The organism is Neobacillus sp. 204, from assembly GCF_046562815.1.
Taxonomy (GTDB): domain Bacteria; phylum Bacillota; class Bacilli; order Bacillales; family Cytobacillaceae; genus Neobacillus.
On sequence record NZ_JBJORY010000005.1, the window covers coordinates 1 to 115,343 of the forward strand.

At 37.7% G+C, this 115,343-nt stretch carries 116 protein-coding genes and 1 riboswitch (1 of these 117 running past the window's edge); of the genes, 34 read left to right on the forward strand and 82 right to left on the reverse strand.

The window, feature by feature from the left end; translation table 11 throughout:
• Positions 1-332: 332 nt before the first annotated feature.
• The 6 genes from ACJ004_RS11375 to ACJ004_RS11400 all read right to left on the reverse strand — a co-directional run bounded on the left by ACJ004_RS11375 (position 333) and on the right by ACJ004_RS11400 (position 5,590).
• Positions 333-695 (reverse strand): alpha-glucosidase C-terminal domain-containing protein, encoded by a 363-nt coding sequence (locus tag ACJ004_RS11375; RefSeq protein WP_410893085.1) that lies wholly within the window; start codon positions 693-695, stop codon positions 333-335.
• Entirely contained in the window at positions 692-913 is a 222-nt protein-coding gene (locus tag ACJ004_RS11380; RefSeq protein ID WP_410893086.1) for a hypothetical protein, read from the reverse strand. Before ACJ004_RS11380 ends, ACJ004_RS11375 begins: the two co-directional genes overlap by 4 nt.
• Entirely contained in the window at positions 889-1,917 is a 1,029-nt protein-coding gene (locus tag ACJ004_RS11385; protein ID WP_410893484.1) for a LacI family DNA-binding transcriptional regulator, read from the reverse strand. Before ACJ004_RS11385 ends, ACJ004_RS11380 begins: the two co-directional genes overlap by 25 nt.
• 114 nt (positions 1,918-2,031) lie before the next feature.
• Positions 2,032-2,874, reverse strand: a complete 843-nt coding sequence (locus tag ACJ004_RS11390; RefSeq protein ID WP_410893087.1) for a sugar ABC transporter permease — start codon at positions 2,872-2,874, stop codon at positions 2,032-2,034.
• A 1-nt stretch (position 2,875) separates the two neighbouring features.
• Positions 2,876-4,162, reverse strand: a complete 1,287-nt coding sequence (locus ACJ004_RS11395) for a carbohydrate ABC transporter permease (RefSeq protein WP_410893088.1) — start codon at positions 4,160-4,162, stop codon at positions 2,876-2,878.
• A 159-nt stretch (positions 4,163-4,321) separates the two neighbouring features.
• Positions 4,322-5,590 (reverse strand): extracellular solute-binding protein, encoded by a 1,269-nt coding sequence (locus ACJ004_RS11400; protein ID WP_410893089.1) that lies wholly within the window; start codon positions 5,588-5,590, stop codon positions 4,322-4,324.
• Positions 5,591-5,849: 259 nt separating this feature from the next.
• Here ACJ004_RS11400 and ACJ004_RS11405 point away from each other — a divergent pair, with 259 nt between their 5' ends.
• A complete protein-coding gene (locus ACJ004_RS11405; RefSeq protein WP_410893090.1) occupies positions 5,850-7,610 on the forward strand; it encodes a glycoside hydrolase family 13 protein in 1,761 nt (586 codons plus the stop codon).
• Between the two features lie 134 nt (positions 7,611-7,744).
• Here ACJ004_RS11405 and ACJ004_RS11410 read toward each other — a convergent pair whose 3' ends face one another.
• From ACJ004_RS11410 to ACJ004_RS11450, 9 genes are all read right to left on the reverse strand, one after another.
• Positions 7,745-9,106 carry an MATE family efflux transporter gene (locus tag ACJ004_RS11410; RefSeq protein ID WP_410893091.1) on the reverse strand — a complete coding sequence of 454 codons (1,362 nt, stop codon included), beginning with the start codon at positions 9,104-9,106 and terminating at the stop codon, positions 7,745-7,747.
• Positions 9,107-9,164: 58 nt separating this feature from the next.
• On the reverse strand, positions 9,165-10,643 hold the full coding sequence (locus tag ACJ004_RS11415; RefSeq protein WP_410893092.1) for an Msr family ABC-F type ribosomal protection protein: 1,479 nt from the start codon (positions 10,641-10,643) through the stop codon (positions 9,165-9,167).
• A 38-nt stretch (positions 10,644-10,681) separates the two neighbouring features.
• Positions 10,682-11,554, reverse strand: coding sequence for a putative RNA methyltransferase (locus ACJ004_RS11420; RefSeq protein WP_410893093.1), 873 nt, complete (start codon positions 11,552-11,554; stop codon positions 10,682-10,684).
• A 374-nt stretch (positions 11,555-11,928) separates the two neighbouring features.
• Positions 11,929-11,973: an erythromycin resistance leader peptide gene (locus ACJ004_RS11425; protein ID WP_115648277.1), complete on the reverse strand. Its 45-nt coding sequence runs from the start codon at positions 11,971-11,973 to the stop codon at positions 11,929-11,931.
• Between the two features lie 139 nt (positions 11,974-12,112).
• Positions 12,113-13,327, reverse strand: a complete 1,215-nt coding sequence (locus ACJ004_RS11430) for an MFS transporter (protein ID WP_410893094.1) — start codon at positions 13,325-13,327, stop codon at positions 12,113-12,115.
• A 435-nt stretch (positions 13,328-13,762) separates the two neighbouring features.
• A complete protein-coding gene (locus ACJ004_RS11435; protein ID WP_410893095.1) occupies positions 13,763-14,302 on the reverse strand; it encodes a CBO0543 family protein in 540 nt (179 codons plus the stop codon).
• A gap of 63 nt (positions 14,303-14,365) precedes the next feature.
• Positions 14,366-14,692, reverse strand: a complete 327-nt coding sequence (locus ACJ004_RS11440; RefSeq protein WP_410893096.1) for an SDR family oxidoreductase — start codon at positions 14,690-14,692, stop codon at positions 14,366-14,368.
• Between the two features lie 66 nt (positions 14,693-14,758).
• A complete protein-coding gene (locus ACJ004_RS11445; protein WP_410893097.1) occupies positions 14,759-15,535 on the reverse strand; it encodes an arylamine N-acetyltransferase family protein in 777 nt (258 codons plus the stop codon).
• Positions 15,536-15,580: 45 nt separating this feature from the next.
• Positions 15,581-16,423, reverse strand: coding sequence for a helix-turn-helix transcriptional regulator (locus ACJ004_RS11450; RefSeq protein WP_410893098.1), 843 nt, complete (start codon positions 16,421-16,423; stop codon positions 15,581-15,583).
• A 154-nt stretch (positions 16,424-16,577) separates the two neighbouring features.
• Between ACJ004_RS11450 and ACJ004_RS11455 the strand changes: the two genes are divergently transcribed.
• Positions 16,578-17,558 carry a quinone oxidoreductase family protein gene (locus ACJ004_RS11455; protein ID WP_410893099.1) on the forward strand — a complete coding sequence of 327 codons (981 nt, stop codon included), beginning with the start codon at positions 16,578-16,580 and terminating at the stop codon, positions 17,556-17,558.
• Between the two features lie 286 nt (positions 17,559-17,844).
• Here the strand turns inward: ACJ004_RS11455 and ACJ004_RS11460 are convergent, their stop codons facing one another.
• From ACJ004_RS11460 to ACJ004_RS11480, 5 genes are all read right to left on the reverse strand, one after another.
• Entirely contained in the window at positions 17,845-18,459 is a 615-nt protein-coding gene (locus tag ACJ004_RS11460; RefSeq protein WP_410893100.1) for an FMN-dependent NADH-azoreductase, read from the reverse strand.
• 30 nt (positions 18,460-18,489) lie between these two features.
• Positions 18,490-19,878, reverse strand: a complete 1,389-nt coding sequence (locus tag ACJ004_RS11465; RefSeq protein WP_410893101.1) for an MFS transporter — start codon at positions 19,876-19,878, stop codon at positions 18,490-18,492.
• A 104-nt stretch (positions 19,879-19,982) separates the two neighbouring features.
• Positions 19,983-20,573 carry a TetR/AcrR family transcriptional regulator gene (locus ACJ004_RS11470; RefSeq protein ID WP_410893102.1) on the reverse strand — a complete coding sequence of 197 codons (591 nt, stop codon included), beginning with the start codon at positions 20,571-20,573 and terminating at the stop codon, positions 19,983-19,985.
• A gap of 560 nt (positions 20,574-21,133) precedes the next feature.
• Positions 21,134-22,171: a DUF3231 family protein gene (locus tag ACJ004_RS11475; RefSeq protein WP_410893103.1), complete on the reverse strand. Its 1,038-nt coding sequence runs from the start codon at positions 22,169-22,171 to the stop codon at positions 21,134-21,136.
• Positions 22,172-22,958: 787 nt separating this feature from the next.
• On the reverse strand, positions 22,959-23,453 hold the full coding sequence (locus ACJ004_RS11480; protein ID WP_410893104.1) for a DinB family protein: 495 nt from the start codon (positions 23,451-23,453) through the stop codon (positions 22,959-22,961).
• A gap of 300 nt (positions 23,454-23,753) precedes the next feature.
• On the opposite strand from ACJ004_RS11480, the gene ACJ004_RS11485 reads away from it, so the two are divergent.
• Complete coding sequence (locus ACJ004_RS11485) at positions 23,754-23,912, forward strand: hypothetical protein (protein WP_410893105.1); 159 nt, start codon at positions 23,754-23,756, stop codon at positions 23,910-23,912.
• Between the two features lie 150 nt (positions 23,913-24,062).
• On the opposite strand, the gene ACJ004_RS11490 is transcribed toward ACJ004_RS11485, so the two are convergent.
• The 5 genes from ACJ004_RS11490 to ACJ004_RS11510 all read right to left on the reverse strand — a co-directional run bounded on the left by ACJ004_RS11490 (position 24,063) and on the right by ACJ004_RS11510 (position 29,812).
• Positions 24,063-25,166: a Ger(x)C family spore germination protein gene (locus ACJ004_RS11490; RefSeq protein ID WP_410893106.1), complete on the reverse strand. Its 1,104-nt coding sequence runs from the start codon at positions 25,164-25,166 to the stop codon at positions 24,063-24,065.
• Positions 25,163-26,263 carry a GerAB/ArcD/ProY family transporter gene (locus ACJ004_RS11495; RefSeq protein WP_410893107.1) on the reverse strand — a complete coding sequence of 367 codons (1,101 nt, stop codon included), beginning with the start codon at positions 26,261-26,263 and terminating at the stop codon, positions 25,163-25,165. Before ACJ004_RS11495 ends, ACJ004_RS11490 begins: the two co-directional genes overlap by 4 nt.
• 4 nt (positions 26,264-26,267) lie before the next feature.
• Entirely contained in the window at positions 26,268-27,815 is a 1,548-nt protein-coding gene (locus tag ACJ004_RS11500) for a spore germination protein (protein ID WP_410893486.1), read from the reverse strand.
• A gap of 429 nt (positions 27,816-28,244) precedes the next feature.
• Positions 28,245-28,760 carry a DinB family protein gene (locus tag ACJ004_RS11505; RefSeq protein WP_410893108.1) on the reverse strand — a complete coding sequence of 172 codons (516 nt, stop codon included), beginning with the start codon at positions 28,758-28,760 and terminating at the stop codon, positions 28,245-28,247.
• Between the two features lie 596 nt (positions 28,761-29,356).
• Positions 29,357-29,812 (reverse strand): C40 family peptidase, encoded by a 456-nt coding sequence (locus ACJ004_RS11510; RefSeq protein ID WP_410893109.1) that lies wholly within the window; start codon positions 29,810-29,812, stop codon positions 29,357-29,359.
• Between the two features lie 273 nt (positions 29,813-30,085).
• Here ACJ004_RS11510 and ACJ004_RS11515 point away from each other — a divergent pair, with 273 nt between their 5' ends.
• The gene (locus ACJ004_RS11515; RefSeq protein ID WP_410893110.1) at positions 30,086-30,595 is read left to right on the forward strand and encodes a DUF2179 domain-containing protein; all 510 of its coding nucleotides are present in this window, start codon (positions 30,086-30,088) and stop codon (positions 30,593-30,595) included.
• 173 nt (positions 30,596-30,768) lie between these two features.
• On the opposite strand, the gene ACJ004_RS11520 is transcribed toward ACJ004_RS11515, so the two are convergent.
• Entirely contained in the window at positions 30,769-31,524 is a 756-nt protein-coding gene (locus tag ACJ004_RS11520) for an SDR family oxidoreductase (RefSeq protein WP_410893111.1), read from the reverse strand.
• Positions 31,525-32,151: 627 nt separating this feature from the next.
• Between ACJ004_RS11520 and ACJ004_RS11525 the strand changes: the two genes are divergently transcribed.
• On the forward strand, positions 32,152-32,637 hold the full coding sequence (locus ACJ004_RS11525; RefSeq protein ID WP_410893112.1) for a YhcN/YlaJ family sporulation lipoprotein: 486 nt from the start codon (positions 32,152-32,154) through the stop codon (positions 32,635-32,637).
• A 326-nt stretch (positions 32,638-32,963) separates the two neighbouring features.
• Here the strand turns inward: ACJ004_RS11525 and ACJ004_RS11530 are convergent, their stop codons facing one another.
• From ACJ004_RS11530 to ACJ004_RS11540, 3 genes are all read right to left on the reverse strand, one after another.
• Positions 32,964-33,416: a YoqH family protein gene (locus ACJ004_RS11530; RefSeq protein WP_410893113.1), complete on the reverse strand. Its 453-nt coding sequence runs from the start codon at positions 33,414-33,416 to the stop codon at positions 32,964-32,966.
• A gap of 764 nt (positions 33,417-34,180) precedes the next feature.
• A complete protein-coding gene (locus tag ACJ004_RS11535; protein WP_410893114.1) occupies positions 34,181-34,888 on the reverse strand; it encodes a DNA alkylation repair protein in 708 nt (235 codons plus the stop codon).
• Between the two features lie 306 nt (positions 34,889-35,194).
• Positions 35,195-35,710: a GNAT family N-acetyltransferase gene (locus ACJ004_RS11540; RefSeq protein ID WP_410893115.1), complete on the reverse strand. Its 516-nt coding sequence runs from the start codon at positions 35,708-35,710 to the stop codon at positions 35,195-35,197.
• Positions 35,711-36,026: 316 nt separating this feature from the next.
• Here ACJ004_RS11540 and ACJ004_RS11545 point away from each other — a divergent pair, with 316 nt between their 5' ends.
• The 3 genes from ACJ004_RS11545 to ACJ004_RS11555 all read left to right on the forward strand — a co-directional run bounded on the left by ACJ004_RS11545 (position 36,027) and on the right by ACJ004_RS11555 (position 38,329).
• Positions 36,027-36,425 (forward strand): MerR family transcriptional regulator, encoded by a 399-nt coding sequence (locus ACJ004_RS11545; RefSeq protein ID WP_410893116.1) that lies wholly within the window; start codon positions 36,027-36,029, stop codon positions 36,423-36,425.
• On the forward strand, positions 36,425-37,186 hold the full coding sequence (locus ACJ004_RS11550) for an SDR family oxidoreductase (protein WP_410893117.1): 762 nt from the start codon (positions 36,425-36,427) through the stop codon (positions 37,184-37,186). The genes ACJ004_RS11545 and ACJ004_RS11550 overlap by 1 nt, the downstream gene beginning before the upstream one ends.
• 267 nt (positions 37,187-37,453) lie before the next feature.
• Positions 37,454-38,329, forward strand: a complete 876-nt coding sequence (locus tag ACJ004_RS11555; protein ID WP_410893118.1) for a DMT family transporter — start codon at positions 37,454-37,456, stop codon at positions 38,327-38,329.
• Positions 38,330-38,536: 207 nt separating this feature from the next.
• Here ACJ004_RS11555 and ACJ004_RS11560 read toward each other — a convergent pair whose 3' ends face one another.
• From ACJ004_RS11560 to ACJ004_RS11575, 3 genes are all read right to left on the reverse strand, one after another.
• Positions 38,537-38,776, reverse strand: a complete 240-nt coding sequence (locus ACJ004_RS11560; protein ID WP_486348389.1) for a hypothetical protein — start codon at positions 38,774-38,776, stop codon at positions 38,537-38,539.
• A gap of 267 nt (positions 38,777-39,043) precedes the next feature.
• Positions 39,044-39,652, reverse strand: a complete 609-nt coding sequence (locus ACJ004_RS11570; RefSeq protein WP_410893119.1) for a transglutaminase-like domain-containing protein — start codon at positions 39,650-39,652, stop codon at positions 39,044-39,046.
• 167 nt (positions 39,653-39,819) lie between these two features.
• Positions 39,820-40,476, reverse strand: coding sequence for a hypothetical protein (locus ACJ004_RS11575; RefSeq protein ID WP_410893120.1), 657 nt, complete (start codon positions 40,474-40,476; stop codon positions 39,820-39,822).
• A 341-nt stretch (positions 40,477-40,817) separates the two neighbouring features.
• Between ACJ004_RS11575 and ACJ004_RS11580 the strand changes: the two genes are divergently transcribed.
• Positions 40,818-41,291, forward strand: coding sequence for a hypothetical protein (locus tag ACJ004_RS11580; RefSeq protein WP_410893121.1), 474 nt, complete (start codon positions 40,818-40,820; stop codon positions 41,289-41,291).
• Between the two features lie 85 nt (positions 41,292-41,376).
• Here ACJ004_RS11580 and ACJ004_RS11585 read toward each other — a convergent pair whose 3' ends face one another.
• Together ACJ004_RS11585 and ACJ004_RS11590 are read right to left on the reverse strand one after the other, a co-directional pair.
• Positions 41,377-41,829: a GNAT family N-acetyltransferase gene (locus ACJ004_RS11585; protein ID WP_410893122.1), complete on the reverse strand. Its 453-nt coding sequence runs from the start codon at positions 41,827-41,829 to the stop codon at positions 41,377-41,379.
• A 361-nt stretch (positions 41,830-42,190) separates the two neighbouring features.
• Complete coding sequence (locus tag ACJ004_RS11590; RefSeq protein WP_410893123.1) at positions 42,191-42,607, reverse strand: hypothetical protein; 417 nt, start codon at positions 42,605-42,607, stop codon at positions 42,191-42,193.
• A gap of 178 nt (positions 42,608-42,785) precedes the next feature.
• Here ACJ004_RS11590 and ACJ004_RS11595 point away from each other — a divergent pair, with 178 nt between their 5' ends.
• A complete protein-coding gene (locus ACJ004_RS11595; protein ID WP_410893124.1) occupies positions 42,786-42,977 on the forward strand; it encodes a hypothetical protein in 192 nt (63 codons plus the stop codon).
• A gap of 76 nt (positions 42,978-43,053) precedes the next feature.
• Here ACJ004_RS11595 and ACJ004_RS11600 read toward each other — a convergent pair whose 3' ends face one another.
• Positions 43,054-44,001, reverse strand: coding sequence for a WD40/YVTN/BNR-like repeat-containing protein (locus ACJ004_RS11600; RefSeq protein ID WP_410893125.1), 948 nt, complete (start codon positions 43,999-44,001; stop codon positions 43,054-43,056).
• 314 nt (positions 44,002-44,315) lie between these two features.
• Here ACJ004_RS11600 and ACJ004_RS11605 point away from each other — a divergent pair, with 314 nt between their 5' ends.
• Together ACJ004_RS11605 and ACJ004_RS11610 are read left to right on the forward strand one after the other, a co-directional pair.
• On the forward strand, positions 44,316-44,882 hold the full coding sequence (locus ACJ004_RS11605) for a sigma-70 family RNA polymerase sigma factor (protein WP_410893126.1): 567 nt from the start codon (positions 44,316-44,318) through the stop codon (positions 44,880-44,882).
• A complete protein-coding gene (locus tag ACJ004_RS11610; RefSeq protein WP_410893127.1) occupies positions 44,879-46,030 on the forward strand; it encodes a DUF4179 domain-containing protein in 1,152 nt (383 codons plus the stop codon). The genes ACJ004_RS11605 and ACJ004_RS11610 overlap by 4 nt, the downstream gene beginning before the upstream one ends.
• 76 nt (positions 46,031-46,106) lie before the next feature.
• Here ACJ004_RS11610 and ACJ004_RS11615 read toward each other — a convergent pair whose 3' ends face one another.
• The 4 genes from ACJ004_RS11615 to ACJ004_RS11630 form a co-directional block, all read right to left on the reverse strand.
• A complete protein-coding gene (locus tag ACJ004_RS11615) occupies positions 46,107-46,256 on the reverse strand; it encodes a hypothetical protein (RefSeq protein ID WP_410893128.1) in 150 nt (49 codons plus the stop codon).
• 89 nt (positions 46,257-46,345) lie between these two features.
• Complete coding sequence (locus ACJ004_RS11620) at positions 46,346-46,510, reverse strand: hypothetical protein (protein WP_410893130.1); 165 nt, start codon at positions 46,508-46,510, stop codon at positions 46,346-46,348.
• Between the two features lie 193 nt (positions 46,511-46,703).
• The gene (locus ACJ004_RS11625; protein ID WP_410893132.1) at positions 46,704-47,552 is read right to left on the reverse strand and encodes a hypothetical protein; all 849 of its coding nucleotides are present in this window, start codon (positions 47,550-47,552) and stop codon (positions 46,704-46,706) included.
• Positions 47,553-47,696: 144 nt separating this feature from the next.
• Positions 47,697-47,897, reverse strand: a complete 201-nt coding sequence (locus ACJ004_RS11630) for a cold-shock protein (RefSeq protein ID WP_026567057.1) — start codon at positions 47,895-47,897, stop codon at positions 47,697-47,699.
• A gap of 357 nt (positions 47,898-48,254) precedes the next feature.
• On the opposite strand from ACJ004_RS11630, the gene ACJ004_RS11635 reads away from it, so the two are divergent.
• Together ACJ004_RS11635 and ACJ004_RS11640 are read left to right on the forward strand one after the other, a co-directional pair.
• On the forward strand, positions 48,255-49,499 hold the full coding sequence (locus ACJ004_RS11635) for an MFS transporter (protein ID WP_410893134.1): 1,245 nt from the start codon (positions 48,255-48,257) through the stop codon (positions 49,497-49,499).
• 113 nt (positions 49,500-49,612) lie between these two features.
• Positions 49,613-50,347, forward strand: coding sequence for a protein-glutamine gamma-glutamyltransferase (locus ACJ004_RS11640; protein WP_410893136.1), 735 nt, complete (start codon positions 49,613-49,615; stop codon positions 50,345-50,347).
• 47 nt (positions 50,348-50,394) lie between these two features.
• Here ACJ004_RS11640 and ACJ004_RS11645 read toward each other — a convergent pair whose 3' ends face one another.
• From ACJ004_RS11645 to ACJ004_RS11705, 13 genes are all read right to left on the reverse strand, one after another.
• The gene (locus ACJ004_RS11645) at positions 50,395-55,284 is read right to left on the reverse strand and encodes a DUF4132 domain-containing protein (RefSeq protein WP_410893137.1); all 4,890 of its coding nucleotides are present in this window, start codon (positions 55,282-55,284) and stop codon (positions 50,395-50,397) included.
• Positions 55,285-55,296: 12 nt separating this feature from the next.
• Positions 55,297-55,716, reverse strand: coding sequence for a hypothetical protein (locus ACJ004_RS11650; RefSeq protein WP_410893139.1), 420 nt, complete (start codon positions 55,714-55,716; stop codon positions 55,297-55,299).
• A gap of 159 nt (positions 55,717-55,875) precedes the next feature.
• Positions 55,876-56,871 carry an ABC transporter substrate-binding protein gene (locus ACJ004_RS11655; RefSeq protein ID WP_410893140.1) on the reverse strand — a complete coding sequence of 332 codons (996 nt, stop codon included), beginning with the start codon at positions 56,869-56,871 and terminating at the stop codon, positions 55,876-55,878.
• A 17-nt stretch (positions 56,872-56,888) separates the two neighbouring features.
• Positions 56,889-57,662 carry an ABC transporter permease gene (locus ACJ004_RS11660; protein WP_410893141.1) on the reverse strand — a complete coding sequence of 258 codons (774 nt, stop codon included), beginning with the start codon at positions 57,660-57,662 and terminating at the stop codon, positions 56,889-56,891.
• Positions 57,652-58,395 (reverse strand): ABC transporter ATP-binding protein, encoded by a 744-nt coding sequence (locus ACJ004_RS11665; RefSeq protein ID WP_410893142.1) that lies wholly within the window; start codon positions 58,393-58,395, stop codon positions 57,652-57,654. Before ACJ004_RS11665 ends, ACJ004_RS11660 begins: the two co-directional genes overlap by 11 nt.
• 7 nt (positions 58,396-58,402) lie before the next feature.
• Positions 58,403-59,074: a thiaminase II gene (gene tenA / locus ACJ004_RS11670; protein ID WP_410893143.1), complete on the reverse strand. Its 672-nt coding sequence runs from the start codon at positions 59,072-59,074 to the stop codon at positions 58,403-58,405.
• A gap of 4 nt (positions 59,075-59,078) precedes the next feature.
• Complete coding sequence (locus ACJ004_RS11675; protein ID WP_410893144.1) at positions 59,079-60,362, reverse strand: acetylornithine deacetylase; 1,284 nt, start codon at positions 60,360-60,362, stop codon at positions 59,079-59,081.
• 26 nt (positions 60,363-60,388) lie between these two features.
• Positions 60,389-60,901 carry an energy coupling factor transporter S component ThiW gene (gene thiW / locus ACJ004_RS11680; RefSeq protein WP_410893145.1) on the reverse strand — a complete coding sequence of 171 codons (513 nt, stop codon included), beginning with the start codon at positions 60,899-60,901 and terminating at the stop codon, positions 60,389-60,391.
• Complete coding sequence (gene thiE / locus ACJ004_RS11685) at positions 60,898-61,557, reverse strand: thiamine phosphate synthase (protein WP_410893146.1); 660 nt, start codon at positions 61,555-61,557, stop codon at positions 60,898-60,900. The genes thiW and thiE overlap by 4 nt, the downstream gene beginning before the upstream one ends.
• A complete protein-coding gene (gene thiD / locus ACJ004_RS11690) occupies positions 61,557-62,372 on the reverse strand; it encodes a bifunctional hydroxymethylpyrimidine kinase/phosphomethylpyrimidine kinase (RefSeq protein ID WP_410893147.1) in 816 nt (271 codons plus the stop codon). The genes thiE and thiD overlap by 1 nt, the downstream gene beginning before the upstream one ends.
• 15 nt (positions 62,373-62,387) lie before the next feature.
• A complete protein-coding gene (thiM, locus tag ACJ004_RS11695; RefSeq protein WP_410893148.1) occupies positions 62,388-63,203 on the reverse strand; it encodes a hydroxyethylthiazole kinase in 816 nt (271 codons plus the stop codon).
• 82 nt (positions 63,204-63,285) lie between these two features.
• Positions 63,286-63,395: riboswitch (TPP riboswitch) on the reverse strand.
• Positions 63,396-63,488: 93 nt separating this feature from the next.
• The gene (gene dcuS, locus ACJ004_RS11700; protein WP_410893149.1) at positions 63,489-65,099 is read right to left on the reverse strand and encodes a DcuS/MalK family sensor histidine kinase; all 1,611 of its coding nucleotides are present in this window, start codon (positions 65,097-65,099) and stop codon (positions 63,489-63,491) included.
• Positions 65,100-65,133: 34 nt separating this feature from the next.
• Positions 65,134-65,811: a response regulator gene (locus tag ACJ004_RS11705; RefSeq protein ID WP_410893150.1), complete on the reverse strand. Its 678-nt coding sequence runs from the start codon at positions 65,809-65,811 to the stop codon at positions 65,134-65,136.
• A 232-nt stretch (positions 65,812-66,043) separates the two neighbouring features.
• Between ACJ004_RS11705 and ACJ004_RS11710 the strand changes: the two genes are divergently transcribed.
• Positions 66,044-67,309, forward strand: coding sequence for a dicarboxylate/amino acid:cation symporter (locus tag ACJ004_RS11710; RefSeq protein ID WP_410893151.1), 1,266 nt, complete (start codon positions 66,044-66,046; stop codon positions 67,307-67,309).
• A gap of 101 nt (positions 67,310-67,410) precedes the next feature.
• Here ACJ004_RS11710 and ACJ004_RS11715 read toward each other — a convergent pair whose 3' ends face one another.
• Positions 67,411-67,650, reverse strand: coding sequence for a glutaredoxin family protein (locus ACJ004_RS11715; protein ID WP_410893152.1), 240 nt, complete (start codon positions 67,648-67,650; stop codon positions 67,411-67,413).
• A gap of 520 nt (positions 67,651-68,170) precedes the next feature.
• Between ACJ004_RS11715 and ACJ004_RS11720 the strand changes: the two genes are divergently transcribed.
• The 7 genes from ACJ004_RS11720 to adhP all read left to right on the forward strand — a co-directional run bounded on the left by ACJ004_RS11720 (position 68,171) and on the right by adhP (position 75,149).
• Positions 68,171-68,341: a hypothetical protein gene (locus ACJ004_RS11720; protein WP_410893153.1), complete on the forward strand. Its 171-nt coding sequence runs from the start codon at positions 68,171-68,173 to the stop codon at positions 68,339-68,341.
• 5 nt (positions 68,342-68,346) lie between these two features.
• On the forward strand, positions 68,347-69,915 hold the full coding sequence (locus ACJ004_RS11725) for a spore germination protein (RefSeq protein ID WP_410893154.1): 1,569 nt from the start codon (positions 68,347-68,349) through the stop codon (positions 69,913-69,915).
• 25 nt (positions 69,916-69,940) lie between these two features.
• Complete coding sequence (locus ACJ004_RS11730) at positions 69,941-71,044, forward strand: spore germination protein (protein WP_410893155.1); 1,104 nt, start codon at positions 69,941-69,943, stop codon at positions 71,042-71,044.
• Positions 71,028-72,239 carry a Ger(x)C family spore germination protein gene (locus tag ACJ004_RS11735; RefSeq protein ID WP_410893156.1) on the forward strand — a complete coding sequence of 404 codons (1,212 nt, stop codon included), beginning with the start codon at positions 71,028-71,030 and terminating at the stop codon, positions 72,237-72,239. Before ACJ004_RS11730 ends, ACJ004_RS11735 begins: the two co-directional genes overlap by 17 nt.
• Positions 72,240-72,566: 327 nt before the next feature.
• Positions 72,567-72,710, forward strand: a complete 144-nt coding sequence (locus ACJ004_RS11740; RefSeq protein ID WP_410893157.1) for a hypothetical protein — start codon at positions 72,567-72,569, stop codon at positions 72,708-72,710.
• A 266-nt stretch (positions 72,711-72,976) separates the two neighbouring features.
• A complete protein-coding gene (locus ACJ004_RS11745) occupies positions 72,977-73,507 on the forward strand; it encodes a hypothetical protein (RefSeq protein ID WP_410893159.1) in 531 nt (176 codons plus the stop codon).
• Positions 73,508-74,135: 628 nt separating this feature from the next.
• The gene (gene adhP, locus ACJ004_RS11750; RefSeq protein WP_410893487.1) at positions 74,136-75,149 is read left to right on the forward strand and encodes an alcohol dehydrogenase AdhP; all 1,014 of its coding nucleotides are present in this window, start codon (positions 74,136-74,138) and stop codon (positions 75,147-75,149) included.
• Between the two features lie 84 nt (positions 75,150-75,233).
• Here adhP and ACJ004_RS11755 read toward each other — a convergent pair whose 3' ends face one another.
• Genes ACJ004_RS11755 through ACJ004_RS11765 form a run of 3 tightly spaced genes read right to left on the reverse strand, consistent with a single transcriptional unit; the run spans position 75,234 to position 79,514 of the window.
• Entirely contained in the window at positions 75,234-76,703 is a 1,470-nt protein-coding gene (locus ACJ004_RS11755; protein ID WP_410893160.1) for a sigma-54-dependent transcriptional regulator, read from the reverse strand.
• Positions 76,700-78,352 carry a sensor histidine kinase gene (locus ACJ004_RS11760; protein ID WP_410893161.1) on the reverse strand — a complete coding sequence of 551 codons (1,653 nt, stop codon included), beginning with the start codon at positions 78,350-78,352 and terminating at the stop codon, positions 76,700-76,702. Before ACJ004_RS11760 ends, ACJ004_RS11755 begins: the two co-directional genes overlap by 4 nt.
• A gap of 13 nt (positions 78,353-78,365) precedes the next feature.
• On the reverse strand, positions 78,366-79,514 hold the full coding sequence (locus tag ACJ004_RS11765; RefSeq protein ID WP_410893163.1) for an iron-containing alcohol dehydrogenase: 1,149 nt from the start codon (positions 79,512-79,514) through the stop codon (positions 78,366-78,368).
• A gap of 357 nt (positions 79,515-79,871) precedes the next feature.
• Here ACJ004_RS11765 and ACJ004_RS11770 point away from each other — a divergent pair, with 357 nt between their 5' ends.
• Positions 79,872-80,438: an undecaprenyl-diphosphatase gene (locus tag ACJ004_RS11770; RefSeq protein WP_410893489.1), complete on the forward strand. Its 567-nt coding sequence runs from the start codon at positions 79,872-79,874 to the stop codon at positions 80,436-80,438.
• Between the two features lie 119 nt (positions 80,439-80,557).
• Here the strand turns inward: ACJ004_RS11770 and ACJ004_RS11775 are convergent, their stop codons facing one another.
• From ACJ004_RS11775 to ACJ004_RS11800, 6 genes are all read right to left on the reverse strand, one after another.
• Positions 80,558-81,328 (reverse strand): alpha/beta fold hydrolase, encoded by a 771-nt coding sequence (locus tag ACJ004_RS11775; RefSeq protein WP_410893164.1) that lies wholly within the window; start codon positions 81,326-81,328, stop codon positions 80,558-80,560.
• Positions 81,329-81,669: 341 nt separating this feature from the next.
• Positions 81,670-82,665 carry an agmatinase family protein gene (locus ACJ004_RS11780; RefSeq protein WP_410893166.1) on the reverse strand — a complete coding sequence of 332 codons (996 nt, stop codon included), beginning with the start codon at positions 82,663-82,665 and terminating at the stop codon, positions 81,670-81,672.
• Positions 82,643-83,935, reverse strand: coding sequence for an imidazolonepropionase (gene hutI / locus ACJ004_RS11785; RefSeq protein WP_410893167.1), 1,293 nt, complete (start codon positions 83,933-83,935; stop codon positions 82,643-82,645). The genes ACJ004_RS11780 and hutI overlap by 23 nt, the downstream gene beginning before the upstream one ends.
• Positions 83,936-83,956: 21 nt before the next feature.
• Complete coding sequence (gene hutU / locus ACJ004_RS11790; RefSeq protein ID WP_410893168.1) at positions 83,957-85,630, reverse strand: urocanate hydratase; 1,674 nt, start codon at positions 85,628-85,630, stop codon at positions 83,957-83,959.
• A gap of 196 nt (positions 85,631-85,826) precedes the next feature.
• Complete coding sequence (locus ACJ004_RS11795; RefSeq protein ID WP_410893169.1) at positions 85,827-87,338, reverse strand: helix-turn-helix domain-containing protein; 1,512 nt, start codon at positions 87,336-87,338, stop codon at positions 85,827-85,829.
• Between the two features lie 122 nt (positions 87,339-87,460).
• Positions 87,461-87,874 carry a hypothetical protein gene (locus tag ACJ004_RS11800; protein ID WP_410893170.1) on the reverse strand — a complete coding sequence of 138 codons (414 nt, stop codon included), beginning with the start codon at positions 87,872-87,874 and terminating at the stop codon, positions 87,461-87,463.
• Positions 87,875-88,164: 290 nt separating this feature from the next.
• On the opposite strand from ACJ004_RS11800, the gene ACJ004_RS11805 reads away from it, so the two are divergent.
• On the forward strand, positions 88,165-89,508 hold the full coding sequence (locus tag ACJ004_RS11805; protein WP_410893171.1) for an APC family permease: 1,344 nt from the start codon (positions 88,165-88,167) through the stop codon (positions 89,506-89,508).
• Between the two features lie 137 nt (positions 89,509-89,645).
• Here the strand turns inward: ACJ004_RS11805 and ACJ004_RS11810 are convergent, their stop codons facing one another.
• Complete coding sequence (locus ACJ004_RS11810; protein ID WP_410893172.1) at positions 89,646-90,227, reverse strand: TerD family protein; 582 nt, start codon at positions 90,225-90,227, stop codon at positions 89,646-89,648.
• Positions 90,228-90,558: 331 nt separating this feature from the next.
• Here ACJ004_RS11810 and ACJ004_RS11815 point away from each other — a divergent pair, with 331 nt between their 5' ends.
• Positions 90,559-90,933: a nucleotide excision repair endonuclease gene (locus ACJ004_RS11815; protein ID WP_410893173.1), complete on the forward strand. Its 375-nt coding sequence runs from the start codon at positions 90,559-90,561 to the stop codon at positions 90,931-90,933.
• A 93-nt stretch (positions 90,934-91,026) separates the two neighbouring features.
• On the opposite strand, the gene ACJ004_RS11820 is transcribed toward ACJ004_RS11815, so the two are convergent.
• The 12 genes from ACJ004_RS11820 to ACJ004_RS11875 form a co-directional block, all read right to left on the reverse strand.
• Entirely contained in the window at positions 91,027-92,163 is a 1,137-nt protein-coding gene (locus ACJ004_RS11820) for a GerAB/ArcD/ProY family transporter (RefSeq protein ID WP_410893174.1), read from the reverse strand.
• An 80-nt stretch (positions 92,164-92,243) separates the two neighbouring features.
• Positions 92,244-92,477: a hypothetical protein gene (locus tag ACJ004_RS11825; protein WP_410893175.1), complete on the reverse strand. Its 234-nt coding sequence runs from the start codon at positions 92,475-92,477 to the stop codon at positions 92,244-92,246.
• Positions 92,478-92,487: 10 nt separating this feature from the next.
• Positions 92,488-93,687: a Ger(x)C family spore germination protein gene (locus tag ACJ004_RS11830; protein ID WP_410893177.1), complete on the reverse strand. Its 1,200-nt coding sequence runs from the start codon at positions 93,685-93,687 to the stop codon at positions 92,488-92,490.
• Positions 93,688-93,722: 35 nt separating this feature from the next.
• Positions 93,723-95,285, reverse strand: a complete 1,563-nt coding sequence (locus ACJ004_RS11835; protein ID WP_410893178.1) for a spore germination protein — start codon at positions 95,283-95,285, stop codon at positions 93,723-93,725.
• A 191-nt stretch (positions 95,286-95,476) separates the two neighbouring features.
• Positions 95,477-96,517 carry an ATP-grasp domain-containing protein gene (locus ACJ004_RS11840; protein ID WP_410893179.1) on the reverse strand — a complete coding sequence of 347 codons (1,041 nt, stop codon included), beginning with the start codon at positions 96,515-96,517 and terminating at the stop codon, positions 95,477-95,479.
• A 193-nt stretch (positions 96,518-96,710) separates the two neighbouring features.
• Positions 96,711-97,208: a flavodoxin domain-containing protein gene (locus ACJ004_RS11845; protein ID WP_410893181.1), complete on the reverse strand. Its 498-nt coding sequence runs from the start codon at positions 97,206-97,208 to the stop codon at positions 96,711-96,713.
• Positions 97,209-97,315: 107 nt separating this feature from the next.
• Positions 97,316-98,035 carry a response regulator gene (locus ACJ004_RS11850; protein ID WP_410893182.1) on the reverse strand — a complete coding sequence of 240 codons (720 nt, stop codon included), beginning with the start codon at positions 98,033-98,035 and terminating at the stop codon, positions 97,316-97,318.
• On the reverse strand, positions 97,998-99,623 hold the full coding sequence (locus tag ACJ004_RS11855) for an ATP-binding protein (protein ID WP_410893184.1): 1,626 nt from the start codon (positions 99,621-99,623) through the stop codon (positions 97,998-98,000). The genes ACJ004_RS11850 and ACJ004_RS11855 overlap by 38 nt, the downstream gene beginning before the upstream one ends.
• Before the next feature lie 81 nt (positions 99,624-99,704).
• Complete coding sequence (locus tag ACJ004_RS11860) at positions 99,705-101,231, reverse strand: tripartite tricarboxylate transporter permease (protein ID WP_410893185.1); 1,527 nt, start codon at positions 101,229-101,231, stop codon at positions 99,705-99,707.
• A 56-nt stretch (positions 101,232-101,287) separates the two neighbouring features.
• Positions 101,288-101,740: a tripartite tricarboxylate transporter TctB family protein gene (locus tag ACJ004_RS11865; RefSeq protein WP_410893186.1), complete on the reverse strand. Its 453-nt coding sequence runs from the start codon at positions 101,738-101,740 to the stop codon at positions 101,288-101,290.
• 70 nt (positions 101,741-101,810) lie between these two features.
• Entirely contained in the window at positions 101,811-102,839 is a 1,029-nt protein-coding gene (locus ACJ004_RS11870) for a Bug family tripartite tricarboxylate transporter substrate binding protein (RefSeq protein WP_410893188.1), read from the reverse strand.
• A gap of 181 nt (positions 102,840-103,020) precedes the next feature.
• Positions 103,021-103,938, reverse strand: coding sequence for an alpha/beta hydrolase (locus ACJ004_RS11875; protein WP_410893190.1), 918 nt, complete (start codon positions 103,936-103,938; stop codon positions 103,021-103,023).
• 183 nt (positions 103,939-104,121) lie between these two features.
• Here ACJ004_RS11875 and ACJ004_RS11880 point away from each other — a divergent pair, with 183 nt between their 5' ends.
• The 4 genes from ACJ004_RS11880 (at position 104,122) to ACJ004_RS11895 (ending at position 108,198) form a co-directional block, all read left to right on the forward strand.
• Positions 104,122-105,429, forward strand: a complete 1,308-nt coding sequence (locus ACJ004_RS11880; protein WP_410893192.1) for an alkaline phosphatase family protein — start codon at positions 104,122-104,124, stop codon at positions 105,427-105,429.
• 14 nt (positions 105,430-105,443) lie between these two features.
• Positions 105,444-106,718, forward strand: a complete 1,275-nt coding sequence (locus ACJ004_RS11885; protein ID WP_410893194.1) for an MFS transporter — start codon at positions 105,444-105,446, stop codon at positions 106,716-106,718.
• A gap of 162 nt (positions 106,719-106,880) precedes the next feature.
• Positions 106,881-107,450, forward strand: coding sequence for an RNA polymerase sigma factor (locus tag ACJ004_RS11890; RefSeq protein ID WP_410893195.1), 570 nt, complete (start codon positions 106,881-106,883; stop codon positions 107,448-107,450).
• Positions 107,451-107,454: 4 nt separating this feature from the next.
• Positions 107,455-108,198, forward strand: a complete 744-nt coding sequence (locus tag ACJ004_RS11895) for an anti-sigma factor (protein WP_410893196.1) — start codon at positions 107,455-107,457, stop codon at positions 108,196-108,198.
• A 66-nt stretch (positions 108,199-108,264) separates the two neighbouring features.
• On the opposite strand, the gene ACJ004_RS11900 is transcribed toward ACJ004_RS11895, so the two are convergent.
• From ACJ004_RS11900 to ACJ004_RS11910, 3 genes are all read right to left on the reverse strand, one after another.
• Positions 108,265-108,792 carry a hypothetical protein gene (locus ACJ004_RS11900; protein ID WP_410893197.1) on the reverse strand — a complete coding sequence of 176 codons (528 nt, stop codon included), beginning with the start codon at positions 108,790-108,792 and terminating at the stop codon, positions 108,265-108,267.
• Between the two features lie 213 nt (positions 108,793-109,005).
• Positions 109,006-109,263 carry a hypothetical protein gene (locus ACJ004_RS11905; protein ID WP_410893198.1) on the reverse strand — a complete coding sequence of 86 codons (258 nt, stop codon included), beginning with the start codon at positions 109,261-109,263 and terminating at the stop codon, positions 109,006-109,008.
• A 138-nt stretch (positions 109,264-109,401) separates the two neighbouring features.
• Positions 109,402-109,749 carry a metal-sensitive transcriptional regulator gene (locus tag ACJ004_RS11910; protein WP_410893199.1) on the reverse strand — a complete coding sequence of 116 codons (348 nt, stop codon included), beginning with the start codon at positions 109,747-109,749 and terminating at the stop codon, positions 109,402-109,404.
• Between the two features lie 204 nt (positions 109,750-109,953).
• Here ACJ004_RS11910 and ACJ004_RS11915 point away from each other — a divergent pair, with 204 nt between their 5' ends.
• Entirely contained in the window at positions 109,954-111,096 is a 1,143-nt protein-coding gene (locus tag ACJ004_RS11915; RefSeq protein ID WP_410893200.1) for a metallophosphoesterase, read from the forward strand.
• Positions 111,097-111,254: 158 nt separating this feature from the next.
• On the forward strand, positions 111,255-111,416 hold the full coding sequence (locus ACJ004_RS11920) for a hypothetical protein (protein ID WP_410893201.1): 162 nt from the start codon (positions 111,255-111,257) through the stop codon (positions 111,414-111,416).
• Between the two features lie 89 nt (positions 111,417-111,505).
• Here ACJ004_RS11920 and ACJ004_RS11925 read toward each other — a convergent pair whose 3' ends face one another.
• Together ACJ004_RS11925 and ACJ004_RS11930 are read right to left on the reverse strand one after the other, a co-directional pair.
• The gene (locus ACJ004_RS11925) at positions 111,506-111,982 is read right to left on the reverse strand and encodes a CBS domain-containing protein (RefSeq protein WP_410893202.1); all 477 of its coding nucleotides are present in this window, start codon (positions 111,980-111,982) and stop codon (positions 111,506-111,508) included.
• Between the two features lie 17 nt (positions 111,983-111,999).
• Positions 112,000-112,665: a TetR/AcrR family transcriptional regulator gene (locus ACJ004_RS11930; protein ID WP_410893203.1), complete on the reverse strand. Its 666-nt coding sequence runs from the start codon at positions 112,663-112,665 to the stop codon at positions 112,000-112,002.
• A 289-nt stretch (positions 112,666-112,954) separates the two neighbouring features.
• On the opposite strand from ACJ004_RS11930, the gene ACJ004_RS11935 reads away from it, so the two are divergent.
• Positions 112,955-113,116 carry a hypothetical protein gene (locus ACJ004_RS11935; protein WP_410893205.1) on the forward strand — a complete coding sequence of 54 codons (162 nt, stop codon included), beginning with the start codon at positions 112,955-112,957 and terminating at the stop codon, positions 113,114-113,116.
• 73 nt (positions 113,117-113,189) lie between these two features.
• On the opposite strand, the gene ACJ004_RS11940 is transcribed toward ACJ004_RS11935, so the two are convergent.
• Together ACJ004_RS11940 and ACJ004_RS11945 are read right to left on the reverse strand one after the other, a co-directional pair.
• A complete protein-coding gene (locus tag ACJ004_RS11940; protein WP_410893206.1) occupies positions 113,190-113,753 on the reverse strand; it encodes a DNA-3-methyladenine glycosylase I in 564 nt (187 codons plus the stop codon).
• 127 nt (positions 113,754-113,880) lie between these two features.
• Positions 113,881-114,066: a 4-oxalocrotonate tautomerase gene (locus ACJ004_RS11945; RefSeq protein WP_410893208.1), complete on the reverse strand. Its 186-nt coding sequence runs from the start codon at positions 114,064-114,066 to the stop codon at positions 113,881-113,883.
• 146 nt (positions 114,067-114,212) lie between these two features.
• Between ACJ004_RS11945 and ACJ004_RS11950 the strand changes: the two genes are divergently transcribed.
• Together ACJ004_RS11950 and ACJ004_RS11955 are read left to right on the forward strand one after the other, a co-directional pair.
• Positions 114,213-115,034 (forward strand): Cof-type HAD-IIB family hydrolase, encoded by an 822-nt coding sequence (locus ACJ004_RS11950; RefSeq protein WP_410893209.1) that lies wholly within the window; start codon positions 114,213-114,215, stop codon positions 115,032-115,034.
• Between the two features lie 150 nt (positions 115,035-115,184).
• Positions 115,185-115,343 carry the start of a hypothetical protein gene (locus ACJ004_RS11955; RefSeq protein WP_410893210.1) on the forward strand. Its footprint extends 432 nt past the window's final position, so only the first 159 of its 591 coding nucleotides appear in the window; it begins with the start codon at positions 115,185-115,187; its stop codon lies off the right edge, out of view.

Below are 115,343 nucleotides of genomic sequence, written 5' to 3' on the forward strand. Positions count from 1 at the left end.
ATTATTTTTGTAGATTACCAGAAAAAAACCTACCTGGACCGAGCTCAAGCCTAACTTAGTCGAATGGCTGTTAAGCCATAAAAGAGGCTAGATATGATAAAATCAGCCTTTTTTCTACTCCATTTTTTAATAAGTTTTTGAAGCAAGCGTTTGGACAAAAATAGAAAACGCTTACTTAAAAAGTATTATCTCATTATCTTTATTTCTTATTAAGAGATTTAGTTATAGGTCTTTATGCTTATTTTTAGTAATAGTATAGGAGCCATTATTCACAATGCCAAAAAAAGACATAAACTCCAAATCTAATTAGGAGCTTATGTCTTTTTTATAATTTAAACACGATATACTCTTACTTCATATGGCTTTAAGGTATACTCATTAAGTGGTTCATGTTCAGAAACCTCATAGTTATTTAACAGCAATTGACTATATTCTAATGATACGCCCTGCCCCACTTTCATCTCAGTAGATTGAGTGGAAAGGTTAATGATTATGATGCCCCTCTCCCCATCCATTGTCCGAGTATAGGCATAAATCTGCGGATCTTCATCGAGCAACAAATCATACGTTCCATACGTAAACACTTCGATCGCCTTCTTCATTTGAATCATTTTCTTGTAAAAATTCAAGACAGAATTGGCGTCATTTTGCTGAGCTGCCACATTGATTTTCGTGTAATTCTGATTAACCTTCAACCATTGTTTTCCAGTGCTGAAACCAGCGTTTTTGTCTTCGGACCATTGCATTGGGGTACCGAGTTATCACGTCCTGATGCCCAGATAATTTCCATAATATCTTCGTGCGGTATCCCATCGGCCCGTTTCAAACGGTACATATTTTTCGCTGAAACATCATCATAATCATCAATCGAATGACTTTTGTGTGCCTTTACATTGTTTTTAGCTGGCTGCATGATAGTCTTTCAATCAATTTATGGGAAATGATAATGCGCTTGGTTGGTTCATTACTATTTTCAATCCTTTGAATTAAGTTCTTCGATGCTTGAAAGCCAAGATCAAAAATATTAATGTCAACAGATGTTAACGGCGGTTTCGACATTTCTGAAAGAAGTACGTTATTAAAGCTGACAATGGATATATCCTCTGGAACTCTGATTCCTAATTCATCAAGTGTATTCAGGACACCTAAAGCCATAAAGTCGTCAACAACAACAAGTGCAGTAGGAGGATTTTCTAGTGCCATTAGCTCTTGAACGGCTTCTTGACCCCCTTCCCGTAAAAATTCTTCATGAATAATATATTCATTTTTCATTTCAATTCCCGCATTTCTTAATGCCCGTTCATAACCAAGTAACCGCTCTACAGTTACCACAAGCTCAAGACTCCCACCGATAAAGGCAATTTGATGATGGCCTTGCATAATTAAATATTCGGTAGCTTCTTGCATGGCACGAAAATTATCATTATCAACATGTGTGATTTCCTCTACATTTTTATAAGGTTTTCCAATAAGGACAAAAGGAAAGTTTCTTCCTTTTAAATAGGAGATAACCTTATCTTCCACCTTGGATTTTAGTAATATCATGCCATCTACTCTTTTCCCCTGCACCATTTGAACGACTGCTTCAAGTGTTTCCTTTTCTGATTTTCCAGTTGTCATAAGCAAGGCGTATTTTTTTTCATGGGCTCCTTCACTAATTCCTTGTAATACGGTTGGGAAAAATGGATTCTGAAAAACGACATCTCCAGAACTCGGCATGACAAGCCCAATGGTTTGTGTCGATTGGCTGGCAAGGCTCCTTGCATTTAAGTTTGGATGGTACCCAAGTTCCTCCATTGCTTGATTTACTTTTCTTTTTGTTGCTTCACTTATTCGCGAACTATTGGCAATGACTCTTGAAACAGTTGACGGAGCAACATTCGCGTACCTCGCTACATCCTTAATTGTAACAGCTATGTTTAACACCCCTTTCAAAGGGAGTTTAATTTATATACCACATATTATTATAGTAAATAATAGATTTATTGGAAATAGGTGAGGCAGATGATCTGCCTCCCATTCCTCAAAGTATTAACCTTTTGTTCCGCCTGCTGTTAATCCAGAAACAAAATAGCGCTGGAATGACAAGAAAAGAATCGCGATCGGAACAGCAATTAGAACAGCACCTGCAGCAAAAGTGGTAAATTCAGCGCCGAACTGTTTGGCAACAAGATCATAAAGTCCAACAGCCAATGTGTAATTTTGTGGGGTTCTAAGTAAAATACTTGCAATAATGAAATCCCCAAACGGTGCTATGAAAGAGAATAATGCCACAACTGCAATAATCGGTTTTGCAAGCGGCATAATAATTTGCATAAAGATTCTTAAATGCCCTGCACCGTCAATTTTAGCTGATTCATCAAGTTCTTTTGGAATCGTGTCTAAATAACCCTTCATTAGCCATGTATTCATCGGAATTTGACCTCCGACATATACACAGATTAGACCTAAATGGGTATCAATTAAATGTGTAAGAGTCGCTAAAATGTAAATGGCAATTAATGCAGCAAAGTTCGGAATCATTTGCAAAACCAAAAAGGTCAGTAAGCCATTTTTTCTCCCGACAAACCGATAGCGGGAAAAAGAATAAGCCGTTAGACTTACAAAGATAACTGTAAATACCATGGTTAAAATACTCACTTTTAACGAATTAATATACCAAAAAACATAATTGCTCTTATCTATGTTAAAAAGTTCCTTGTAATGGGCCAGAGTTGCATTCTTTGGAATAATACTTGAGCCGGATAAACTCTGCCCTGGATTAAAGGATGACCCGATAATCCATGCCAAAGGATACAAAATAATGACGAACATAATCAGGATGACCAAATAAGTCAGTGCAAGTCTTATGAAATTCTGTCTTTTCATACTCATATTACATCATATCCTCTTCTTGGAATGATTTTGTTCTTCTAAACTGCCATAATGCAACTGATATAACGATCACAGATAAAAGCATTGTAAGCGTAGCTGCTTTTGAGTATTGCGCAGAAGTCATGGTCAAGCGGTAAATCCAAGAAATCAAAATATCTGTACCGCCAGCATTCTGCCCAATAATCGCAGGTCCACCTCCATTAAATAAATAGATCAAATTGAAATTGTTAAAATTGAATGTATATTGGGTAATTAAAACTGGTGCTGTTGCAAATAAAACGAGTGGTAAAGTAATATTTTTAAACTTTTGAAAATTAGAAGCACCATCAACGGTAGCCGCTTCATATAAATCCGCCGGAATCGATTGAAGAACGCCTGTTGTCATGGCAAAAATGAACGGGAACCCTAACCAAGTTTGAATGAAGATTAATGCTATCCTTGTGAAGGTGGGTTCAGTCATCCATGGAAGTCCCTCAATTCCGAAAAAACCAAGTATCTCCCGGTTAATGACACCGAAAGTTTCATTAAACATTCCTGCAAAAACAAGGATGGATACGAATGCCGGAACGGCCCAAGGCAGAATAAAAACGGTACGAATAATGGCTTTTCCTTTAACTTCTTTCTGATTAACAATAATCGCTAGGAAAATACCCAATGCTACCTGGAACGTAGTAGCAACGAATGTCCATACCAACGTCCAAGACAATACAGATAAGAAGGTTTGACGCCACATATCTACTTTAAAAATATCGATAAAGTTTTTAAATCCGACCCAATCCACTAGCTTTGCTGGAGGAGAATGATAAAGATCGTAGTTCGTAAATGCTAGTAAGACGACGAAAATAATAGGAAAAATAACCACAAATACTAAAAGTAAAAATCCTGGAGACATGATTAAGTAAGGAAACCCATGATCAATAAGGTTACGGTATTGTTCCTTTACTGTGGTAATGGATTCATTAGTATCACGTTTTTTCCCTATATGATAAGCATCACGCAAATTAAACAAGTAGAAACCAAGACCAAAAACGAGAACAATAATCGCTAAAATCCCATAAACTAGAAGGAAAACAGAATGATCTATTTGAGGAATCTCTCCCAAAGTCACTAATCCCCATAATCCAATGTTTAATAAATCGATAAAAACATAGATAAATGCGGCACTCAATACGAGAAAGGAGACTCCTTTCAAAGTTTGTTTATTATAAATCTGCCCTAACCCTGGAATGATCGAAAGTATCAGTGCTTTCTTTCGGTAACTGTTTGAATAGGATAATTCGTTAGACATCCTACACTCCCCTTTCATAATGACATTTATATGCTCAGATGCTTTATCAAGAAAAAAATATTTTTATCTTCATAAAGCATCTAAACCATTTTCTACTCTACATATAGTTGTTTTAATAGATAGCAGTACCTCAAAAGCTGAGGTACTGCTTGTCAAAATTTACTTAGTTGATTCGATGTTTGCTTTAATTTGTTCAACTGCAGAGTCAAGTGCGGCTTTTGGTTCTGCTTTACCAGTAACAACTGTTTGCAATGAATCAGCCATTGGCTTCCAAACTTGGCCCATTTCAGGGATGTTTGGCATTGGAACAGCGTATTGAGATTGCTCAGCAACCGCTTTTGCACCTTCATTATCCTTAATTACTGGATCATCCAATAAAGCTTTATTTGTTGGAACTTCAGAAGTTTGTTCAAAACGGTATTTCGAGTTTTCATCATTTGTGATGAATTCTATGAATCTAGTTGCCCATTCTTGATTTTTAGAAAAAGCAGATACATGCCATCCTTTAACACCCATAAATGTTTTTACATGCTCACCGTTAGGAAGTGTAGGAAGTGCTGCCATACCAATATTAATTCCTGCATCTGTGTATGGTTTAAATGACCAAGGTCCGTTCATAACAGAAGCAACCTTTCCTTCTGTGAAAAGTCCATCCATAGCCGATCCGCCATTTTCACCGATAATACCTTTCGGGAATAAGCCTTCCTTGTACCATTTTTGGATGTATTCAGTACCTTCAACAGCGCCATCGTTATTTAAACCGATGTCTGCTGGATCAAGTGTTCCATTATTATTTTTGAAAACATATCCACCCATACCACCGATGAGGCCGTGAGCAAAGTAAAAGTTATCCCAAAGAGCTAAGAAACCGTAATTTTCACCTTTTGTGTTTTCTTTAGCGAAAGTGTAAAGGTCTTCCATTGTCTTAGGAACTTCTTTCATTAAATCTTTATTGTAAACGAAAACAGGTGTTTCAGAGGACTTTGGAAGTCCGTATAGTTTGCCATCATATGTTTGTGCATCGATAGAAGGTTGTGAGAATGTGTCTGTAACCTTGCTATCAACTTTAAGTTCCGCAAGAAGTCCTTCAGTTGCAACTTGGCCAATTTGGTCATGTGGCAATGTAACAATGTCTGGACCTGTGCCTGCAGGACCGTCAAGGCGTAATTGATCGCGTTGTTTAGTTGCCATTTCTACTTCTTTGTACTCAATTTTAATTCCATATTCCTTTTCAAAATCAGCGGCAACCTTTTCTAGCCATCCAGATTTGTCTTTATCTTCCCAAACTACAAGTTTTTCTGGTTTTGCTGCTGTTTCTTCCTTTTTGCCCGTGTCTTTGGTGCTGGAGTCGTCTCTCTTTGGCCCGCAGGCAGCAAGAACACCTAGCATTAAGATGATCATCATGAAGATCGAAAGTGCTTTTTTCATTTTTTCCCCTCCTATAAAATGTAGGAATAATTTTTGATGTGACAAACCGCCTTCTAAACATAAATATAAACCGCTTACATTTGCGAAATCGGTTGCACAACTCTCTTTCATTATATTGCATATATTAAATTTTACAACTAGTATATTAAATTTTATTTTCCGTTTTGTAATGTAATCGTAATATTTTATTAAGTATTGACAGTGGTATCTAAGTAAAATAACCTTATCATATCATATAAAAAGGCAGGTGCAGACTAAATTGTTTAAAGAAGCGATCTATCATCGACCAAAAGATAATTATGCATACGTTTGCGCAAATGGAACATTACATATTCGAATTCGTACAAAGAAAAACGATATAGTAGAAGTGAAGCTCGTTCATGGTGACCCATATGATTGGAGTGAAAAACAATGGATGACCACAACTGCGGTAATGAAAAAGAGCGGTTCCGACCAATTATTTGATTACTGGTTTGTATCGATCATCCCTCCTTTCAAAAGGCTGCGATACGGTTTTATTTTGAATGATGGATCAGAGTCAATCTGCTTTACAGAGAAAGGATACTATCCGGAGCCTCCTTTAGATGACACAGCCTATTATTTTTGCTTTCCATTTATTAACAATGTAGATATATTCCGTGCTCCAGCATGGGTGAGAAATACAGTTTGGTACCAAATTTTCCTAGACAGGTTTGCAAACGGAAATAAAGACAAAGATCCTGAAGATGTACTACCATGGGGCAGTACGGATCCTACACCAACTAATTTTTTCGGCGGAGATATCGAAGGAGTTATCCAAAATATTACTTACCTGAAAGAACTGGGTATTAGTGGAATTTACTTTACTCCTATTTTTAAAGCCTACTCAAACCATAAGTACGATACGATTGACTACATGGAAATCGACCCACAATTTGGAACTAAGGAGACGTTTAAAAAATTAATAGAAGTCTGCCATAAAAATGGCATTAAAGTTATGTTGGATGCTGTGTTTAACCATTGCGGATTTAATTTTCCTTTTTTTCAGGATATACTAAAAAATGGGGACAATTCACGTTTTAAAGATTGGTTCCACACTCATGAGTTTCCATTAGTTACCAAACCAAAGCCGAATTATGATACCTTTGCCTTTACACCTTTTATGCCGAAACTAAATACGGAAAATCCTGAAGTGAAGGAATATTTATTAAAAGTAGCCCGATACTGGGTAAAAGAGTTTAATATTGATGGCTGGAGACTTGATGTTGCCAATGAAGTAGACCACGCTTTTTGGCGTGAATTCCGTAAAGAAGTAAAGGCAATCAAGCCAGAATTATATATCCTCGGGGAAATTTGGCATGATTCAATGCCTTGGCTACGCGGTGATCAATTTGATGCAGTCATGAATTATCCTTTTACAACCAATATTCTTAACCTATTTGCAAAACAAACCATTACAGTGAAAGAATTCGTTGAAAATATGACAACTGTTCTTCATATGTATCCAAAAAATATCAATGACGTTGCCTTTAATTTAGTTGGCAGCCACGATACACCACGAATTTTAACAGAATGTGGTGAGGATATTGAAAGATTAAAGCAAGTCTATACTCTTTTGCTTACTTTTAGTGGAACACCGTGTATTTATTATGGAGATGAAATTGGCATGACAGGCGAACAGGACCCTGGATGCCGCAAATGTATGGAGTGGGATATCACCAAACATAATCGCGAGCTTTTCGAGCATGTTCAAAAATTAATCCAAGTACGGGGAGAAAATCCATTGCTTGCAAATGATGGAGAGCTTTCTTTTATTGATCCTGAATATCACGATACTTGTCTGGCATATTTGAAATCAGATGGCTTAAAGACGAACATCGTTATTTTGAATACAGGAAACCAAAAGGTGAGCTATACTCTTCCGTTTCAATTGGGTGGAAAAACCTTTAAAAATCTTTGGAGTAATAAAGAAATCGCTTTTTCGGGCGATGAGCTGACGTTCAAGTTAGATAGTTATGGTTTTACTATTTTGGAATTTTAATAATATAAAACATATTTTACCACTGTGATATTCAGTAAACCAATTATTTTTTTATTTCACCGTTTTTCTCAGGGGTTTGATAAACACATGAAAGGACTGACCGTTTGGAGCGGCCAGTCCTTTCATGTTGGGTGTCAGGTACCCTTATTTATGACGAATTTCCGTTTTTGGATGTAGAGTAGCCTGATGGATAGGGCTATTCCTGCGGCGAGCAAGCCGATGGTTAGGCCGAGCCAGTAGCCTCTTGCTCCCAAATTCGTGTAATGGGCAAGTAAATATCCTGCTGGAAGGCAGATGAGCCAATAGGCGATTAAAGTCATAATAAAGGCAAGGTTGACGTCCTTATAGCCTCTTAAGGCTGCTTGTGCCGTCGCTTGAATGGCATCACAAATTTGGAAAAATAGCGCAAAGATTAAAAAGTTTGCTGTAAGATTTATAACGTTGGTTTCATTCGAATAAAAACCGGCAACTTCATAGCGGAAAATCACGACGAATAATCCAGTGACAACGGCAATCAAAATCGCCAGATAAACCCCCAACCAGCTATATTGTTTCGCATCTTTATAGCGCCGAGCCCCTACCTCATACCCGACAAGGACCGTTTGTGCCGTCGAAATACTAATCGGGATCATGTACAAAAAGGAAACGATATTTAAAGCAGATTGATAAGCAGCAATTGTTGTGACATTAAACTTACTTAATAGAATAGTAACCACCGCAAACATACTTGTTTCAAAGAAAGTAGAAAGGCCCATAGGCACACCAATCTTTAATATTTCTTTACATTTGTCCCACGAAAATTCCTTGAAATCAGCGAAAATTGAATATGATGAGAATGGTTCTTGAGTTCTGACAATAAACACAGTCATCCCCATAATCCCCCAATAGGTTATCGAGGTTGCATACCCAGCTCCTGCTCCACCAAGCTCTGGAAAACCTAGGTTCCCAAAAATAAGCACATAGTTCAAAAAGAAATTAGCTGGCAACGACAAAAGCATGATGATCATAATAACCCGTGTTTTACCAAGTGCATAAATAAATGATCTTAGTACATTAAATATAAATAAAGGTAGAATTCCATAGCTGAGTCCTACTAGATAATGAAAAGCAGTTTCTTGAACACTAGGATTCAAATTCATTTTATCTAAAATGGGATCTAACAAAAAGAACCCGAAGAGGATAACTACTAGTGCAATCAAAATGGAGAGATAAATTCCATGCTTCACAATTGATGCAACTTCATTACTCTTTTTTTCACCAAAGCGCTGAGCGGCAATGGGTGAAACAGCTAGGAGAATCCCACTGATTCCCATAAATATAGGACTCCAAATGGAGGAGCCAATCGCCACACCAGCTAATGCGGTCGAGTTGTACTTTCCAGACATAATCGTATTAAAAAACACCATCGAAAACATGCCGAGCTGTGTAATTAAGATCGGAATTAACAAAATAAATATTTGCTTTGTCTTTTCCTTTAAAGTAAAGGTTTGATTCATAATAGGTTCTCCTTGAGAAATAAAAATCCGAAACTTCATTATACTCTATATTGGTTTATTATTCCTCAACTAAATTTTTTCTGATTACTAGTTGTTGTTGTTCAATGGCGTATACACAATCTGCGACACGCTCGAAAAACATTCGGTCATGTGATACGAAAACGACTGTCCCTTCATATGCCTTTATAAATCGCTCTAATGCTTCAATACAAAAAACATCCAAGAAATTTGTCGGCTCGTCTAAAATTAGCACATTGTATCTCCCCAGAAACTGTTGACACAATACTAGACGAATCGCTTCTCCACCACTTAAATGGTGGACATTCTTGTTAAAATCATTTCCTGTAAAATTCATAGAGTGTAGGACGGAACGAATTTTACTTTCATTGTAGTTTGATCTTTCTTTCATATATTCAAGTACCGTTTCATCTTTTTCAAATTGATAATCCATTTGTTCATACGTTCCGATGACAGCTTTTGGAGATATGACCATACCTTCTCCTCGGCTTAAAATATGGTGAAGAAAAGTTGTTTTTCCTGATCCATTACTTCCGGTAATAACAATGGTTTTGCCTAACGGAAATTGAAAACTTGCTTCTTTGAGAAGCATTTTATCACCGACTTTTAAGGTTACCCGCTCGCCCATGATTGGATATTTATTGTGCAACGTGAGTGATGGAGATTGATGAAAACGAAGTGGATTCTCTTCCTTGGGAGCCTCTACACTCTTTAGTTGTTCCACTCTATGTTCAATCGCTTTTGCTGCACGTTGAACTGCCTTTTGGCTTGTATCTTTTGATTTTGTCATGAACATTTTATTTGCTTTTGCTTTCGTTTCCTTTTTTGATTTATGTCCATTTGCTTGAGTAATTTTATCAGCCTTTTTCATTTTTTCCTCTGCGGCTTGTAAAAGACGTGTCTTTTCTTTTATATATTTCTCATGCTGTTCTTGTTGTTGCTTTCGCTGAAGCTCTTTATGTGCTGTGAAATCTGAATAGTTTCCTGTGTACTCTGTTATGCACCCATCTTCGATTTCCCAAATTTTCGTGACCAGCTTATCTAAAACATAACGGTCATGACTGACAAGTACGAGTGCTCCATAATAATAAGTCAATTCTTCTATAAAAAATCGTGTGCCAGCTTCGTCAAGGTGTGTTGTTGGCTCATCAATCAATAAGCCTTCATGATAGCTTGAAAAAATCTGTGCTAACTTCAGCCTTGTTTGTTCACCACCACTAAAGTTTTCAATTTCGGTTTGCGGGATTGATAACTTTCCCATTAACTCATAATCTATTTCTCTTTCAACTGGTGATGCTAATTGATCGAAATAAGCAAAATCCGCAAACCGTTTTACATGCCCTTTCTCAGGCTTGATTTGACCTTCCATAAGTTTCAATAGCGTACTTTTGCCAGATCCGTTCTTTCCAACAACTCCAATACGATCAAACTGATGTACTGCTAGTCGCGGGATATTTATCACTACTCTATCTAAAAATGAGAGTTCTATATTTTCTAATTCAAGACATACTTTTTCCATTATTCATTACCTCGCTTTTTACAAATTTTTTCTTTTCATTATTTATTCAATCCGATTAAAATATCTAAATCGATTGTGATCTCTGAAGATCCCCGATTAACAAATGCATCAATATGTGCTTGATCTGAAGTCCAAGCCAGAGGAGACATTTGAACTAAATTCTCCAGTTCTGCTTTATTTAACTTTTTAGTAAAACATAAGTTAATAACATCTGAGAGATAGAAATGTTTTTTGAAAAGGGACACTGTATCATCATTTTTATAGACCTTTTTTTCAAAGTCATCGAAAAGTGCTTCTCGTAGTTCTTTTAAATAATTGGAACGAGGTACCACTTTAATTACGAGACCATTTGGAACTAAAATCCTTTTAAATTCCTTGTAATTTGAAGGCGAAAAGATATTAAGAATGACATGAAACGATTGATCCTCTAATGGTGATTTTGCTAAATCACCCACAAGCCAAATCGGGTCTTTATATTTCTTAGCAGCCATGACAATGCCTTCTTTTGAAATATCTAAACCAACCCCTGTCATTATTCCATTCATGCATTTGTCTAGAATTCTTTGTAAATGTGAACCTTCACCGCAACCTGCATCAAGAATCAAAAATGGAAAAATAGAAACACCCATATGTTCCTTTATCACTTTTGAAATCTTCTCATGCAGCGATGCATATAGGTTACTTTCCATAATGATTTTTTGCCTTGCTTCAAACAACTTGTTATTGAAATGACTACTAGATGGATGTGTCATCAAGTTTACATATCCTTGTTTCGCAAAATCGAATGTATGGTTGTTCGAACACTTTAAGCTTTTTAAATCAGCAACCTTCAACGATCCTTCACAGTGAGGGCATCTAAAAGCTGCCACAAATTCAATAAATACTTCAACACTTTTTAATTTATTGGTCATGTTCTCTCTTCCTTTCCAAATAAAAAATCACAGGCAGTCTGCCTGTGATTTAGAGTAAAGGGAAAAAGACCCATTCTTATTAGATTAGCGGCCATTAGGAGCCGTCAGCAAATAAACCTTCCTTTCGTTTAACAAAAGAAGGAAAATTAGACATAAATAAAGAAAGGCAGAACGATCCGCCTTTCTAAGCATTACATATTTTTGATACTATCAAAATTTACTCCTTGCAAATCGATAGTATAAGAAAACACATCATAATTTGTTAAAATGGACAAATTACATGTTTTTCTAATATGAAATGAAGATTATTAAAAAAGGACAGACTGATCCCGTTTACTCTGTATTTACAAAACAGAGCCTTTGAACGTATTCAATTACTGGTTCAAAGTTGGGAATCGTAGTCTCATAAAATGTGTCATTTTTTAATAATCCTCCATAAAATTAATAAATACAATGATTATGATAGCCTCTCTTTAATAAAAAGTCAAAGGTGAATTTAAACATCTAACTAAAGAGGAAAGAGGAATTGTCATTCATTCCTCTTTCCTCTATAAGAACCTACCCTCGATCAATACTTGATTTCATAAATAATCGTCTATCTTTGTATACAATTACAAAAACTACAGCAAGTATAACTCCTGACAGAAAAAAAACACTCCGCACACCTAGGTAATCGGATAATAATCCCATTATTAGTGAGGCAATACCGAATGCCCCTGTTGAAATCGTACCAAAAGACGTATAAACCGTTGCTAATTGATCTTTCGGAATACTTGTTTGGGTGATTGTTTGTTGAGGAATATTTTTCAACTGCCCAAAAAGACCGATTAGAGCGGATAAAATCAAAGCAATCATAGGAAAACTGATTATACTGAACAGAATTGTTAAAACACATGTCAAAAGGATCCCTGTAATGATAAAAACATATCGTTTTCGTTCTACAAATTGAGGGAATTTAACACATAATATACTTCCAATAACTAATCCGATGAAAAACGAACTGTTAATAAATCCCCACCATTGCTCCTGTGAATTTAATGCCTCTTTTACATAGACAATTAATATAGCTGCGATCCACACGGAGTTGGCAATAGACTCAAAAAATTCCATTTTAGCCATACATTTTAATACAGGTGTAGCATTAATCGTTTGCCAGCCTTGTGTTAATTGAGCCCACTTTTTTTGTTGTTTTTCTGCTTTATGTTCCACATTTTTTAACCAACTTAATATAAAGCTAGATAGAACAAATAGCACAGTAACAAGCCACATTAATTGGTTGGGATTGAACACAATTAAGATCAAGCTCCCAAAAAACCAGGTACCAATTTGAATGGATTGTGTAATGGTTTCTGCCATTCCATTTGCTTGTATTAAGTGTTCCTTCTCCACATAATAAGGAATTAATGTCTGACGAATTGGGTTCGCACATCCATCCAGGAAAGCGATAGCTGCTATGATAATAAAAATAAAGTAATAATTTGATAAATCTAAGCCTGCCATCAATAATAAACTTAAACCAAATAAAATAATTGTTTTTCCAACCTGTGAACCAACCAACAGTTTTTTTAAATTATATTTTCCAATTAAAAGCGGTGTTAAGATGCTTGATATAAACATAGCAAAAGTAATTATAAATGGAACGAACGCTGATGCAGTAGCAGACTTCGTTAATTGATATATAAAACTAATCACACCGACAATGTACAACACATCGCCGATATTGGCGAGTGACTGACCAAGCATTAGAAGAAGAAAATTACGATTTGTTTTCAAGATTATCCCCCATTTTCATAATTATTTATTTGAAATGAGGGACAACTTAAATCGGATTGCTAACCATATATACTGAGCTCCTTTTTAAAAACGCAATGAGATAAAGTCTTAGGGGGACAGCAAGATTTATCTTTATTGCATCAGAATAATTTTATATAAGTCTTTTATATTGTTAACAACTGAAAACTAAATTGAACTCATTCACATTACTTACACCTAAAGTATATCAGTTTTTCAAGAAAGACTTAATAATTTTCTTGAACCGACCAAGCCCATTTAGTAGGACGAATTAGTGATTTTCTTTTTCGTATTTATTTCTGCTAAACTACTTTACTAATGATTTAGCCTGACACTCTAACGAAGATCCTTGCTAGCTAGAGAACAAACTCTACTTCTTTTTTAAATTAACCCCGAGTTATAAAATTTAGTCTTTCATTATCTGAATTTAGTAATAGGAATGTGAAAGTGTAGTATCAAAAAAGCAGTACATATAAAACAAAGTGTCCATGCCCACATTGGCTTCGTATGATGTAGGCGTAAACCAATAAACATGAAAACCCAGACCAAACATGACCACCCAAAATTCCAACCATGGTGGTAGGATATTAGATTTGTAAACATAAAAACACTTTCAATTATTACCTCCAAAATAACCCAGATGGCTATATACACTACCTGTCTATACCATTTTGAATGATATGGGTATCTTGATAGATAAATTAAGATTATTTGGGGAAAACCTGTAAATGTTATCATAAAATCAGCTATTGTATGGTTTGGAATAATTAATGCACCATGAAAAGTCCATAATGGGTATTCGTGCATAAGATTGGAAATAAAAAAGTCTACGCTTATTATAAAAAGGATGGTTGGATAGAATTTCTTCCAATTTCTCCAATCACTTAAACGCCAAGTTCCAATCAAATACATAAAGGGAAGCATTAACCTTAGGTACGAAGCAAATGTGTAAAACATTAAATTTCCCCCAAATAACAAAGATAGATTTAGTTATAACCCAACATGTAAATTTTTATGAAGTTAATTCAAGAGATTTTGGACATGTATTAAGGGGATTTCAACCACAATGTTGGCCATACCTGAAAAGGCGGTGTCGGAGGTTGTATTAATGATGGAGCTTCCTGCACGAAGATGGGGCAAAGCGGCTTTCGTCATATCAAAAAAAGAAATAAAATTGGTTTGGAATATATTCATCAGTTGCTCTTTAGTAATATCCATAATATTGTTTTGATGAAATTGTACACCGTGATTGTTGACTAGTATATCCAATCGTCCATATGTTTTTATCGTTGTTTCCACAACAAAGTGACAGTTTTCTTCCTGTCTTAAATCTGCAGCTATGGGCAAACATTGACGGCTTTTTTAGTTAAAAAAAACGCCAACACGCAAAATGCTGACGCAATGTCCTGTGTTTTATATCCCAAAATACTGTTTCAATAGTTCTTTAAATCTCACGTTGTCAATTTCCTCTTTTGTGACTATTCCATCAATCCATTGTGTAAATGAGGTATTTGTTAATGTTAAATTTCCTCCAGTTGTAAGTCGTGTAATTAAAGGATTTTTGTTAAATGGAGATTCTTGGTGTTCAACGATAATTGTTTGGATCTCATTTAATTCCGATACATCGTTTATAAGCTTCTTGGAATCGAAGGCATATCCTATTTTCCAAGCTGTATCCTTATGTATCAATTTCATTTCAAGAACATAGTCTCCATGATCACTATTCACTTTTTTAATCCGAAATTCTCCATTATTAGAGGTAACGACCTCGCCGGTTAAAGGAACAGGTTTTAAAGGTAAATTCCCTCCAAAGCCCGTATCTATTAAGTACGTTTGTTCCTCGTGAGTTATAAGAATCGTTACATGAGTTCTTCCAAGTGTTAGGTACTCTTGAGTAGCATTTTCGTAAATAACCCCTCGTGCTAGGACTGCGTTAAAACCATTTTCGATTAAGAAGAAATAGAAAATCGAATTTAATTCATAACAAAGACCACCCTCCTTTTTTACTAGTATTTTGTTGATTAAGTTGTCTTTAGTGATATCACTTGTTTTATTTTCAATAATGCATAAATTTTCAAAAGGAATGTTTTTTGCTGTTTTTTCAAGAACGATATTTAATTGTTCAAATGTAATTTCCTCGTTTTCTGGAATACCGATTCTTTTTCGAAATAAAACATTTAGCTCACTCACTAATAATTCCTCCAATAATAGTTCTTTTTAAATTCAGAAAAATGTCTACTTTGGATTTGTTTTGTTCTTTTGATAGATAGCAAGATTATTTGTATCACCTACAGGTGTAAACACACAACAGTGTACATTTTCTTCCCCATTGATTTGAAAGAAAGAGACAATACGATAGTGAATAATACTTTCTCCATCTAATGATCGTATAGACAAACTCACATCTGACTTCTGCTTTAGAGGATAATCTTTCCAACAAGCTGCAAACTCCAGAGATTGTTCCAATAATTCTTCTGCAAATGCCTGAAACCATGGATCATCATGGTTTTGGTCATAGTAACCTCGAAATACTCCCACCGTATATTGAGCGAACTCCTCCCAATTTACAATCTGTTTTCGTACATCTTTGTTCATAAAAATAAGCCATGTCAAATTGCGTTGTTTCTCATCTTTGCTTGCAAAATCCACTGGGAAGATGAGAGAATACCACTCGTTCCATGTGACGATATTCGTCCGGAAATCAACCACAAAAGTAGGGTAAGGGATACTATCGATAACCAGTTGCAACTCCCGATTAATTACTCGCTCAATTGGCTGAGTAGTTGTAAAAACAGGATAACCTGCTAATCGGAAAATATGCCGTTGTTCTTCTTCGTTTAACTGTAAGGTGTTCGCAATACTAGCTAATACCTCTCTCGATACGTTTACATCGCGTCCTTGCTCCAACCATGTATACCAAGTGTTACTGACTCCTGATAGATAAGCTACCTCTTCTCGACGAAGACCAGGTATTCTTCTTTTTCTCATTCCAGTCGAAACATACAGCCCATCAGGAGAAATTTTTGCGCGTCTTGACTTTAAAAACTCACCGAGCACTTTTAAATTTCTGTTTCCCATCCAAATTTCTCTCCTTAAAGTGTTACTGATAATACTATTATAACGAAAACCTCGTAATGATATTGGAAGCTATTAGAATAAAGTCATAGAAATGAAAATAAACAACTCAAATGCCTAGTAATTATCAGGCAAAGCGAAAGGGGAAAGAAAAAAAATGAAGGCAATTATCATTCCACAATTTGGAGAAGCATCCGTACTTACACAGAAAGAAGTAGTAACTCCACAACCTGGGATTGGTGAAGTAACAATTGATGTTGCTTATGCAGGTGTTAACTATGCGGAGGTATTATTTCGTAAAGGTGTTGTAGAGGATTTAGCGCTTCCATTTGTTCCGGGAATTGAGGTATCTGGAACAATTCGAGAAATTGGTGAAGGAGTAACAGGAGTAAGAGTAGGTCAACCTGTTGCAGCTCTAACGATTGTAAATGGAGGTGGATATGCAGAGGTAGTGAAAGTGAGTGCTGATTTGGTTATACCGTTGGATCAAGAAACAAAAACTGTAGATATGCGAGTAGCAGCAGCATATCCATCCAATGTAACGACCGCGATGATGATTTTATCCAGTAGTGTGGCACATTTACAAAAAGGAGAAACGGTACTGGTACATGCTGCCGCTGGTGGAGTAGGAAGTGCGATCGGGCAAATGGCCCGTGCCCTTGGAGCAGGTAGGGTGATTGGAGTGGTAGGAAGCAAACAAAAAGTAGAATATGCCAAAAGTTTAGGCTATGACGAAGTTTATTTACAAGATGAATACTCACAAATTATTGCAGGGAGTGGTATAGATATTGTCATTGATCAAGTAGGTGGAGAAGCCAGAACAACAGGATTATCTCTCTTGTCCCCATTAGGACGATTGGTTGTCATGGGCAATGCAAGTGAAGCACCAGACGTTACCCCATCTGCGAATGAACTTTGGTTTAGTAATAAAGCAATCCTTGGATTTAATCTACAGTTACTAAGTGTGTACCATCCAAAAATCGTTGCACAAGCAGCACGAAAAGCCCTTTCTTATGTGGCAAGTAGAGAAGTGAAGGTAGATATAACAGAAGTACTTGATTTATCTAAAGTAGCAAAAGCGCATGATAGTATCGAAAATCGGACATCCAAGGGAAAAATAGTGCTTCGGATGAAATAATTGTTTAGTAAAGAACTTTTTTACCATTAAAAATCAGTTACAGATACAAAAAATAATAAATCACGAATTAATCATTGGTCAAAAAATAGCTAGGAAGCCTCCCAAGCACATTACCTTATTGAGCGTTTATTAAACAAGGGATGTAAGCTTGGGAGTTATAAATATCCATTTACTAAGCGGATCCATTGTGGGTTCGCTTTTGTTTTTTGGGAAAATTGCATCTCTTATAACCATATCGTGGTGACCTATGCGATACCCTTTATTACCTTTTGGAGTCTAATAATAGTTAAAATATTCTTGCTGCTTGCCTTGCTTTATATAACCCTTCTTCAATAATCACTTTACTTCGATCAGGGAATTGATTATGCCCTTGAATAACGATCGTTGTAATATCGGTAATACCGAATACCCTTAAATGATTTTCTACAAAGCTTACTGCCATTTCAGAGGGGTTACCTTGACTATAAACCCCGCCTCTAGCATTTAATAAAGCCACTTTTTTATGGGGTAATAAACCAACCGGACCTTCAGCTGTATATTTAAATGTTTTGCGCGGATGATGCAAATAATCAAGATATGTGTGCAACACGGCAGGAACGGTCAAGTTCCAAAGCGGGAAGGCCATGACCACTTTATCAGCGGCTAAAAACTGGTCCAGGTGCTTTGTAACAATATCATGTACCGTTTTTTCCTCTGAAGTGAGCTCCATTCCTTGAGAAGATTTATAATTTCCCCTAATCATTACATCATCTAAATAAGGCAGTGTTTCATGGAATAAATCGAGTTCAATCACTGTTTCATTTGAATGTGAGACCCGATAGCTTTCCAAAAAGGCAGCATACATTTTACCAGTAATTGACCCTTGGCGATTGTTGGCTTTTACAAATAAACTGGTTGTCATTTCATTCTCCTCCTATTTTGTACAAGTCATCTAAAGCAATTTTTCATTTAAACTTTCAGTATTACTCCTATCTCTTCGACCAAAAAGAAAATAGTAAAATATGAAAATACCAACATGTAATGCAGCTAAAACAAGAAAGATATTGCTGTAAATGAAGCTTTTTGGATAGATATTTGCTGGGTTCCAATGGACACCGGAACCAAGATCCACCACCTTGCCGTAAATCCCTGAAGCCATTCCCCCTGCAATAAAATTAAGCATCGTTAATAATCCCATTCCCACCCCAGCCTGCCTCCTTTGCATAGTCATAGAAACAGAATTGGATAAGGCAATCATCATAAAGGTTTGCCCTACATTACCAAAAATTAAAAAGGTAGCAATGTATACTAGAGAAATTCCAGTGAAGGTAGAGATTAAAATAAAACATGTCAGTAACAAACCTGAGGCCATAAAAAAGAGAGACGAATTCCCTTTCCGGTCTGCCAACATACCCCCTATTCTCCCAAGAATGGCAGAGGCTGCTGCAGCTGGCACCATGACCATACCGATCAAGTTGGGTTCCAGATGGTGTACTCGTGATAAAAGTAATGGAATAAGAAAATAAAGGGAAAATCCAATCCCACTAGAAAGAAAAGCAATTGTTAGCCCGATAGTATAGCGTTTATTTTTAAAGAGCTCAGGGGGAACAAAAGGATCAGAAACGGAACGAATTCGTCTTATGAACAGCACTATAGCAACCAAAGTGAAAATAAGGAACAACCACTTTCCATTTGTAACCCCTATTAACAGAAAGGTTACTGAAGCTGCTAACAAACTGGCACCTATCCAGTCAAGGTTTCCTTGAGCCCTTTGCTCATCACTTAAATTTTTTCGATAAAAAGGCAGTGTGATTAGGAGGAAGAGTGGGATACAGAATAACCAACGCCAATTGGCAACACTTACAATGAATGCAGAAATTACGGGACCAAGAGCACTGCCTATGGATAAACCTACGAATGCCATTGCGGTAGCTGATCCTCTCCGTTCGGGAGAAAAGTATATCACTGGAATAAGCATCGCCGTTGCCGGTATTACAGCAGCTCCTATTGCCTGCAGGCACCTTCCTACAAGCACCATTGAGAAAGTTTGGGAAACGAGGCCAATCAGGGACCCGAAAGCAAAAAACAACAATCCAAACGTTAACAAATTTTTGAGCTTGTATCGGTCTGCCAGCTTTCCGTAAACCACCGTTCCAATCCCATAAATGAACGCGTAGGATGAAGTGACCCAGCTTACCTGAGCAGTAGTAAGATTAAACGCTTCACTAATCTCGGGAAGGATAAAGTTAAACATCAATACACTCATTGAAGACAGAACAAGAGTGAACATCACAATCGGCATCAATTTATCTCCTGTTTGGGGTGGAACTTTCTTTTCCATTGCTTACCCTCCTTTCGTTATATTTTTTGAAAAAAAATTCTTATAACATCTAATTGAACTTCTTAAGTCTGTCTGTACTGACTGACATTTGTTTTTAAAAAAGACTAGGGGGTTAAAGCCCTAGTAAAAACCTGAACACTTTCCCTAATAAATTTCTCCAGTGAAATGGATGAAAAGTTATCGTAGGATTCCAGATCGTTCATAAATGCTCCAAAATTCATCATCATAAACGACCATGCTTGCACTTCCGGATCAGTTTGAATTAATTTCCCTTTTTCGTGCATAACCGTAAAATAATTCTTCAAAATTCCCATTAACTGACGCGGGGACTTATGTGTAATTTCTCGTAACCCTGGCAAATTCCCTTCCTCTTTAATGCTGATCATAATCATTTTCCGATTACGATTCATAATTTCATGATAGGTTCGGCTGATCAGCAGCAAATCAGTTTGTAAATCCCAAACAAGTTTCTCATTAAAAATTTTGGTCATCTCTTCAGCATAATGATAACGATCAAATGCCATGTCAAGAAGGTTACGTTTACTTCCAAAGTGCCGAAACAAAGTTTTTTCGCTCAATCCAGCAACAGCGGCAATTTCCTGTGTAGTTACACCATTGTATCCTTTCTCTGCTATCAGATCGATTGCAGCCAGCAGCATCCTGTCAGCACTTCCCAATATATTGATGTTCTTCATGCTTTAACCCCTTTTTCAAAAAAACGATAGTCAGTACTCCCTGTCATTCTTATGATATTCCATTATATGTATAATGTCAAAAGAAACTTTCTTAAAATTCTACAACAAGCAAGTTAAGGAAAAATCCATTACTGTGTAAATAGAAAAAATCACCTTATGTATTATTTTAAGGTGTTTTTTTATGAGATGAATTATTAGACTCATTGTGAAACAAGAAAAAAGGCTGCCGCAGTAACCCAATCTTTACTTCTTGTACCTCAGGTTTTACTCTACTTTTTAGTTCTATTATGCTAGTTAAAGTAGTAGCATTAACTTCTTTATTTGCAATTATAAAGCTATTCAAGACTCTTTCAAATAATCATCTGAATCCATTTCCCCATATCAGCATGAAAAAGGATTTACCAATCCCACGTTATATAGATTTAGAAACACCAATTACAATCTAATTTTATAACAAATTAGGGGGTGGTCCGCGCCCCCCATTATATTGGAAAAAAATAAAAAACCCCTTAAAAATATTTGACTAAATCCTTTATGGACTTTTTAACAAATCACTTTATTTACTTAGGTTGGTTGACAAGTGCTTGTCGGTCATCTGCTTGAGGTGGTTCTTCTAGCCAAGCATGTTTAATCAATATATTTGCACCATCTTCCGCATACATAGCAATTTCCACCGAAAGACGAGTATACATTGCACTTAAATCCATTCTTTCACAAGTTCCGGCAGCGGTGCCATAATTCCCAATTCCTACCGCAATCATTCCAGTTGTATGAAACATCATCAATTTATCTGAAAAAGGTGCAACTGTACTATCCAACACATGTGAATCCCAAGACATAGGGGCAGGTACATCACTGTCTGTTAATGCTGTACTAAATTTTTTCATATGCTTACTGGCAATCCCTTTTCCTTCTTCAAAAAATCGCTTTACGTCTTCACCTTTACCAACCTGTGCAAATGCCATCATCATTGCTTTACCTAATGCGTTCGTTTGTATGTTAATAAAAAGATGAGTAATTTCAATTGCCGTTAATGGACGTTTTGCTTTTCCAAAAAAATCAAATAAAAATCTTTGCTTAGATATAAAATGAACCTTGTCGGGATTAGAAATGTATGGTGGCCTTATATAAGTACCTTTCGATAATGAAACTTTCCTTGCCATATCGTGTAATTCTGTACCTTCCATTAGTATCTTTTGAAAGAACTCACTTATGTCTTCACGTGCACAAACCGCAGTTCCTACTACTGCACCCGCCATTCCAATAACAGTCATGTTTTGTATATAATATAACATGAACATATCGGTAAATAATCTTGGTGCATTTACATTTACGTCATCATCCGTAAATCCAACGGGTATTGGGATTTTTTCATTTGTAAATAAGTCTTTAGTTTTTTGAATATGCCTTTCAGATAAACTTAAAGCAAATTCAATAACAGGAAGTATTTCCTTATCCTCACATATGTTCTTAAAGTATTTTAAAACACAAATCGCCAAAGTATCATTTTCGTACTGTGTCCAAAGAAAACCCATTTCCGAAGCTGTTAAACGAATATTATGTTCGCTCATCACTTTTTCATCATTTGGAATCGTCACTATAAATTTTCCTCCTTAAATTTTAAACACATAATCCTCATATTTTTAGGATTATTTATACACCAAGAATTATTCATAATGTTGAATATCATCTTATAAAATTAAGAAGGGATTTTTCATTTCTTTTTAGAAAATTACAGGAAATTTCAACAAGGTTTTTATCCATCTTTGTCAAATATTTACGTAAGTTCTATAAAGAGAGGAAAGTGAAGAATGAAACGTCAAAGAACCCTTTTTATAATTAAAGATTTGATATTTGAAGTCCAGAAACCAGAAATTACTAAAGCAAATTAAAGTAACAGAGATAAAAATTGAAAATGAGGAATATAAAGTGTTGCGAAATAAATTCGATGAAGATGTTTTTAATATAGAAAAAAAACCTGAAGGCTGGTTTATAACTGAAAAGGAGTAAGTCCCTCTTGAATATTTAATTTTACCTCGGTCACGTATAACCTTAATTATCAACTCGGTATTATTCAAGAACAAATATTCTCTATTTATAAGCTATGTTAAATAATATGGTTGATTTTCAATAAAAAGAGGAGACTCTACTTGGAGCTCCCCTTTTTCTCCTATTCAAATGCTTTGGCAGTCTAAATTAAATCTTCTTTAGACAATTCCTTATCGGATTGTTGACCATAATAAATTAAAGAGTATTCTAAATTGTTTTCTTTCCTTCTCAAAATTTGCGCTTTTTCTTCATTTACAGCATATTGACCTTCATATCTTCATATCGACTGTTAGACTATCTGAGGCTAAGCACTACATAAAATTTACCGACTATATATTAATCGTTAGTTCCTAATACATCTGTATTTGGAGGTTCATATCCCATCTGACGTATCATAGCTACAATTTGTCCCTTGTGGTGAAATTCGTGAGTTATCGTATGCATTACTAATTTACCAGGGGTAAATGTTACAATTTCTGTTTCATCTCTCCAAGGAATCTTTCTTTGAATCGGCTCAGATAATTGCTTTCCATATAATTTAAATACCTCATTCACAAACGAATCAACCTGTTCAAATCGTATTTTTATATCTTCCAGTCTCAAATTCTGTCGTTCATCCTTCGGGGTAATTGGCTTCTTTGTTTTTAATAAAACAAATGAGCCAAGCCACGCAATATAACAATCTGCTATGTGAATCAATGAGTCTCGCACACTTTCCCATCCGTATCCATTTTGGCGAGTAAAATCATAATGATTAAGTTCTTTACAATAGTCTAGCAGCGTTAATCGTGTCTGACGAACCCATTCATATTCCTTTTGATTTAAAATCATCGGTATCCCCACTTTCTGATATAGAGTTTCCCCTTATCATTGGTCTGGCAACTTATTTAAATTTGCCTATATACTTATTCCGATTATATTATTCTATAATTGACCAGAAAATTCCTTTTCCAAGGGGGAATGCATTAATGGTTTTATTAAACTATTTCAAGCCAATATTTTCTATTTGTACAAATTCTTCAACAAATTTCCACTTTTACTTTAAGTGAAATTCGCTCAATTCTTCGGGATTTAACAAGTGTTTTTTTGTAAATAATAAGATTGTTAAACAATAAATTGAGGAGGGCTTTTATGCAACAGGATCAACAAGCTAAAGAGAATTTGGGTTCTATTACGAAACCAGAATTTGCCGGAACTGATGCACAAAAGGTAAAAAAAGAAATTCAAAGAGATGTAAGTGAAGGACAAGGTGCAATGACTTCTCGAGAGGCAGGAGCAATGCAAGATTAAAAAACCACTCAGAGTGGTTTTTTATTTTTTTGCTTCAAATTAACCACTTAACATCTCTAATTTCGATTTGGATGTAGATACTGCAAATTTAATGATTAAGACGGTTGGTTTGAAAGATCACCTCAAAAAATAGAACATCATTGGCCCGTGTTACTTAATCGTTCCCATCCCGCCAATAGTTACACGTACCTTGACGTTTACATCAGCCTTCGAAAAGGCTTTTCCCCATTGATTTTGGACTTTTTTCCACTCTGGATTCGTATAGGCTCTTGCATAAATCCCAAATCCAAACGGGTCAATGGTGGCGGTTTGCGTTTTCTTTATTAAGCGCTCGAAATCGGCTTGCAGTTTCGTTTCTATACTCTTTTGCAGTTTCGCTGTGTCCTTCCTTACATTGAACGGAAAAAGCCGTTCTGTAATCGCAATTCTCATTTTTACGTCTGTGTCAAAAATAAAATGACCGTCATACCTTACCTTTGTTTTTACCTTGACGTTCGGCGTACTAAAGCTGATCCAATGTTTATCCCGTCCATTCGATTCCAAAGGGACTGAAATGGTAAATGGGAAATCACCTTTTGTTTTATCCTGCAGGATGCGTAATAATTTGTTTTCATGCGGTTTTATGGTTAACTTATATCTGCTCTGTTCATCCAGCAGAGCCGTGCCGGTCAACATGATTTTGTGGTCCTTTTTCATTTCGGTGATGCTTGCTGTCATCCCTTTTTCCGTCGTTTGCTCATGAAATTCTTGAATGGTGGTTTTTACAGTGACATTTCTTCTGTATGCCGTATCCACTAAATTTGCCAAATACAAAGGTAGACGTGGCTTGTCTTTTGGCCTAAAAAAAATGACGTCTGAAACAGATCCGTCTACGGCGACAACTCTTGTAGTTACCGTATTTTTGGGGTCCCGGTAAAAGGGATCGATATAATCAATCCAATTTTTTCGTTTTAGCAGCTTCTTCCCGATTAAGATTAATTGCGTTTTGCTTCCCGAAGTTAAAGCCATTACCGTCATATCAAACAGTTCCCTGGAATCTCGAACCGTAACAGCTTTCACCTCGACCTTCTCCTCTTTTACCTTTGCTTCTTTATTAAACACCGGACTTGACATGTACACCACTAAATGGTCATCCTCATCCAAGTCTAAACCTAGGATGAGTGACAGAGTGACATCTTCAACATTCATTTGGTCCACGCATCCGGTCATCATCATAGCCACAAGTGATAGGCAAAGTAGTATCTTCCTTTTCATTGGCTTACCCTCCGACGGAACTTTTCATATATCCAGCTATAGATCCATAAAAAGGGAGGAGCTACGAATGCTAATTGCAGCCCTCCTTTGGCAACCCATTGCTGCCACTTTTCCGATTCCATCCAAGTAGGATCACGCCAAAAGACCAATCCAATAATGATTAATAATAAAATAATGACGTGCTGGCTGTGATCCTGTTTTCCAAGCAATTGACTAGAACAAAAGGCAGCAAGGAATACGCAAGGCATCCAGGATGTGGAAACAACAATCAGATATACAGCCAATAAAACCATGTCAAAACGCTCCAAAAAACGAAACTCAATTAGTTTAAGTAAATTCAATACGGGCTGATTAAATTCGATAATCCCATCGGGGCTAAAATAGACATAGCAGACAATCGTAACAAATACATAAAACAACATCGTTAAGGTGTTCGCAATCGTGATTCCGAGAACCGCATGTTGCTTTTTTTGTAAAAAGGGGTACAAGAAGAACGCAACTTCAAATCCCAAAAAGGAAAAAACAGTGGTCGGCACAGCGGATAATACTGGTTCCCACCCTTCCTTTAGAATTGGAAGAAGGTGTAGCCAATTTCCATCCCTTAGCGGTACCAAGAAAAACAGAGGAATCCACATCACCATGTAAAAAGACAGCTCGGAGTATCTGCCTAAAACGCGAACCCCGTTACGGACTACAACAAAGGTAGGAATCGAAAATAACAGTAAAATGATGTAATTTGGGGTTTTAGGCAGAAACCATGCTTTGATATATAGACAGCCATTCACAAGAACGGCCCAAGCGTAAAAAGCAAAGTACATCATGTAAACGATGACGACGGCTTTTCCTATTATTTTTCCAAATAGTCGTATAAGAATTTCGAAAAGAGTGTCATCAGGGTATCTTTCCGACGTTTTAACTAAAAAAATGCTGGCAGCCACTGAGGAGACCCAGCCAATTAGTATAGCGATCCAGCCGTCGGTACCTGCTTTTTCCGCAAGTATACGCGGGAGGGATAGGACCCCAGTTCCCACCTGTGTTCCACTAATCAAAAAAATATACTGCATTAGAGTGATTTCATTATAGGCATATTTTTTCATCGTTTCACCTTTTCGTGCGATTTCGCCCTTGTCGAATAGTTGGAATCGCTCCTGTGCCTTTAGGGCGGCTTTTCATTGCCCATAAAGGGAAGCGCAGAAACGCATCTTTCATATCGGCAAATCGGAAAGGAGCCAAAGGAGTTCCATAAGGCGTGCCTAATGATTCAAGACTCGTCAGGTGGCCGACAATGGTCATCCATCCGATCACAATCCCGACAATTCCAAACATGGCCGCGGATAACATCAGCGGAAATCTTAATAGTCTGATGGAAGAACTCATATCATAATTAGGGATATTATAAGAAGAGATGGCTGTAACAGCCACGACGATAATCATAATGTTGCTGACAATTCCTACCTGAACTGCCGCCTGACCAATGATAATTCCGCCTACAATGCCAATGGTCTGACCGATTGGAGTCGGCAGCCTTAATGCCGCCTCCCTCATCAATTCAAGGATCATTTCCATAATCACAGCCTCCATCACGGGCGGGAACGGAACTTGTATCCTTGATTCAGCAATCGTAAGCAAAAGCTCCATCGGGATGACCTCAAAATTATAAGAAATAAGGGCAACGTAGATGGCAGGCAAAAGTAAGGCAATCATAAAGGCTATAAAACGCATAACTCGGATAAAGGAAGAAACTGACCAACGGGTACCGTAATCATCCACAGCCTGAAAAAAGGACATAAAGTTTACCGGAGCAATCAATACGTTCGGAGAAAGATCCATTATAATCACAAATCTTCCCTGAAGAATATGGGATACAGCTGTATCAGGTCTTTCCGTCAACATCATTTGCGGAAACGGTGAATAGGGATTATCTTCAATGAACTCGATAAGTTCGCCGGTATTAATGACCGCGTCTACTGTAATATTTTGAATCCGCGTTTCCAGTTCTCTTAGTACGTCTTTTGAAGCCACATCTCTCAAATATAAAAGGGAAATCTTTGTTTTCCCTCGAGTACCGACGGTCATCTCTTTTAAGATTAATTCCTGATGGGGAATATACCTGCGGATTAGGGCAATATTTTGACTACCTGTTTCCAAAAATCCTTGATTAGCACCTTTTAGAGATATTTCATTTTGAGGATTATTAAGTTGTCGTTGCGGCCACCCTTTTGTATCTAATTGATACCCGGTGATTTGCCCGTTTAACAATAAAACGCTATCTCCTCCAAGAATCGCATTTTCGATCTGCCCCCACGTATAGACCTTATCGATCTTTCCTATTGTGATTGGCAGTTCCTTATTAGAATCGAAGGAGCTGTGCATCAATGGATTTAGAACATAATTATGGATTGCATCTTTATCCGTCAATCCGGTCAAGTACACCAAAGCGGCCTCCGTTTTACTCGCGGCGATGTGAAAGCGACGAATCACTAAATCCGGTGCTTGAGAAAATAGCAGTTGGAGATTCTCTGTATTTTGGGATAAATCAGAGTCCAGGACATCATCTTTCAAATTCTTTTTCTGAAGATTAGAATTATTGCTTGTTTGTTGGAACCGAGAAGAGCGCTTTCCTCTTAAAAACTTCAGAAAATAAGACATCAACTCCGTCCCTTTCTGCATTTGCTTTAAATTATGTTTATAGTATGTATGGTCTAAGGAAAAATATTCTAATCCTTCACCTGATTCAGTTTCTAGCAAGTGTTGCTTTACCTATGTTTTTTAAAACAAAATGATATCTTACTCTAAATAACAATTTATAGAAAATCTTTGTTCCACTAACAACTGCTTCGCTAGTGCAACAAAAAAAGAGCTGCCGCAGCAACCCTTTGTTAAACAAAAGCCCCGTTGATTTAATAAGAGCTTAACCATCAAGATTTTCTGAAAAGCTGCTAAAAAGACAGGAAAGCTGCCGATGGCAGCTCCCAACAATCATTTAAGTACCACATATCGAAAAGGTAAGATTTCCATTGGTCAAGATTACCTAAGAATTTCAATTAATAATCCTTTTTTCAATTCTTCATCTATAACTTAATTATCACGTAATTCCCTAAGTAATTGAAAAATCTGTCCCCTATGATGCGATTCGTGCTCTACCAAATGATAAACAACCCATTCAGGAGTTACTTCATATTGTTCAAGTACCCGAGGTTTTCGCCAATCGGTCAAGTCCATTGAACGAAAGTAGGTAAGAAATACTTCACGAACTTTTTTTAGGCGGTAAAAATGTTGTTCTAAGCTTTCTCCCTCAAAGTGAGTTAAATTGTCGTCAGTTCGACTTTCTAACGGAAATAATGAGCTAATTTCAGGATCCCAATCGGTTCCAAGTACTTCTACATATAACCAATCTGCTTCGACCAATGCAATGTGATACAAAAGAGTCCCAATTGAATGTCTATCACCTATTTTTCTGTCTAGTAAGCTTTGGCTCATTCCTGTTAATTCAGTTATAAGAGTACGACGAACATCCTCTAAACACCATAACCACCGGCCAATTTCTGCTTCATATCCTGTTAATGAATATATAAGTAAAGATTTTTTATCCAATTATTCATCATCCTTTAAAAGTAATTTATATGACAAATTCCAAACCCGTCGATTTTTTGAATGGAGCATTATATTCTTTAAAGACTAATTTAAGTTCAGAAAAATAGTAGGGTATCGGTGGCGATACAATAAAAGTAAATGATGTATGCCCTCTTTCGTCTTCAAAAAAATAATTCAATATTAACCGATATTACTTCTTTGAAAAATTCCTTGAAAAACGAATTAAAAAGTAAATTACCAAACCCAGTAATACAAGGATCGAAAATGGAACTAAGATATTGGAAATCATTCTAACACCCCTATAACCAAATAATTACATAGGAGTTAATATTCTACATTATTTTCATAAATCCTCTCTTATGTCCAATCTAAATAACAATTTATAGAAAATCCTTGTTCAACTAACAACTGCTTCGTTAGTGCAACAAAAAAAGAGCTGCCGCAGCAACCCTTTGTTAAACAAAAGCCCCGTTGGTTTAATAAGAACTTAACCATCAAGATTTTCAATTATTTTCAACAAACTCTATTTTAGGAGAAGTTTATTAAGATAAGAAAAATACAACCAAATTTAAAAAGACCATCGTCACCGATGATCTTTATACTCGCTTTACTCCAATATATCTAGGGTGCCAATAAGAGTTGCTTGTATTGGTGATTATGACCCCTTTTGAGGAGGATGCCATGATTATTTTCCCGTATCCAATATAGATGGCAACATGGGTTGGGGCACTTGCTTTATTCGGTCCATAGAACAGTAAATCACCAATCTGCAAATTTGATGGTCGATATCCGTTTCCATAGTACATTTGGGCAGCAGTGCGATTTAGTGTTCTTCCTGCTTTTCCGTATGAATACTTCACGAGACCTGAACAATCAAATCCGCTTGGCGCCATCCCGCCCCATTGGTAAGGAACTCCTATATTAGATTTCGCAATCGAAATCGCTGCTGTATGATAATTATAAGTTGCTGCTTCCGCTTTTTCACCCTTGGCGGCGAACAAAGAGCCACAAGAAGCTAAAATAGTAAAGGCTACGATGAATTTCTTTAGCATGATTGTTTCCTCCTAGTGTGATTTGATAGCTTCACTATACTAGATAGGTATAACGAACTCATCACAACAATATGACAATTTCATTACAAAGTAATTCTAATATAATTTTAAATCACTAAATAATTATTTATTAGTAGATTCAGAGCCGCTTTCTTTTTTCAATTAATGCTGATTGAAAAAAGGGATGGAAATAATAAAAATAGCACTATTTTATTTAGATTAAAAAAGATAAAATAAAGAGTAAATTTTAAAAATGACGATAGAGGTGCTAAAGTGAAAGAGATTCTTTTGATTTTGCTGTTACAACTGATTTATGTACCTATTTACACGCTTCGAACAATCTTTTTGGTTAAAAATATAACAGTTTTAGCATCGATATTAGGTATTGCAGAAATGTTAATTTATGTTTTTGGCCTTTCTCTGGTATTTGGTGGAGATCAAAGTTTTGTTTCAATGGTTGTTTATGCAGTTGGATTCGGGTTAGGAATTATACTTGGGACGAAGTTGGAACAAAAAATAGCTATTGGTTATATAAACGTAACGGTTAATACACAAGAAAAAAATTGTAATTTGATAGATACCTTACGACAAAATGGCTTTGGCGTTACTTTATATACGGGTGAAGGCCGAGACAGTGAACGTTATCGAATGGAAATATTAACAAAGAGAAATAGAGAAAATGAACTAATTGCAACGGTGGAAAGGTTCGAACCTAGTGCGTTTATTATTTCTTATGAACCAAGAAGATTTAAAGGCGGTTTCTTATTGGATCGACTTCGATAAATGAATTAAAACACAACGAAATGTTGTGTTTTTTATTTTTTATATTTTATTTTCACAAAGTTTATTGTTTTTTATCCATATTGACAATGGAATTATTTCTTTCTCTAACCCAGAATCATTAAACACAGCTGTCTGAAAATTGATCTTTTTGTCATCTGGGACATATTACTACTCTAACTTCGGTTAAATCCACCTTCTGAATGGATAATCTGACCAGTTATCCATTTTCCTTCATCACTAGCAAGGAATGCAATAATTCGTGCTGCATCTTCAGGTAGTCCAATGCGTCCCATTTTGAATTTCGGCAACAAGAACTCTCTTATTTCGTCTGTCATCCATGTTGAATCAGTTGGTCCGGGGTTTACAGCATTAACCGTAATTCCTAAAGGTGCAAGTTCAGCTGATAATGACTTTGTAAAAGCTGAAATTGCTCCTTTCGTTGCAACATAAGCTAACTCTCCGGGCATTGGTCCTAAATCCTGGCCTGATGTCAAATTTATTATTCTTCCAGATTCTAAACTAGTTTTCTCAAAGCGGCGAGCGAATTCTACACAAAGGAGAAAAGTTGATCTCATATTAACAGCATAATGGTCATCTAAAGTTTTAGCATCCAGCTCCATATATCCATCTCTTGTTGAATGAGCTGCATTATTTACCAAAATCGAAGGAAAACCAAACTTATTTGAAACTACATCAAGTATGTTATAGGCAGCATTTGAACCAGACAAATCAATTTCTATGCTTTCACATCGAACTCCAAATCCCAAAATCTCTTTTTTAAATATCTCTGACCAACCTGATTCAGATTTCCAGTTGGTAAAGAAAATATCTATACCTTGATTAGCTAATTTACGACATATAGCAGCACCGATATCTCTTGAACCACTTGCACCTGTGATAAGTGCCACTTTCTTTTGTGAATTTTCCATAAAGATCTCCTCCTTATTAATAGGAAAAATATGAAATATGGAGTAGAAATATATATTCCTATTTGCTAAGCTGTTTCCTTTTTAACAACTACAAATATTTTACTTCAAGTAATTGCTTTTCATCTTTATTATTGGTAATAGATAATAGCATAAAAAAACCTCCCTAGAATTCTAGAGAGGATTAGTTATTTTTAGGCATACAGAAAGAAACATCCCTTTTGATTGAAACTCGTTACAAAAGAGTGTTAATCATTTCATTTAGAAAAGTACCTAAAAATGTACAGACTAATCCTATCTAGACAAAATATTTTTTAAAATAAGGTTTTCGAAATATTGTCTAAAAATTAGGATTACTGCTTCATTGTGTAAGGTACCTTGCCCTTTCGTCCAAAGATTTAATCATATAATATGATGGATTTTTTTAAATGTCAACCATAATTATCCAAACTGGAATCCTTATTTTTAACTGAGTAATTAATATAAAAAGAATAATATTTTAAATATTAATTAATAAGTTTTTATTCGTTCAAGTCAAAGTAAATAAAATAACTAAACCATCAAATGAATAATCTTTAAGAGAAATGGTGAACTTAATCTTGTTTAATTAAATTCACGGAGGGAATAACCATGAAAAAGAGCCTTATCTTAGTTGCAATCCTTATATTTAGCCTTGATTTAACAGGGTGTGCCAGAAATAACGTAAATAAAAATAATCTTGTAAATCGCGATCAAAATGTGACAAGGAACAATATCAACAACGTCAGGGACAATAATGATAACAGAATGAGAGTTGCTGATGATGCTGCTAAAAAAGTAGCCGACATGAAAGAAGTGGATACTGCAAATGTCATTGTTACAGATGATAATGCATATGTAGCCGTAAATCTCTCACCTACATCCCGAAATGAGGATACTACTAGTATTGAACGTAAGATTTCACAAAGAGTGAAATCCACTGATCGAGATATTGATAACGTTTATGTATCGGAAAACCCTGACTTTTATGATCGTATGAACACATATGCCTCTGATATTCGTAATGGTAGACCAATCTCAGGATTCTTTAATGAATTTACTGAAACCATTCGTAGAGTGTTCCCTAAAGCCAAATAAGGTGAATAAAAAAATGCTTAGCAATATGCTAAGCATTTTTTCATGATGTCCAGGATTGATTGTCCACAATTAATTTTACATCTCTGATCGATACTAAGTTAGCTTTTTCTTCCTTTACGGATGCCTTCTTTCACAAACTTATTTTTACATATCTTTTTCAATATATTAAACATCATAATTGTTAACAAAGGAAAAAAGGAAATCAATTTTTTTGAACATAAATAAAAAAATCCCACAAAATTGTGTGGGATTTTTACCAACTATATGCACCCGGACATTCTTTCGGATTCTCGGATTCCGTTGAGAACCGCCCATCTACTAATTAGCTATTTACACTTATTGATATTGCTTCTTAATATAATAGGTCCCAATTTTTCATTCTTTGAATTAGAAAGACGCACCTGTACTTCTACATTTTCCATCTTTGCTGTTATTTCATCAAATCTTCCTGCCCAAGTCGGACTTTCTATCTCTGGCGAAGGATAAAGTCTGAAACGCCAACTAATTTCACGAGGCTTAAAGGCAAATCCTTCATAAATGTCGTAATTACCATAAGAGGATGGTGCAGGAAGATGAACTCCAAGAATACTTATATTTGTTCGTGCAGAACTAGGTGGACGTAGCTGAACTTTATAAATCAATGCCGCACCCTTCGTATTTGTAAGTTTTTTATCAATTGGTTCCAAGACTATACTACAAGGGACAGCTGCTGCTCTTAATTGTATGGGATAAGTAAAAAAAATTAAGATAATAAATATGCCTAAAATAAATCCTTTCATAATAACACCTCTTATATTTCTTTTCGTTACTTTACCCTCATTATGATCAAAATATATAAAGTTCTACCTCCACAAAACTGCTCCGGTGGTTGATCAAGAAAAAAGCGATTCCTCTTAAAGGATCGCTCTCGTTTGTTTGTACAATATTTGACAATCATTCAAAGTAGTCATTAGACTCTGGCATATACTGCACTTAGATAGTGAAAAAGCGTTTCTACACCATGCAGAAGCGCCATTGTTGATTGCAGGACTAAAGTGCAATATTCCACACAAAAAAGCATTACCTCAATAAAGTAATGCCGCCGTTAGTTAACAATTTATTTTAATTAACTTTACTTATATACGGAGGTGCTTCCTGAATCCAATTTCGTTCAAGCATAAGTTGTTTTAATGGTATGGAAACAGATATATGCTTCAATAATAACTTAGAAAGCATTAATCCAACATCCGCACGAATAGATTCGGTTAATACCCTCATTCCATAAGCGGCTTAATTTCGTTATCTAAATAAGGCTTAATAGCGTCATAAACTACTTCAAAATAATTCATTGTTTAACCCTCCTGTGAAGTAAACAATAATAATTATAGTTTTTCGAGCTATTTTACTTTTCCCTAATAAACCCTTTTTATCCCAAAATAAAAAGCCCAATTCCTCTATAATAAAAAAGAGAAATTAGGCTTTTTATCGTTGCTCTATTAAAGCGACCAATCAATGCTTGTCAGCAACTCTCATTTCCATACGCGTAGTTACATTACAAACTTTGCTAACACCTTACATGTTTGCGTTTGAAACCAAGCTTCCCTCTTTCTACTTCCTTTTGAATATTTTCGGAAGCAAGCAGGATACTGCTTTTTTTCGTGCCCCGCCTGATTTCAACTGGTCCTACTGCCTTTGCGGTTTCAACCGCCTTAGCATGGAGCGGCAAATATGAAATCGCGACTGTGTAGAGAAAATTATTCATCGAGGATTTTGTTCGATCAGGAGAATCATGAATCGTTTTTTCTACTTGATCAAGCATACTGGCAATCTTGCTTTCGCTAAATTCACTGTCCTTGCGATTACCTAAAAGCCAGCAGTAACAGCTCCACCCTGCCGACATTCTAAGTTCTTCACCGCTTGCGGTCCATTTATCGGCAACAACCTGCGCACAATCCGCTTCTGCCAATGTTACTGCAACCACAAAATCGGACAACATATAAAAATACGCCACATCCATCCAACGATCAAAATCCGCTTCCAACATTGTCATTGGGTCCGCAATGATGCCGGCAAAATACATGGCATCGTAGTTCCCGGTGGCGTAAAGCTGCTCGGCCAAGGGCTGATTTTTCTTGATTTTCTTTGCGAGCGGCTTCATTGCGCCTGTAGCCACACCAAAAAGCGGCTCGTGGGCACCATTGCTTATGTATGTCTTTTTGATTCGTTCCTTACCGAGCGCTTCCAGTTCTTGCATAACCATTTCAAAATCCATCGTTTTGCACTCCCTTCCTATATATGCATATCCACTTCAATGTAACCATCTAGCTTATATCAACAATTAACTAAAGTCTTCCAAAATTGCTGAAATTCGCCAGGTAATGCCGAATTTAAAATCATAAAACACACCTCTTTTTTCAATTTTTCAACACCACTTCACAGAACATATATTCGTAATATACCACATATTGTATGTGTATGGAAATGCCACATGACATTTTTTTACAAACTTCTTTTTTCGAATAAAGAGTTGCCACAATAACCCCTTCTTCAACTCTGGCACTTAATGAATTTGAAGAAACTATTTACTCCTAACTATGTTTAAACGCCAATTATTACAATGCATCATGCACCCTGGAGGGTATTCGAATTCACATTCAGAGATAAATTGAAAGTTAAGCTTCCGACAAATTGCATTTGAAGCAGGATTAGCAATTGAAGGAAAAGCGTGAATGTATTTATACTTGTTCTCGGCAGATGCCTCTTCTATTGCTAATTTCACGGCAATTGTAGCTATCCCTTTCCCCTGATATGATGGTAAGACGCTCCACCCAGTTTCGTATACACTTTCATCATTCCATGTAGTTTGCCAGAAACCAACAGAACCTACTGGCTCTCTCTCAGGTAATAATATAATGCTGAACATACACCCCCGATCACTAAGCTCAAGATATCGTTTGTGTCGTTTCAAAATCTGCTTATCACTCTCTGGGCCACCAAGATGCTGCATCATTTCCGGAGCGTTTAATCGAAAAAGTATATCAAGGTCTTTATCCTCCCAAGGCTTTATCTGAATGATACGATTACTAGCTTCCAAAATTTCTTCATCCCCTCACATATTTATTATTTACTCTTTCTTTTCGGAAGCTAAAAATCCTTTATTTATTAATATTATTGTTCAACTAGCTTGAACCTTTAACTCCACCAGAAAAAGAGATGCTGCCGTAGGGATTCTATTACTCTTGCACCCGTTTTCTTTTGATGTTCCTTTTTAGAAATTTTTGTGGTCATATGTCTGAATTCATTTACTGGGACAGACTAAAATATTTTTTTGTTTTTTTGTTGACTTAAACCTTGGTTTAAGTCGTATCATATTCCTGTCGACAACAAAAGATTAAATTTGGGGGTTTTAGATGAAGTATTATTCAATTAGCGAAGCTGCAGCTAAATTCAATATTCCAGAATCAACGTTACGTTATTATGAAAAAAAAGGATTACTTCCACTAATCGAGCGTGATAAAGCTGGTAGACGGTTATTTTCCGAAAATCAAATTGCACTCCTTGAAACTGTTATTTGTTTAAAATGCACGCACATGCCAATAAATGGGATTAAACAATATATTGATTGGGTAGTAGAAGGAGACATCACCATTGAACTGCGACTTGAAATGATGAAGAATCACAAGCAAGCTGTGCTAGCTGAAATTTCGTTGATGACAGAATCCTTGAAGGGGATTGACGTAAAAATTAAACGTTATACAAAACGGACTCAGGAAAGTAATAAAGAAAATAATGGAGAAGAGGAACTATAATGAAACTTTCAGGAAATACAATACTTATTACAGGCGGAAGTTCTGGAATAGGATTAGCTTTTGCAGAACGCTTTATTAAAGCTGGAAATAAAGTCATTGTTTGTGGACGACGTGAAAATGTACTTCAAAATGCGAAAGAAGAATTCCCTAGCCTTATTACGCGTGTATGTGATTTAGCTATAGAATCCGAGCGTGTAGCATTGTTTGATTGGGTAACAGCGAACTATCCAGAAGTGAACGTATTAGTTAACAATGCAGGGATTCAACAACGTTATAATGTGTTAAAAGCGGATGCGAAGAACAATTGGAGTTATTTCAATAAAGAAATCACATCCAACATTGAAGCACCTTTCCATCTCTCTATGCTGTTCGCTCCATTTTTTGCAACAAAAGAATATTCGACTATCATAAACGTGACATCTGGGTTAGCTTTTACACCGTTTGCAATTGCTCCGATTTATTCAGCTACGAAAGCGGCACTACATTCATTTACAATGAGTTTAAGACATCAACTTTCTGAAACGTCTGTTGAAGTCATTGAAGTTGCTCCTCCCGCAGTGAATACAGATTTAGGTGGAGCAGGGTTACATGTGCATGGAGAACCACTTGATGCCTTCGCAGATGGAATCTTCAAAGGATTAGAAGAGGGTAAAATGGAAATAGGATTTGGTACTTCTGTAAATCGTTTACGTATGTCACGAGATGAAGTCGACAAACACGTAGAAAATATGTACAAGGCAATGAAAAACACAATTGAATAACTATACTTTCGGAATATCCTTTTTTAATTTTAGACAAAAATAAAAAGCATTCCTCATTATAAAGAAACATAGGCTTAATATTCTTTGCTATAATAAAAACAGAAAATTGTAGTTAACTTGGACTTGAGGTGAATCAAAATGTATTGGACGTCATTATTTGAAAACGATGTACCAGTAGCACTCTTCTGCTCTTAATGGAGTAAAGGTGACTACATCTCTCCGTTAGGGCCATTTTCCACCTAAACAAAAGACGGAGGGTACAAAAAAATGAAAACCACCTTATTAGGTTCTTTATATTTAATTTTAGCTTCAAGTATTTGGGGCGGTATGTACGTTGTTGTTAAAGTTGTGGTATCGGTGATTCCTCCTCTGGAACTTGTGTGGATGCGATATTTAGTGGCTATTGTCGCACTTCTCATTATCGGCTTCATAACAAGACAAAAATGGCGAATCGAAAAACGTTATTACTATATAATCTTAGCCATTGGGATCATTGGTAATGCTATTTCAATTGTGGCTCAGGAAACTGGTACCATGCTATCTACAGCACAAATGGGCGCCATTATAACTTCTTCAACACCTGCATTTATGGTTATTTTTGCTCGCTTAATCCTTAAAGAACGGTTGACGATAAAAAAGGGAATTTCCGTTTGTTTAGCGACAATTGGAGTGCTTCTCATTGTTGGAATTGGTGATGTGAATATGTCCAGTACACTTGGAGGTATTTCACTACTTATTGCAGCTTTAACATGGGCACTTATGTCTGTACTTGTAAAACGTTTGCCAAGTGATTATTCACAAATTGTTGTAACGACCTATTCAATCTTGGTAGCCCTAATTGTCTTGACTCCTTTTGTTTTGCCACGGTTACACCTAATTAATATCTCTCAACTGACTCACCCGACCATTTGGGGAGGACTCTTGTATTTGGGTATTGTCTCAACAGCAGGTGGATTTCTACTTTGGAATCGTGGATTACAAATGCTTAACGCCTCAAGTGGTGGAATATTTTTCTTCTTTCAACCCGTGGTTGGAACATTACTTGGATGGCTTATTTTAGGAGAGAACATAGGTGTAACGTTTTGGATAGGCTCTATCCTAATTTTCACAGGCGTTTTAATCGTTATCATTGAGAAAAAATAGTATTTAAAAACCCCTTCAACTGTATCTGAAGGGGTTTTGCTTATACTTAAATACATTTGTTCACTTAATTTATTTAAACCAGAATTTTGTCGTTATTGCAGGTCCTTCATATAATCAAATTACCATAATTATCCATGTTTTTTCTTAGATATTTAGTTTGTATAAATATTCTGAAAGTATGTAAGAAAGCTTACTCAAAGAGTAAGCTTAACTTCCCTTATAAACACTATCACATGTTCCAGCTTTAGGTTCATAATAACAATGATTTTTAAATTGACCGGATATAGGTTGACCGTACCATGTGGGAGGGCATGGAGCATATGGATTAAAATACCAAAGAGCATATTTCCCTGGGTGTTCTCTCCAATAATCCAAATTCTGTTTTGCAAAGTTCTTAAATTCGCTTATGTAATCTTGAAGTAATTCTTCCGAAGTTATTTTAACAATATTAAATTCATTAACTAACTGTTGGTAAACTATATCTTTCCAAACATACCCACGCTTATCCAATTCTATAAATCTTTTCAAATACTTCTCTTTAGGGATATGGCCAACCTGTTTATTTAATCTTTCATACTGCCTAGCAATGCAAATTTTATGGACTCATCTCTATTTAGTAAAGTTCCATCTAAATCAAATATAGCAGCTTTAATCACTTGTGGCTCCACTCTCCTCATTTAAGGATATTCAGTTAGTGTATAAGAAAATGAATATTTATAAATTATCAGGTAGATGTTGTTTATACATTTCTAACGCATTTGTATTTTCTTCTAATGTAGCAATCGTTTTGTAATTGGGCTCACAATATATATATGGATAATCTTTTTCATCGAAATTTTCTTGAATTGAGAAGGCTAAGATTTCTTCATTAATTGAAAATTCTGCCTGAACTCCTGGTTTGTACCCACGAGCATCTAAGCGAATCCATCGATTTATTGACCTAAGGAATACTCCATTTAGAGTATGTAATGAATAACCCTTATCTGGTGTATCGAAAATCATTAATCGTTGATAACAAAAACCTGTCGGGATACCTTGTGATCTTAGTAGGGCCGCCAATAGATTTGATTTAGCGTAGCAAATTCCTTCTTTGTATTTAAGTACTTCTGATGCTTTACAGGTAACTTTGGTACTTTGTATGTCCCAAGAATGAGATATTTTGTCTCTTACATATTCAAAAGCATTCTTAACTTTTTCAATTTCCGTCTGTTCATTATTAAACAAATCATTAGCAATTTCTTTGATTAAAGGATGAGAAAAATCGATTGTATCTATTTCTTTCAAATAGTCTTTTAAATCAGTTGACTCAACTATAAGTTCCAATTAAACTCCACTCCCTAATCCAATTTTCATCTAATTATACTTAGCGATTCTATTATAATAAAAAGCCGCCAAGAAGGCAGCGGCATTGTATTCTTGCACTCGTCAATTAAAATACTAAACTATGTTCCTATTGTTTCTTTTAAGTCATTATTCAAGTTATACTAACTTTATTTTTTAGTTCTCCGTAAAAATGATAGTGCAATCCCAACAACAATCAAAGGGAGGATAAGCCAGATCCAGTTAAATGAGTGATTTTCTTCTTCGCTGTATGTTTCGTTATCTATGTTTTCAATATTTTCATAAGAAGATGCTGTTTCAATTTCTTTTGGCACAACCGGTTCCGATTCAGTTTCTGTTCTTGTTTCCGTTTCTGTTTCTGTATCATCAAAAACAACTGTTTCCGAATATAAATCTTCCTCAACTGGCTCCTCTTCTGGAATTTGAACATCCATCCCTTCTAAATCAGCAAGCGTGTAAATGTTCCCTTCTTCATCCTCATATGTAGGTTCATCATCGTTGGTTTCGTTTAACATTAATAAAATTGTTCCAAAAACAAGCGTTTTTGATAACACGTCGCCTGAAAAATAACGTGTTGATTTTGGGTATTTTGACGTAAGGGAAGAATAGACTGGCGATTTCGTCGTAGTGTTTGTTGTACTGCTTGAGCTCGGTTTTGACGGCGAAGTCTTCGGCGTAGACGGTTTGGTATAGCTAGAGCCCGTTCTGTTTGTCCCGCCTCCTCGTGTTTTTGCTTCAGTAAAGACATTACAAAGTAAAAAACTCAATACAAAGATGGATAGCAAACTAATCACAATTTTTTTCATTTATAGTCCTCCGATTTTCCTATACAGACACTGTTGGTTCCGCTTAATATAAGGGATTTATTTTTTCAAGTTATCCTTTTAATGTTTTTACTTGAAAAAGATATGTATTAAAAACAACCCCTTAATATCCTCATATTACCATATTTTCATTAAACTTCCGCCTTTAAATAAATAAAAAAAAGCAGCCGCAGCCGCTAGTTTATGGAAACCGTTAGTAAAAGTCTCCTCAAACTCCACCTTTTTCTTTTATCTTTTGGTTCTCCGCCATTCCCATTATCATATGAAGGAAAGGACTGGTTATACTAAAAAGGAAAAATTGACCCAGAAAGGGTGAAAATGCTGTGATACGGAACCTGATAGCCTGTTTCCTGTCTGCCATCCTCCTTTTTGCCGGCGGTCTCCAGACAGATGGCCAAGCCCCGCCTGACCCCTTCCAGATGGGGATGGAAGAGGGATATTATGAGGGAATCCGTTCGGGACTAGAAGACCGGCATAATTTCCGGATCTCCCGAGCCTGGCAGCAGATGCCGCCATCCCGATTGTCCAGGGACAACAAGAAGGAAATTGTCCTGCCCCTCATGAAAATAGGGCTTCTCCAGCAGGTGTATCTCTCTTTTTCTTCCGGGAAGAAATTCTACGCCTACCTTCATGCTCACCCGGAAATTACGGCGGAACAGACGGCCCAACGGATACTCGGCCAGAGGTTTGTAAAGGCGTACGAAAGAAGTTTCCGGAAAGGCTATGAAAAGTCCCTCACTGCCCCGCCTGAAAAGGCGGCAACCTATGCGGCCTTATTGAAGGCGAGAAGCAGATAGGGGAAAATAAAAGGGGCAATCTCAAACCGAGAGGCCCTTTTCTAGTTCAACATACGCATTCTTTGAAGGAGGTATTTATTTAAACTTATAAATCTTGAGATAATCGTACCATATCCCTGCAATGTATTCCGTTTTCAAAAATCTCTTCCGGATAGTGCCGAATGAAAAAGTCTAAATCTACACCAATAATTCTAAAACCACATTTTTGATAAAGATACAGCTGTCCTATACTTGAATTTCCTGTACCAATTTCTATGGTTTTATAGCCGATTGACTTAGCTGTTTGAATAGCATCTAACACTAACTGTTTTCCTATCCCTTTACCCTGTTGATTATATGCTACTGATAAATTCACCAACTCCACCGTTTCAGGTCTTGTGGGAAGTAGTACATAAACCCCAACAATTTGCTGTTCAATTTCGGCTACAAAACATTCGCCTCTACTAACATATTCCTCAACAATCACTTTCGAAGGGTCAGCCAATAACAACAATTCCATTGGGGGTTCTTCCCCTTTGTTGAGTTTCCTAATGTTCATTTTACTCTCCTATTGATAAACAGTATTTTCTTTCATTTTACATTCTTTATGTTAAGCTATTTTCGCAAAGATTGTTGTTTTTCGTATAAGTTCAACAACCCGTATAACTATATACTTCGTGGCATCTTTTCGTAAGAACTTTTGCGAAAATTGCCTAGAAACATAGTAAATGACCCTTATAAAGTTCCTAAAGCAACAAAGTTTACGAAAAGAGCCTTATTTAATTTAACTGCGGTCGTTAGCTCAATAAGAAAAAAGCTAAACTCCCCCTTGTTCAATCAGTATTATGTTCCTAGCTTTCTCTACTAAATATCAGACTAACTTTTTTTGAAAATCTTTTTTAGTAACATTCTTTATCTAATTAATCAGAAGATACATATTCCAGCGTAATTGGTTCATTATTATCCATGGTTGCTTTATATAAAGTTATTTCACCTGAGGGTCGTATTGGTTCATTTGAGTTACTTTTAAAATTTTCATTTAATGCTATTGTCCAACAGGCTTCGTTATTTTTCATCAAAACAACAGCTATTGCCCCAAATTGAACAATATTGTTCCAGTCATATTTTTCAACTTCTCCGTTTTTGTCAATTGTAATTCCTTCAGTTGCACTGATAACCTTCACATGATCCCCTCCCCATTGTCCATGGATAGATGGACCGACATATGAGTAAGAATGACCTCCATTACGATCACCATATGTTCCTATAAATTGGTGAATGGTATTACCAGCTGATTTGTATGTAACGGCTGCAATGTCATTCTCTACCCATTTCACCTTAAACTCACCATTTGTTTTATAAGGCACGCTTTCTTTTGGTCGAGCTAAAATCCCATAATAGGTTCGATAATATGTTGCAAGACCGCTATCCCTATTTTCCTTAATGACTAACAGATGTTTTAGGTCTGGTGAGATGTTTTAGGTCTGGTGAGATGCTTTCGATATGTTTTGTTTTATGGTTATCGTTTATAAGCAAGCCTACTTGAAGGGAAATGAGAACCACCATAATACTTGTCATTATCATTTTCCACTTTTTAGTTACCGTAAGCAGCAGAAAAATGGAAAGGAACAGGCAGATACCAATCATGATGTTTATCACATAAAAAATCCGATTGTCGGTGTACTCCACATCGTATCTCGACCGTAAAATGGGGTACCCCATTTGTATACAAAAGAGTCCGATCGCTATAAGGAAAAACAACCAACCTCCTATTTTCCTATATTTATTTATCTGTTTCATTTGGTAGTACCTCCATAGAAAACTCCCATGTTCTGCCATTATCGTTTGAAATGAATTTTCCCTTTACCTTTCCACCTTTGTAGTCCCCATTAGGGCCTTGATTAATATAAACTGCCAAGTGAATGTCTTCTTTAAAAGGGACTTCAGACATAACAAAAATTTCATGATACTTCTTTGGAATCGTGACATTTGCTTTACTCCAGGATTTTCCCCCATCTTGTGTGAGGTAAAGATCTGGTTCTACAGGATTAAGGATTCCAAATGATAGGAAGCCTGTGTTTTCGTCAACAAAACCTCCATCATAAATTAATCTTGTTACATTTGAATGAGGCGTCTCTTTCCAATGTTTACCTCCATCATTCGTTATGTAGACGGTCGTCCATTCTTGAGACATAGTTCGATCACCTGAAATGATAACATAACCAAAGGATTCATTTAAAAATTTAACTTTTCGGAAACGAATGGGAGGATAATGCTCCTTAACAACAGTATTTTCCCATGTTTTTCCTTGATCTAGAGAATATATCATTTTGATACTTTTTCCATCAGGACTGATACCATCAGAATATAAGAAGGAAGCACGATTTTGCGTAATTATATAGCTTTGATCAATGAGTTCTTGCTTGTTTCCGTTATATTCCCCTTCAAATAATTTCCCTTTTTCAACGGGGACTATAATCCAATCATTTCCTTTATTGAAGGTTATCTGTAATTGATCGTTTTGTAGAGAGTATCCTATTGAATCGTCTTTATAGATTGGCTGTAGTGGGTTTGGTTGTGGTTGCTCTGATTCTTGTGGATCATGTTCTTCCGTTGGTTGGTTCATGCTCAGTCCTGGTTTAGTTATTTCTGGGGACTTTTCGAAAAACAATGTAGCTATGAATATACCAATTATCATCATAAAAGCTGTACCAATAATTATATTTTTCACTTTGAAATACTCCTTTTTTCTTGCATTTCACTACCCTAAGTATTTGGGAAAGAAACAAAAATTTCAACATTTTTGACTAACGGAGCTAAATATTAAAAATGCCGCCTTTAGGCAGCACAAACCACGGTTAGAGAAAACATTTATATTTATTGGAGATAAAGAGTTAATTTTCTTTAACTATTAAAATATACAAATCTCTTTAAGTGTTATGATAATCTCACCAATAAATGTTACGGTAGAAATTTGAGAAAAAATAAATTCCCATTCGTTATATATGGTGTAAAAGCTTTTACAAAAATTAAGGGGATCGGTATATGAAGGCGAATGATTCAAATTTTATCCAGCGATTACAACACCAAAAAGAAGACGCATTAGAATTTATTGTTGATAAATATTTGCCACTAATAAAAGGGGTAACTTACAAAGTTCTTTCCCCCCTAAATAACCAAGGCGTCATCGAGGAATGCATCAATGATATATTTCTATCAATCTGGAACAATTCAAAAAAATTTCATGGGGATTCCAATGATTTTAAGAAATGGATTTATGCCATTGCAAAATTCAAGTCTATCGACTATTACAGGAGAGAAACCAAGAAACTGGAAGTGTCCTCTAATTATATCGATTTAAATGCTGAAAAATCAGCGGAAGATGAGCTAATTATCTTGGAGAACAGGTCGGAACTAATCAAGTTAATCAATCTTTTGGAGCCTATTGAACGAGAAATATTCATCATGAGATTCTTTCTAGGTTTAAAAACTGAGGATATATCACAAAAACTCGGTTTGACAAAAGCTTCTATTGATAATCGAATATATCGAGGAAAAAAGAAGCTAAATAAACGAGCCACGAACCTTAAGTTAGGAGAGAATGGGATATGAAGGATATTTACCAATTATTAAATGATATAGATGTCGACATAAATGAATTTGAAGAATTAGAAGTAAATGAATTAGAAAAGGCTAAAGTCAAAAAGTCGCTAAAAAAATCAATGAATAAGAAGAAAAAATTAATGCGCTGGAAGAAGCATCTTTTAGCAGCTTCCATTATAGTTTGCTTTTCTTCCGCAACAGTTGGTCTAACATTCCCAGCTTATGCCAAAAGCATCCCCATGATAGACAATATTTTTCGATATTTCGATAATGACAAATTGGCGATTCATAATAAGAACAATGAAAACAAAAGCAATGCTACAGCGGATAAGCAAACTGGACTGTACCATGACTATAAGAAATACTCCAGCGATATCAATATTACCCAGGAGAGTAACGGAACCAAAATTACCATAAAAGATGCTGTCTTTGATGGTAAAACTGTATCCATAACATTTTCGATTGAAAGCGAACAAGATTTAGGTGAATATGCAAATATTTTTTCTCCAAATATAGAAGGAATGAATGGTTTAGCAGGAACAAGTAAAATTTCTAAAATAGACAAGAATAAATACGTTGGCATTTTAACAATGAGTAATCTAGAAGATAAAAAATTAGATATAGCAAACATTAAGTGGGATATAGACCATATTCAGATCGATAAACAGACTGCCATACAAGGTGATTGGCAATTTGCTTTTAGTTTACAGGCATTGGATAGTAAAGTACAGGACAACCAAGGCAGTGCAGAACAAAATGGAGTAAAGGTAAATATAGAGAAAATATTAAGGACCCCAATGTCCTTTACAGTATACTACAACCAAGAGGTATCCAAATTCGTTAGAAACATTTGGGACGGAGTCTTAGTTGATTTAGAAATTAAAGATGACTTAGGAAATACCTACTCTGGTGAAGGTAATGGAGGAGTTGGCGGTAACTATAATGTGAGTTTGAGCAAAACATTTGGAAAATTGGACGGAAAGGCTTCGAAGCTATTTATCACTCCACATGTTACTTTTATAGATTACAATTCAACTAATCATGCATCAGTACAATTAACTCCAAATGGAGTAAAGGAAATTCCGCTTCCAGTGAAACCTGGTAAAGGCAAAAAAGAATTTGCTTTAAAAGAGATAACGGTGGAAATCAAGAAATAATGTTAATCGGAAAGAACTGCCTTATCTTAAATTTATGATTATCAAAAAAAACACACTCGAAGTGTGTTTTTTTTATTTAATGACCAACCACTTTGCCAAGTCCACCCGGCTTGTTGTGAACCGCAAGTTTGTCAATCAGTTTATTGCTTTCAGAATTTAAACCTTTTAAATTTACTTTAACTCCATTTTGGTGGTACTTGAAGACTACTTTATCAATTGCGCCCACTGCAGAATCATCCCAAAGATGAGCATTTGATAAGACCAGGTCAATTTCGCTAACGTTTTCTTTATAATCAAAACTGTTAATAAAGTCAGTTACAGAAGCAAGGAAAATTGACCTGACACATGATATATTTTTCTATTTGAGCCCTTCGCTGAATGAATTGTTACTTTTACTTTTGAGATCTTGGCAGCAAAGAAAATCGCACTTAAGATGATTCCAGCTAATACCCCTTTAGAAGAGAGGACGAAAACTTGCAAAAAGACAGTCACTTTTTAAATTCGCCAATTGAAACTCAAGATTCGCTCATGAATAGCCAGAATTCGCCCATAAAAGCCAGAAATTCGCTCATTAACACCCGGAATTCGCCCATTCATTTCAAAAATTCGCCCATTGAAGGAGTTAACGTTAAGAAATTAACTCATAAAAAAATAGGACCTCTATGAGAGAGTCCTATTTCTTAACGATTTTAGACGGATTATTGACTTTATATAAGACGGGAACATCGACTAAGAATTCTTCCTCAACCTCTTTGCCTTTTCCGAGTTTCTTGGCAGCTACTTTTCCATCGAATTCAAGGGAATCCCCAATGGCCAGTTCAAATTTTTTGAGTGTCTTACTATGGCTACACCAGGCTAGTCCAATTTCAAGCGGATTTTCCTCTGAGACGACCTGAACATTTTCAAGGACTACAACTTCATCATTCTCTTCATTAAATGGATTGTAAACGAGCGCAAACTGTTTGACGGTAGCCGTAAAATGAACTTTATCTGCCGGAAGTTCTAGTTTAGGAGCCTTCGCTTTCTTCGGTTTCGGTTCCTTCACTTTTACTGCTTTTGGTGCTGTTTCTTTTTTAACAGGTGGAGTTTCTGTAGTATCCTCCGCAAGTAATTTACCTTCAACAGCAGTACCTTCTCCATCACCTATCACAGCCGTTTCTTTTTCATCAAAAGTTAATAAACTTTCTTTTCCGAAACTCGATTGCTGCATTTCTTTTAAATAAGCTGGGTGGATACACGTGAGATTACCGTCTTGAAATTCAACTACAAGCGTGTTAATGTCCATGGCATTCCCGTAAGTTTCATAACCTTTAATGGTTACCAAGCGCTGATAATTTCTATCCTTATACCAAAACTCCTTTTTCGCTTCCCTTGCTGAGGATAATCCCCATTCTTTTAGTTTCTCCTTATAATGGTCCACATCACGAAACGTTTCATAATCACCTTTTGGTGGAATATACTTGGTTAACCCAGATTGCTCCAATTGAGGACGCTGGATAATCATCCGATCACTTCCTTCCATTATCTATGTAACATCATTATATTTTAAAGTTTCACAATAAAAAAGGGAAAAGAGCTATTCCGCTCCTCCCCTCCAATCTTTTTTTAATAATTAAAAAAAGGCCCTACTAGAGAGCCTTTTCCATTCACATTTATGTGGTTTAAATTATGCTTTACGAACGTTAGTAGCTTGGGGTCCACGTTGACCTTGTTCTACTTCAAAAGTAACTGATTGACCTTCGTCTAAAGATTTGAAACCTTCTCCTTGGATAGCAGAGAAGTGTACGAATACGTCGTCTCCAGCTTCGCGCTCGATGAATCCAAAACCTTTTTCTGCATTAAACCATTTAACTTTACCTTGTTCCATTTGTGTATCCTCCTGCTGTGTGCTTTGCACACAAAAAATTACTACCCTTGTTCAAATCTTCCAGACAAAAAGCAGTTACGCCTTTTATTCCTTACCGACAAACAAAAATAATTCTTCCTAACTATAACAGAAGGTAATGCATAATGCAAATGCTTCCGAGGAATTTATTATTTATATTGTAAAAATTTGTAGAAAACTATAGCTTTTTTTATACTTGATGTACTAAAACCTCTAAATTAATATTTATTTCTCATGCGAGTGTCAAAAGAAAAGTTATTTTAATCTAAACTTTTGAAAAATTACAGTTTTTCTGATGTATAATATCTTTAGAATTTTTTATGAGGATGGTGAAGACACTTGCGTACATACAACGAAAAAGTAAGTATCTATCATGGGATGGTGTCGACTATCGCCGTGAACCTAGCTAGTAATTTTTTTCCTATCTTCGCCATTTCTGTTTTAGGCGCAAGTAACTATCAGGTAGGTTTGATCAACTCCCTTCCCCCGTTGATTGCATTAATAATGACCATTCCAGCGGCTATTATGTTGAATCGCTTAGAAAAACAAAAGAAAACCGTAGCGATGTCCGTTTTATGGGCTAGAATATTATTTCTACCATTAGTTGGCGTGCTTTTTATTAATTCGTCCTATCAAGCATGGACTTTTTTAATCATTGTGGCTTTAATGAATGTTCCCGGGACGATTTCAAATATCGGGTGGCAAACTCTAATTAGCGGGATGATTAAGGATGAACGCAGAGGAACGTTTTTCAGTGACCGAAATCGGCTTCTTACCGTTGTTGGGATGATCACCACTTTGATTATCGGAATCCTAATGAAGAACCAGACAGACAATTCGGTCGCCTATCAGTTATTATTTGTCCTCGCTTTTCTTTTTGGATTATTAGAAGTGTTTTTCTTAATGCGGCATAAAGAAACGGTACAGCCGAAGACAACAAACAAGCAGGAAAAGAATTCGTCAATGGATTGGAGCATTTTTAAGGACAATGGATACAAGTGGTTTTTGCTCACTGCCTTATGCTTTAACTTTTCATGGCAGATGGCTTGGGGATTATTTAACATCTATCATGTTAAATATGCGCATGCGACCATTCTTTGGATTAGTATTTTTTCCGTGGCGAATCAATTAGCACAAATCTTTACTTTTCCATTATGGAAAAAATGGGCAGAACAAAAATCGAATACGTTAATGCTCGTGTGGGTTGCAGTCGGCATGGCAGCTGCCCCATTTATGACGGTTTTGTCCACTAATCTAGTCTATTTATCATTCGTTCAGATGACCTCAGGGTTCTTTGTTTCGGGTACTACCCTGCTGTTGTTCAACCTGTTGTTAGAGAAATCTCCACAGGAAAAAAGAACGTATTGCATCACAACCTATAATGTCCTGTTATCTTTCGTGGCCTTCATAGCCCCACAAATCGGTATCTGGCTACTAGAAGTAACTGGAATCCAAAAATCCATGGATATCATATCCGTGCTAAGATTCATCAGCGCCATCATCTTCTTTCTGATGTACGTTAAATTCATGAAAAAGAGCAAAGGTTTGGTGTCAGGCACCAGCCGTGAACATATGTCTTCCTAGAGTGGACATCTCTCGATTCTAACCGGAATTTTGTTTGGATTGTTGTAAACATTAATGTAGTAGTTTCATACTTTTTTAGAAGGAGTTGTTGTTTTAAGAAAGCAGGTGGATAGATGATTAAAATTAATCAGCAAACCATTCACGCGAACGATCTCATTGATGACCTTACAACGAAAGACCATAAGGACATCTTCTCTAAAATGGAGAAAGACACGGATATTTTTCAGTACCAGTCTTTAAGTCAATTGAAATTTGAACTGTTGTTTCGAACCAAGACACTAAAGGCTGCACGTGATCTAAATAATAGTCAGGTTCAATTTACGACCTTTACCTATGCCTTTTGCAATAAAAAGTATTGGAATCGAATAAGTAATGGCGGTTTCCTCCTTAAGCCAAACGTAAGACCTTCTGTCGCCATTCTAGACGTTTTAAAAAATGGAAAGCTTTATGCCTTCGATTGCTCAACAGGAATTGCAATTGTCTTATATCTTGCGACTCTTTATACAATTGGAAGCAGAAGATTTGATTTACTCTTTAACGGGCTTTACTTGATGGATTGGAAATTTGATAACGATCTATGGCTTACTCAAAAATACGGATATGGTTTCATTCCAGGTGACATCGTCCATTTCAATAATCCTGACGTCGACCCGAAGGAATCACATTGGCGTGCAGAAAATGTAATTTTTATGGCCGATGACCAATACTACGGTCATGGCGTTGGTATTAAAAAGGCAGACACTATTATTACCTTCCTGAATAAAAAAAGAAAGCCAAACCCGCGTATCTCTGCCTATCTTATGAACCTTATTACCAGACCTGTTTTAACAAACATTTATCAACAATAATAAGACCGCTGCCAATAAAGCAGTGGTCTTTTGTATGAAAAAAATTGCTAGTTTTTTATCTGGGCCAAAATAAACGGATCTTTGATTTTCTTATCTTCCGCTAACATGAGCACTTTTGAAACAATTTCTGCGGTTTTAGGATCTTCGTCCATGAATGGCAAGAAGACTCGGCCGCGCTGCTGCGAATGGACAGGAACGATATATATAGCACCAGTTGCTTGTTTATACACATTCGCACTACCTAAATGAACGCTATATTCACCCAGACTTCCTTCAATCAGCGCAAAGTTACCCAACATTCTTACATTTTCCAATTTCATTAATCGTGCCGACTCTGCGACAATGACCTTTCTCAGATCAATCGTCGTTAAGCTCACCTCTGGGTCAACCCCGCCCACATGGGCAATACTGACAACCAAATCAATATCTCTCATTGTTTCTGAGAAAACCATCTTCGGAATGTTTTTTATTTCAAGAGGTTGATAAGTTAATCGGTCGAAAAATTCCACTGTCTCCAATGTCGGACACTCAACATCCGATGGAGAGAACCAATTTGCTAATGCATTTAGTTGCACGATAATATTTTCTTTGTAGTAGACTTTTTGGAGTCCTGCTTCATAGCTAGTCGTCCATAAGCGATTTTTTAATAAAGCAACGGTTTTCTGAGGTTGAATTTGGTGACCAGCGTATCTTCGCGTTCCTGTTCCGGCTGCTAGTTCATCCTGATTCGGTAAATAAAGTTCTCGAAATACCTGCTTGAATGGTTGCTTTACCTTCCGTGCGAATAAATCTCGCTGAAAATCACTCCAGACTCCGCTTTCAAAGAGGTGGACCGGATGAGCGATGAAAATTTCATCCCTGTCCTGAATCGAATACTTGTTATCCTGCCCGAATCCAATGAGAAACCCGGCTTCCAAGTAACCTAAATGGCTTCCCACTTTTAATACCAAAGTAGTCATCAGTGGCGCGAGCACTGGATTGCCCATCAACTTGTCTATTTCATCTAAATCAAAGTTGTTTCCTAACTCCATCGACCGTTCTAATTCCTCTTTTGCTCGTTTATATTGCTCCCTTAAATCAGCTTTATATTCTTTTAAGACAACTATATATTCGTGCTTCTTGTACTTAGCCGGGAGAGATTTAAGAATTTTTTCACCTTTTACTGCTTGTATATCTGCGCGTCCATTCGCATCAATTACTAGCTGTACGGTTAATTCATCTATCGTTTTTGGCTCAAGAAATGGCGTAATCTCTTCCATTTTCTTTGCTTCCATCGCCCACTTTAGTCTTGTCACATCCTTGAAACCTCCATTTCTCGCGAGGTTATCTAGGGCAATTGTGACGGTTTTTGCTTCGCTCGCGCGGCGTTGCGCACCAAATTTTTTACTTTCCTGTAAAAATCTTTGTAAGAATACATAGCGGTCGAGAACATCTTGATCATTTTTAACAGGGATTAAACTATAGCTTAAAACCTGATCCTTCGTTCTTTTTTCCTGAACGAGTTTTTCTGTGTTTTCGAGTCCCAATTTTCCTAAAGCTGCGTCCGCAAACAGTTGTGACCTACGATGGTTGGCACCTGCCGAGATGTATTTTGCACATTGATAGAGAATTTGAAAACGTTCTTCTCCCAATTGTTCATAACATTCTTTAAACCAACGGATATCAAACGCACCATCCTGAAAATCCTGAGGTGAAATCGGCGAATAATGAGTGACAATCGTTTCTTTTTCCTCAGAAAAGGTCTCATTGATATGAGCATGGAAATACCAGGCGGCACTCCTCAAACCATTCCAATTTAAACACTTAGATACAAGATCAAGCCATTGCGGGGCGTACATTGCTGCCTCTAATAACCTTTTTTCCGATAACTTCTTTCCATTGGAAAATTGGTTGAGTTGCTCCTCACTCTCTCCTTCTTTTGGATAACTTACTTTTAGTAAGTGAGAGAACACTTCTTTTTTCGATAATTCGCTTCCATACCCATAAATATACCCGCGCACGAACGATTCTTTATCAAGTCCTAAAAGGATTTGAACAAAGGATTCTATCCCTTCATGTCTTTCAATACCCATAGCCAGGGTAGTTACATCTGTTTGAAGATCCCCTCTTTTTAGCTCTATTTCTAAAATCCTTTGAACTACCTTTTCTTTTATCGGCTTCATGTACGGATATTTTTTTATAACATGCCCCTTGGGATTGGTTAACTCTGAGAGATAGTCTCTACTGGTCTCATTTCGACCAACCAGCTCTCGAAAAATAACCTGTTCATCGATAAGTTTAAGATCGTAAGCTTTTGCCAAATCTTCAATCGAAGGAAGAAAACGTTCAAAATTAGCGATCGTATATAACTGAAAATGGAGTTTGAAATAAACATCGAAATCCTCATCATCACTGGTAAAGTGTTCTGCCCACTCCAGCCACGGTTCGGTGAGAAAATCGAGCAGCTTGGCTTCTGTTTTGATCCTATCTTCCGGAATCGAATGCACGAGAAAATTTAATACCGAACTGATGATTTCGAAACACTGCTTCGATTTCTTACTCATAAAATAAGCATCAATTAGCACTTCTACTTGGGACCGATAATTCAAATCATCGATAAAGTGATTCATTTCGTCGATGTTTTCGATTGGCAAAATTTCTTCTAAAAATGTTTTCCTCCAGCCCTCCACCCTGGGATAATCGAAAACCTCCCATTCATCCAGCATATTGTTGTAATAGGAGTAAATCCTGTGTGAATGGAGATAGAATGCCGTCTGAATAAGTTTCGTTGTCGATAAATCATGGCTATTAAAATACTCCTGCCAAACTTTCGATAATGGGTATTGCTCTAGTGTCTGTTGTTCTTCCTCATGGTAAGGGCACCTTAATTCCTCACCAATATGCAGTGTGTCCTTTGAACCATCAAACCACTCGACTTCATATTCGACCTGACGATGTTCATGAACTAAAGCGTCTAAACCTTCGAGAAATTGTTTGCTAGTTTCAGTCAATGGCTGCAAAAGGGTTTTTAATACTAGTTTTGGGTGCTCGAGTTCGAGGTTAATTGGATGATTTGGCTCATATAATCCAAACCCATTTCTAAGGTTGTATTCCTTTGTTTGAAACAACTTGTCAATCAAAATTTGTTCTTTTGAGGTAGTTTTCATTTGAGCGATTTTATTTTTAAACCTGTTAACCAGTAGTTCACGTTCTCCCTGATCATTGATTTCGGATAAGATTTCAAATGCACCCACACGTTGCAGCTCCGCATTACTGGTTAATAAGCGATCAATCGATACAGCAAGTTCTTCCTTTGGAAGTCCTAATATTATCTGAATGGCCCCTTGTCGTAGTGCACCAGTTTTTAATTTTAAGATCGCTTCGACTTTTTCTATCTCATCTGGTAGAAGGACCATTTTTTTTATGTGTGCAAGAGCGATTTCGCGATTATTTACACTTTTATCAGCAAGACTGGAAAATAGGAATTCTCTTTGGATGTGATCCCTGTAATCTTTAATAAAAAAGGAGAGGAGATTTTCTCTTAATTCTGGACTGAACTTGTCCTTCCATTCTATTAATTGTTTTAGCCAATCCTTGTCTAAGTCATAGGCAGTCAAGAACATCATTTTTCTGGCTATTTCGTCTGTTGAGAAGGTGATCGTTAGTCCTTTGATGGCTTTGGACTCGATGGAAACCTCTCTTTTTTGCATTTGGAGGAACATGTTTTTAAACAGCTCAAATTGACGAGAACGTTCTACCTTGTTTTCTAAAAGTGGGACATGGTTAACTGAAAGTGTGCTTTCACTTTTTTCAGAGTAGTACGACCAATGGACCTCATACTCATACACATAGTTTGAGAGCAGATAATATTGGAGTTCCATATTCGTTTCATGTAAATAGGGATAAGATAACGCAAATCTCATTCCTGAATTTTGACTTTGTGTTAAAAAGAATTGCGCCATCACCTTTTGATAGGTTGCTCCATTTTCCATCAGGAAGTGGATCGCTTCTTTTACATCGTCTTCTTCATTAACAGCTGTCGCCCAGAGACTGACATAAAGAGTATTGAGATTTTCACTATGTACTCCTTGTTCGCGTAACTGTTGATCGTTTAACGAAGCAGCCACATATTCGAGTGATTGTTTAGCAACTCTGTTATTCGATGCGTGCAGGTCCAGTCCGGTCCAAACGTCAAGCGCCCGAATGACGGAACTGTATCGAATAAGGTTATTTTCGAGAATAATTTTTAACATGTATTTAGTAGCTTCTACTGTACCTTCATCCATATTTTCAACAATACTTTGACGTAATCCCTCTTGAAGACGGGCGGCTAGTAATAAATCGCCGAGCACTTTATATCGTTCGAGGCTATGACTTTTAAAAATGCCTTTGATCATCTCATTGGTAAGCAATGCACTGTTATTTTCTCCGAGAATAACTTCTCTAAGGGCTTGGATTACCTGGTTATTATTTTGATCGATTTCATAGGCAATTACGTCACTGATTTGCGGATTATAAATGGTCGATTCATAATGTGTGGTTAGGTAATCGATAATGGAAAACTCTTCAAAATCCAAGTCTACTATTTTTACGAAACTTTCGATTATTCCATTGAAGTGATATTCAAGATTTTTTGTCCGAAACGGTCGTCGGTCATAGCCCACGCTGTATGGATATTCGCACTTATGGTCAAGGATGTATTGAAAGAGAGTCCCGAAATCAGCTCCTAGTAGGGTCTGGACAATTTTCACTAGTGGTTTGAATATGTTAGGATCCTTGAAACTTTTATGTTCCACGAGGATTTTTTGAATTACTTGATAAATTGTGTCTCTTTCAAAATAGGGCGCTTTCATTAATTTTAAAAGCAGCAATGCCACTTGCTGTTCTAATCCAGTTAATTCTCTGTTTGCTTTCACTTCTAAACTGTCATAATATTGTTCCTTATTTTTCGTTTTCATACAGTTCCCCCATTACCACAAACGTCCTGCTAACATTGTCAGCTTAATAAATGTAAGTTGGTCGCCTTCTTCTATTTCCAAGGGTCCATCTAAGTCGAGAGGTTCTTGTTCATTAATAATTACTCGGTATAGACCATCTTCATATGCTTGGATAGCCGTCATCACTGCCTGTTGCCAATCGGTTGTTTGTTCATTATATTTATTTCCAAATCCCACTTTTCCGGTATGGACTTGCTGTTGGATTTCCTCGTTTGTAAGAAACCTGACCAAGTCGGGTTCTGCTATTTGCGTATTGAACTCGTGGGTATAGAATGTCACAAGTCCTATCAACAGCTCCCTAAGTGACTTCGGAATATCGGTTAAATGAATCTCCCTTCTCGTCAGATAATCCTTCCTCTTCGCCAAACTTTTCATCGTTACATAGATTTTCATCCTGGTACCTCAAAATAGATTTTAACAATATTCTACCAAACATTCCGGACGTATTCAGCATAGATCAAATAAATGTTAATAAAAAAACCGTCCACCCAGGGTGGACAGTTTCGTCATTTTGTCTTTTCATGGTGCCTGACACCAAATAGTTAAAGTGCTTTAGAAATTTACAAATGCATCTTCTGCTTTAATGTTTTCTTTTATGACTTTGTTGGCTTTTAGCCACTGGGCTGTTTTGTCCCATGTTTGTGGGTCTTGGTAGCCGAATGATTTTTCTTTTGCATCCATTAATGGAAGGAGGATTTCTAAGCTTTTTGTTTCTACATCCTTCTCTAATGGGGATGTTTTGTCTTCATGGTTCATTAATACTGAAAGACCATCTTCAGGATGTTCCTGAACGTATTTTTGACCCTTTGTCATTGCTGCCATGAACTTTTTAAACACTTCTGGCTTTTCTTTTAAACCTTTTTCACTCGCCACCATTACTAATTCATAATAATCTGGAACACCGTAGTCAGCAGGATTTAATGTACGCATTGGATGACCCTCTTTATCAAGCAATAACTTCTCATGGTTAATATAACCGCCGATTAGGGCATCGTTTTTTTTCATTGCCATGGAAGGGATGAGATCCCAGCCAACATCAACCATTTTTATTTTCTCAGCATCTCCGCCGTCAGCTTTCACCATGGTTTTTACAATTGCTTCATCCAAAGGAATCGACGGATAGCCAATTGTTTTCCCCTGCAAATCCTTAGGAGATTTAACTGGACCATCGGTAGGAACCATTAATTGGTTTAGCGGATGGCGCACAATTGCAGCAAATGATTGAACTGGAATATCCTCACCACGTGCAACAAGCACCTGTGGTTGATAGCTCATGGCCATGTCAATTTGGTTAGCTGCTACTAGTTTAAGTGGATCATTCGTATCTGCAGGCATTTGAATATCCACATCTAGTCCTTGGTCTTTAAAGTAACCCTTCTCCTCAGCTACAAACAGAAATGAGTGCACGGCATTTGGATACCAGTCTAGCATTAAGCTTACTTTTTGAAGCTTTCCTTTTTCATTAGAAGTTTTTTCCGTGCTTTCTTTCCCGCAAGCACTTAATAAAAGTAACATCAGAGTTGCGATAATCAATAAACTTTTTTTCATCAGTAGATTCTTCCTCTCTAGTTGAAACGATTTTTATTTTTCAATACCTGTTTTTCCAATAAACCAACTAATAAAAATAACACGATTCCCAGCATAGAAAGCAGGAATATCGATGCAAACACGGCATCTGCCTTTAAGTTCCCAGACATTCTTCGACTGAAATATCCTAAACCTTCACTTGCCCCCAGCCATTCTCCAATTGTCGCGCCGACCACACAATAAACCACAGACATCTTCAATCCTGAAAAAATCGCTGGCAACGCCATTGGTATCTGGATTTTTTTAAAGATTGTCCAGCGATTGGCGCCCATCGTTAACAGTAATTCACGATATTCGTGACCACCCGTTTTCAGCCCATCATACGTACTAACGACGATGGGAAAAAATGCGGTTAAAATGGTCACGGCAATTTTGCTCCAAATCGAATAGCCAAACCACATAATAAAAATCGGTGAAATGGCAATTAACGGCACCGTTTGTGAGATGACAAGAAAAGGATAAAGGACTTTTTCAATTGATCGAGAAAAATGCATAGCCACTCCCAGTATTAACCCACCAATCACGGATAGACAAAAACCAATCAACACTTCCTTTAAGGTTGCTGGTAAATGCTCTTCAAACAATAGCTGCTTGTTTTCTAGCAATGCCCCCCAAACCGCTGAAGGAGCTGGCAAAATAAACGAAGGAATTATTCCCTGCCTGACGATCCATTCCCATCCACTGACAAGAAGAATGACGACTAGCAGAAATAAACCGTACTCTTCTGTCCATTTTTTCAACCTAGCTTTCATTATGAATCAGCCACTCCAGTTCTTTTCTCATCGTAATAAACTCTGATTGATAGATTAGCTGTGAACTTCTTGGTCTCGGCAGGGTAACCTTCATTTCATTGATTCCTGTGTCTTGGAGCAAGTAAATTCTGTCGCTTAACAGGATCGCTTCCTCAAGATCATGCGTGATGAACAAAACCGTCTTTTTTAATTCCCCCCACAAATCTAGTAACCAGCTATGCATGTTCCGTTTTGTAAGGGAATCAAGAGCGCCAAAGGGCTCATCTAATAATAGTAGATCCCTCCCGGTCATCAGGGTTCTTAAAAAGGCGACGCGTTGTTTCATTCCTCCCGAAAGCTCATTCGGATAGGCTTTTTCATATTCTGCCAATCCAAACCGTGATAACCATTCTCGTATTTCAGGAATTCTCGCTTGCTTATGTTCCTTCGTTACTTCTAAAGGCAGTAACACGTTTTCTAAAACGGTTCTCCATGGTAAAAGCAGATCCTTTTGCGGCATGTAACCGATACTGCCTAATCGCTTACCCGTCTTTTGACCTTCAACAATAATGTCTCCTTGATCAGGTTCAAGTAAACCAGTAATCAATTTAAAAAGAGTGCTCTTTCCAGATCCGCTTGCACCAATCACTGAGACAAATTCTCCTGACTTCACATCTAGAGAAAGTTGTTTGAAAATAGGCTTAGATTTTCCTTCATTTTTAAAAGAATAAGATAGGTCTTTTATAGATAACATCTGCGAGTTAGACAGGCCACTCGCCTCCCTGGTAGACCATATCCCAGAACATATATTCAAACCTAGATGTTGTCAGAAAATGTTCTTCCAAGATCGCTAGCTCCCGCTCTGGTTTCCCATCTGCCAACTTATCGAGTAAATCGATCAGCCAGGTTGCTAATGCACCAAATTCATTAGAAGAGTACATTTTCACCCATTCCCCGTAAAGATGATGTTCACTAGCATTAGGATAGGTATCTGCTAGCAGCTTGCTAATCTCCCAATAGCTCCACATACACGGCAAGAGAGCAGAGACTAGCTCCGCAAGCGTTCCATTCTGAGCAACATTCAACATATACCGTGTATATGCTAAGTTGATCGGGGTTGGTTTAGTTTCTTCGAGCTGTTGATGGGTAATCCCAAACCTTTCAGCATATTGACGATGCAGGTCCATTTCTCCGTGCAATGTCTCATCCAAAAGCTTCGCAAATGCGGCCATCGTCTCCAAGTCGCTTGCTTTAACCGCTCCTATAGCAAAGAGCTTGGAGTAATCAATTAAAAACACATAGTCCTGTTTCATATAGCGGATAAATGATTCGACCGGCAGGTCTCCTATGCCCATCCCGATAACAAATGGATGTTGATGGGTTTTCTCCCAAATATCACTTACTTTTTCAAAAAGTCTTTGGGTAAATCTCATGTCACTACTGCTCCTTCCTCGTGTTGCACCATTCAGCGATAAATACTGCTAAAACTTTTGTAAAGTCTAATATTTGACTGACTTCCACTTTCTCATTCACAGCATGGGCATCTTCCAATTTCCCTGGTCCAAAAATGGCTGTTGGAATACCCGCTCTTCCCAGCCAGCCGGCATCTGTAACGGTCGTGGACATCCCCACTGTTGGCTTGTACGTTAACAATTTTTCAAAGGAGTTGGCTAAAGTCTTCGTTCCAGGATGTTCAGAGTCAATTTCCAATGAAGGGAAAATTTCACCACGGTCGACAATCATGGATTTACCACCCCAAACAAATTGCGGTTGATTCTCACGAAGCCATGGGTCTGCTGCTGCAACTGCCCCAATATGCTCTTCAATTTCCCTGATGACCTCTTCATACTCTTCATCTGGATAAAAATGAACGGTAACCCATAGTGCACAGCGATCAGCCACGAATGCTGCATGCCGCCCTCCCTCAATTACCGCAGGATTAATCGTATTTGTGCCGGGAGGAAATCCTTCATAGCTCTTCGTAATCGCCCAGTGCCGCTCTAAGTCTTGAAGCCCAGAAATAATTTTCATCATTTTCTCAATCGCGCTGGCCCCTTGAACACCACCACCTGCATGGATCATTTTCCGCCGGATGCCATCATGATAAGTTTCAGGACTTTGAATGGTTATCCATCCGGTTATGACCCCGCCTTGTCCTTGGATATGTAAATCACTGGTATCAACCACTACCGCATAGTCAGCAGTATAACCTCTTTCCGTACATGCAAGTGTTCCGGCTTCCCCAACCTCTTCGCCAATAACCGATTGAAATTGGAGATCGCCTTGAAGCGTGATACCTAGTTCTTTTAAAATCTTAATCGCGAGGAGTGAAGCGGCGATACCCCCCTTCATATCAGCAACACCACGCCCATAAATATAACCATCCTTAAAATAGGCTGAAAATGGAGACTCTGTCCACGATGAATGATCGCCCACTTCGGCCACATCCACATGACCATTTACGATTAAACTATTAAAATCCTGTGGAGATTCTCCTGGTAAAACACCAACGACATTTGGATCTCCAGGATAGACATCCCACTTATCGGTATGAAATCCCAAGTCTTCTAAATATCTTTGGATAAAATCCTGAACCTCGTTTGTATTCCTTGCCGGAGGACTTACTGTTGGGAATGCTATCAGCGCGGTCAACAATTCCATTAATTCCGCTTCTCTCGCTTCAACTTCTTGTGAGATTTTATCATGCTGATCCTCTTTCATTTGTTCACACCCTTACTATCCCAAGTTTAATTCCTGATCGTTGTATCATTTTCAGTGACAATCAATACTTTTTTCTTTGAAAAAACGGTTAAAAGAATGAAGCCAAGAAGCGCTCCTGCAAACGAGCTAAAAATAAATAAAGGAATAAATCCAAACATGGTCGCTTTTTGGCCAAGTATAAGTGTTGCGATTGGATAGGAAAGGAGTGCACCAAGGATTCCTGTCCCGATTACTTCTCCGATAAACGCAAGATATAGTTTTCTAGTTTTCCAGAATAATAGCGAGGCAAGCAATGCTCCGACCATACTGCCCGGAAAAGCAAAAAGCGAACCTGTTCCCATCAGATTTCTTAACAGGGAAACTCCGAAGGCCTGGGCAACCGCATAGTATGGTCCCAACAAAACAGCTGATAAGACGTTCATAAAATGCTGGATCGGAAAGACCTTTGTAAATCCAATCGGAATATAAAATAGGTTGCTTGAAATGGTCCCAATCGCAATCATCATCGCTGTTAACGTTAGTTTATGGGTTTTTTTCACGATTCCACCGCTCCTTTAAAAATGACGCTATTTCTTAAAGCTTTCGCTGCTTCTAGCGGTGATTCTGCCTGGCTTATTGCTGTAATCACAGAAACCCCATCTGCACCTGCATCTATAATAGATCGAGCATTTTCAATCGTAATCCCGCCGATTCCGACGATCGGCATCTCACAGCCATCTTTTCGTAGTTCTTCAATCAGGGTCGTTCCGCGAGAAGGCTTGGCGTCTGCCTTTGTATTTGTTGGAAAAACAGGTCCAATCCCGAAATAACTTGCTCCATCTCGGACCGCCGCCATGGCTTCTTCCGGTGAATGGACGGAGACCCCAAGGATTTTGTTCGCTCCGATTCTCTCCCGTACCGTTTGTACCGATTCATCTTCTTGCCCGATATGAACACCATCCGCATCAATGGCGATAGCCAACTCGATATCATCATTCACAAGGAAAGGAATTTGATGGTTTCTGCAAATGGACTGGAGTTCTTTAGCCAATGCATATTTTTCAGCACCCGTTAAGGCACCCTCCCCTTTTTCGCGAAATTGAAAAAGAGTAATCCCACCCGAAATTGCCTCTTTTAATACCTCAGCAGGTGCCTTTAAACAGTTGGCGCTGCCCATAATAAAATAAACACGTAAAGCCGCGCGTAAATCAATCATTACCGCTCCATCTCCTTACCACGTTTTCTGTTTCCATACGCCCAATGGTTGGTTGGACCATGTCCTTGACCAATCTCCAATTGATCCTCAATGGCTGCCTGAATAAAATCCTTCGCTTTACAAACTGCTTCATAAACAGATAATCCTTTTGCCAGTTCAGCGGTTAGCACGGCGGAAAAAGTACAACCTGTTCCATGAGTATTCTTTGTCTGGATTCGTGGACTTGTAAAGGTGTAGAATTCCTTCCCATCAAACAACAAATCTGTTGAAACGGACTCGTCTTCATCATGACCGCCTTTGATGACGACATTCTTTACCCCATACTCATTCAGTCTTTTAGCAGCTTCTTTTTTATCTTCATTGGTTTGAATTACCAGACCGGTAAGCACTTCTGCCTCCGGAATATTTGGTGTAATCACCTTGGAACGTGGCAATAAGTATGTTTTCATGGCAGAAATAGCTTCCATTTGCAACAAGGAAGCACCACCTTTGGCAATCATAACAGGATCGACTACCACATTCTCCCATTCAAAAATTCTTACTTGGGCTGCGACAGCCTCGATGATTTTTGCATTGAACAACATTCCTGTTTTCACTGCATCCGCACCCATATCCGTGCCAATCGCTTCGATCTGCTTAACAACTGCCTCAGCTGACATTGGATAGACAGCATGAACCCCTAATGTATTTTGTGCAGTTACTGCGGTTAAGGCCGACATCCCAAAAACTTCTAATTCCTGAAACGTCTTTATGTCGGCTTGAATTCCAGCACCGCCGCCGCTATCGGAACCTGCGATCGTTAATGCTTTTTTCATTTAAAGTACCCCCTCTTATCGATCCACCTTTTTAAAAGAAGCATGTATATTTATGTCTTCTGTCGAAACCTTAGACAATTGGTTTAAAAATTCGATTTGGAAACTTCCCGGTCCCTGTTCAGCTGTTTGAGCCGCAGCCTTTTCAGCCGCAACCCCATAGGATGTTAATGCCGCTACCGAAGCTTGAAGCAAATCACTTTCTACTCCTGCAAAGGCACCAATCACAGATGTTAGCAGGCAACCCATTCCAGTCACCTTTGTCATGATTGGGTGGCCATTGCTAACCAGATAGGTGGTTTCGCCATCCGTTACAACATCCTCTTTTCCCGTGATGATGACGACGCAATTTAATGTTTGTGCTGCTTTTACTGCAAGGGAAATGATATCACCATTTGCTGATGCACCTGCATCGACGCCCTTAATTTCCCATTTCTCGCCTAATACATTAGCAACTTCAGCTGAGTTTCCCCGAATCACTGAAACGTTCACCTCGTTCATGATTCTTTGTGCTGTTTCAGTTCGGTAACGGGTAGCCCCAGCACCCACCGGATCTAAAATAACGGGAACGCTGGATTCATTGGCTGCTTTTCCGGCAATGATCATCGAATCTACTGTTTGCGGGTTTAACGTACCAATATTCAAAACTAATGCACTAGCTATTTTTGCCATATCTGCAACTTCCTCGGCAGCATAGGCCATAACAGGCGAGGCACCCAAAGCAAGCAAACCATTTGCGGTAAAATTCGTTACCACAACATTGGTGATATTATGAACAAGCGGATTGACCTTCCTTACTTTTTCCAACGTTTCATGCAAACCGATAATTTCCATTTCAATCTCTCCATTTCTATTAATACATAAAAAAAACCAGATCCATAAACGGACCTGGTTAGTTAGTCAGAGAAAAAATAATACCTTCACATGGCTACTTTCCTACGCTGGGATTACCCAGATCAGGTCCGAAGGGTTAAAAACTTGATCGTTTTCTCTCAGCCTGATTACAGGGCACCCCTAGTAGATCTAATACTTTATTAAATTAAGTAAGTAAATAATAACGCTATGGAACTATAATGTAAAGAAAATAGTTTTAATAGATATTAAGTTAACATAATATTATTATTGTTTACTTTTATAAGGGATCGTAACAATAAATGTTGCCCCTTTTTCTTTTTGAGAATGTATTTCTAACTGTCCTGATAATTTTTCCAGGCTTTGCTGTACTAAAAATAATCCAATCCCCCGATTTTCACCCTTGGTAGAATACCCTTTCACACATAAGCTATTGATGATATCCTCATCAATCCCTTGTCCTGTATCATGAACCTCCAACACGAGGATTTCATCAAAATAATCCAATCTTAAGGTCACTTTTTTAATCGGATAGTCTGCAACTGCATCCAGTGCATTATCGATTAAATTCCCAAGGATCGTGACCACCTCGTGAGTGGTTCCACGCTGGATTGGTTCGGGTAAAGATCCTTCCCCTTCAATGATAAATTCACAGCCTTTTTCCCTTGCAAAGCTAAGCTTTCCTAAAATAAAACCTGCTAACACGGGGTCTTTAAAACGACTGACAACAAATTCTACCTCTGATTGTTGGTGGTCAACTATTTTAGAAATGTATGACGAGACCGTTTGATAGTCCTTCATATGGATTAAACCTGAAATGACATGTAGTTTGTTCATGAATTCATGTGACTGGGTACGCAGTGCCTCTGCATATAACTTTACACCGGTTAATTGTTCAGCCAATTCTTTGATTTCGGTTTTTTCCCGGAAAGTAGCAATCGCACCGACAATCTTCCCTTTCACAATCACAGGGACTCGATTGGTTACAATGGTAATATGATTAATCTCTTGTTCCTGATATAACTGTGATTCCCCCGCTTCTAGGACGGTAGAAAGTTTGGAATTTGGCATGTAATCGTCCACTTTTTTTCCTAAAAAGGGTCCGTCGATTCCCGCAATTTGAAGAAGTCTAACCCCTTCATTATTAACGAGTGTGGTTACCCCATCTTGGTCAACCGCCAAGATCCCTTCCTTAGTCGATTGCAGCATCGCACTTCGTTCTTCCAACAGTTTTGCTATTTCACTTGGCTCAAGACCAAAAAGAATGGCTTTGATTTTTCTTGCCAGAAACAGAGCTCCTAAAACCCCAACTAAAATACCAACACCGACTCCGATCAAAATAATCCTTCTGCTTTGTTCGATTGCCTGATTGACTTTTTCTAAAGAGATCCCCACGGCTACGGCCCCTATTTGTTTATTCTTTTCATCAAAAACAGGGACAAACGAGCGTAAAGATATTCCTAATGTTCCTTTTGCCGTCGAAATATGCTCTTTCCCTTTTAAAACAGGACCTTCATCTCCGCCGACAAAATGGAGACCGAGGAGATTACGATTCGGATGTGATTTTCTTATTCCATACATGTCCATAACGACGATAAATTCAACATGTGTGGTCCGTTGGATATCATTGGTAAATGTTTGGATATCCTTTTCTGCTTTTTTATTTATTAACCCTGTTTTTACAATTGGGGATTGTGCAACGATCTTCGCAATATTCGTGGCTTTCTCAGTCTGGCTTTTCTTTGTTTCATGTGAGATTCTGTTGGTGATTAATGTTTCGGTAACGAACAATGCCATTATGACCACGATACAAACTAGCAGAGTAATCGTCGTTTGTAAACGGAGTTTTGGTTTTCCAATCCTGATTTTCCAGCCCATCCTGCTCCCCCCTACTTACAAACAATCGAGTTATTCACACTCCATAACGGTTAATTGGTCTCCCGACACCGCCATAATGAATGTGTATCTTCACTTTTCCTTCTTTTTCTAAATAATCAAGATATCTTCGTGCAGTTACCCGGGCCATTCCAATGCCTTCTGCTACTTCTTCCGCAGAAACAGGTTCTTTCTCTTGCGAAAGAAAGTTTGTAATTTTTGTTAAGGTGTTCATATTTAATCCCTTTGGGAGACTGTCTTTTTCGGCTTCTTTTTTGTGATCAATATATAAGATCTGATCAAGCTCCTCTTGTAAAAGAGCTTTCTTTTCTCCCAACTTCAGACGATAGTTTTTATAGTTATCTAGTGACTTTTTTATACGATTGAAGGTAAATGGCTTCATGATGTAATCAAAGGCACCTTGTTGAAGAACTCCATGGATGGTTTCAATATCGCTGGCAGCTGTTATCGCAATCACATCAACAGAAATGGCCGCTGAACGAAGTTCTCTAAGCATCTCCAATCCACCCATATATGGCATATAAATGTCGATAATGGCAAGGTTTGGTCGGAGCTCTTTGACTAATCGCATACCCTCCACCCCATTGGCAGCGACTCCGATAATCGTAAACCCTTCAATCCTATCAATAAATTGGCGGTGGACCTCCCGAACCATCGGATCATCTTCTATTAATAATACTTTTAACGGAAACATCCCCTGCTCCCCCTTAGAGTACTCACTTTTATATTAATATCATGGCCTATTTTATCAAAATAGTAAATTAATAGTTTACTTATTTAGAGTTGCTTTATTATGGTATTTTCTATAACAAAAGGAACAATAAGACCAATATGACCAAAACCTTACTGTTATCTGAATTTTCATTTATTATGTAAATGGGTGGGAAGAAAGCGTTAACAAGTCTAACAAAGGGGTGTACGGGATCATGAAAATTAATTTTAAAAATTTGACCGTCCAAGTATTACTAGGGATTGCACTTGGGATAGTCATCGGATTTCTTTTTCCGAAATTCGGTACGGAATTAAAGATTTTGGCGGATATCTTTATCAAGTTAATTAAGATGGTTATTGCTCCAATTGTATTTTTTACGATTGTCATTGGTATTGGCAACATGGGGGATTTAAAAAAGGTTGGGAGAATTGGTGGGAAAGCTCTCCTCTATTTTGAAATTGTTACCACTTTTGCTTTGGCAATTGGATTACTACTCGTTAATATCATCAAACCAGGGTCTGGGTTTAATACTAAATCCGTACAAGGTGGAGATATTTCACAATTTACCGAGCAGGCAAAAGAATCCAGTCATGGATTTATAGAATTTATTTTAGGCATTATTCCCGATAATTTTGTAGGGGCCATGGCGAAGGGTGACCTTCTCCCGATCTTATTCTTTGCTGTCCTATTTGGGATTGCCCTTGCTTCAATGGGAGAAAAAGGGAAACCGGTCGTTGTCTTATTTGAGAAATTTACGGATGTATTCTTTAGAATAGTTAATATCGTAATGAAGTTTTCGCCGATTGCTGCATCAGGTGCCATGGCCTACACGATTGGAAATTTTGGTCTTGGTTCATTGGTATCGCTTGGAAAATTGATGGGAAGCGTTTATGCAACGATGTTTCTTTTCATCGTATTTGTTCTAGGGGGAATCGCAAAGCTTTATGGATTTAATATTTTGAAATTCATTGCTTATATCAAGGAAGAAATTCTCTTGGTGTTAGGTACTTCATCCTCTGAATCTGCTTTACCTCGAATGATGGAAAGACTTGAGAAATACGGATGTTCTAAATCGGTGGTTGGTCTTGTGGTTCCAACCGGATATTCGTTTAACTTGGATGGGACCGCGATTTACCTTTCGATGGCTGCGATCTTTATCGCTCAAGCTTACAATGTAGATATAACAATTTGGCATCAAATCACATTGTTAGGAATATTAATGCTGACATCAAAAGGTGCAGCTGGTGTAACGGGTTCAGGATTTATTACCCTAGCCGCTACGCTTTCGGCTTTCTCTGTCATTCCGGTCGAAGGGATTGCACTATTACTTGGTGTCGATCGATTTATGTCTGAAGCACGTGCAATTACAAATTTAATCGGAAATGGTGTAGCAACCGTGGTTGTTTCCAAGATGGAAAACGAATTCCATCCTTCCGCTGAGATCCAAAATGCAAATACAGATAAATCAATTAGTGCATAATTCTATTCAAATAATGGCTTGGAGGATTTTCCTCCAAGCCATTTTACTATTTTAGCAAGCTAATATTTTTCCAACCAAATTGCTGTTAAAATCAAGCTTACTTAACTTTTTGCTAATTCCATTAATTCTTTCAGTTCATTGGTAAATCCTTTGACCGCTCGGTTTTCAACCACTGTCACTGGAACCCCAAGAAAGCCGTATTTCTCTACTTCCATTTGGTATTCTGGGTTTACTGATAAATCTCTTGTTTCGAAAGAAATTCCTTCCTCGCTAAGAACTTTTTTAACCATCGTGCATTCGATGCAGTCTTTGGTAGTATAGACGATTACCCGCTTGTTCATTGTTCCTATTCCCCTTTCCTACCTAACTTATTATTAAAGTATATCTCGAAATGAAGTTTATTTCATATCTCACGATTCTCGTTGTATAAAAAAGTCTTTTGATCTGGGAAATAGAGGCGACATTTTTTCTGAAAAAAGTATCGATAATTGTCTAATCATGCGGTTTCCCGAGGAATAATCGGGGTGTATTTCCCCAAATTTAATTTCCTATGTAAACCCTTACAACATAAAATACTGACTATTCTGTTAATAGTTATCTATGTATAGTCTCCCTGTTTTATTTCCACAATTGACTTCCGGATGAAATAATATTATTGCATTAGAAGGTAATTTTCTAACACGTTTTAGATATGCCGTATGCCGTCATATTTTGGCCGAATCTAAAATATTATAGCTGATTTCTCATACAAAGTGATGGAGATATTTCTAAGTGTTTTAAATTTCCTTGCATAAGGACAAGTTAATAATACCATTTGAGAAATAAAGGGATTTACACTGAATTAATAATAACATTTCACAGGTGTTAGCAGCTAATATAGGGTATGTCATGTATAGGGTGATGAAAATGTGGAAAACGATTGTTTCCTACCTTCCAGAATGGCAGGTTTATATACAAGCTTTTATTGTGTTTTTTATTCCGTATTTAATCTCCAAATTGTTTAATCGGCTTCGCAACTCAAAGGATGAGTGATGAAAATGAAAGAGTGGAAATCAAAGATCAGTAAAAAAGGAAAAGTTACTAATAAAGACAAACAAGACGTAGATACCTCCCAAGATTCAACTGATCAGTTAACAGATAATTTTATATTAAATCTAGAATTAGTTAAGCAAGAAATTGGCCATAATTGGGATGTACATTTTCGAGAATTTAATATAGGGCGTACCGGTATTCGGGCAATTGTCATTTTTGTGGACGGACTATCAGATAAAGACCTTATTGATAAACATATTATGCCATCCTTGATGGTTGATTTTTCAGCAGAATATAAACAGGACCTCCCTTACATCAAAGGAAGCATTTCAACAGAATTTATAAAAAATGAAGTGTTATCTATTAGTGATGTAAAAGAGGTTGGTTTTACTAAAGAGTTAGCATCAAAAGTATTAACAGGTTCTACCGCTCTTTTAATTGATGGATCACAGAATGCGCTAATCCTTGGAACAACAAAACTTAAAACAAGGACTATCGAAGAGCCGGTATCAGAGGCATTAGTCAGGGGTCCACGGGTCGGTTTCACTGAATCTTTGAGTGATAATACATCTTTTTTAAGGGGTAGTGGTGAAAATGAGAATTTATCGTTAGTAAAATTCCAAGTAGGAAAGCATTCAAAAAAAGACTTAGTTGTCGCTTATATAAATGACATTGTTGATCCCGAATTGGTTCAAGAGGTAGAAAATCGAATTAAGAAAATTGATATTGATAATGTACCAGAATCAGGTTATGTAGAGCAACTTATCGAAGATAATTACCTTAGTCCTTTTCCGCAGGTACAGAATACTGAGCGTCCTGATCGCGTGATCGCTGCTTTGATGGAAGGTCGAGTGGCCATCTTATTAGATGGGACACCATTCGCTTTGATAGTTCCAGTTACATTAAGCATGATGTTACAATCGCCAGAAGACTATTATGAAAGATGGATTCCTGGCACATTCATACGTTTACTTCGTTATCTCGCAGCTGTTCTGGCCCTTTTTACACCGTCTTTGTATATAGCTTTCATCTCATTTCATTCAGGTTTGATTCCGACCAAACTGGCCATCTCCATTATAGGAAACAGGTCTGGGGTTCCGTTCCCCGCACTCATCGAAGCATTATTTATGGAAATATCCATCGAAATTTTAAGGGAAGCAGGACTACGCTTACCTAAACCAATTGGTCCAGCCATGGGAATTGTCGGTGGATTAATCATTGGGGAAGCTGCTGTACAAGCAGGTATTGTTAGCCCTGTTTTGGTGATTGTAGTAGCGTTAACTGCTATTTCATCATTTGCTATTCCGCAATATAGTACTGGGTTTACATTACGGATTCTTCGTTATCCAGCTATGTTTTGTGCGGCCATATTTGGATTATACGGGGTCATTCTCTTTTTTCTTTTCATGACCAGCCATTTAGTGAAATTAAAAAGCTTTGGCGTGCCCTATTTAAGTCCAGTCGTTCCTTATCGCTTAAGTGAATGGAAAGACTTGATGGTTCGAATGCCACTTATGATGATGAAACGCCGGCCAAAAATGATGCATACGAAAAATCCTATACGAAAAGGATAATCTACTGTGAAAGTGTGATTAAAAAATGATTCTCAGTCCGAAAGACCAAATTACAACTCCTCAAGCAGCTGTCATTGTCATCAACTTTATACTTGGTACAGGATTACTCACCTTACCTAGATCAGCTACGGAGAAGGTACATACACCAGATGTATGGATAAGTGTTATTTTAGGCGGGATTTTCACCATGATTGCAGGGGTAATCATGGTCAAATTAAGCCAACAGTTTCCCCAAAAAACCTTTTATCAATACAGCATTGAAATTGTAGGAAAATGGGTGGGCGGGTTACTCAATTTATTTATACTATGTTATTTTCTTTTAACTTGCGGGTTTCAACTCCGTTCAATGGCGGAAGTAATAAAGTATTTACTTCTGGAGAGTACCCCTACATGGGCTATTACTATGATTTTCATGTGGGTGGGTCTCTATCTGATCTTCGGCGGCATTAACCCGATTGCCCGTCTTTTTGAAATTATATTACCTGTGACGGTTATCTTTTTTTTAGTGGTAGTCTTTATGAGTTTTAAAATATTTGAGATCGATAATCTGCGTCCGGTATTAGGAGAAGGAGTCGTCCCAGTACTAAGAGGAGTAAAAACAACGGCTCTCGCTTTTACAGGGCCTGAAATCATGTTACTGCTTATTCCGTTTATGAAACAGCCCCAAAAAGCAATAAAAGCCCTGCTTTTTGGAGTTTCCATTCCATTAATTTTTTACGTAATAACAGTCGTAATGGTTATCGGAGCATTATCTGTTGAAGGAGTGGTCACGAGAACATGGCCGACACTTGATCTAATACGAAGTTTTGAAGTCTCCGGTTTGATCTTTGAACGGTTCGAATCTTTATTGCTCGTGGTTTGGATAATGCAAATATTTTCCACATTTACCATCACATTCTATTCAGCTGCTTTAGGGCTCGCTCAACTTTCGAAAAAGAGCATTTACCCATTTATGTTTGGCTTGCTTCCGATTTTATACATCATTGCCATGATTCCGAAAAATATCAATGACCAATTTAAACTTGGAGATTTCGTCGGCAATGTCGCATTGTGGTTATTTGGTTTACTCCCGATTCTCCTGCTTATTATCTCAAGAGTAAAAGGCGGAAAATATGAAACAATCACATAACAAAATAAAGACCCTCTTCATTACCCTCTCCGTTATTTTGATCTTATCCCTTACAGGATGTTGGAGCAGTCATGAAATCGAAGAGCAAAGTTTAGGTATAGGTGTGGCATTTGATAAAGGCAAGGAGTCCTTCATTGAGAAAGAGTTAGACGAACAAGGGGAGGGATATTTTAAAAAAAACCTGATTACTTTAACCTATCAATTAATCACTCCACAAGTAGCAAGTTCAACAACTAAACAAGCAGGACCACAACAAAAATCCTATGTTAATGTTTCTGAAACGGGAGATTCCATCCTTCAAATGGCTCGTGAATTATCATTAGAAAGACCACCCTTAACCGGTCACCATTTGAAAGTAATTGTTATCAGTGAAAAGCTTGCAAAATCGTATGATTTGGAACAATTATTTGATCAAGATCTTCGTGATAATGATTTTAGACCAAGCTGTCTTGTCCTCACTAGTAAAGGAAGTGCAAGCAACACACTGGAAACAAAGACAGCAGGAGAAATTCCCGCGTTTCGTCTGCTTCGTATTGTTGAAAATACCTACCGAACAACGAGGATTTTGCCTCCTTTGCCTCTTATTAAATTAGAGGCCAAGCTTAAATCAGAGTCTAGTTTTCTATTGCAAAATGTCCTATCAGTGAATGGGGAGGTCAAATTTACGGGAGCTGCTGTGATAAAGGGAAAGACACACAAAATGACTGGTTTTTTAAATGAGGATGAACTAGAGGGAGTAACATGGATTACAGGCAAAGGGAAAGGTGGTGTATTGAAAAGCTATGATAAAGAAACTGGTCAGCTGATTTTGTATGAGATAGAGTCCATGAAAAGCAGAATTAAACCACGAGTTAAGGGAAATAACATTTCTTTTGATGTAACCATTGAATCAGAGGGAAGGCTGGCTGAAACGTGGGTGATTCCGGGAGATACTTTTAAAAATGAATTTCTAAAAAAAGCAGAAAAATCATCTGAAAAAGAAGTGAAACGTTTGGTGAGGAATGTACTAGAAAAAATGCAAAAAGAATACCAAGTGGACGTTGCTGGCTTCGGAAATCAATTGAGAATTAAGAATCCTAAAGTATGGAAGAAGGTCAAAAAGAATTGGGACCAAACATTTAGTAAAACCCCGATCAACTACCATGTAAAATTAACTATTAATGATTATGGAACATCAGGATCTTCAAAGAAGTGAGCCTTCAGGTTCATACGATTGGACCTTCTTAGCCTCTGTTGATTTCAAAAATAAAAAGATTAAAAGAAGATGTTCAGACCTCAAAATGTCTAAACATCTTCTTTACATATTTACTTCCCCTCTCTCCTTTTGTTAGATATGGGACCGATATCCACACAAAACTAAACATATGAAGGACAATGGAAAATTATGCAAGGAAAATACGGGCTGCCCATTTTCATTATACTGTGATATTAGTTTAAGCTTGTCCGATATTTTCACATAATATGATTTTAGTAAGGGGCCCCTTATTGATTTGAAATTCATTTCTAGAAAGGGGGGAAACTAATGAATCTTGCTAATTTCATTAAAACACTAGGCAAAGTTCTTGTGATAATTATATTATTGCTTGCCTTACTTGTTGCTAGCTTATTCGGCCTCGATACAACTCCGATTAGTGATGCCATCATTGCTGTTTTACAGGACCCTTAGGCTGTTAAGCATATGATTGGAGTTATTAATCTAGGAATTCCTAATTGATGGAGACATGGAATCTAGAAGATTATGTAGTAATCCAATAATCTTCTAGGTTTTTTCAAAAAATTAGACGATATCGATTTTTTTATGTAATTTGACAACAAAGAAGGATAAATTTCTTCCATAGTGATATAACACAGTTCAAATGTATGAAAAAATCATAGTTATATAGAAATTACGTATCTTAGTAGGATTTTTAAATAAAAAAAGGTGGCTTAAATATGTCAAAAAAAAAGAAAGAAAAAAGTGTCAAGGATTCCGATAACATCGAAACTGAGGACGCTACCATCGATAACACAAATAATTCAAATGAAATTCCTCTGGATTTAAATTCTTTAATGAACAATCTTGATTTGAAATCTTTAACGGGAAAGGATAAGAATCAAATGAATAGTGAAAATTCCTTGGATATAAATTCTTTAATGAGCAATATTGACATGAATACATTAATGAAAAACGTTGATATGGGGTCTTTAATGAACGTGGCAACCAATCTTCTAAAAGACGATTCATTAAAGAATTCTGCAAAGGACCTTGGTAATAGTACACAAATCCCTATTCTTAATCTACTCAACGGGTCTGATAAAAAAGAAAATGGAAGGTTGGCTTTGCTATCTGAGAAACTGGAGAAAATTGCAAATGATTTTTCTGAATTAAAAAAAGAACTCTTAGAGCTAAAAGAACAAAATCAACATCTTACTCAATTAGTCAATAAATTATTGCAAAGTGACTCCAAAAAGAAAAGTAAATGATTACTAGTCTCCTTTTCCTCATACTAATAAAAAACCTTGAGAATCAAGGTTTTTTTAATTAAGGCTCTTTTCGTAAACTTTGTTGCTATTGGAGCTTTATAAGAGTCATTTACTAAGTTTCTAGGCAATTTTCGCAAAAGTTCTTACGAAAAGATGCCACGAAGCATATAGGTATACGGGTTGACGAACTTATACGAAAAACAACAATCTATGCAAAAATAGCCTTAATTAATTAATTAATTAATAGGAAAAAGTATTGAGAGTGTCCCTACATAAAATATAAATATACAGGAACAAATTCATTTGTTCTTGTTATTTTTACCAGATAGCTTTTTCTTACTGAGTCTTTTCTTCTAAAACAATTCGATCGTACAATTCAATTTAAGGTTTCCAATGACAAAAAATTGTTTGCGGTTTGCCGTTTTAGCGGCTGTATTTTGCCGATTTTTCGGCTTGAAGCTTGTAAATTTTGATTTTTCTATATAATGAAAGCGTTTTAATACTTGGCACGATTTTTGCATTAATTTAATGTGAATACGATTGACAAGGGAGATGGATTGGAATGTGTACGAATGAAAATCAAAGTGGTTTAGTTGTGGTGAATGAAACAAAACAAGAAACGAAAATGATGAAAGCAGCTGTTGTGAATGAGCATCATCAGAAGCTCGAAATTAAGGATGTGCCTGTTCCTGAATTAGAGTATGGTGAAATTTTAGTCAAAATTAAAGCCTGCGGCGTCTGTCATACGGACCTTCACGCTGTGAATGGGGATTGGCCAGTAAAGCCTAAGCTTCCTTTGATTCCAGGTCATGAAGGGGTCGGTATCGTCGAAAAAGTGGCAGAAGGGGTAACTTCCATTAAAGTAGGCGATCGTGTTGGAATTCCGTGGCTTTATTCAGCGTGTGGCGAATGTGAATATTGCTTAACAGGACGTGAGACGCTGTGCTTGGCACAGGAAAATGCTGGCTACTCCGTCGATGGCGGATATGCAGAATATTGTAAAGCTCCAGCAAACTACGTGGTGAAAATTCCTGATGGGCTTGATTTCCATGAAATATCTCCAATCTTTTGTGCAGGTGTTACTACCTATAAAGCACTGAAAGTTTCAAATGCAAAGCCGGGTGATTGGGTTGCCATTTATGGAATTGGCGGTCTAGGACACGTGGCCCTTCAATATGCTAAAGCAATGGGATTTAATGTAATCGCGGTAGATATTCAAGATGATAAGCTAGAACTTGCATCCGAATTAGGAGCAGATAAAACGATTAACGGATTTAGAGTCGACCCTGTTGAGGAAATTAAAAATCTAGTTGGCGGCGTTCAAGCTGCAGTTAGTGTTGCCGTTACAAAGAAAGCATTTGAACAAGCATATGGATCTGTAAAAAGAGGTGGTACATTAGTAGTCGTTGGTCTTCCAAATGCTGACCTGCCAATCCCAATCTTTGAAACAGTTTTAAATGGGGTAACGGTAAAAGGCTCAATTGTAGGTACAAGAAAAGATTTACAAGAAGCGATTGAATTCGCAGCGCAAGGTAAAGTACGAACCAATATCGAAGTTCAGCCCCTAGAAAAAATAAACGAAGTATTTGAGCGGATGGAAACTGGTCAAATTAACGGCCGTGTTGTCCTAACCTTGGAATAGATTTACAATTTAAAGGAAAGGCCTACGATGAACAGTTTTCATCGTAGGCCTTTTTTGTAACCATTCTGTTCTGGAAAAAATTCCTTATCCATTAATTTTGCTACTTTCATTTTTTTCATTTAAAAGGTAGCGTAGCTTTCGCATCGTTATTTGTAATCGTTTGGCTGTTTCCCTCCTATTACCATGAGTCTCCTTTAAAGTTCTCTTTATAAATGCTTTACCTACTTGAGATTCTAATTGTTTGATCTGCGCCAGAACTTCCTCCAAATCGATTTCTTCCTTTTGTTCAAATGCTGATATTGTTTTTTCTACCCAGCTTTGCAATAAAACCTCCATATGGTGTTCTCGTTCTTCTTGAAATGCGTGTTCACTAAGTTCATTCGGTTTTGTCGGAGTTCCTGGATTAATAGGCAATGGAAGATTGGAGGGCGTGATGATGGCATCTGCAGATTCTGACAGGGCTACCACCCTTGTAACGAAATTAGACAACTCTCGAATATTCCCTGGCCACCGATAGTTCTGTAACAGAATAAGTGCATCCTTCGAAAATGTGATCGAATTATTCCTGTGCCGCTGTAATAAATGTTGAATCAATAAAGGAATATCCTCTTTCCTTTCTCTTAAAGGAGGAATGAATAAATGGACCACATTTAAACGGTAAAAAAGATCTTCTCTAAATTTCTTCTTCTGAACGGCTTCTTGGAGGTTTACATTTGATGCGGCTACTAACCGTGTGTTGGTATGGAGCGTATTCTCGCTTCCCACACGCATAAATTCTCTTGTTTCAAGGACACGAAGTAGTTTTACCTGGATGGAATGAGTTGCCTCTGCCACCTCATCAAGGAATAATGTTCCTTTACTTGCAATTTCAAATAATCCCTTCCGCTGATGAGCTGCTCCTGTAAAGGCACCCTTTTCATGCCCAAATAGTTCGCTTTCTAATAACGATTCCGTAATAGCACCACAATTCACGCCAATAAAGGGTTCTTTATTTCGTTGACTTGCCTCGTGAATAAACCGAGCTAATACCTCTTTACCTGTTCCGGTTTCACCCTCAATTAAGACAATGACATTTTTCCCGGCTACTTTATATGCCGTTTCTATTAATTGATTCATGTCGGGGGTTTTTCCTATAATTAGCCCAATTTTAAGGGCTAAATCATTGATATGCTGCTGGGTAGAACTGCCCGTCGAAATTAGTAACTGATCGATTTGTTTTTCCAATAAATCAATATCGTCGAACGGTTTTTCGATATAATCACTTGCACCCGTTTTCATCGCTTCAACAGCCGTATGAATCGTACTGTACCCCGTCATAATAATGGCTTTGCAGCGGGGCTGTTGTTTTTTCAATTCTTTTAGAAGTGTTAAGCCATCTGCATCCGGGAGCTTTAAGTCAATCATTGCCGCATGGAAGGTAATCCTTGAAAAATCGATCCTGGAAAACTCTTTCCCACTGTTAACTACTTTGACATTATAGCCTTTCGATTTAAACAGGTGTGACAAGAAGTTTCCAACCTCTATTTCATCATCAACTATTAATAAATTTGTCATCCTTCGACCTCCAACTCATGAGACGGAGGCACTGGTAATCTTAACGTGAAGGTGCTTCCCGTTTTAACAGTACTGCTCACCTCGAGTGTTCCTCCATGGGATTTTGCGATTCCGAAACTTACAGAAAGCCCCAAGCCCGTCCCCTTTTCCGCTTCTTTTGTTGTGTGAAAGGGATGGAAAATTTCAGTTAACCTATTTTCTTCAATTCCGATTCCATTATCTTTAACAGTTAATTGGATTTCATCTTCTAGATGGGAGGTTTGAATAGTAATTTCTTTATTTGCCTTATTTGATAGCTCTAAAGCATCTCTTGCATTTAAAATAAGATTAATTATGATTTGTTCGATTTGCTGCTGACTCCCCTCCATTTCAGGCAGTTCCTCATCAAGTTCAAGATGAATCTTTATTTCATTTTTTTCTAATTGGTATCTTAGTAAATTAAGAACTTGGTTTATTCCATCGTTTAATGAGAAGGAACCAAAAATATACTCATCCTGACGGGAAAAAGTAAGTAAGCTTTTAATAATTCGTTTACAGCGGTCCCCACAGTTTTTTATATCGGTTAAAAGTATGGACGAAGGGTCACTCTTTTCTTTATTCCTTAATAGAAGCTGAGAATTTCCGAGAATCGCAGTTAACGGACTATTTAATTCATGGGCAATTCCCGCTGCCATTTCACCAATCGCAGCTAGCTTTCCGGAATGGAGAAGCTGTGCCTCCATTTTTCGTTTTTCCGTTACGTCTTTTAAATAGAGGATCACACCATACACTTGGTTTTGGTGATTTTGGACTGGATAGATATACGTTTCACAAATGGAATTATTTTTAAAATAAATATCCCTATATCCAGGCTTTTTAGTATGAAACGTTTCTTCAATAATCGACTTACACTCTTTCCTCAAAAGGGCAAATGATGGAGAATGCTCGTTGAGTTGAAAAAATGATCGAACCGAATCATTAAATTGAAGGACATTTAAATTTTTATCAAAAACGATAATCATATCATCTACAGCTTTAAAGGTATCCTCCCAGTGCTGCTTAGCGCGGAATACTTCATGGTACAGCTGAGTATTCTCAATACTGACGGCAAGATGATCGGTCAATTGTTCGAGAAATACCAGGTCATCGAGACCCCACTCAGAAGGATCCTGCCGGCCGATACTCAAGACCCCAATGCCCTTATTTTTTATAAAAATAGGCAGGACGATCACACTATGTATCTGAAGGTCTAGCAAATATTTCTTTTCAAAAAAGTCCTCACCTGAGTCATGCAATCTTTGAAAAATAATCTGTTTGTTTAACAATGCTGACCAATAAATAGAATGACGGTTCGGTATAGCAGAGTTAATTTTTAAACCATGGCTCTCTTCAGGGTACACGTTGGATAAAATGAGTTCATTATTCTGTAATAACAATAAACTTAGTCTGTCACAGTGTAACAGTGCCTTTAATTTATCAAGGACATTTTGGAGCATTTCATCTAATGACATGTCTATTTTCATACTTTTCATTACTTCATTTATGATTTCCAGTTGAATGTTCTTCTTCCTTAATTGTTCTACGGTTGTTTTCAACTCGGTATAATAACTTTTTTTGGATGATTTAACTCCAGTTAACAGCGCGATCATTTCCTTCTTATCTTCAAGCACGGTGTTCACCTTCTTACAATGCGTTTTTTAGAAGTGTCTTTACTTGTTCGAGATTGATATCGCGGGGATTGGTGATCATACAAGCATCATTAAGAGCAAGTTTTCCAGCCCAATCAATCATATCCTCAGTTATTCCAACATCCCTTAATCTTTGTGGAGCCCCAATATCTGCAGCTAGGTCTCTAACAAATTGAATGGAGGTATTACCTGCTTCCCGCTCTGACATTCCTCTTATGTCAAATCCCATAATATCCGCAATATCTGAAAAACGGCCAGGTGCGGCAATAAAATTAAAATCCATTACATAAGGAAGTAAAACAGCATTGATTTCACCATGCGAAATGGGTAATTTTCCGCCGATGGCATGTGAAATGGCGTGTGCAGCCCCAAGGATGGCATTGGAGAAAGCAAGACCCGCTTGTAAACTCGCCATTGCCATCGCTTCTTTTGCTTCTTCATTCGTCTTTGATGCCACCGATGGCCGTAAAAATTTTGAGACCAGGGAAAGGGCATTTTTGGCTTGTACATCTGTCAGTGGCGTTGCAGCCGTACTGACATACGCTTCGATTGCATGCGTTAGAACATCCAACCCTGTCGCGGCAGTCAGGCTGCTGTCTTTTGTAACGAGCGTTAATGGATCAACAATCGCAATATCCGGGACCAATGTTTTGGAAATGATGCTCATCTTCTTTCCTCGGAACGAATCGACAATGACAGAAAATTGGGAAACCTCAGAACCCGATCCCGCAGTAGTCATGATCATAATCATCGGCGGAAGAGGCTTTTCGATTTTATCTACCCCTTCATAATCGCTGATTTGGCCGCCGTTAGTTGCAAGTATGGCTATAGCCTTTGCGGAATCTAAGGCACTTCCCCCACCCAAACCAATAATTGCATCACATTCATTTTCAATATAAGCTCGACACCCTTTAACTACATCGGTATCCTTTGGATTTATAGTGACATCAATAAAGGTCGCATACGGCAGGTCTGATTCTTTGCAAATGGAAATTACTATATCGAGCCACCCAGCATTTGCAACACCGTAATCGCTCACAATTAAAACTTTCTTTGCCCCAAGCCGTAAGCAGGCATCCCCCACCTGTTTAATTGAGTTCTTCCCAAAAATAATCTCAGGCGTAACAAATTTACTAATATGCAAAACTACCACCCCCCAAAAAATTATTCTTACCTAATAAATTTCTCGTGAACTAGGCAAAACCCTTTCATTGTATTAAATTTATTTGATGTGCTATTTATTTGGAGCCATTAAATTGGTGGCATTAATTTGGTGTCAGGCACCATCCGTGGACAAAACAGTTAAATTGTCCTTCTCCAGTGGACAATCGATGAATTCAGTAAAATATACCCGACAAAAATCATGAAAAGGCTAATGTCCACTCGAGGTGGACATTAGCCGGAAAGTGTCTTTTTGTGGTGCCTGACACCATATACATATTTACTTTTTGTTCGGAAAAACTAGCAATATTATGGGGAGGATATTGGAGGAGTGATTTTTATGGACTACAGGATATTTAGAGCTATAAATCAATTTGCTGGACGTTATCGGCTTTCCGACACGATTATGGTTACAATTTCTCAAAAAGTTCGTTATTTGTTTGTGATTTTATTAATCTTTATGTGGTTTCGAAACAACTTTTATAAAAAAGTCACGTTATATGCGGGAATATCTATTGTAGTAACTTTACTTTTTAATTGTTTGATTAAACTTTTTTATTTTAAACCACGTCCATTTTTGAAATTTGGGGTACATTTATTACCCCCGTCCCCATCGAAAAAGAATTCGTCATTTCCAAGTAAACACACCACTCTAGGGTTTGCTGCAGCAACTTCTGTATTTTTTTATAAGCGATTATTGGGTTCTATTATGTTCATTTTTGCTTTCTTAGCAGGATTCTCACGCATTTGGATGGGTCAACATTTTCCTATGGATATTGTGGGTAGTGCCTTCCTAGGAAGTTTCACTTCTATAGTTGTTTACATTTCTAAACGGGTTTGGAATCCTTTCATTGATCGAGTTATCCATTCTTATAATCGTTTCTTTTCTTTAGAAAGATACCGCTAACAATTTTGTTACTAGGGGGATCAAATTATAGATGGAATTCCCCTATATGTATTTTTGACTTATAAAAATTGTTTTCCTTTTCCATTACCTCTTTCTCAATATATTTCACGACAAGGCTATTAACAATGAACATTGATAAACTCGTTTATCAATTGATTTACTTCCTTCGCTGCTTTTGTCGGAAGTTGATGTTTTTCATTTTGAAGGAACTTTAAGTCACTAATTGGCAATTTTTCGTGTAGTAAGTTTGCATAACTATGAAATGACTTATCTTTGGTACCATAGACCAATAAAATTGGAAAATCAATCCTTGTTAACTGATGGGTACAATTATAGATTAAACTATAACAATAATATTGCTCGATATTTTTTGGATCCCCTTTTAGTGCTTCTTTTAACAACTTCCTGAACGTCTCTTGTGTATCCGAATTTCCCCATGAAATAACAGATGCCAGAAAACGACCGGCTCCGGCTCTTGAAATACTACTTGCTAAAAGAATCCTTCTTTTTAAATACCAATCCCCCACTTCAGACATTCCACTAATGACAATGCCTCCTAATGACCGATCGGGAAATGTCAGTAAAAATTCTAATACAATCGAGCCTCCAGTTGAATATCCACAAAGGAATGCTTTTGGGATTTTCAGATGATCCAATAAACGTTTCATATCTTCTACAATTAGCGGATAGGTTATTGGTTGTACTGAGTACGAACTCCTTCCATGTCCTCTAATGTCGAAGGTAATAATTTTAAACTTTTGAGATAATTCATCTATTTGATACCTGAAATTCGCGCTTGTGAGTAGGGGGGGATGAATAAAAATAATAGGAGTCCCCTCTCCCTTCACATTATAATACAGGCTGACACCGCCCAGATCCAACATTGTCATGTGTTTGATCACCTCAATTAATTTAAAATATCTCCTAATAGACATGAGAAATGTTTGTTTTGCAGGATCTTTATTGTCATTCTTATTTGATACCGAGAAATAGAATCTTTAGTTAGTATTTATCTTAGGTTTTTTAAAATACAATAAATCGGTATAACTTTTGTGGGGAATTAATTATTTATTTAATTTATTGCATAAAAATAGCAGGCAACCGATAGATAATAGTTGCCTGCTTACAATTTTATTTCCATTAATCACTCGTGATTTCAAAATACACTGTCCACCAGTGGCGGAAAAATTGAGTGAAGTGTCTTTTTGTGGTGCCTGACACCATAAATTATTTATCGAAGCATTACCCCAGTTAAAAAGGTTAAAAAGACGTGTGTACCGAGTTTGACAGTTGGCTGGGCGTTGGTGTCTTTTAGTGGGTCAAGGCAGACGATGTCCATTGCTTTGACCTTTGAATGGCGACCGGCTGCTAATACTCCTTCTAGTAGTTCCGCTGAAGTCATGCCCCCCGGCGTTGATGCCGGTACCCCTGGAGCATAGGCGATATCAAGTACATCCATATCAACCGTTAAATAAATGGTATCAACCTTCGAAGCCAGTTCTTCTAAGCAATCAAAAACGGTTTCTTCGATTCCCTTTTTTCTTGCTTCACGGAGGGTGATATAATTAACACCTTTTTCATCGGCATATTTCTTTAAGTCTTTTGTATTAAAGAATCCATGCAGGCCGATGTTGTACATATTTCTGCCTTCGACCACACCACTTTCAATCAGATTTCGCATTGGTGTCCCGTTGGACGGCCCATTATCGGACATGTCTCTTAAATCAAAGTGGGTATCAAATTGGAGAATTCCAATTTTCTCCTCCGGTTTGGCTTGATGCAGGCCTTTGATCATCATGGCCGTAATCGAATGATCGCCTCCAATGGCACACACGGTCGATGTACCGAAATGCTGATGGAGAGCAGCAGAAGCAGCAATAATATTGTCATGACAGCGACGAATATCGGTTACATGCATTGGTACATCACCAGCATCCAGCGCTGTCATTTCCGACAAATCGATATCCTCATCAAGATTATAGGTAGTGAACCCCTTCCACGCACGGCGGAAGGCCTCAGGAAATTCCGAGGCACCTGATACGCTAATAGATGAACGCGACAGAGGAACACCCACAACGACAAAGTCGGCGGCCTTGCTTTTTTCAGGATCATTTTCAGCCGTCAGCGGCTGGATCCACTCATGCACCTTCTGAGCCTCTGCCCCATCATCCGGTCTTACCCATGTAAAACTTGGAAGGATCAGTTTAGGATAGAGAAAACTCTTCAACTAATTGACCTCCCTTTACAACCACCTTGCCATTTTTTACAACCGTATCCGTATGATTCACTCCGTAAGAGTATTGCAGTTTCATATAATTTCCAACGTTAAAAATCGTGACGTCCCCTTTTTTGCCAACCTCTAGGCTGCCGATTTCGCGCCCACGATTGATTGCATGGGCAGCATTAATGGTCGCAGCCACAAGTACCTCTGCGGGAGTCATCCCCATTTTTAAACAGCCTAAATTCATAATGAATGGCAGGGAAACAGTAGGTGATGAGCCAGGATTACAATCAGTCGACAGGGCAACTGGTACCCCCAAGTCAACCATTTTGCGGCCATTTGCCGACTCCGCCATTAAGAAGTAAGCTGTTCCAGGCAGTAACACACCAACAACACCTTTTTCAGCCATTGCTATCATGCCTTTTTCAGATGCTTTTAATAAATGGTCTGCCGAAATGGCGCCCACCTCGGCTGCCAGTTCGGCGCCTTCATAGGGCTCTATTTCATCGGCATGAATTTTTGGAATCAAGCCATAGCTCAGGCCGGCTTCAAGAATCTGCTTGGATTGCTCTGGGGTAAATACACCATGTTCACAAAAGACATCATTAAATTCAGCGAGTCCGAGCTCCGCCACCTTTGGGATCATTTCATCAATCAGCAAGCGAACAAACTGATCCGGATTTTGTTTGTACTCGTTTGGTACGGCATGGGCTCCCATAAATGTCGAAACAACATCAATATCATGCTTCTCATTAAGTTGTTTTGCTACCTCAAGTTGCTTTAATTCGGTTTCCCATTCCATCCCATAACCGCTTTTCGCTTCAACCGTTGTTACACCATGACGCAAAAATTGATTTAAGCGCTCATAGCTTTCTTGAAAAAGTTCTTCATGAGTGGCTGACTGTGTCCTTCTTGTCGTCGCATAGATTCCGCCGCCGCTGTTCATGATTTCCATATAAGTGGCACCCTGGAGCCGCATATTAAACTCATTTTCTCTGCTGCCAGCAAAAACAAGATGTGTGTGTGGATCAACAAGTCCTGGGGTTACCAGCTTTCCAGTCGCATCCACTATCTCCGCCTCACCCAATCGCGAAGCGTATTTTTCAAGCAGCACTTCATCTATCCCAACCGCTTGGATCACTCCATCTTCGATCCAAACACTGCCATTCTCAATAATTCCAAGTTCAGACATGGCACCCTTTACAAGGGGTGCAGTGGAACCCCCTTGTAACGTCACGAGCTGAGAGGCATTTCTGATAAAAATTGGTGTACTCATTAATCTACCATCCTCTCATTCTTAGTTTTGCTTAAGCATTGGCATTTTAATGCCCTTTTCTTTTGCTGTTTTAATGGCAATCTCATACCCTGCATCGGCATGACGGACCACACCCATGCCAGGGTCAGTTGTTAATACACGTTCTAAGCGAACTTCTGCATCCTTCGTCCCATCTGCTACAATAACCATTCCTGAATGCTGAGAATATCCCATGCCAACTCCTCCGCCATGGTGTAAAGATACCCAACTTGCACCGCCAACGGCATTGATCATCGCATTTAAAATAGGCCAATCGGAAACTGCGTCACTACCATCTCTCATTGCTTCTGTTTCACGGTTTGGCGAAGCAACAGAACCTGCATCTAAATGGTCTCGGCCAATAACAATTGGTGCAGAAACTTCTCCGGAAGCGACCATTTCATTAATGATTTTTCCAAAGCGAGCACGATCACCATAGCCAAGCCAGCAAATCCGGGCAGGTAGTCCTTGGAAGCTGATTTTTTCCTGAGCCATCTTCACCCATTTGCAAAGATGTTCATCATCCTTGAATTCACGAAGCAAGGCTTCGTCAATCTTGCGAATGTCTTCCGGATCGCCAGAAAGAGCTGCCCAGCGGAATGGACCTTTTCCTTCACAGAATAATGGACGAATATACGCCGGAACGAATCCTGGGAAATCAAACGCATTTTCTACCCCTTCATCCTTTGCCACCTGGCGAATATTATTACCATAATCAAAGGTTACTGCACCCTTTTCCTGCATTTTAAGCATTGCCTCCACATGAAGTGCCATGCTTTGCTTTGCAAGTTTCACATACTTTACAGGATCCGCTTTTCTTAGTGCGGCCGCTTCTTCTAATGAAAAACCAACCGGTACATATCCATTAAGTGGGTCGTGAGCAGATGTTTGATCGGTCAAAACATCAGGATTGAAGCCTTTTTCTATCATGATTGGTAAAATTTCTGCTGCATTTCCTAATAAACCAATGGATAAAGCTTTGCCTGCAACCTTAGCCTCTTGTGCTAATTTTAGCGCTTCATCTAGATCATTCGTTTTAACATCAAGGTAAGCTGTTTCGATGCGGCGGTCGATTCTTGTCTCATCGACATCTATGGCCAAGCAAACACCATCATTCATCGTTACTGCTAACGGTTGGGCGCCACCCATTCCTCCTAGTCCTGCAGTAAGTGTGATCGTGTGTTTTAAAGTACCACCGTATGATTGACGGGCAAGCTCAGCAAATGTTTCATAAGTTCCCTGCACAATTCCTTGGCTGCCAATATAGATCCAGCTGCCAGCAGTCATTTGCCCGTACATCATTAAACCCTTTTTATCTAACTCGTGGAAATGCTCCCAATTTGCCCAAGCTGGGACTAAATTGGAGTTAGCAAGAAGCACTCGCGGTGCATCCTTGTGCGATTTCCAAACAGCCACGGGCTTACCAGATTGAATCATTAAGGTTTCGTCATTTTCCAATTCTAGCAATGTTTTTACAATCGCATCATAGGACTCCCAGTTTCGAGCGGCCTTACCAATCCCGCCGTAAACAACTAAATCCTCTGGTCTTTCCGCCACTTCTTGATCCAGGTTGTTCATCAACATCCGCAACGCTGCCTCCTGAATCCAGCCCTTTGCATGTAATTGGGTCCCTTTATAATTTTTTATAACTCTTGATTTCGCAGTGTTCGTTTCCATCCATTCCACTCCCTATTTCATTAATTAATCTATTTTTATTATAAAAATAAAATCTTCTGAAAAATACGAGTGGACCATTAGAAAAACTAGAGAAATCATAGATATGGATAAGAATGTTCAGATTATCTTCTAAAAATAACAGTATTATTTTTAGAAAAAGATATTTTTTTTAGATTTCAATAATAAAGACCCAGTTTTACACTGAGTCCATCTCATCTTTTGTAAAATCCGCTTTCGTCATTCGAAATTCTCTAGGTGAAGCACCTATTAATTCCTTAAACATCCGGCTAAAATAATTAGAATTTTGATAGCCAATTAGGTTTGAAATTTCTTTAATCGGCTTATTTGTTTCAATCAGTAACCGTTTCGCTTCCTTCATTCTTAAAGCTGAAAGTAATTCCGTAAAGCTAGAACCTGTTTTCGTCATTAGCAAATGGCTGAAATAAGATGGATTCCGGTCCACATATTGCGCCACATCCTCAAGTCTAAGATAACTATTGGAAAAATTAGCCTCCATATAGGATATCCCTCGTTCAATTGGATCTTGTTTGGAACTTCTTGCACTGCTTTCTGCACCTACGAACAGTTTTTGAGTAAATAAAATTAGATTTTGAACGGTTCGGTATAGGACCTTATCATACAAAATCGAATTGAAAATATAGCGGTATTCCTGTTCATAGCTTTGATGTTCGTCTAAGTGATACGTCTTCATATATCTTCTAACCTGTGCAAGGATACTCGTCAGTCTGATTCTGACCAATCCTGGGTCAGGATAAGGATCTTTCAACTGCAAAAATTCATCATACAGCCACTTTTTAATTTTTTCTAAATCAACGTTATTCAGCATGTCTACCCAGGTTCGTTGTTCGGGAGGTGCTAAAAAAGGATCGATATGAACCCAATCTGGTGAGTAACCAAATTCTACGACTTGGCGGTACCCTTTATAATAAGTCAGCTCCAGCATTTTCCTGGTTTGCAGGTATTTTTGATTCAATGTTAGGGAAGATGAATTTCCGTAATGAACCACAATCGCAAGCGGCTCAGAAAATTCCTCCTCCCACTTTCTCATCGCTTTTTGGCACTGCTCAGTGATTTGATGGCCAGATTCTTTATATAAAACAACGACCATATCATCCAATGCGAAAACTCCATGGACATCCTTGAAAGGGTATTCTGATAAGAAAGAATGCAATGTCCTAATGGTATGGATACTTTCCGTTTGAAATGCTGCAACATGGTAATTTTCAGCTGCCGGAGATTGTGAAATTAATAACGCTTCATAGGATATGTCCTTATATGTATGTGAATGACGGGTTCCATCCGGCTGACTTTTAGCTCCTAGTTTGCGTGTGGCTTTTTGGAAGGCTGTTTTCACCTTCGTTGCCGAAAAAGGTTTCATCATTAAATCTAATGCCTGCAAGTCAATCGCTAGGCGCGCTTTTTCAAAGGTTCCTTCTGCGGAAGTTAATAGTAAAATTGGGTCATAGATTTGCACCAAGTCACGGAAAGTTGACCAATCTTCCTTGGTAATCATATCAAGCTCTATTAAGATAACCTCTGGGCTCTCCTGTTCAAACAAAACGACAAATTCCTGATAATTAGAAGCTAACAATATCTTGGTAACGGGGATGGAGGATGTTTTCAATAACCATTTTAATCCCTCTCGTTCATTCAAATCGCGGTCAGCAATCAGCCACTTTCCTTCCATCGTAGGGTCCCTCTTTCTTTCCTATGCTCATAATAAAAGTATACATGGTTCTCCATCCTACGAAAACCACTTTTAATTTCGGTGCTTTGACGTTTTCCCTGACTATATGGGGTTATTACTGTTTACTGTTTATATTCCTTACTACTATAACGATTTGAAAAAATAATCCCGAAAACCAGGCCAATTAACATAGCCATTAAATGGGTTGCCCCTGTTGATAAAGACAAAAAATTGATCGTCATTCCGTAGTTTTTATTAACAAGACTTAACAGGACTCTTTCAAGAATCGGCTGGTATATTACGAGATACGGTACAATTACCAAAGGAATAGCAAGCCATTTGTGACCTATTATGTATTTGGTTAATAGTAAGTAAATGATCGCCAACAGCCCTGCAAATCCGTACACAAACCAATTCAAATATTGAAGTATAGGGCCAGGCTGATCAAACACAGCCAATATATTGAGATAGACAATCCAAAATAACGCAATAATAATAGAAAAAACCTGTGTTTTCAGCAAAAGTTTCATTGTCATACCAGCCTCAAATCAAATAAAATTTATATCTACCATAACCCAAATATCAAATCCAATCCACTCATAAAACCACAAAACCACCTTAAATACTATAGCGTCCACCCCATACGGACAAATCTATAGAAGTGTCTTTTTATGGTGCCTGACACCACAATATTACCACAATTGCACCAGCTGAAAAATTATCATTATATAATAATTTAAATATTTTTAAAAAACTACGAATGCACTTATTCATGTTATAATTCGTGTAAATCAATTAAATACATATGTACACAGGAGGCGGACAAATGGGTTCTGAAGCACATTTAAAGAAGAATATTGGTTTTGCCGTTGCTACTTCATTGGTGGTCGGTACCGTCATTGGATCTGGAATCTTTATGAAACCTGGCATTGTCATTGCATCCACAGGAAACTCCACTTTAGCACTATGGGCTTGGATTATCGGCGGGATAATTACTCTTGCCAGTGGGTTAACAATCGCTGAAGTTAGTGTAAAAATTCCAAAGACTGGTGGACTGTATGCTTACATCGAGGATGTATACGGGAAGTTTTGGGGATTCCTATGCGGTTGGGTTCAAACTCTAATTTATGGCCCTGCAATAATGGGTGCACTTGGTCTCTACTTCGGATCCCTTGTAGCTGCTTTGTTTGGCCTTTCAGAAAAAAGTAATATTATTATTGGAATTATAACAATTTTATTTCTCGTCTTCATGAATTTATTAGGTACACAATACGGCGGGTTAATCCAGAATATCTCCACGATTGGAAAATTGATTCCAATCATTCTGATCGCTGCGTTTGGAATTTTTCAAGGGGATGTTTCCATCCTGAACATGGACAGTGGCGTCACTCAATCCTTCAGCATGGGGGCAGCAATTTTAGCTACCCTATGGGCTTATGATGGATTTATGAACGTTGGATATATGGCTGGCGAAATGAAAAACCCTAGCAAAACGCTCCCAAGCGCGATCATATCAGGAATCCTGATTGTTATTGTTGCGTACTTGACTGTCAATATTGCCATACTTCATGTGTTACCAGCTAGTAAAATAGTTGAACTAGGGCCGAATGCAGCGAGCACTGCAGCCACAATCCTTTTTGGAAAAATGGGTGGAAACCTGTTGACAATCGGAATTCTCATCTCGATTTTCGGTTGTTTAAACGGTAAAGTATTGACCTTCCCAAGGATACCTTATGCTATGGCAAAGGATGGATTCCTACCAGGAGCGAAAGCCTTGTCTTCTATTCACCCAAAATATAAAACACCGGTTGGTGCAACACTTTTACAACTTGTGATCTCGGTGATTATGATGCTTTTAGCAAATCCTGACCGTCTTTCTGATATTGCGATTTTTACTGTGTTTGCTTTCTATGCTCTATCCTTTGCGGCCGTGTTCATCCTGCGCAAAAAAGGAGTGCAAATTAACACCAAACTCTATAAAGTGCCTTTATATCCAATTACACCAATAGTAGCCATCCTTGGAGCTCTATATATCATTGGAAGTACATTAATAGACAAACCTCTAGATGCACTGCTTTCGATTGTCATTACACTAATCGGCGTGCCTGTGTACTATTATCTAAACAAAAACCTAAAAAAACAAAACAAGCCACTTACAAAAGTAAGCTAACAACAACCAAGTGTCCACCTGAAATGGACAAAACGTAGAAAGTGTCTTTCAATGGTGCCTGACACCCAAACTGACACCCAAAAAAGGACAAAAATAGTCGAAGGTGACTGTTTTTGTCCTTTTTTTTTTGCGATTTTTTAGCCTACGTTTAGGCCGAAGTCGGTTGCGATTCGGGCTAGACCTCCTTGGTAGCCTGAACCGACTGCTGAGAATTTCCACTCGCCATTGTGTCGGTATAATTCGCCTACAATGATCGCTGTTTCAATCGAGAAATCTTCACCTAAATCATAGCGAATGATTTCTTGGTTGGTTTCTTCGTTAACGATCCGGCAGAAGGCATTTGAAACCTGCCCAAAATTCTGACCGCGTGCTTCAGCATCATGAATGGTAATAACAAAGGAAATCTTCTCAATCTGAGAAGGGACAGCGCTAAGATTCACTTTTACTTGCTCATCATCCCCGTCCCCTTCGCCCGTACGGTTATCACCAGTATGTACCACGGAACCATTTCCACCTTCAAGTTGATTGTAGAAAACAAAATCCTTTTCAGAAGTAACCTTTCCGTTAGCTCCTAATAAGAAGATACTTGCATCTAAATCGAAATCGTTCCCCCCGTCATAACGATTTGTATCCCAGCCAAGACCAACAACGACCTTCGATAAGCCAGGATTTGTTTTTGTTAAATCAACCTTTTGTCCTTTTGACAATGAAATACCCATAAAAACACCCTTTCAACCTTAATTATTTATGTCACTTTCTATATTTGATAGAAAGTAAATAACAATTAACCCTACATGAAAGATTATTCACCTAACATACCTAAAAGAAACACCAAAATGACCATTCCTCCTTAAGTTTACAAAAATAAGGAATATTTTTCTACATTTATTTAAACACACCTTCGTAAAATACAGATCAACTGGTTTTGAGCATCAAAAAATGGTTAAAATAAGAAAGTCAAATCTTATCACTGAATGTTTGTGCTATAATGAACTGTTAGCAAAACAAAACGGGTAGACCGTTTATTTTAAGCAAGGAGCGATTTTCTTAATGATTAAAATTGAAATGCCTAATCCTGATGTAGTGATTACGAAAAAGAATCAAGTGGGAGAAAAAGTAGAGGCGCCGCTAAGCAGCGTTTATGGATTTACAGATTACAATAAAATCCCTCGGGACAAAGGTGGGATTATTCTTTTTTCAAACGCAAATGACGAGTTACTATTTGTGGGGAAAGCTAGGAAATTACGTCCCCGCGTAAAAAGACATTTTGAAGATACTGTGTCACCGATTAAATTGCATCGGGACGAAGTGTCTAAGATTGCCGTATGTGTCGTGGAAGATCCAATGGAGCGAGAAATTTATGAAACATACCTGATCAACACACTTCAAGCAAAATACAATATCGACAAAGTTTTCTATAAATAGTACTGAAAAGAGTGGGTATTCATGTACTCCACTCTTTTTATTTGCTAATTTTCATCTAACCTACCATACCTACACACCAGGAAAAAACTGCACCTATTGACTTGAATTTCCCAATGTCTGATTGTTTTCCGATGTCACCGCTTCTTTCTTTTTTCTCCATAAACCCACAATGTATAAAACTAGTGGTATTATAATTCCAAACGTTGCCGAATACGGAATCCACGTTTTCACATCCCACTCTGCTTCATACACCACATTTGGATAGACAATAATAGAGAGTGCGATGAGCATCATACCAAAAGGTAGAGTGAGAACTCGATAATCCTTCAATGAAAGAATTTGAGCAAGGCCTTTAACAGATGCGTAGCAATAAATCGTCGACTTGAAATAAATAGTAAAGAACCACAATATGGCCATGATAATCTCAATTCGTTCAAGAATTCCCTTAATACTTACCTTTTTAGCCAAGGCAAAACTAGGAAAAGCATTTCTTGCTGTTAGTCCAGCTCCCAAAACAAGAATCGTAAGTAAGGTAATCGTAGTTAATGTGATCCCTCCAGCGATATTCCCAAAATAGAACGCCTTATTTGACTTTTTGGACCTCATCCCATTCGGAACAATCATATGAAAAATAATTAGTGGTAGTGTTGATACACTAAGAAAAGATAAGGCAGCTCGTATTATTGGTTTTGCTTCACTATCAAACACGGGTTGTAGGTTTTGGATATTCATTTCTGGGATTGGCAAAAGGACGAGTAAAAGGATACACAATACTACCCATGGTAAAAATATCTCTGCACTTCTTGCAATTGGCTCTATTCCTAAGCGTACACCCATAATAACAACCATTACAAAAAATGTTTGAATGACTTCTTCAGGAGTGCCTGACATGATTTGTGTAACCAAAAAATTCCCCATAATCCATATCACAGTGGAAGCTCCTATAAATGAAAAGGAGACAAAACCTAGAGCAACGATGGTTCCAAACCACTTTCCAAGAATTTTTTTACAATATTCCACTAAGGTCATTTGCGGATACAAACCACCCAACGCATTAAATAAGAAAATCACAACTAGGCTTAATCCAACCCCTAATATAGCCGGAATCCACGCATCTTGTTTCGCCTCGGTAGCTAGGCCTGCTGGTACAATTAAGATAGTTGTCCCAATTGTATTTAATATGACTAATATATTGAATTGACTAGTAGAGATTTGTTCCTTTTGATGCATAGTTCCACCCCAGACACTATTTTGATTCTGAACCGAAAACGCAACCCTATGAGGACTTTTTCAAGTCCTGCTACTCCCTCTTATGAAAGGAACCTAAATAGTGCATCGCTTATTGGTTGAAAGACCACCCGAATCAGTTCAAGTGGTGAAGGGATTTTTATTTTTAAAAACACTAAACTTAATACTGTGGTAGCAATGATTTGAAAAATGGAGAAAATCCAGATTTCTTTTTTTTTCTTTTCTTTTTTCAACGGAGGAATTTCTTTCATTACTATTAGGATAGAGATACATACCACACCTAGTACTTTTATCATGGAATAGCTCCTACTTTATGTCCTGCTGAAAAGAATTCGAAATCGTTCCTAATCTTTTAATATCATAATTAATTCGATAATTTATCTCTAATTCTGGAAATGTTTCATCCCAATTTCCCTTTAGTCTCTTCCATGCTTCAGGATGTTGCCGATGGATCGCTTCACCAAAACCAAAAATGTCACTTTTTAATTCATTTTGGGCTTTAGAAACACTTTCCCCCATGATGAATTTAAGATGATCCTTCGCATCATTTTCAATTTTTTTGATTGTCTTTTCTTTAGATAGGTCAATCTCACATTGAACTTCCCCGATATTTGCTTCCACGTTCACTTCCATGGTTATGCTTGGTTTACCTTTCATTATATTTGATATCATTTTCGATTTCGCTTTATTTATTTCAAGCGCGATATTCCCATCCTCCTCACACGGTATGCTTCCCACTGTAGATTTCACATTATCAATGATATAATTATAGCCCTTGCTTTCTATCTCATTTAACCATCCTACTAGCTTGTCTCCCTTGAATCCTGCGTAACCAGTAATCTTGGTTACAGCTGAAGGTTTGATTTGCTCGAGTCCAGCCACCTCATCTGCTTCCTGCCTGTCTCCATTGACCCTCACTCCTGTTAAGACTGGATCTTTTCCATCTAATACTAATCCATTTAACAATTCGTCTAAGGTCACACCTTTTGTAGGCGCCCAAACCTTTTCTGATACCTCGATAGCTGAATAGAGACTTACTGAAGGAGATGCCTCAGTAGGTGTTAATACATTTAATACATCCTTACCTGGACCATCTTTCGAAATAAGAATATAGAAATCAGTACGGAATTCTTGATTTCGAGAAATAAAATCTAAAGCTTTACCAATACCTTCCTTCGCCAATTCCTCGCCAAAAATAATTAATTGTATATGCGATAAATATATTTTCCTAGGTATTTCCGTAGAGATTCTTCTCATCACCTCATATAAAGTTTTTCCGGTTGTTCGATAGGTGGTAACTTCTAATCGTTCTGTTTTCGTCTGAGAAGCAATTTCACCAGGATTGATGATTTGCATTGTTACCAAATAATCTCCATTCTCCTCATCTTTATCAATACTCATACCAGTGACAATCATCAGTTCAGTAATTTCCCTACTACTCCAACATCCGCCTAGCAATAACAAACAAAAACATACATTAATCCATATGAACATTTTTTTCATCATGCAGGAAACTCCCTTATTCCGAGGCCTTAATTTTTTTATTGTTTTTTGTCCGCTGAGTTTTGGCGTAACTGATTTCTATTTGCGATTAATTTAGGTCTTGTTAGTAATTTTTTCATTGGAAATCGGAATAAGCTGTCTTTCTGATCAGGTACATTAAATGGTCCAAATGATTCCATATATGGTACACCAAATGAACGCAAGCTGCATAAGTGAAGGACTAAGGCAATTAGTCCAAGAATAATACCGAACAATCCAAATGTAGCAGAAAGAGCAATAAAGACAAATCGAAGCATTCTCACGGCCATAGTAAAGTTATAGGCTGGAATAACGAAACTTGTAATAGCAGTAAATGATACGACAATGACCATTGCGGATGAAACTAGGCCCGCTTGAACGGCCGCTTCCCCGATAACAAGCGCGCCGACAATTGAAATCGCTGAACCTACAGCACGTGGAAGGCGAATCCCTGCTTCCCTTAATATTTCAAACGTAATTTCCATAATTAAAACTTCAACAATCGCTGGGAACGGGACACCTTCTTTTGCGGCAGCAATACTAATTAATAGACGCGTTGGCAGCATTTCATGGTGAAAAGAGGTCACAGCAACATACGCAGATGGAACAAGCAGGGTTAACAAAAAAGAAGCAAACCTTAGGATTCGTACAAGTGAACTAAAATCCGCTCGCTGATAATAATCCTCACTAGCTTGAAAAAATTGCAAAAAAATAGCTGGAACTAATAAGGCAAATGGTGTTCCATCAACAAGAATTCCAATTCTGCCTTCAAGAATTCCTCCTACAATCACATCCGGTCGCTCTGTACTATAAATTGTTGGGAATGGAGTATAGGTTTCATCCTGAATCAATTCTTCAATATTTCCACTTTCTAATATCGCATCAATTTCAATTTTATCGATCCGAGAATGAACCTCTTTTACCACTTTTGGGTCAACGATCCCTTCAATATAAATGAGGGCAATATCCGTTTTAGTGATCTTACCAACTGTTTTGGTAACCACACGTAAATTTCCATCCTTCACTCTTCTCCGAATCAAGGTTGTATTCGTTCGTAAGGTTTCTGAAAAACCATCCTTTGGACCACGAACAATATTTTGTGAACTTGGTTCCGTAACTCCCCGGTCTTCCCATCCTCCAATACCTGTAATAATGCAGTCTTGATAGCCATCTATTAATACAGCTGCGTCACCTGATAAGACGGAAAGAGAAACATCTTCCAAATTATTAACGGTCTTTACTTCACCCACTGTAATTGAAAAATCCTTGATAATCTTGAATTCTTCATGTTGTGATGAAGTTTTCAATTTTTCCTCACACTTTACCGTCATGGATTCTAAAATAAATTGCTGTATGGACTTCGAGTCGGCAAGCCCATCAATATAAATCACAGCGAGTCTAATTTCTCGTTTACCCACTAAATTAAAGGTTCGGTAAATAACATCCGAACTATCACCTATTAATCGCTTTAACTGGTTAAGGTTTTCATCTAAGTTTGATTGAACACTTGGGGATGTGCTACTCTCTGTTTCTTTAGAAGGAAGATTTAGTAGATCTCGTGAGGATTGTTTCTTTTTTTTCATTGATTTGAAAAAATTTCCTAATGGTCTCACTTCATCCAAACCTCCTAAAGAACTTTATGTGTACATTATTTACCAAAAAATCCAAAATAACCAAAAGAAGCAAAAGAAGCACTTGCGAATTCAATTTGTCACAATGAAAATAACGTTTCTATTTTTGTAGAAACGTTTTTGATTTATCCCTGCTCATCTACTTAGGATGATTTCATGAAATTATCTAAATTAAGGATCATTTCTTTTTCGATATGACTTGCCCGAATTCCAAATCTTGGCTTCTCCTGCTTCACCTCTTCACCTAACAACAGCTTTATAGCTAAGTAAGGAATATTTATGCCTGATAAACAGCTAAAATGCATCCCTCCGCTCATTCGCGGATTGATTTCAAGGAGCTTTGGAACACCGCCAGTATTGTATTTAACTTGAATATTAAATACATAGGGCAATTTAAATTCTTGATGAAATTTATATGCTAGCTGTATAAGCTCAGCCTGTTCAACAAGCTCCCTTACTCTTCCATCCCCTTTCATCCGAGGGATGGCGGCATGCAGTTTTTCATGGGACGCTAAACAATCGATGCTATATTCTCTTCCTTCTAAAAATTCCAACACCATTAAGTCAGGAAATCTTTCTTGTTGACCTAAAATCTCGCATGCATAAGTGTAAGGAATACGGTAGCTAGTTCCATGATTAAATAGCTGGGGAATCGAATCGATTTGGTCTTTAATGACCCGAAATCCATTTGCACCTTCACCAATCACTGGTTTAAAACACACGGTATGACCTTTTTCCTTGAGATTTTCATAGGCTATTTTAAACTGTTCCAAATTATTAACGACATAATAGTCGGGGATCAAAAAGTTTGCCGTCCAGTTTGATAACATTTGATAGGTCTCTGCTTTATTATCCATAGTCTCCATCAATTTGGCATCTGGACAAACTAGCACTTTTACTCCCAATGCTTCAAAATTACTAAGCCGCTTGGAGATAAGAACATTTTCTTTCCGGGGAATAAAAATATCAATCCCATGCTTCTGACAAAACTCAAGACAAAAATCGATATATTCTTCACCAGATATATCCGGCTCGACAAAGGCAAAATCACAATTCTGTAAATAAAGTGCATCTTTGTTGGGATGTGTCCCATAAATAATAAATTTTCGCTTATCCTCGTTATCCCGAATCATATCAATGGAATGGGAAACCGTTGTAAACCATCTGTTAAACCAAATCTTCATTTAAATCCTCTTCCTTGTTGTATTAAGACCTCAACCATTATTGTCCTACTTTCATTTTTTTATAAGCAAAATTTGACAAAAAATGCACATCCTGGTGTGACTCTTAGATAAAATAACCCTTTAATCCTTCTAAGAACAATAAAAAAACGTTCTGCAAAAGCAGAAACGCTCATCTATATCTATTAAACATCCTTTAGAAAACAAGTGTTTGTTTGGTATTTAATTTTGAAGCAAATTCCTTAATGGCATCATAATCTAAATTCGAATGGTCAATCGTTGCACCGCTCACCTTTTTAACAATTTGTTTTTCAAAGAAGTTCATTTCAGACAAGAGAAATTCTCCGCCAAATAACCCCATTGCTGCGGAGTTTTTTCGTAATTCTTGTGGGAAAGCATTGTTAAATTGCTCAATCGCCGTCTCACCATCGCGCATACAACAAAGAAAAAGTCCTACTTCTTTTTCCAAAAGGGTATCAAGGTTATGATGAATAAACTGTTTTATTTTTCTTTGAATGTTTCCAGCATGAATCGAGCCGCCAATGATGACGGTTTCAAAATTTCGAAGATCAACCTTCACATTTTCCCGCTTCAAATCAACTGTTAAAACTTCTCCTTTAAGACTTTCACTTAAAAATCTTACTGCTTTTTCAGTAGTCCCATGGGATGAATAATAAACAATTAAACTTTTCACGTCCCTTACCCCTCCTTCATATTTCATTACAATGATTTCATTACAATGATTTAATTTTATTATAAAACTAAATTATACCAGCGTCCGTTATAATATTGGCAATATTATTACATTTTTGATAATTCCTTAACCAAATAGACACGTTCAGGACGCCCCACTGTTCCATAAGCTAAATCAGCTACAATTTTGTCCTCGGACATGAGATGTTCGAGATATCTTCTCGCTGTAGTCCTGCTGACGCCTATTTCTTTGGCAACAAATTCTGCAGTTAGGCCACCCGCAACTTTCGAAAGAACCTCTAAAACCTTTTCTAGTGTCAGCGGATCAATTCCCTTCGGCAGGTAAGGTTTGTCTCTTATGGATCCTTCTATTTCTTTTCGCAGCAGCTTGTCCACCTGCTGTTGAGTGACATGGAGATTTTCAGTCCTCCATTCTACTAGTTTTGTATGAAAATCCTGATACCTCAGCAACGATTGTTTAAATCTTTCAAATATCACGGGTTTAATAATATAATCAAACACTCCAATACTGATTGCTTCTTGAACCTTATCAAGCTCTTTTGTGGCGGTTATCATGATAACATCCATTTGTTTATTTTGCTGCTTCGTTTCTTTAAGCAAATCAATGCCATTCATGTCTGGAAAATAAACATCCAACAAGAGAAGGTCTGGCTGTAATAGTTCGATATAGGTCTTGGCTTCTATATAACTTGCCGCAATTCCGACCGTTTGAAACCCAGCGATTTGTTCAATAAATCGTTTTTGAATTTCTGCAATCCGTAAGTCATCCTCAACAATTAACACTTCTATATCCGGATTCCGCTTCATTCAAACACCCCCTGCGTTTTGGTATCGCGACTGTAAAAATTGTCCCTTCCCCTTCATGGGAGGAAAAAGTAATAGATCCCCCTAAGCCCGTAATGGCCTCCTTAACAAGACTTAACCCGATTCCTGCATTGCTTTGGCGCTCTTTGGTAGAAAAGCCATTTTGGAAAATTTGTTCACTTAGGCCAATGTCTATGCCTTTACCGTTATCTTCAATTTCAATAATTAAATCTTTTCCTAGGTCTGTTAAAAACAGAGAAACTCTTTTTTCGACCTGCTCATTTTCTTTCACAGCCTCAAAAGCATTGTTTACCAGGTTACCAATAATCGTCACCAACGAATCCCTGCTGATTTCGACTGGAACATCCTTAAAACTGCTCTCTCGGTCGATTGTAAAATTAATTTTAAATTCACTTGATAAACTTACCTTTCCTAAAATAAATCCAGCAATTATCGGATCAGGTATTTCCTTCATTAAAAAACTAATGAATCCTTGTGCCACATCCACTTCCCTTGAAATGAAATCGATCGCTTCTTTATAGGAGCCGAGCTGGATCAAGCCCAGAAGTGTGTAGAGCCGGTTGGAATATTCATGTGTCTGAGCCCGCAACCCCTCAGCATATGCTTTCACATGGGACAATTCCTGAATCAGATTGGAAAGCTCTGATTTATTTCGAAAGCTAGCAACGGCTCCGATAACTTCTCCTTTTTTATTAAAAATAGGGATACGGTTAACCAAAAATACCTCACCTAAAATAATAAATTCCCGATCATATTCTGCTAGCCCTGTTCGAACCACTTCATAAAGATGGGTATTTTCAATTACCTCTTCTATCCTTTTTCCACGGAGAAGGACCTCGTTCGGAACATTAAGTATTTTATGTGCGGTTTCATTAACAACTGTGATTCGCCCTTTCGTGTCAATGGCAATAATCCCCTCATGGATAGATTCTAATATGGCATGTTTTTCCTGATACATCCAAGCGATTTCTTTCGGTTCAAGTCCAAATATCGCTCTCTTAATATTTAAGGAGATTAATAAAGCGGCTAGTAATCCTCCCAATAAAATAATCATTGTGGCGATAATGATTTTTCTTCTTATCTTTAAGACTTCTTTTTCAATATCTGTTTGAAGATATCCTACTGAAACGACACCAATGACATTGCCATCACTAAAAATAGGGGCTTTTCCCCTTAAGGATGGTCCAAGGGTTCCAATTGAATCTGAGATGACCGATTTTCCTTTAAAGACTTGCTCATTATCTCCGCCAACCATTTTTTGTCCTAATCGTCTAGGATCTGGATGAGAATAGCGAATTTCCTTTCGATTACCTATAACGATAAATTCTGCACCAACCTGTTTTCGAATTTTTTCGGCGATCGGTTGAATAATAGCAGAGGGGTTTTTACTAGAAAAAGCTTTTTGAATCTCTGGCATATTTGATATGGACTGTGCTACAGACAAAGCTTTCGTCCCTTTTTCATGCTTCAGATTGGATTCCATAATATGTGTAAAAGTCATTTCGAAAATCCCGCCGATTAGGATGATTACGATAAAAATACCTAACATCAACTTCGTGTGTAACCGCATACAAACACCTCTATATCTATCATATAGAAAAAAACTCCTTAAAAAAAGGAGTTTTTTGCAATAATCAGAACTTTATAATCATTATCCTTCTTCGTTAACGACGACATTTTTTCCTCTCATCTTCATTAATACCGGTATCACCAACCAAAGAACTGTCATTATTAAGAAACTCAATGAAATAGGTCGGGTAAAAAACGGTCCAAAATCTCCATTTGAAATCGTTAGGGCCCTTCGTAGGTTATTTTCAAGCATTGGACCAAGGACAAGGCCTAATACTAGTGGGGCAATCGGGTAATCATGTTTATTTAAAAAATAACCAATAATACCGCAGCCTAATAATAGTAAAAGGTCATAAATCGATACTTGGACCGCATAAACGCCGAAAATTGAAATGGCAATAATAATAGGAATCAAATATTGCTTCGGGGTCTGAATGATTTTTGCAAAAACCTTAACGAGCGGGAGGTTAAGAATTAATAGCATGATATTTCCAATAAACATACTAGCAATCAACCCCCATGCTACCTGGGGATGATCTTCGAATAATAACGGTCCAGGCTGAACGTTATACATCATCAATGCTCCCATCAGAATGGCTGTTGTCCCTGATCCAGGTATTCCTAATGTTAATAATGGGATCATTGCTCCGCCTGAGGCAGCATTATTCGCCGATTCTGGTGCAGCTACACCTGCAATCGTTCCAGTTCCAAATTTCGATGGGTCTTTAGAAATCTTCTTTTCTAAAATGTACGAAAAAAAGGATGCGAGTGTCGCGCCTGCTCCAGGTAAAATTCCAATAAAAAAACCTAAGATGGAACCCCTTGCGATCGGTCCAGCCGATTCTTTCAACTCATCTTTTGAAGGTATTAAATTATTTATCTTTGCCATTTGTGTATCTTCTTCATCTTTTTCTAAGATGGTTTTGAAAACCTCACCTAGGGCAAACAAACCAACTGCTATGGTCAAGAATTCAATTCCTTGATATAACCAGGGGATATCAAAGGTAAAACGGCCTATCCCAGAAACATTGTCAATTCCAATTGTAGCAAGCAGCAGCCCAATGACTGTCATAATTAATGCCTTCGTAACAGACTTACCTGCCAGTCCGCTTACTGCTCCGAGTCCTAAGAGCATAAGTGAGAAATATTCAGCGGGTCCGAATTTAAGGGCTAGATTAGACAATGGTTTCGCTAAGGCTATAAGTGCAACCAACGTGACGATTCCAGCTACAAATGACCCAATCGCTGCAATCGACAAAGCACTACCCGCTCGACCCTTCTTCGCCATTTGATAACCATCTAAGGTTGTCACCACCGAAGATGACTCTCCAGGCGTATTTAATAGAATAGAAGTGGTTGAACCACCATACATAGCTCCATAGTATACACCTGCAAGGAGAATAATAGCGCTGGTTGCCGCTTGCTCGGGAGGAAGTCCTCCAGTGATGGAAGCGGTAACAGGAATAAGTAAGGCAACACCGCTCATCGGACCAATCCCAGGTAACACACCAACCGCTGTTCCAATTAGAACTCCTACAAATGCAAAAATCAAATTATACCAAATAAGTGCCGAACCAAATCCTTGTAACAAATAATCAAGAGTATTCATTCTATATCCCCCTTTCCTCTCTATAAATATGGTGCCTGACACCATAATCTAATCGACTAAAACCAAATCGGCCACCCTGGTAGTGTTCCTTTTAATACTTCGACAAATATGAGGTAAACGACTCCAGAGAAACACCCAGATATGATGAGCGAGGTAAGCCATTTTCCTCGTTCCATTGTCTGAAAGCAGACAAATAGAAATAAGAAGGTTGTGATTACATAGCCAACTGATTCTAACGTCAAAATATAAACTAAAGTTGCTGCAAAGATGATGAAAAAAGGCTTATACTGCAGTTTTTCTTGTTTCTTTTCCTGCTTTCTTCCATTAAAGGTTTCATAAAATAAGCGAATACTTAAAATTACCAGCAGACCACCGAGAAAAAATGGAAAGATATCCGGACCAACGACACTCCCATAAGAGGAGCTGGCAATATTTCTGCTTCCGATAATAAATAAGGTTCCTACAGTTAGAAACAATATAGCAGCGATGCGGTCAAATTTAATGTCCATCTGCAATCCTCCAATCTGTTTACATACAAAAATGAAAGGGAAGGAGAAAGTCCTTCCTTCCCCTCTTGAATTACTTCTGCATTCCCAATGCTTCTAATAATTGTTGTACTTGTGATTCTTGATCATCTAAGAACTTTTTAAAATCCGCACTGTTTTTATACTCTAATTCCCAGCCCTGGGTCTCGACTTCCTTTTTCCATTCAGCTGATTGTACTAACTTATCAATCGTTTTTTCCCAATATGTTTTTGCTTCCGCTGACATTTTTTCTGGCCCAAAAACTCCACGCCAAATGGTGAACTCTGCATCAACCCCCTGTTCCTTCGCAGTAGGAACATCTTTAAAATCACCAGATAAACGTTCGGTAGAGGTAATTGCAAGCACTCGAACCTTTCCAGCTTTAAGGAATTCTTTTACACTAGAAGCATCCGTTCCAATGACATCTGCGTTTCCGCCAAGTAATGCGGTAATTGCTTCTCCACCGCCATCATAGGAAACATATTTAATCTTAGTTGGGTCAACCCCGTATTTATAGGCTGGTAGAATCGAGACTAAATGGTCCATTGAGCCCGGTGCTGAGCCTCCTGCAAACGTTAACTTACTAGGATCCTTCTTGACCTCCTCCAAAACTGATTTTAGATCTTTGAATTTGGAATCGGCTTTGACAACAATCGCTCCATAGTCTTTCGTTAGTTGTGCTAATGGAGTTGTATTCTTATAACCATATGGGCTATTTCCTTCTTTCTTTAAATTGTTGATAATAATTGGCGGTGAGTTGACAAACAACATGTCATTATTTTCAACCTGTTGTGTTGCATATTCGGCCATAAAAACCGCTCCACCACCGCCAGGCTTATTTTCAACTGTTAATGGCTGCTTAACTAGCTTTGTTCCACTTAGCACCTTAGTAAACGAGCGAGCCGTTAAGTCCCAGCCTCCACCCGCTCCAGACGGTGCGACGACGCTAATCGCTTTTGTTGGATAACCGGTTCCTTCCTCTTTTTTACCTGTACTCGCTGTTTCTTTACTGCTGCATGCCCCCAAGCTTAAGGCCAATGCACCTGCACAAATTACTGCTGAAATTCTTTTCATTGAAAACATTTCATTTCCCCCTTTGTAAACGTTTTCTTAATTTTACAAAAATTCCGAGGTTTTCATAGTTTATTCATTTAAACAGCATTAAAAACTTAACAACCATTTTGTTCATAAAGTTCATGGTGGAGTAATCGTTCATTCCCAATACATAGAAAAACCCCTGCATCATGTAGAGGGGTTCAAGGTTTCATTCATTAAAAACTTTCTTTATATAATCACCGATATCACTAATTGCCTTCTTCGCCTCAGGTAATCTATCACCGCTAATCTGCCAGACATGCCACATTTTGTCCCAAACCTTAAGGTAGACTTCTACGCCTGACTGTCGTGCTTTTTTCGCTAGTAACTCGGCATCGCTTTGCAAAATTTCATGATTCCCTGCTTGGATAAATAAAGGCGGGATGCCAGTCAGATCCGCAAACACAGGGGAAACAAGCGGATGGTCTAGAGGAATCTCATGCCCCGAATACATCCGAGCTGCATCTCTTACTCCTTTAACGGTTAAATATGGATCAACAGCCTTGTTTTTCCGGTAACTATCCCCACTGCTTGTTAAGTCAACCCAAGGTGATAAACAAATAAGTGCCCTCGGCAGCGGTTCATTTTGATCCCTTAAAACTAAAGCCGCCGCTATACTTAAGCCTCCACCTGCGGAATCACCAGCAAAAATGATGTTTTCTGGGTTATACCCTTGACGCAAAAGCCAGCGGTAAACGGAGACAGCATCTTCGATGGCAGTAGGAAAAGGATGTTCCGGTGCAAGGCGATATTCTGGAAAAAGTACCTTTACACCAGCTGCTTTCCCGATGCTGGCAGCCAGTGGTCGATGGGTATTAGCTGAGCATAATGCATACCCGCCGCCATGTAAATAAAGGATCACCTTGTCAGCCGCTATATTTTCGGAGGAGAGCCACTCTGCATATAATCCTTCAATCTCCAGTTTTTGAACTTTGCAATTTTTTGGCAGTTTCGCTATTTTTCTAGCGACCGTGTCGAGCATTTGCCTTTTTTCATCCAACTCCCTTTCTAAAATACCCTTCCCCAACGCGCGTTTTACCGAAAGCTTAATTCCTTTTTCAATCAAGTAACTTCGGAAACTTGGCATCTCCCAACCCCCTGATAATCCAAAATTTGCTAATATCATTATACTAGAAAAACCTTTTAAAATAATAGAAATGATTTTTAGTGTTTCGAAAATTTTGTAAAATTTCGTCCCAATTCTTCCATTTCCGCCTGCCTGTAGTACAATGGTAGTAACTGGCAGACTTTTTCGGAGGTTTTTCATTTTATGAGTCGATTAACAGACCATTTAATCATCATTTCATTTGATTGCCTTTCAGCCTTAGATTTTCCGCTTTTAAAGGATCTCCCGCACTTTCAAACCATCTTAAAAAATGGTGCGTATGTCCAAAATGTCAAATCTATTTATCCGTCGGTTACCTATCCATGTCATGCCACGATTGTGACCGGTAATTATCCTAATCGTCATGGTGTGGTTAATAATACCCTTTTACAACCAGGAAGAATTTCTCCGGATTGGAATTGGTTTAGGGATTGTATTCAAGGAACCACGTTGTATGACGAAGTGAAAAAGGCCCATATGACTACGGCCGCCTTATTGTGGCCGGTAACAGCGAAAGCTAATATTGATTATAATATGCCAGAAATTTTTGCGAATCGCTCCTGGCATAATCAAATTCTTGTTTCGCTGATGAGTGGCAGTTCCCGCTTCCAATGGGACCTCAATAGGCGTCATGGTCATATTCGTAAAGGTCTAAAGCAACCGGAATTAGATGACTTTGTCTTAGAGTCCACTGTCGACACCATTAAAACGAAGAAACCAAATTTATTAATGGTCCACTTTACTGATTTAGATACACAGCGCCATTATCATGGGTTTTCATCCGACGAAGCAATCGCTGCAATCGATCGACATCATAACAGGCTTGGCAGAATAATCAATGCCTTAAAGGAAAGTGGAATTTATGAGAATTCCACTTTGGTGGTATTAGGTGACCATAGTGCCTTAGATGAAAATAAGGTAATAAACCTTAATGTTTTATTTCATAAGCTAGGTCTGATTACCTCAAACGGAAAAGGGAAAATAATTAATTGGAAGACATATTGTAAAAGTTGTGATGGCTCTGCATATATTTACATTAAAGATAAACACGATACAGCAACAATACATGTAGTAAAGCGATTAATAGATTCCTTGCTTAAGGATCCAGAAAGCGGGATTGAATCTGCTCTTACCGGAGCGCAAGCAGCTGAAAAAGGAGCAGATGGAACGTGTGCCTTCATGCTTGAAGCCCAAAGAGGTTATTTCTTTTTAGAAGACTTTGAGGGGGAGTTTATCAAAACCATTACGAAGGAGGATGTCAACGCGGATCACAAATACACATTAGCCTGTCATGGTTATTCACCTGAGAAAGAAAATTATGGAACGATTTTTATGGCAGCAGGAAAAGGGATTCAAGCAGTCACCCTGCCTTCTATCCGTCTCATTGATGAAGGCCCTACATTTGCACGGCTTCTAGGAGTAAATTTAGGCCAGACAGATGGAAGGGTTATCGAAGCAATGTTGAAAATATAAAAGGGGGAACGTCTATGAGCCGGATGTCAAAGCAAGAAAAGAGCTGGGCGTTATATGATTGGGCAAACTCTGCTTATTCCATTTTGATCACCACAGCCATATTCCCGTTATACTTTAAAGCAGCAGCAACGGATGCCGGACTGGCAGGTACCACTTCCACTGCCTATTGGGGCTATGCTAATTCAATTGCCACCCTGCTTATTTCGCTTTGTGCCCCGATTTTGGGAAGTATTGCTGATTTCAAAGGGTTTAAGAAACGCTTATTCACTTTTTTCTTTGCATTAGGAATTGTATTTACCTTGCTGCTTGCAGTAGTACCAAGTAACCAATGGCTTTTTCTATTAATTTGCTATATGCTCACCGTGATTGGTTTTGGGGGAACAAATATTTTCTATGATGCCTTTCTAGTGGATGTAACGACCGAGGAAAAGATGAATCAAGTATCTTCACGTGGCTATGCGATGGGTTATATCGGCAGCACGATCCCTTTCCTGATCAGTATTGCCCTTATTATCTTATCTCAGCAACATATTATCTCGTTATCTGTGACCGTTGCAAGTCAAGCCGCTTTTGCGATTACCGCCTTGTGGTGGGGCTTGTTCACAATTCCAATGCTAAAAAATGTGAAGCAGGTTTATTATAAGGATCCTGTCCCAAACCCGATTTCTAATGGCTTTAAACAATTGTTTGACACCTTCAAAAAAATTAAGTTATACCGTCCATTGTTTTTGTTCTTAATTGCCTATTTCTTTTACATTGACGGCGTGAATACGATTATTACCATGTCGACAGCTTACGGTTCCGATCTCGGCATTACCTCTACTAACCTATTAATTATTTTGTTTGCTACACAAGTAGTTGCTGCGCCGTTTGCCATTTTATATGGGAAATTGGCCGATAAATTCAAAGGCAAAACGATGCTTCTCGTTGGGATCTTTGTATATATAATCATTTGTACGTATGCCTATTTCTTAAAGACGACCATTGATTTTTGGATTTTAGCGATGCTCGTGGCTTCTTCACAAGGTGGAATTCAGGCCCTAAGCCGATCGTACTTTGCTAAACTTGTACCAAAGGAGAACGCCAATGAGTTCTTCGGCTTCTATAGTATTTTTTATAAATTTGCAGCAATTTTAGGGCCGTTCCTGGTTGGATTCACCGCACAGATCACCGGGAATACGAACAGTGGCGTGTTTAGTTTAATTCTTCTCTTTATTATCGGAGGCGTCATCCTCCTTCGCGTCCCGGAATCAACCACTATCCGACAATCGAATTCGATTTCGAAATAAAAAGTACTAGACCTCAACGATGAGGTCTAGTTTTTCGTGAAAATGGTTCCTGACACTATTAATCTTCCAAAATTTCTATACTTATGATACAAACCGATTTTCTTGTAGATTCGTTTATTAATATATAGGGGTCCGCAAATGACTAGGGGGTCTGCCTTTTTTATGCAAAAATCATTGAGTGATGCTGAATTAATGCTCTTAATTAAAGAAAAGTATCGTCCGGCTTTAGAAGAATTATATGACCGCTATATTAAGCTGGTGTACTCCTTCGTGATTAAATCAACAAAGGATCAAGACAAAGCGAGAATAATTGTCCAAGCTGTGTTTACCCGCGTATGGACGACAGAGACAGGTTATAACCCAGAAAAAGGCCTATTCGTCAATTGGCTTCTCACGATCACTCGTAATATAACGATTGATCATCACCGCAAAGAAAAAAGAGATACTCCACTGGTTCAAATCGACCAAGAGCAACTAGTGCAGATTCCAGGTTCAGAAGCCAATAATCCGGCAGAGATTTTATCAAAAAAACTTGTGCGAGAACAGATTCAGAAAGCGTATCAATTTTTATCAAAAAACCAAATTGAACTAATCCATTGGTTATACTGGGAAGGATATACACTTAGTGAAATTGCTGAGATGAAAAAGGAACCAATCGGCACAATCAAAAGCCGGCTGCATCAAACACTTAAAGTCTTACGGAAACACATTGTCATGGAGATGGGGGAATGAAAAAATGAGTACTACTAGCAGCTGTTCATTTTCCAATGAATTAGTCTCGTATTTGATAGGTGAAGCATCTGAAGTTGAAAAGCTGAAGATGGAGAAGCACCTTTCGAATTGTCCTTCTTGCACCAAAGACATTCAAGAACTGCAGGAGGCGTGGACTATACTCCCTTATGAATTTGAAGACGTTGAGGTACCAGTTGATTTAAAGGATGAAGTCATGAATGCCATTTTCCAATCTGAAGAACCTATCCAGGCTACTACAGAAAGGATTAGTCCATGGAGAAGGAACACAAAGCTTCGCCATTTTCTTTATGGATTGGCTGCCGCCACTATCCTCTTAAGCTTTGGTGGAGCGATTTGGGCCAATATGAATCTTAGAGATCAAGTGACAGAATTAAAGGAACAAGCGAATATTCCACCAGAGGTCATCGAGATATACTCGTTAAAAACAGCAAATCCTACAGCTGATTCTGCTCAAGGGCATGCTCTTCTTTACAAGCAAGGTGATAAAAAACAACTTGTATTTCAAGTTAAGGGCCTTGATGATACAAAGGGTTCGGAGGCATACCAGGTGTGGCTCATCCATGATGGGAACAGAAAAAGTGCAGGGACCTTTCATGTCGATGATCAGGGAAACGGTATTCTTACTTACAAATTTAAAGACAATATATATTTTGATGCGATTGGAATTTCACTCGAACCTGATGCCAATGGAACCCAGCCGCGAGGTAAAAAAGTATTAGGAACCTAAATAAAGTAAGCCCACGATTCTCGATTAGAGATTCGTGGGCTTTTTTAAGTATGAATTGAGGCTTGCTTATTTTTTAATGCTTTTAGTAGGTGAAGTAATAAACCAGCCTACAGGTGCTGCTCCGACCGAATGGGTTAAGGTTCTTCCGTCTATCACAGAGGCTGTATTGTTATTAACCGCTGCTCCCGCAGTTGTAAAATTATAATATATGCTTTCGGTGTTGATATCCCTATCTTTAAAACTAAACGTAAGTGGTTTATTAAATTTATCAATAAGTTGACCTGTTTCTAAATCGATAACTCTAAATGCGAAGTTCATAACGACGGTTTCTCCAGCCGGGGCAACGGTTTGGAACGTTTTATTATCTCCTTCAAGGACTTGAAATGTGACGTCGTGGCTAAAAGCACCTTCGGGTATTTGTATTTTTATTCCACTATGGCTTAGCTTAGCAGCTTCCCCCGCATCAACGTTTCTATCTGCGACCACCTTAGTAAATCCCAATTGTGTAAAATCTGTGGCTGCAAAAGCAACTGCATTAAACAAAAACATAGACATTATTGCGAATCCAAGTATTACCTTTAAACGTTTTTTCATTTACATACAACTCCTTCATTCTTATTAGGCTTTCGTTAAAGGAAACGAGTCCAGGTCCCAATCGGTTTGAAGGAAATGCAAAATTTATTTAGTTATTTTACTTGTTTTGATAATAAGATTGTTAAAACTCAGGGGATAGCTCATTTATTATGATATTTTGCGAGCGAATTTAAAAAGCAACATTCTATGAAAATAGCCATTAGAAAAGAGCATTTATTTTTTACTTTTAATAAAATGAACGATTCCCCCACCAATAACAGAACCAATTGCTGCTGCACCAAACATCATAATATAGATTCGTTCAGCCAAATCAGCCATTCCCGCACCTGGAAAGACCGCTGTCTTTAAAGCCATTAAAATTGCTGCTAAGAAGAAGATTATCGCTGGACTCCAGATTATCCAACTAGCATCTATTTTCATAACTATAAATGGCAAGACCAATCCAATAAGAAATATCACTAAGAAAAACATACGCTCCCCCCTTCCTTGTAGCTAGTATATTCTTAATTGGGACTGGACGTTCTTTGAAGATGTTATACAATATTAAAAAACGGAAGGCAAAAAAGAATGTACCTTAGGCACATTCTTAGTCAAAAAAAATTATGTCATTTATTTTTTCATTAATTTTTGGATGGTAACCAGAACCTCGTCTAAGACTTCCATATCACCTTCCTGTATCCTTTCAACAACACAACTCTTTAGATGACCTTCTAGCAGAATTTTAGCAACACTATTTAAGGCGGATTGGGTGGCAGATATCTGATTAATCACATCATCACAATATGTATCCTTTTCTATTAAGCCCTTAATGCCGCGAATTTGTCCTTCAATCCGGTTTAATCTTGTCACAAGATTATTTTTCACTTTATCGGAATGATGACTCTTTCGATCACTGCTATCAAGGGAGCAGCAGGGCTCATCATGAAGGACCTTTTCATTTCCAACTTCATTTGACATTGCTCCGCCTCCTTTTTGAAAATATTATAACATACATAAAGGTTAAGAGTGGCAGGTCTATTTTCTTGGAACATCATATCTTAACCTATTTCAAGATTCTGTACCAACAAACCACATGCTAATAATTGACAGTAAAACGTCCCCATGCAATACTTGAACTACATTTCATGTTTTAGAGAATTAATTCAAAAGGAGGTGCAACCTATGAAACCACGCTATTTGTTTAATTTCATTACCATCATTATTGTTTATTCGGCGTTAACTTTTTATATTGGCTGGAACAGTTGGGTTTGGCTGCATTCTATCTTCGGGCTCGAAGAAAAATGGATATACGGTTTCATCGTTTGTCTAATTTCCTTTTCTTACATCATCGGGCATTTCATAAAAAAAATCCCTCTATTTAAAATCGTCGGTTCTTTTTGGTTTGGATTAATGCAATATGCTATCCTCATCCTGCCTCTTTCCAATCTTATTGCCTTGGTTCTCATTTTTACAGGTCTTTCAACACCTTCAGTCATAAATTGGGTAGGAGGCGTAGTGTTTATATTTTTAGTTATTCTTTTTATCTTTGGAGTGTTTAATGCTTATAGCCCTGTTGTTCGGAACTTTTCACTTGTCATTCCAAAACAAATTGGCGAACTAACACAACTTCGAATTGCCATGGCTTCAGATATGCACTTTGGCAGGCTTTCAGGCATTCGGCATGTACGCAGGCTTGTCCGTGAAATAAATGCTCTAAATCCTGATATCATCCTTCTCCCTGGCGATATTATTGACGATGATCCGGTGCCTTTTACTCAAAAGAAAATGGGTAATGTGATGAAGGAGTTGTCTGCACCATTCGGAGTATACGGTGTCTTGGGGAATCATGAATATTATGGTGGTGGAATTCCAAAATTCTTACAGGAAATGGAACGAATTGGGATTACCATTCTCATGGATCAAGTAATCAAAATAAATGACAGCTTATATCTTGCCGGTCGCAAAGACAAAACGGATAGAAATCGGCTGCCGATAGACGCCTTATTAACAGATATTGATCCATCCCTGCCACTCATCATGATGGATCATCAGCCTTCTGAAATAACACAAGCCCAAGAGAATCGTGTCGACATACTATTATCAGGCCATACACACAGAGGGCAAATGGCACCAAATCATCTTATTACAAAAAGGATATTTGAAAATGATTGGGGCTATCTTCAAAAAGGTCAACTTCATTCCATTGTTTCATCGGGTTATGGTTTTTGGGGTCCTCCGCTCCGAATTGGCAGTCGATCTGAAATCATTCAAATTCAAGTTACGTTTTTGAACTCGGAAGTAACCTCGGAAATTGCAGGTAGGTAACACACCTTTTAACTGTTTTTAACATATGTATAAAAGAAAATCATATTTTCTTTACAAAATATAAATATTTTTTAACTTTTCTGATTATTTACTCTGGCTTTATTTCCTTATCTTCATATATAATATTTTCATAACTATTTTGAAGGGTGTTGGTTAATTTGGCAAACAAAGCTGACGTGAAAAAAATCTCTGTTAATTCTACAATTTCATTAAAAGGAATTGTAAAAGCCATTTTCAACGATACCGTTCATGTTCAGATTGGCGGGAAAATTATTACGCTCCCAGCATCTGAGCTCCTGCTTGAAAAGCCAGTCCAATAGTTTTAGACTGTATATTTTCACGAAATAGTAATATATTTTTTTCCAAAAGAAGCCCCTCACTTCAAGCAAAAGTGAAGGGCTTCTTTAAATCACTGCCATTCATTGATAATCGTATTTTGAATGCTGCGAATGACATCTCCTCTGCTGATAACACCGACCACATGATTGGATTCATCAACCACAGGAAGTTTTTTAAAGTGATGCCTCGACAAAAGTGAAACGACTTTTTTCATTTCATCATTAGGGTGGATGGAAACGATCCCATTTGTTTTGGCAATTCTGATGATTTCTCTATCGGCCAATTCACTAAGGCGATTCTCCATTTTTTCTACTGCCACATACGTCATAAAACTGAAATAGTCTTGAAAGCGGCGATCAACTGGACTGATCGCCCGCAAAATATCCCCGTCTGTAACAATTCCACGTAATACCCCATCCTCGTCGATAATGGGTACTCCGCCAATTTTTTTCGCAACAAACAAGGTCATTACCTCTTTAATAGAAGCACTTGGACTAACTGAAATAACATCCTTCACCATGAAATCCTTTACTCGTACTTCGATCATCTCGACACCGCTTTCATCTAAATGAATTTTGAATTAATCGTTTCATCCATATTTCGCAATTGGTTTAATACTTCAGGTGGAAATACCATCCGGCAAATGACTTTCGAAATTTCTTGAAAATCTTCGCTCTTCCCACTATGGCCCTCGTTTCCGTGACTATTCTCCACTAAAACTAATATCGCCCAAGCAACAGCATCTAAATCTAAATCTTTCCAAGTTAACTCTTTTTCTTCCGCTTGCTTTAACCCAATTAGAATTCTTGAATAAATTTTCTTGCGTGCATCACCCAAAAATTCTGCCAGACCCGGGTCTTTCAACACCAATTCAGGCAGGACACGCGAAAGACCTAACTCACTTACGCGTTTGTTATGGTTTTCTAATAAGGAGGCTAATAATGATTCAGGATCGCTTGAAATCCAAGTCGGTTCAGGAGGGAGTAGCTTGTCTAATTTATCTTCAAGTAACGACATTAACAGTTGGCGTTTATCTGAAAAATAACGATAGAAGGTTCCGGTCGCCACTCCTGCATTGGCTGCAATTTCTTTAGCAGTAGTTTGCTCGTACCCATTAGAAATAAAAAGAGTACGTCCACTTTCAAGCAGTGCATTTCTTTTTTGCTGCGCCCTCTCCTGTTTTGGAAGAGAAGGGAATTCACCAATCAATAGGTCATCATGGTCTGGCATTTTATCACCTCATCTATATCATAACACGATTTTATAATTTGAACCACAGTTCATGTTTTCGTTGACAGACCACCCCAAAAATGCGATACTTGAACTACGGTTCATGTTAAATCGCTAGTATTGTTTAAACACCCCTTTACAATATGAATGGATCGTAACATGACCGATTTTTTTGTAAAAATCCCAAGTCCTGGCAGGATTTTATTAAATTTTTTCGAATACTTAAATGTATCTTAAAATAGATATATTGGTCTTAGTTCTTATTTAATTTTCGAAAGGCGTTGATCGTGTGGCAAACCAATCTGAATCGAAAAAAATCTCTGTTAATTCAACCATTTCCTTAAAAGGAATTGTAAAAGCCATTTTCAACGATACTATTCATGTTCAAATTGGCGGCAAGATTATTACATTGCCTACCTCAGATTTCGCACTTGATAAACCTAGTCAGTAATTTGCATGGAAAGAAAGCCCGTCACGTTTGTGATGGGCTTTCTTTATTATAGCTATACCATTTAAAAGTATCCCTAATTGCTTAATTTTTGATAACAACCACAGGTGACGATATGGTCATTCACCATCCCCGTCGCCTGCATGAATGCATAACAGATGGTCGAGCCGACAAATTTGAACCCGCGCTTTTTTAAATCCTTACTTAATTTATCACTGATCTCAGTGACTGCAGGAACATCTTTCATTTCTTTAAAATGATTTTGGATAGGTTTACCGCCAACAAAGTCCCATATGTACTTAGTAAACGAGCCAAATTCTTCTACAACCTTTAAAAATGCATGTGCATTCGTAATGACGGCATTGATTTTTAGCTTATTTCGGACAATCCCTTCATTATGTATCAATTCCTCGATTTTCTTTTCATTGTAGTTGATAATTTTTTTTGCTTCGAAGTTATCAAATGCTTGGCGGTAATTCTCCCGCTTTTTTAATATTGTATACCAACTAAGGCCTGCCTGGGCCCCTTCAAGATTTAAGTATTCAAATAATAGGCGATCATCATAGACTGGAACTCCCCATTCATGATCATGATAATTAATATATAATGGATCTTGATTTACCCAACTGCAACGATTCATTTACTATGCCTCCATTACTTCCCTCGACAACCTTTTTGGTGCTGTCTGTAAATATGATTCTTTTATATAACCGCCAATTTCATCCCAATTTAGGTCTTGATGTATACTCCTTCCACCTAAAAGTAAATTATCTTTCAGAAGCAGGGATTCCTGCAATACCCCAATGAGTTTTTGGCACTTCAGTAACAATTACTCTGATACTCTCTTTAGGTGCATTTAATGTTTCGGAAACGGTATTGGTAATATTTTGGATGACTTCTGCCACTTTCTCTGGCGGTCTTCCCTCCATTATTTGCACATTAATGATAGGCATGGAACCAACCTCCTTCTCGCTTGTTCATATTTTCTCCTTACATGACTAATTTTACCACATCACAATTGGATTCAATTGTGATAAGTTTTTTTCCTAAACTTATAGTATGATAGGTAAATATATAGTAAGGAAAGGAATCAACAAGAATGACATATAAAATGATTGTATTAGATCTAGATGATACGTTATTACAGGACGACCATACGATTTCCCTACGTACAAAAAATGCGTTAATGGAGGCTCAGGAGCTGGGGGTTAAAGTGGTACTAGCATCCGGGCGGCCAACCTATGCGATGTATCCCATTGCGGAAGAACTTCGTTTAAAGGAGTTCGGTAGTTTTATCCTTTCTTTTAATGGCGCAAAAATAACCAACTGCCAAACTGGTGAAGAACTTTTTAGCAGCACGTTATCTCCAGCAACAGTCCATCATTTATATGAATTAAGTCGCCGTGAAAATGTTTGGATGCATACCTATGTCGGCGATTCCATTATAACCGAAGCAAGCAATCAATATACTGATATTGAGGGTGAAATTACTGGTCTAGAAATCTATGAGGTTACCAGCATAGTAGATTCTGTGAAGGAACCTGTAGTTAAAGTGTTAATGCTTGAAGACGAAGGAAAACTTGCGGAAGTGGAACAAAGGCTTCAGCAGGAGTTAGCTGGACAACTAAGCGTGATGCGCTCAAAACCATTCTTTTTGGAGTTTACCGAGGCAGGTGTAACGAAAGGAACAAGTCTTAATCATCTGATTAGGGAACTCGGAATTGAACGTGAAGAAGTGATTGCTATTGGCGACAGCTATAACGATTTAGCGATGATTGAGTTTGCAGGACTTGGGGTAGCAATGGGCAATGCTCCAGAAGATATTAAGGAAAAAGCAGATTATGTCACCGATACCAATATGCAAGACGGAGTGGCCAAGGTCATAGAACAATTTGTATTAAAGACAGCACAACCCGTATAAACACCGTTTAAACGCTTGGGATTAATACTGAACCCTAAGCGTTTTTTTGTTATCTACCGAACCAATCATGTGTCCTAGCCCAATCATGTCCCCTCTTATGGATATTTAGCATAAAATATCACAATCAAAATATAAAAGGCGGAGAGAGGTATGGGATTATTCATAAATAACAATAATCATCCGGATGTTTACAGAACGAAACACAAGCTAAACACACCGAATCAAAAGATATCACGACAGGATTTTCTATCTGATTTAATGAATGAACAACAAAAGGCAAATGCTGCACTTGAAAAAGCATTATCCGAA

What these genes read in the sequence shown, in the direction of transcription:
- ACJ004_RS11380 (WP_410893086.1), bottom strand. Translation starts at nt 913, where the DNA reads ATGCAGCCAGCTAAAAACAATGTAAAGGCACACAAAAGTCATTCGATT.
- ACJ004_RS11390 (WP_410893087.1), bottom strand. Translation starts at nt 2,874, where the DNA reads ATGAGTATGAAAAGACAGAATTTCATAAGACTTGCACTGACTTATTTG.
- ACJ004_RS11395 (WP_410893088.1), bottom strand. Translation starts at nt 4,162, where the DNA reads ATGTCTAACGAATTATCCTATTCAAACAGTTACCGAAAGAAAGCACTG.
- ACJ004_RS11400 (WP_410893089.1), bottom strand. Translation starts at nt 5,590, where the DNA reads ATGAAAAAAGCACTTTCGATCTTCATGATGATCATCTTAATGCTAGGT.
- ACJ004_RS11410 (WP_410893091.1), bottom strand. Translation starts at nt 9,106, where the DNA reads ATGAATCAAACCTTTACTTTAAAGGAAAAGACAAAGCAAATATTTATT.
- ACJ004_RS11415 (WP_410893092.1), bottom strand. Translation starts at nt 10,643, where the DNA reads ATGGAAAAAGTATGTCTTGAATTAGAAAATATAGAACTCTCATTTTTA.
- ACJ004_RS11420 (WP_410893093.1), bottom strand. Translation starts at nt 11,554, where the DNA reads ATGACCAATAAATTAAAAAGTGTTGAAGTATTTATTGAATTTGTGGCA.
- ACJ004_RS11435 (WP_410893095.1), bottom strand. Translation starts at nt 14,302, where the DNA reads ATGTTTTACACATTTGCTTCGTACCTAAGGTTAATGCTTCCCTTTATG.
- ACJ004_RS11450 (WP_410893098.1), bottom strand. Translation starts at nt 16,423, where the DNA reads ATGGGAAACAGAAATTTAAAAGTGCTCGGTGAGTTTTTAAAGTCAAGA.
- ACJ004_RS11455 (WP_410893099.1), top strand. Translation starts at nt 16,578, where the DNA reads ATGAAGGCAATTATCATTCCACAATTTGGAGAAGCATCCGTACTTACA.
- ACJ004_RS11460 (WP_410893100.1), bottom strand. Translation starts at nt 18,459, where the DNA reads ATGACAACCAGTTTATTTGTAAAAGCCAACAATCGCCAAGGGTCAATT.
- ACJ004_RS11465 (WP_410893101.1), bottom strand. Translation starts at nt 19,878, where the DNA reads ATGGAAAAGAAAGTTCCACCCCAAACAGGAGATAAATTGATGCCGATT.
- ACJ004_RS11470 (WP_410893102.1), bottom strand. Translation starts at nt 20,573, where the DNA reads ATGAAGAACATCAATATATTGGGAAGTGCTGACAGGATGCTGCTGGCT.
- ACJ004_RS11480 (WP_410893104.1), bottom strand. Translation starts at nt 23,453, where the DNA reads ATGATTTTAAATCAAAAGGAATATGAATGGGTTCGTCAGACACGATTA.
- ACJ004_RS11485 (WP_410893105.1), top strand. Translation starts at nt 23,754, where the DNA reads ATGCAACAGGATCAACAAGCTAAAGAGAATTTGGGTTCTATTACGAAA.
- ACJ004_RS11490 (WP_410893106.1), bottom strand. Translation starts at nt 25,166, where the DNA reads ATGAAAAGGAAGATACTACTTTGCCTATCACTTGTGGCTATGATGATG.
- ACJ004_RS11495 (WP_410893107.1), bottom strand. Translation starts at nt 26,263, where the DNA reads ATGAAAAAATATGCCTATAATGAAATCACTCTAATGCAGTATATTTTT.
- ACJ004_RS11500 (WP_410893486.1), bottom strand. Translation starts at nt 27,815, where the DNA reads ATGTCTTATTTTCTGAAGTTTTTAAGAGGAAAGCGCTCTTCTCGGTTC.
- ACJ004_RS11510 (WP_410893109.1), bottom strand. Translation starts at nt 29,812, where the DNA reads ATGCTAAAGAAATTCATCGTAGCCTTTACTATTTTAGCTTCTTGTGGC.
- ACJ004_RS11520 (WP_410893111.1), bottom strand. Translation starts at nt 31,524, where the DNA reads ATGGAAAATTCACAAAAGAAAGTGGCACTTATCACAGGTGCAAGTGGT.
- ACJ004_RS11525 (WP_410893112.1), top strand. Translation starts at nt 32,152, where the DNA reads ATGAAAAAGAGCCTTATCTTAGTTGCAATCCTTATATTTAGCCTTGAT.
- ACJ004_RS11530 (WP_410893113.1), bottom strand. Translation starts at nt 33,416, where the DNA reads ATGAAAGGATTTATTTTAGGCATATTTATTATCTTAATTTTTTTTACT.
- ACJ004_RS11535 (WP_410893114.1), bottom strand. Translation starts at nt 34,888, where the DNA reads ATGGATTTTGAAATGGTTATGCAAGAACTGGAAGCGCTCGGTAAGGAA.
- ACJ004_RS11545 (WP_410893116.1), top strand. Translation starts at nt 36,027, where the DNA reads ATGAAGTATTATTCAATTAGCGAAGCTGCAGCTAAATTCAATATTCCA.
- ACJ004_RS11550 (WP_410893117.1), top strand. Translation starts at nt 36,425, where the DNA reads ATGAAACTTTCAGGAAATACAATACTTATTACAGGCGGAAGTTCTGGA.
- ACJ004_RS11555 (WP_410893118.1), top strand. Translation starts at nt 37,454, where the DNA reads ATGAAAACCACCTTATTAGGTTCTTTATATTTAATTTTAGCTTCAAGT.
- ACJ004_RS11575 (WP_410893120.1), bottom strand. Translation starts at nt 40,476, where the DNA reads ATGAAAAAAATTGTGATTAGTTTGCTATCCATCTTTGTATTGAGTTTT.
- ACJ004_RS11585 (WP_410893122.1), bottom strand. Translation starts at nt 41,829, where the DNA reads ATGAACATTAGGAAACTCAACAAAGGGGAAGAACCCCCAATGGAATTG.
- ACJ004_RS11595 (WP_410893124.1), top strand. Translation starts at nt 42,786, where the DNA reads ATGGTTATCGTTTATAAGCAAGCCTACTTGAAGGGAAATGAGAACCAC.
- ACJ004_RS11605 (WP_410893126.1), top strand. Translation starts at nt 44,316, where the DNA reads ATGAAGGCGAATGATTCAAATTTTATCCAGCGATTACAACACCAAAAA.
- ACJ004_RS11610 (WP_410893127.1), top strand. Translation starts at nt 44,879, where the DNA reads ATGAAGGATATTTACCAATTATTAAATGATATAGATGTCGACATAAAT.
- ACJ004_RS11625 (WP_410893132.1), bottom strand. Translation starts at nt 47,552, where the DNA reads ATGGAAGGAAGTGATCGGATGATTATCCAGCGTCCTCAATTGGAGCAA.
- ACJ004_RS11630 (WP_026567057.1), bottom strand. Translation starts at nt 47,897, where the DNA reads ATGGAACAAGGTAAAGTTAAATGGTTTAATGCAGAAAAAGGTTTTGGA.
- ACJ004_RS11640 (WP_410893136.1), top strand. Translation starts at nt 49,613, where the DNA reads ATGATTAAAATTAATCAGCAAACCATTCACGCGAACGATCTCATTGAT.
- ACJ004_RS11645 (WP_410893137.1), bottom strand. Translation starts at nt 55,284, where the DNA reads ATGAAAACGAAAAATAAGGAACAATATTATGACAGTTTAGAAGTGAAA.
- ACJ004_RS11650 (WP_410893139.1), bottom strand. Translation starts at nt 55,716, where the DNA reads ATGAAAATCTATGTAACGATGAAAAGTTTGGCGAAGAGGAAGGATTAT.
- ACJ004_RS11655 (WP_410893140.1), bottom strand. Translation starts at nt 56,871, where the DNA reads ATGAAAAAAAGTTTATTGATTATCGCAACTCTGATGTTACTTTTATTA.
- ACJ004_RS11660 (WP_410893141.1), bottom strand. Translation starts at nt 57,662, where the DNA reads ATGAAAGCTAGGTTGAAAAAATGGACAGAAGAGTACGGTTTATTTCTG.
- ACJ004_RS11665 (WP_410893142.1), bottom strand. Translation starts at nt 58,395, where the DNA reads ATGTTATCTATAAAAGACCTATCTTATTCTTTTAAAAATGAAGGAAAA.
- tenA (WP_410893143.1), bottom strand. Translation starts at nt 59,074, where the DNA reads ATGAGATTTACCCAAAGACTTTTTGAAAAAGTAAGTGATATTTGGGAG.
- ACJ004_RS11675 (WP_410893144.1), bottom strand. Translation starts at nt 60,362, where the DNA reads ATGAAAGAGGATCAGCATGATAAAATCTCACAAGAAGTTGAAGCGAGA.
- thiE (WP_410893146.1), bottom strand. Translation starts at nt 61,557, where the DNA reads ATGATTGATTTACGCGCGGCTTTACGTGTTTATTTTATTATGGGCAGC.
- thiD (WP_410893147.1), bottom strand. Translation starts at nt 62,372, where the DNA reads ATGAAAAAAGCATTAACGATCGCAGGTTCCGATAGCGGCGGCGGTGCT.
- thiM (WP_410893148.1), bottom strand. Translation starts at nt 63,203, where the DNA reads ATGGAAATTATCGGTTTGCATGAAACGTTGGAAAAAGTAAGGAAGGTC.
- dcuS (WP_410893149.1), bottom strand. Translation starts at nt 65,099, where the DNA reads ATGGGCTGGAAAATCAGGATTGGAAAACCAAAACTCCGTTTACAAACG.
- ACJ004_RS11705 (WP_410893150.1), bottom strand. Translation starts at nt 65,811, where the DNA reads ATGTTTCCGTTAAAAGTATTATTAATAGAAGATGATCCGATGGTTCGG.
- ACJ004_RS11710 (WP_410893151.1), top strand. Translation starts at nt 66,044, where the DNA reads ATGAAAATTAATTTTAAAAATTTGACCGTCCAAGTATTACTAGGGATT.
- ACJ004_RS11715 (WP_410893152.1), bottom strand. Translation starts at nt 67,650, where the DNA reads ATGAACAAGCGGGTAATCGTCTATACTACCAAAGACTGCATCGAATGC.
- ACJ004_RS11725 (WP_410893154.1), top strand. Translation starts at nt 68,347, where the DNA reads ATGAAAGAGTGGAAATCAAAGATCAGTAAAAAAGGAAAAGTTACTAAT.
- ACJ004_RS11730 (WP_410893155.1), top strand. Translation starts at nt 69,941, where the DNA reads ATGATTCTCAGTCCGAAAGACCAAATTACAACTCCTCAAGCAGCTGTC.
- ACJ004_RS11735 (WP_410893156.1), top strand. Translation starts at nt 71,028, where the DNA reads ATGAAACAATCACATAACAAAATAAAGACCCTCTTCATTACCCTCTCC.
- ACJ004_RS11740 (WP_410893157.1), top strand. Translation starts at nt 72,567, where the DNA reads ATGAATCTTGCTAATTTCATTAAAACACTAGGCAAAGTTCTTGTGATA.
- ACJ004_RS11745 (WP_410893159.1), top strand. Translation starts at nt 72,977, where the DNA reads ATGTCAAAAAAAAAGAAAGAAAAAAGTGTCAAGGATTCCGATAACATC.
- adhP (WP_410893487.1), top strand. Translation starts at nt 74,136, where the DNA reads ATGAAAGCAGCTGTTGTGAATGAGCATCATCAGAAGCTCGAAATTAAG.
- ACJ004_RS11755 (WP_410893160.1), bottom strand. Translation starts at nt 76,703, where the DNA reads ATGACAAATTTATTAATAGTTGATGATGAAATAGAGGTTGGAAACTTC.
- ACJ004_RS11770 (WP_410893489.1), top strand. Translation starts at nt 79,872, where the DNA reads ATGGACTACAGGATATTTAGAGCTATAAATCAATTTGCTGGACGTTAT.
- ACJ004_RS11775 (WP_410893164.1), bottom strand. Translation starts at nt 81,328, where the DNA reads ATGACAATGTTGGATCTGGGCGGTGTCAGCCTGTATTATAATGTGAAG.
- hutI (WP_410893167.1), bottom strand. Translation starts at nt 83,935, where the DNA reads ATGAGTACACCAATTTTTATCAGAAATGCCTCTCAGCTCGTGACGTTA.
- hutU (WP_410893168.1), bottom strand. Translation starts at nt 85,630, where the DNA reads ATGGAAACGAACACTGCGAAATCAAGAGTTATAAAAAATTATAAAGGG.
- ACJ004_RS11795 (WP_410893169.1), bottom strand. Translation starts at nt 87,338, where the DNA reads ATGGAAGGAAAGTGGCTGATTGCTGACCGCGATTTGAATGAACGAGAG.
- ACJ004_RS11800 (WP_410893170.1), bottom strand. Translation starts at nt 87,874, where the DNA reads ATGACAATGAAACTTTTGCTGAAAACACAGGTTTTTTCTATTATTATT.
- ACJ004_RS11805 (WP_410893171.1), top strand. Translation starts at nt 88,165, where the DNA reads ATGGGTTCTGAAGCACATTTAAAGAAGAATATTGGTTTTGCCGTTGCT.
- ACJ004_RS11810 (WP_410893172.1), bottom strand. Translation starts at nt 90,227, where the DNA reads ATGGGTATTTCATTGTCAAAAGGACAAAAGGTTGATTTAACAAAAACA.
- ACJ004_RS11815 (WP_410893173.1), top strand. Translation starts at nt 90,559, where the DNA reads ATGATTAAAATTGAAATGCCTAATCCTGATGTAGTGATTACGAAAAAG.
- ACJ004_RS11820 (WP_410893174.1), bottom strand. Translation starts at nt 92,163, where the DNA reads ATGCATCAAAAGGAACAAATCTCTACTAGTCAATTCAATATATTAGTC.
- ACJ004_RS11825 (WP_410893175.1), bottom strand. Translation starts at nt 92,477, where the DNA reads ATGATAAAAGTACTAGGTGTGGTATGTATCTCTATCCTAATAGTAATG.
- ACJ004_RS11830 (WP_410893177.1), bottom strand. Translation starts at nt 93,687, where the DNA reads ATGATGAAAAAAATGTTCATATGGATTAATGTATGTTTTTGTTTGTTA.
- ACJ004_RS11835 (WP_410893178.1), bottom strand. Translation starts at nt 95,285, where the DNA reads ATGAAAAAAAAGAAACAATCCTCACGAGATCTACTAAATCTTCCTTCT.
- ACJ004_RS11840 (WP_410893179.1), bottom strand. Translation starts at nt 96,517, where the DNA reads ATGAAGATTTGGTTTAACAGATGGTTTACAACGGTTTCCCATTCCATT.
- ACJ004_RS11850 (WP_410893182.1), bottom strand. Translation starts at nt 98,035, where the DNA reads ATGAAGCGGAATCCGGATATAGAAGTGTTAATTGTTGAGGATGACTTA.
- ACJ004_RS11855 (WP_410893184.1), bottom strand. Translation starts at nt 99,623, where the DNA reads ATGCGGTTACACACGAAGTTGATGTTAGGTATTTTTATCGTAATCATC.
- ACJ004_RS11860 (WP_410893185.1), bottom strand. Translation starts at nt 101,231, where the DNA reads ATGAATACTCTTGATTATTTGTTACAAGGATTTGGTTCGGCACTTATT.
- ACJ004_RS11865 (WP_410893186.1), bottom strand. Translation starts at nt 101,740, where the DNA reads ATGGACATTAAATTTGACCGCATCGCTGCTATATTGTTTCTAACTGTA.
- ACJ004_RS11870 (WP_410893188.1), bottom strand. Translation starts at nt 102,839, where the DNA reads ATGTTTTCAATGAAAAGAATTTCAGCAGTAATTTGTGCAGGTGCATTG.
- ACJ004_RS11875 (WP_410893190.1), bottom strand. Translation starts at nt 103,938, where the DNA reads ATGCCAAGTTTCCGAAGTTACTTGATTGAAAAAGGAATTAAGCTTTCG.
- ACJ004_RS11880 (WP_410893192.1), top strand. Translation starts at nt 104,122, where the DNA reads ATGAGTCGATTAACAGACCATTTAATCATCATTTCATTTGATTGCCTT.
- ACJ004_RS11885 (WP_410893194.1), top strand. Translation starts at nt 105,444, where the DNA reads ATGAGCCGGATGTCAAAGCAAGAAAAGAGCTGGGCGTTATATGATTGG.
- ACJ004_RS11890 (WP_410893195.1), top strand. Translation starts at nt 106,881, where the DNA reads ATGCAAAAATCATTGAGTGATGCTGAATTAATGCTCTTAATTAAAGAA.
- ACJ004_RS11895 (WP_410893196.1), top strand. Translation starts at nt 107,455, where the DNA reads ATGAGTACTACTAGCAGCTGTTCATTTTCCAATGAATTAGTCTCGTAT.
- ACJ004_RS11900 (WP_410893197.1), bottom strand. Translation starts at nt 108,792, where the DNA reads ATGAAAAAACGTTTAAAGGTAATACTTGGATTCGCAATAATGTCTATG.
- ACJ004_RS11905 (WP_410893198.1), bottom strand. Translation starts at nt 109,263, where the DNA reads ATGTTTTTCTTAGTGATATTTCTTATTGGATTGGTCTTGCCATTTATA.
- ACJ004_RS11910 (WP_410893199.1), bottom strand. Translation starts at nt 109,749, where the DNA reads ATGTCAAATGAAGTTGGAAATGAAAAGGTCCTTCATGATGAGCCCTGC.
- ACJ004_RS11915 (WP_410893200.1), top strand. Translation starts at nt 109,954, where the DNA reads ATGAAACCACGCTATTTGTTTAATTTCATTACCATCATTATTGTTTAT.
- ACJ004_RS11925 (WP_410893202.1), bottom strand. Translation starts at nt 111,982, where the DNA reads ATGATCGAAGTACGAGTAAAGGATTTCATGGTGAAGGATGTTATTTCA.
- ACJ004_RS11930 (WP_410893203.1), bottom strand. Translation starts at nt 112,665, where the DNA reads ATGCCAGACCATGATGACCTATTGATTGGTGAATTCCCTTCTCTTCCA.
- ACJ004_RS11940 (WP_410893206.1), bottom strand. Translation starts at nt 113,753, where the DNA reads ATGAATCGTTGCAGTTGGGTAAATCAAGATCCATTATATATTAATTAT.
- ACJ004_RS11945 (WP_410893208.1), bottom strand. Translation starts at nt 114,066, where the DNA reads ATGCCTATCATTAATGTGCAAATAATGGAGGGAAGACCGCCAGAGAAA.
- ACJ004_RS11950 (WP_410893209.1), top strand. Translation starts at nt 114,213, where the DNA reads ATGACATATAAAATGATTGTATTAGATCTAGATGATACGTTATTACAG.